This window comes from Pseudarthrobacter sp. TAF60_1, assembly GCF_052113505.1.
GTDB lineage: Bacteria > Actinomycetota > Actinomycetes > Actinomycetales > Micrococcaceae > Arthrobacter.
This window is the reverse complement of sequence record NZ_JBFRDI010000001.1, coordinates 112,862-224,090: the sequence shown is the minus strand read 5'-3', so window position 1 is coordinate 224,090 and position 111,229 is coordinate 112,862. Positions and strand designations below refer to the sequence as shown.

General features: G+C 65.2%; 106 protein-coding genes, 3 tRNA genes and 1 pseudogene (2 of these 110 cut by a window edge). 70 read left to right on the top strand and 40 right to left on the bottom strand.

The features are described from left to right. The 9 genes from AB4Y73_RS01120 to AB4Y73_RS01080 all read left to right on the top strand — a co-directional run. Positions 1 to 495, top strand: partial view of a phosphoadenylyl-sulfate reductase gene (locus AB4Y73_RS01120; RefSeq protein ID WP_441867504.1) — the 3' portion only. 234 nt of this gene lie to the left of the window's left edge; 495 of the gene's 729 nt are visible here — the last part of the coding sequence; its start codon lies beyond the left edge, outside the window; it ends in the stop codon at positions 493 to 495. Then, positions 492 to 1,439, top strand: coding sequence for a sulfate adenylyltransferase subunit CysD (cysD, locus tag AB4Y73_RS01115; RefSeq protein ID WP_441867502.1), 948 nt, complete (start codon positions 492 to 494; stop codon positions 1,437 to 1,439). Before AB4Y73_RS01120 ends, cysD begins: the two co-directional genes overlap by 4 nt. Next, on the top strand, positions 1,440 to 2,864 hold the full coding sequence (locus AB4Y73_RS01110; protein WP_441867500.1) for a sulfate adenylyltransferase subunit 1: 1,425 nt from the start codon (positions 1,440 to 1,442) through the stop codon (positions 2,862 to 2,864). A gap of 112 nt (positions 2,865 to 2,976) precedes the next feature. Further along, positions 2,977 to 4,143 (top strand): RtcB family protein, encoded by a 1,167-nt coding sequence (locus AB4Y73_RS01105; protein WP_441867498.1) that lies wholly within the window; start codon positions 2,977 to 2,979, stop codon positions 4,141 to 4,143. Positions 4,144 to 4,229: 86 nt separating this feature from the next. Beyond that, entirely contained in the window at positions 4,230 to 5,240 is a 1,011-nt protein-coding gene (locus tag AB4Y73_RS01100) for a GTP pyrophosphokinase (protein WP_441867495.1), read from the top strand. Between the two features lie 148 nt (positions 5,241 to 5,388). Continuing rightward, the gene (locus AB4Y73_RS01095) at positions 5,389 to 6,525 is read left to right on the top strand and encodes an ABC transporter substrate-binding protein (RefSeq protein ID WP_441867940.1); all 1,137 of its coding nucleotides are present in this window, start codon (positions 5,389 to 5,391) and stop codon (positions 6,523 to 6,525) included. 43 nt (positions 6,526 to 6,568) lie between these two features. Then, positions 6,569 to 7,294: an ABC transporter ATP-binding protein gene (locus tag AB4Y73_RS01090; protein ID WP_441867492.1), complete on the top strand. Its 726-nt coding sequence runs from the start codon at positions 6,569 to 6,571 to the stop codon at positions 7,292 to 7,294. Next, the gene (locus AB4Y73_RS01085; protein ID WP_441867489.1) at positions 7,284 to 8,243 is read left to right on the top strand and encodes an ABC transporter permease; all 960 of its coding nucleotides are present in this window, start codon (positions 7,284 to 7,286) and stop codon (positions 8,241 to 8,243) included. The genes AB4Y73_RS01090 and AB4Y73_RS01085 overlap by 11 nt, the downstream gene beginning before the upstream one ends. A gap of 102 nt (positions 8,244 to 8,345) precedes the next feature. Further along, a complete protein-coding gene (locus tag AB4Y73_RS01080; protein WP_441867486.1) occupies positions 8,346 to 8,795 on the top strand; it encodes an SRPBCC family protein in 450 nt (149 codons plus the stop codon). Here the strand turns inward: AB4Y73_RS01080 and AB4Y73_RS01075 are convergent. Further along, the gene (locus tag AB4Y73_RS01075; RefSeq protein WP_441867483.1) at positions 8,792 to 9,313 is read right to left on the bottom strand and encodes a cupin domain-containing protein; all 522 of its coding nucleotides are present in this window, start codon (positions 9,311 to 9,313) and stop codon (positions 8,792 to 8,794) included. The genes AB4Y73_RS01080 and AB4Y73_RS01075 overlap by 4 nt on opposite strands. Before the next feature lie 75 nt (positions 9,314 to 9,388). Here AB4Y73_RS01075 and AB4Y73_RS01070 point away from each other — a divergent pair, with 75 nt between their 5' ends. The 3 genes from AB4Y73_RS01070 to AB4Y73_RS01060 all read left to right on the top strand — a co-directional run bounded on the left by AB4Y73_RS01070 (position 9,389) and on the right by AB4Y73_RS01060 (position 12,833). After that, positions 9,389 to 10,000 carry a TetR/AcrR family transcriptional regulator gene (locus AB4Y73_RS01070; protein WP_441867480.1) on the top strand — a complete coding sequence of 204 codons (612 nt, stop codon included), beginning with the start codon at positions 9,389 to 9,391 and terminating at the stop codon, positions 9,998 to 10,000. 79 nt (positions 10,001 to 10,079) lie between these two features. Continuing rightward, complete coding sequence (gene cobA, locus AB4Y73_RS01065) at positions 10,080 to 11,336, top strand: uroporphyrinogen-III C-methyltransferase (protein WP_441867477.1); 1,257 nt, start codon at positions 10,080 to 10,082, stop codon at positions 11,334 to 11,336. Positions 11,337 to 11,366: 30 nt separating this feature from the next. Next, the gene (locus AB4Y73_RS01060; protein WP_441867474.1) at positions 11,367 to 12,833 is read left to right on the top strand and encodes an FAD-dependent oxidoreductase; all 1,467 of its coding nucleotides are present in this window, start codon (positions 11,367 to 11,369) and stop codon (positions 12,831 to 12,833) included. Positions 12,834 to 12,923: 90 nt separating this feature from the next. Here AB4Y73_RS01060 and AB4Y73_RS01055 read toward each other — a convergent pair whose 3' ends face one another. From AB4Y73_RS01055 to AB4Y73_RS01045, 3 genes are read right to left on the bottom strand one after another with little or no spacing between them, the layout of a single operon-like run. After that, positions 12,924 to 13,364: an SRPBCC family protein gene (locus AB4Y73_RS01055; RefSeq protein WP_441867471.1), complete on the bottom strand. Its 441-nt coding sequence runs from the start codon at positions 13,362 to 13,364 to the stop codon at positions 12,924 to 12,926. Positions 13,365 to 13,395: 31 nt separating this feature from the next. Then, entirely contained in the window at positions 13,396 to 14,223 is an 828-nt protein-coding gene (locus AB4Y73_RS01050) for a DUF1206 domain-containing protein (RefSeq protein WP_441867468.1), read from the bottom strand. Between the two features lie 3 nt (positions 14,224 to 14,226). Further along, positions 14,227 to 14,514: a hypothetical protein gene (locus AB4Y73_RS01045; RefSeq protein WP_441867465.1), complete on the bottom strand. Its 288-nt coding sequence runs from the start codon at positions 14,512 to 14,514 to the stop codon at positions 14,227 to 14,229. A 149-nt stretch (positions 14,515 to 14,663) separates the two neighbouring features. Here AB4Y73_RS01045 and AB4Y73_RS01040 point away from each other — a divergent pair, with 149 nt between their 5' ends. Continuing rightward, positions 14,664 to 15,200 (top strand): hypothetical protein, encoded by a 537-nt coding sequence (locus tag AB4Y73_RS01040; RefSeq protein WP_441867462.1) that lies wholly within the window; start codon positions 14,664 to 14,666, stop codon positions 15,198 to 15,200. A 118-nt stretch (positions 15,201 to 15,318) separates the two neighbouring features. Here the strand turns inward: AB4Y73_RS01040 and AB4Y73_RS01035 are convergent, their stop codons facing one another. The 5 genes from AB4Y73_RS01035 to AB4Y73_RS01015 all read right to left on the bottom strand — a co-directional run bounded on the left by AB4Y73_RS01035 (position 15,319) and on the right by AB4Y73_RS01015 (position 19,655). Next, positions 15,319 to 15,819, bottom strand: coding sequence for a hypothetical protein (locus AB4Y73_RS01035; protein ID WP_441867459.1), 501 nt, complete (start codon positions 15,817 to 15,819; stop codon positions 15,319 to 15,321). Beyond that, the gene (locus tag AB4Y73_RS01030) at positions 15,816 to 16,625 is read right to left on the bottom strand and encodes a hypothetical protein (protein ID WP_441867456.1); all 810 of its coding nucleotides are present in this window, start codon (positions 16,623 to 16,625) and stop codon (positions 15,816 to 15,818) included. The genes AB4Y73_RS01035 and AB4Y73_RS01030 overlap by 4 nt, the downstream gene beginning before the upstream one ends. Then, positions 16,622 to 17,587, bottom strand: a complete 966-nt coding sequence (locus AB4Y73_RS01025; protein ID WP_441867453.1) for a WXG100 family type VII secretion target — start codon at positions 17,585 to 17,587, stop codon at positions 16,622 to 16,624. The genes AB4Y73_RS01030 and AB4Y73_RS01025 overlap by 4 nt, the downstream gene beginning before the upstream one ends. Before the next feature lie 159 nt (positions 17,588 to 17,746). Beyond that, complete coding sequence (locus AB4Y73_RS01020; RefSeq protein WP_441867450.1) at positions 17,747 to 18,427, bottom strand: FadR/GntR family transcriptional regulator; 681 nt, start codon at positions 18,425 to 18,427, stop codon at positions 17,747 to 17,749. Between the two features lie 7 nt (positions 18,428 to 18,434). Beyond that, positions 18,435 to 19,655, bottom strand: a complete 1,221-nt coding sequence (locus tag AB4Y73_RS01015; RefSeq protein ID WP_441867447.1) for an MFS transporter — start codon at positions 19,653 to 19,655, stop codon at positions 18,435 to 18,437. A gap of 132 nt (positions 19,656 to 19,787) precedes the next feature. Here AB4Y73_RS01015 and AB4Y73_RS01010 point away from each other — a divergent pair, with 132 nt between their 5' ends. Next, on the top strand, positions 19,788 to 21,389 hold the full coding sequence (locus AB4Y73_RS01010; protein ID WP_441867444.1) for a CYTH and CHAD domain-containing protein: 1,602 nt from the start codon (positions 19,788 to 19,790) through the stop codon (positions 21,387 to 21,389). A 52-nt stretch (positions 21,390 to 21,441) separates the two neighbouring features. On the opposite strand, the gene AB4Y73_RS01005 is transcribed toward AB4Y73_RS01010, so the two are convergent. Then, entirely contained in the window at positions 21,442 to 22,878 is a 1,437-nt protein-coding gene (locus tag AB4Y73_RS01005; RefSeq protein WP_441867441.1) for a PucR family transcriptional regulator, read from the bottom strand. Between the two features lie 144 nt (positions 22,879 to 23,022). Here AB4Y73_RS01005 and AB4Y73_RS01000 point away from each other — a divergent pair, with 144 nt between their 5' ends. Beyond that, positions 23,023 to 24,453, top strand: coding sequence for an aminobutyraldehyde dehydrogenase (locus AB4Y73_RS01000; RefSeq protein ID WP_441867438.1), 1,431 nt, complete (start codon positions 23,023 to 23,025; stop codon positions 24,451 to 24,453). A 28-nt stretch (positions 24,454 to 24,481) separates the two neighbouring features. Continuing rightward, entirely contained in the window at positions 24,482 to 25,864 is a 1,383-nt protein-coding gene (gene gabT / locus AB4Y73_RS00995; protein WP_441867435.1) for a 4-aminobutyrate--2-oxoglutarate transaminase, read from the top strand. 37 nt (positions 25,865 to 25,901) lie between these two features. On the opposite strand, the gene AB4Y73_RS00990 is transcribed toward gabT, so the two are convergent. Then, positions 25,902 to 26,111, bottom strand: coding sequence for a hypothetical protein (locus tag AB4Y73_RS00990; protein WP_441867432.1), 210 nt, complete (start codon positions 26,109 to 26,111; stop codon positions 25,902 to 25,904). A gap of 904 nt (positions 26,112 to 27,015) precedes the next feature. On the opposite strand from AB4Y73_RS00990, the gene AB4Y73_RS00985 reads away from it, so the two are divergent. The 4 genes from AB4Y73_RS00985 (at position 27,016) to AB4Y73_RS00970 (ending at position 31,285) form a co-directional block, all read left to right on the top strand. Further along, positions 27,016 to 27,876, top strand: a complete 861-nt coding sequence (locus AB4Y73_RS00985) for a glycosyltransferase (RefSeq protein ID WP_441867429.1) — start codon at positions 27,016 to 27,018, stop codon at positions 27,874 to 27,876. 23 nt (positions 27,877 to 27,899) lie between these two features. Beyond that, positions 27,900 to 29,312 carry a glycosyltransferase family 4 protein gene (locus tag AB4Y73_RS00980; RefSeq protein ID WP_441867426.1) on the top strand — a complete coding sequence of 471 codons (1,413 nt, stop codon included), beginning with the start codon at positions 27,900 to 27,902 and terminating at the stop codon, positions 29,310 to 29,312. Positions 29,313 to 29,411: 99 nt separating this feature from the next. After that, a complete protein-coding gene (locus AB4Y73_RS00975; protein ID WP_441867938.1) occupies positions 29,412 to 30,497 on the top strand; it encodes a glycosyltransferase family 4 protein in 1,086 nt (361 codons plus the stop codon). Beyond that, complete coding sequence (locus AB4Y73_RS00970) at positions 30,494 to 31,285, top strand: PIG-L deacetylase family protein (RefSeq protein ID WP_441867423.1); 792 nt, start codon at positions 30,494 to 30,496, stop codon at positions 31,283 to 31,285. The genes AB4Y73_RS00975 and AB4Y73_RS00970 overlap by 4 nt, the downstream gene beginning before the upstream one ends. Positions 31,286 to 31,359: 74 nt before the next feature. Here AB4Y73_RS00970 and AB4Y73_RS00965 read toward each other — a convergent pair whose 3' ends face one another. Then, on the bottom strand, positions 31,360 to 32,742 hold the full coding sequence (locus AB4Y73_RS00965) for a dihydrolipoyl dehydrogenase family protein (protein WP_441867420.1): 1,383 nt from the start codon (positions 32,740 to 32,742) through the stop codon (positions 31,360 to 31,362). After that, positions 32,729 to 33,775, bottom strand: a complete 1,047-nt coding sequence (gene rarD / locus AB4Y73_RS00960; protein WP_441867417.1) for an EamA family transporter RarD — start codon at positions 33,773 to 33,775, stop codon at positions 32,729 to 32,731. The genes AB4Y73_RS00965 and rarD overlap by 14 nt, the downstream gene beginning before the upstream one ends. An 84-nt stretch (positions 33,776 to 33,859) precedes the next feature. Here rarD and AB4Y73_RS00955 point away from each other — a divergent pair, with 84 nt between their 5' ends. The 14 genes from AB4Y73_RS00955 (at position 33,860) to AB4Y73_RS00890 (ending at position 49,519) form a co-directional block, all read left to right on the top strand. After that, on the top strand, positions 33,860 to 34,858 hold the full coding sequence (locus AB4Y73_RS00955) for a DNA topoisomerase IB (protein ID WP_441867414.1): 999 nt from the start codon (positions 33,860 to 33,862) through the stop codon (positions 34,856 to 34,858). A gap of 127 nt (positions 34,859 to 34,985) precedes the next feature. Beyond that, on the top strand, positions 34,986 to 36,419 hold the full coding sequence (locus AB4Y73_RS00950) for an FAD-dependent oxidoreductase (protein ID WP_441867411.1): 1,434 nt from the start codon (positions 34,986 to 34,988) through the stop codon (positions 36,417 to 36,419). A gap of 16 nt (positions 36,420 to 36,435) precedes the next feature. Then, a complete protein-coding gene (locus tag AB4Y73_RS00945) occupies positions 36,436 to 37,842 on the top strand; it encodes a GAF domain-containing protein (RefSeq protein ID WP_441867408.1) in 1,407 nt (468 codons plus the stop codon). A gap of 134 nt (positions 37,843 to 37,976) precedes the next feature. After that, positions 37,977 to 38,609, top strand: coding sequence for a hypothetical protein (locus AB4Y73_RS00940; RefSeq protein ID WP_441867405.1), 633 nt, complete (start codon positions 37,977 to 37,979; stop codon positions 38,607 to 38,609). A gap of 194 nt (positions 38,610 to 38,803) precedes the next feature. After that, a complete protein-coding gene (gene exaC / locus AB4Y73_RS00935) occupies positions 38,804 to 40,330 on the top strand; it encodes an acetaldehyde dehydrogenase ExaC (protein WP_441867402.1) in 1,527 nt (508 codons plus the stop codon). An 86-nt stretch (positions 40,331 to 40,416) separates the two neighbouring features. Further along, a complete protein-coding gene (adhP, locus tag AB4Y73_RS00930; RefSeq protein ID WP_441867399.1) occupies positions 40,417 to 41,439 on the top strand; it encodes an alcohol dehydrogenase AdhP in 1,023 nt (340 codons plus the stop codon). Continuing rightward, positions 41,439 to 41,846 carry a DUF779 domain-containing protein gene (locus AB4Y73_RS00925; protein WP_441867396.1) on the top strand — a complete coding sequence of 136 codons (408 nt, stop codon included), beginning with the start codon at positions 41,439 to 41,441 and terminating at the stop codon, positions 41,844 to 41,846. Before adhP ends, AB4Y73_RS00925 begins: the two co-directional genes overlap by 1 nt. A gap of 175 nt (positions 41,847 to 42,021) precedes the next feature. Continuing rightward, positions 42,022 to 43,548, top strand: a complete 1,527-nt coding sequence (locus AB4Y73_RS00920; RefSeq protein WP_441867393.1) for an amino acid permease — start codon at positions 42,022 to 42,024, stop codon at positions 43,546 to 43,548. A gap of 180 nt (positions 43,549 to 43,728) precedes the next feature. Next, on the top strand, positions 43,729 to 45,102 hold the full coding sequence (locus tag AB4Y73_RS00915) for an MFS transporter (RefSeq protein ID WP_441867390.1): 1,374 nt from the start codon (positions 43,729 to 43,731) through the stop codon (positions 45,100 to 45,102). Beyond that, entirely contained in the window at positions 45,102 to 46,079 is a 978-nt protein-coding gene (locus tag AB4Y73_RS00910; protein WP_441867387.1) for a C-terminal binding protein, read from the top strand. Before AB4Y73_RS00915 ends, AB4Y73_RS00910 begins: the two co-directional genes overlap by 1 nt. Next, positions 46,076 to 47,143: a zinc-dependent alcohol dehydrogenase gene (locus AB4Y73_RS00905; RefSeq protein ID WP_441867384.1), complete on the top strand. Its 1,068-nt coding sequence runs from the start codon at positions 46,076 to 46,078 to the stop codon at positions 47,141 to 47,143. Before AB4Y73_RS00910 ends, AB4Y73_RS00905 begins: the two co-directional genes overlap by 4 nt. Continuing rightward, positions 47,140 to 47,910 (top strand): SDR family oxidoreductase, encoded by a 771-nt coding sequence (locus AB4Y73_RS00900; protein WP_441867381.1) that lies wholly within the window; start codon positions 47,140 to 47,142, stop codon positions 47,908 to 47,910. The genes AB4Y73_RS00905 and AB4Y73_RS00900 overlap by 4 nt, the downstream gene beginning before the upstream one ends. Further along, positions 47,907 to 48,572 carry a bifunctional 4-hydroxy-2-oxoglutarate aldolase/2-dehydro-3-deoxy-phosphogluconate aldolase gene (locus AB4Y73_RS00895; protein ID WP_441867378.1) on the top strand — a complete coding sequence of 222 codons (666 nt, stop codon included), beginning with the start codon at positions 47,907 to 47,909 and terminating at the stop codon, positions 48,570 to 48,572. Before AB4Y73_RS00900 ends, AB4Y73_RS00895 begins: the two co-directional genes overlap by 4 nt. After that, entirely contained in the window at positions 48,569 to 49,519 is a 951-nt protein-coding gene (locus AB4Y73_RS00890) for a sugar kinase (protein WP_441867375.1), read from the top strand. Before AB4Y73_RS00895 ends, AB4Y73_RS00890 begins: the two co-directional genes overlap by 4 nt. Before the next feature lie 43 nt (positions 49,520 to 49,562). On the opposite strand, the gene AB4Y73_RS00885 is transcribed toward AB4Y73_RS00890, so the two are convergent. Together AB4Y73_RS00885 and AB4Y73_RS00880 are read right to left on the bottom strand one after the other, a co-directional pair. Then, complete coding sequence (locus AB4Y73_RS00885) at positions 49,563 to 50,333, bottom strand: IclR family transcriptional regulator (RefSeq protein WP_441867372.1); 771 nt, start codon at positions 50,331 to 50,333, stop codon at positions 49,563 to 49,565. Positions 50,334 to 50,429: 96 nt separating this feature from the next. Further along, entirely contained in the window at positions 50,430 to 51,065 is a 636-nt protein-coding gene (locus AB4Y73_RS00880) for a DUF2461 domain-containing protein (RefSeq protein WP_441867369.1), read from the bottom strand. 266 nt (positions 51,066 to 51,331) lie between these two features. Here AB4Y73_RS00880 and AB4Y73_RS00875 point away from each other — a divergent pair, with 266 nt between their 5' ends. From AB4Y73_RS00875 to AB4Y73_RS00860, 4 genes are read left to right on the top strand one after another with little or no spacing between them, the layout of a single operon-like run. Next, on the top strand, positions 51,332 to 52,321 hold the full coding sequence (locus AB4Y73_RS00875; RefSeq protein WP_441867366.1) for an ABC transporter substrate-binding protein: 990 nt from the start codon (positions 51,332 to 51,334) through the stop codon (positions 52,319 to 52,321). Continuing rightward, on the top strand, positions 52,318 to 53,160 hold the full coding sequence (locus tag AB4Y73_RS00870) for an ABC transporter permease (RefSeq protein WP_441867363.1): 843 nt from the start codon (positions 52,318 to 52,320) through the stop codon (positions 53,158 to 53,160). The genes AB4Y73_RS00875 and AB4Y73_RS00870 overlap by 4 nt, the downstream gene beginning before the upstream one ends. Continuing rightward, positions 53,157 to 53,930, top strand: a complete 774-nt coding sequence (locus AB4Y73_RS00865) for an ABC transporter permease (protein ID WP_441867360.1) — start codon at positions 53,157 to 53,159, stop codon at positions 53,928 to 53,930. Before AB4Y73_RS00870 ends, AB4Y73_RS00865 begins: the two co-directional genes overlap by 4 nt. Next, entirely contained in the window at positions 53,920 to 54,807 is an 888-nt protein-coding gene (locus tag AB4Y73_RS00860; protein ID WP_441867357.1) for an ABC transporter ATP-binding protein, read from the top strand. The genes AB4Y73_RS00865 and AB4Y73_RS00860 overlap by 11 nt, the downstream gene beginning before the upstream one ends. Positions 54,808 to 54,907: 100 nt before the next feature. Here the strand turns inward: AB4Y73_RS00860 and AB4Y73_RS00855 are convergent, their stop codons facing one another. From AB4Y73_RS00855 to AB4Y73_RS00845, 3 genes are read right to left on the bottom strand one after another with little or no spacing between them, the layout of a single operon-like run. Further along, positions 54,908 to 56,392 carry a catalase gene (locus tag AB4Y73_RS00855; RefSeq protein ID WP_441867354.1) on the bottom strand — a complete coding sequence of 495 codons (1,485 nt, stop codon included), beginning with the start codon at positions 56,390 to 56,392 and terminating at the stop codon, positions 54,908 to 54,910. 7 nt (positions 56,393 to 56,399) lie between these two features. Next, the gene (locus AB4Y73_RS00850) at positions 56,400 to 56,882 is read right to left on the bottom strand and encodes a Fur family transcriptional regulator (RefSeq protein WP_441867351.1); all 483 of its coding nucleotides are present in this window, start codon (positions 56,880 to 56,882) and stop codon (positions 56,400 to 56,402) included. Between the two features lie 30 nt (positions 56,883 to 56,912). Next, positions 56,913 to 57,692, bottom strand: coding sequence for a hypothetical protein (locus tag AB4Y73_RS00845; RefSeq protein WP_441867348.1), 780 nt, complete (start codon positions 57,690 to 57,692; stop codon positions 56,913 to 56,915). Positions 57,693 to 57,768: 76 nt separating this feature from the next. Here AB4Y73_RS00845 and AB4Y73_RS00840 point away from each other — a divergent pair, with 76 nt between their 5' ends. Next, positions 57,769 to 59,040: an MFS transporter gene (locus AB4Y73_RS00840; RefSeq protein ID WP_441867345.1), complete on the top strand. Its 1,272-nt coding sequence runs from the start codon at positions 57,769 to 57,771 to the stop codon at positions 59,038 to 59,040. Between the two features lie 38 nt (positions 59,041 to 59,078). Next, the gene (htpX, locus tag AB4Y73_RS00835) at positions 59,079 to 59,945 is read left to right on the top strand and encodes a zinc metalloprotease HtpX (RefSeq protein WP_441867342.1); all 867 of its coding nucleotides are present in this window, start codon (positions 59,079 to 59,081) and stop codon (positions 59,943 to 59,945) included. Positions 59,946 to 59,984: 39 nt separating this feature from the next. On the opposite strand, the gene AB4Y73_RS00830 is transcribed toward htpX, so the two are convergent. After that, on the bottom strand, positions 59,985 to 60,476 hold the full coding sequence (locus AB4Y73_RS00830) for a YajQ family cyclic di-GMP-binding protein (protein WP_190987400.1): 492 nt from the start codon (positions 60,474 to 60,476) through the stop codon (positions 59,985 to 59,987). 189 nt (positions 60,477 to 60,665) lie between these two features. Between AB4Y73_RS00830 and AB4Y73_RS00825 the strand changes: the two genes are divergently transcribed. Together AB4Y73_RS00825 and AB4Y73_RS00820 are read left to right on the top strand one after the other, a co-directional pair. After that, complete coding sequence (locus AB4Y73_RS00825) at positions 60,666 to 60,920, top strand: hypothetical protein (RefSeq protein ID WP_441867339.1); 255 nt, start codon at positions 60,666 to 60,668, stop codon at positions 60,918 to 60,920. A gap of 180 nt (positions 60,921 to 61,100) precedes the next feature. After that, a tRNA-Tyr gene (locus tag AB4Y73_RS00820) sits at positions 61,101 to 61,182 on the top strand. A 207-nt stretch (positions 61,183 to 61,389) separates the two neighbouring features. Here AB4Y73_RS00820 and AB4Y73_RS00815 read toward each other — a convergent pair. After that, positions 61,390 to 62,382, bottom strand: coding sequence for a LysM peptidoglycan-binding domain-containing protein (locus tag AB4Y73_RS00815; protein ID WP_441867336.1), 993 nt, complete (start codon positions 62,380 to 62,382; stop codon positions 61,390 to 61,392). A gap of 424 nt (positions 62,383 to 62,806) precedes the next feature. Between AB4Y73_RS00815 and AB4Y73_RS00810 the strand changes: the two genes are divergently transcribed. Continuing rightward, on the top strand, positions 62,807 to 63,352 hold the full coding sequence (locus AB4Y73_RS00810) for an acyl-CoA thioesterase (RefSeq protein WP_441867333.1): 546 nt from the start codon (positions 62,807 to 62,809) through the stop codon (positions 63,350 to 63,352). A gap of 23 nt (positions 63,353 to 63,375) precedes the next feature. Here the strand turns inward: AB4Y73_RS00810 and AB4Y73_RS00805 are convergent, their stop codons facing one another. After that, positions 63,376 to 64,344 carry a GNAT family N-acetyltransferase gene (locus tag AB4Y73_RS00805; RefSeq protein WP_441867330.1) on the bottom strand — a complete coding sequence of 323 codons (969 nt, stop codon included), beginning with the start codon at positions 64,342 to 64,344 and terminating at the stop codon, positions 63,376 to 63,378. A 465-nt stretch (positions 64,345 to 64,809) separates the two neighbouring features. Between AB4Y73_RS00805 and AB4Y73_RS00800 the strand changes: the two genes are divergently transcribed. Continuing rightward, on the top strand, positions 64,810 to 67,698 hold the full coding sequence (locus AB4Y73_RS00800) for a phospholipid carrier-dependent glycosyltransferase (protein WP_441867327.1): 2,889 nt from the start codon (positions 64,810 to 64,812) through the stop codon (positions 67,696 to 67,698). 10 nt (positions 67,699 to 67,708) lie between these two features. Here the strand turns inward: AB4Y73_RS00800 and AB4Y73_RS00795 are convergent, their stop codons facing one another. The 3 genes from AB4Y73_RS00795 to AB4Y73_RS00785 all read right to left on the bottom strand — a co-directional run bounded on the left by AB4Y73_RS00795 (position 67,709) and on the right by AB4Y73_RS00785 (position 70,688). Then, complete coding sequence (locus tag AB4Y73_RS00795; RefSeq protein WP_441867324.1) at positions 67,709 to 68,797, bottom strand: right-handed parallel beta-helix repeat-containing protein; 1,089 nt, start codon at positions 68,795 to 68,797, stop codon at positions 67,709 to 67,711. A 110-nt stretch (positions 68,798 to 68,907) separates the two neighbouring features. Then, entirely contained in the window at positions 68,908 to 69,708 is an 801-nt protein-coding gene (locus tag AB4Y73_RS00790; protein WP_441867321.1) for an ABC transporter permease subunit, read from the bottom strand. Continuing rightward, positions 69,705 to 70,688, bottom strand: coding sequence for an ABC transporter ATP-binding protein (locus tag AB4Y73_RS00785; RefSeq protein WP_441867318.1), 984 nt, complete (start codon positions 70,686 to 70,688; stop codon positions 69,705 to 69,707). The genes AB4Y73_RS00790 and AB4Y73_RS00785 overlap by 4 nt, the downstream gene beginning before the upstream one ends. A 159-nt stretch (positions 70,689 to 70,847) precedes the next feature. Between AB4Y73_RS00785 and AB4Y73_RS00780 the strand changes: the two genes are divergently transcribed. Continuing rightward, on the top strand, positions 70,848 to 71,291 hold the full coding sequence (locus AB4Y73_RS00780) for a thioredoxin family protein (protein ID WP_441867936.1): 444 nt from the start codon (positions 70,848 to 70,850) through the stop codon (positions 71,289 to 71,291). Positions 71,292 to 71,378: 87 nt separating this feature from the next. Here the strand turns inward: AB4Y73_RS00780 and AB4Y73_RS00775 are convergent, their stop codons facing one another. Then, the gene (locus tag AB4Y73_RS00775; protein ID WP_441867315.1) at positions 71,379 to 71,657 is read right to left on the bottom strand and encodes a putative quinol monooxygenase; all 279 of its coding nucleotides are present in this window, start codon (positions 71,655 to 71,657) and stop codon (positions 71,379 to 71,381) included. Between the two features lie 67 nt (positions 71,658 to 71,724). On the opposite strand from AB4Y73_RS00775, the gene AB4Y73_RS00770 reads away from it, so the two are divergent. Then, positions 71,725 to 73,401 (top strand): AMP-binding protein, encoded by a 1,677-nt coding sequence (locus AB4Y73_RS00770; RefSeq protein ID WP_441867313.1) that lies wholly within the window; start codon positions 71,725 to 71,727, stop codon positions 73,399 to 73,401. A 171-nt stretch (positions 73,402 to 73,572) separates the two neighbouring features. Next, entirely contained in the window at positions 73,573 to 74,517 is a 945-nt protein-coding gene (locus tag AB4Y73_RS00765; RefSeq protein ID WP_441867311.1) for a hypothetical protein, read from the top strand. 51 nt (positions 74,518 to 74,568) lie between these two features. Here AB4Y73_RS00765 and AB4Y73_RS00760 read toward each other — a convergent pair whose 3' ends face one another. Further along, on the bottom strand, positions 74,569 to 75,564 hold the full coding sequence (locus AB4Y73_RS00760; RefSeq protein ID WP_441867308.1) for a DNA-3-methyladenine glycosylase family protein: 996 nt from the start codon (positions 75,562 to 75,564) through the stop codon (positions 74,569 to 74,571). 129 nt (positions 75,565 to 75,693) lie between these two features. On the opposite strand from AB4Y73_RS00760, the gene AB4Y73_RS00755 reads away from it, so the two are divergent. From AB4Y73_RS00755 to AB4Y73_RS00735, 5 genes are all read left to right on the top strand, one after another. Continuing rightward, positions 75,694 to 76,086 (top strand): VOC family protein, encoded by a 393-nt coding sequence (locus AB4Y73_RS00755; RefSeq protein WP_441867306.1) that lies wholly within the window; start codon positions 75,694 to 75,696, stop codon positions 76,084 to 76,086. A 43-nt stretch (positions 76,087 to 76,129) separates the two neighbouring features. Further along, positions 76,130 to 77,515 (top strand): cystathionine beta-synthase, encoded by a 1,386-nt coding sequence (locus AB4Y73_RS00750; RefSeq protein ID WP_441867304.1) that lies wholly within the window; start codon positions 76,130 to 76,132, stop codon positions 77,513 to 77,515. 17 nt (positions 77,516 to 77,532) lie between these two features. Then, positions 77,533 to 78,693, top strand: coding sequence for a cystathionine gamma-synthase (locus AB4Y73_RS00745; protein ID WP_441867301.1), 1,161 nt, complete (start codon positions 77,533 to 77,535; stop codon positions 78,691 to 78,693). A 111-nt stretch (positions 78,694 to 78,804) separates the two neighbouring features. After that, a complete protein-coding gene (locus AB4Y73_RS00740) occupies positions 78,805 to 79,296 on the top strand; it encodes a winged helix-turn-helix transcriptional regulator (protein WP_441867299.1) in 492 nt (163 codons plus the stop codon). Further along, complete coding sequence (locus AB4Y73_RS00735) at positions 79,293 to 80,618, top strand: MFS transporter (protein ID WP_441867296.1); 1,326 nt, start codon at positions 79,293 to 79,295, stop codon at positions 80,616 to 80,618. The genes AB4Y73_RS00740 and AB4Y73_RS00735 overlap by 4 nt, the downstream gene beginning before the upstream one ends. Before the next feature lie 94 nt (positions 80,619 to 80,712). Here AB4Y73_RS00735 and AB4Y73_RS00730 read toward each other — a convergent pair whose 3' ends face one another. Genes AB4Y73_RS00730 through AB4Y73_RS00715 form a run of 4 tightly spaced genes read right to left on the bottom strand, consistent with a single transcriptional unit; the run spans position 80,713 to position 85,308 of the window. Continuing rightward, entirely contained in the window at positions 80,713 to 81,909 is a 1,197-nt protein-coding gene (locus tag AB4Y73_RS00730; protein WP_441867293.1) for an acyl-CoA dehydrogenase family protein, read from the bottom strand. A 9-nt stretch (positions 81,910 to 81,918) separates the two neighbouring features. After that, entirely contained in the window at positions 81,919 to 83,475 is a 1,557-nt protein-coding gene (locus tag AB4Y73_RS00725; protein ID WP_441867290.1) for an APC family permease, read from the bottom strand. 31 nt (positions 83,476 to 83,506) lie between these two features. Beyond that, a complete protein-coding gene (locus AB4Y73_RS00720) occupies positions 83,507 to 84,718 on the bottom strand; it encodes a glutathionylspermidine synthase family protein (RefSeq protein ID WP_441867286.1) in 1,212 nt (403 codons plus the stop codon). Between the two features lie 2 nt (positions 84,719 to 84,720). Then, positions 84,721 to 85,308 (bottom strand): Tat pathway signal protein, encoded by a 588-nt coding sequence (locus tag AB4Y73_RS00715; RefSeq protein WP_441867283.1) that lies wholly within the window; start codon positions 85,306 to 85,308, stop codon positions 84,721 to 84,723. Positions 85,309 to 85,489: 181 nt separating this feature from the next. Here AB4Y73_RS00715 and AB4Y73_RS00710 point away from each other — a divergent pair, with 181 nt between their 5' ends. The 8 genes from AB4Y73_RS00710 (at position 85,490) to AB4Y73_RS00675 (ending at position 93,110) form a co-directional block, all read left to right on the top strand. Beyond that, on the top strand, positions 85,490 to 86,146 hold the full coding sequence (locus tag AB4Y73_RS00710; protein ID WP_441867280.1) for an MOSC domain-containing protein: 657 nt from the start codon (positions 85,490 to 85,492) through the stop codon (positions 86,144 to 86,146). Between the two features lie 414 nt (positions 86,147 to 86,560). Further along, positions 86,561 to 88,735, top strand: coding sequence for a DEAD/DEAH box helicase (locus tag AB4Y73_RS00705; RefSeq protein ID WP_441867277.1), 2,175 nt, complete (start codon positions 86,561 to 86,563; stop codon positions 88,733 to 88,735). Positions 88,736 to 88,984: 249 nt separating this feature from the next. Then, positions 88,985 to 89,056, top strand: a tRNA-Thr gene (locus tag AB4Y73_RS00700). A 62-nt stretch (positions 89,057 to 89,118) separates the two neighbouring features. Continuing rightward, a tRNA-Met gene (locus AB4Y73_RS00695) sits at positions 89,119 to 89,192 on the top strand. A 142-nt stretch (positions 89,193 to 89,334) separates the two neighbouring features. Then, positions 89,335 to 90,129, top strand: coding sequence for a membrane protein insertase YidC (gene yidC / locus AB4Y73_RS00690; RefSeq protein WP_441867274.1), 795 nt, complete (start codon positions 89,335 to 89,337; stop codon positions 90,127 to 90,129). Positions 90,130 to 90,176: 47 nt separating this feature from the next. After that, positions 90,177 to 90,737 (top strand): dihydrofolate reductase family protein, encoded by a 561-nt coding sequence (locus AB4Y73_RS00685; protein WP_441867271.1) that lies wholly within the window; start codon positions 90,177 to 90,179, stop codon positions 90,735 to 90,737. 15 nt (positions 90,738 to 90,752) lie between these two features. Further along, positions 90,753 to 91,409: an SDR family oxidoreductase gene (locus tag AB4Y73_RS00680; RefSeq protein WP_441867268.1), complete on the top strand. Its 657-nt coding sequence runs from the start codon at positions 90,753 to 90,755 to the stop codon at positions 91,407 to 91,409. Positions 91,410 to 91,538: 129 nt separating this feature from the next. After that, a complete protein-coding gene (locus AB4Y73_RS00675) occupies positions 91,539 to 93,110 on the top strand; it encodes a Na+/H+ antiporter (protein ID WP_441867265.1) in 1,572 nt (523 codons plus the stop codon). 35 nt (positions 93,111 to 93,145) lie between these two features. Here AB4Y73_RS00675 and AB4Y73_RS00670 read toward each other — a convergent pair whose 3' ends face one another. Further along, complete coding sequence (locus tag AB4Y73_RS00670; RefSeq protein WP_441867262.1) at positions 93,146 to 94,312, bottom strand: ROK family protein; 1,167 nt, start codon at positions 94,310 to 94,312, stop codon at positions 93,146 to 93,148. A gap of 120 nt (positions 94,313 to 94,432) precedes the next feature. Between AB4Y73_RS00670 and AB4Y73_RS00665 the strand changes: the two genes are divergently transcribed. From AB4Y73_RS00665 to AB4Y73_RS00650, 4 genes are all read left to right on the top strand, one after another. Continuing rightward, complete coding sequence (locus tag AB4Y73_RS00665) at positions 94,433 to 96,151, top strand: glycoside hydrolase family 13 protein (RefSeq protein WP_441867259.1); 1,719 nt, start codon at positions 94,433 to 94,435, stop codon at positions 96,149 to 96,151. Between the two features lie 43 nt (positions 96,152 to 96,194). Further along, positions 96,195 to 97,136, top strand: a complete 942-nt coding sequence (locus tag AB4Y73_RS00660) for an aldo/keto reductase (RefSeq protein WP_441867256.1) — start codon at positions 96,195 to 96,197, stop codon at positions 97,134 to 97,136. A gap of 164 nt (positions 97,137 to 97,300) precedes the next feature. Continuing rightward, positions 97,301 to 98,164: an HpcH/HpaI aldolase/citrate lyase family protein gene (locus tag AB4Y73_RS00655; RefSeq protein WP_441867253.1), complete on the top strand. Its 864-nt coding sequence runs from the start codon at positions 97,301 to 97,303 to the stop codon at positions 98,162 to 98,164. Between the two features lie 29 nt (positions 98,165 to 98,193). Continuing rightward, complete coding sequence (locus AB4Y73_RS00650; RefSeq protein WP_441867250.1) at positions 98,194 to 98,418, top strand: DUF3188 domain-containing protein; 225 nt, start codon at positions 98,194 to 98,196, stop codon at positions 98,416 to 98,418. Here the strand turns inward: AB4Y73_RS00650 and AB4Y73_RS00645 are convergent. Both AB4Y73_RS00645 and AB4Y73_RS00640 read right to left on the bottom strand, forming a co-directional pair. Further along, positions 98,408 to 100,084: a SulP family inorganic anion transporter gene (locus tag AB4Y73_RS00645; RefSeq protein ID WP_441867247.1), complete on the bottom strand. Its 1,677-nt coding sequence runs from the start codon at positions 100,082 to 100,084 to the stop codon at positions 98,408 to 98,410. The genes AB4Y73_RS00650 and AB4Y73_RS00645 overlap by 11 nt on opposite strands. Further along, on the bottom strand, positions 100,081 to 100,461 hold the full coding sequence (locus tag AB4Y73_RS00640) for an ArsR/SmtB family transcription factor (RefSeq protein WP_441867244.1): 381 nt from the start codon (positions 100,459 to 100,461) through the stop codon (positions 100,081 to 100,083). The genes AB4Y73_RS00645 and AB4Y73_RS00640 overlap by 4 nt, the downstream gene beginning before the upstream one ends. Positions 100,462 to 100,574: 113 nt before the next feature. On the opposite strand from AB4Y73_RS00640, the gene AB4Y73_RS00635 reads away from it, so the two are divergent. The 3 genes from AB4Y73_RS00635 to AB4Y73_RS00625 are packed head-to-tail and all read left to right on the top strand — an operon-like array spanning position 100,575 to position 102,596. Beyond that, positions 100,575 to 101,042 (top strand): FAS1-like dehydratase domain-containing protein, encoded by a 468-nt coding sequence (locus tag AB4Y73_RS00635; RefSeq protein ID WP_441867241.1) that lies wholly within the window; start codon positions 100,575 to 100,577, stop codon positions 101,040 to 101,042. Positions 101,043 to 101,044: 2 nt separating this feature from the next. Beyond that, complete coding sequence (locus tag AB4Y73_RS00630) at positions 101,045 to 101,482, top strand: MaoC family dehydratase (RefSeq protein WP_441867238.1); 438 nt, start codon at positions 101,045 to 101,047, stop codon at positions 101,480 to 101,482. Between the two features lie 46 nt (positions 101,483 to 101,528). Then, positions 101,529 to 102,596: a UDP-N-acetylmuramate dehydrogenase gene (locus tag AB4Y73_RS00625; protein WP_441867235.1), complete on the top strand. Its 1,068-nt coding sequence runs from the start codon at positions 101,529 to 101,531 to the stop codon at positions 102,594 to 102,596. Between the two features lie 18 nt (positions 102,597 to 102,614). Here the strand turns inward: AB4Y73_RS00625 and AB4Y73_RS00620 are convergent, their stop codons facing one another. Beyond that, entirely contained in the window at positions 102,615 to 103,157 is a 543-nt protein-coding gene (locus tag AB4Y73_RS00620; protein ID WP_441867232.1) for a hypothetical protein, read from the bottom strand. A 37-nt stretch (positions 103,158 to 103,194) separates the two neighbouring features. On the opposite strand from AB4Y73_RS00620, the gene AB4Y73_RS00615 reads away from it, so the two are divergent. The 3 genes and pseudogenes from AB4Y73_RS00615 (at position 103,195) to AB4Y73_RS00605 (ending at position 105,521) form a co-directional block, all read left to right on the top strand. After that, on the top strand, positions 103,195 to 104,295 hold the full coding sequence (locus AB4Y73_RS00615) for a winged helix DNA-binding domain-containing protein (protein WP_441867229.1): 1,101 nt from the start codon (positions 103,195 to 103,197) through the stop codon (positions 104,293 to 104,295). A gap of 248 nt (positions 104,296 to 104,543) precedes the next feature. Next, positions 104,544 to 104,690 (top strand): annotated as a pseudogene (locus AB4Y73_RS00610) (hypothetical protein); the annotation flags it as partial. Between the two features lie 159 nt (positions 104,691 to 104,849). Next, positions 104,850 to 105,521 carry a hypothetical protein gene (locus AB4Y73_RS00605; protein WP_441867952.1) on the top strand — a complete coding sequence of 224 codons (672 nt, stop codon included), beginning with the start codon at positions 104,850 to 104,852 and terminating at the stop codon, positions 105,519 to 105,521. A gap of 81 nt (positions 105,522 to 105,602) precedes the next feature. Here AB4Y73_RS00605 and asd read toward each other — a convergent pair whose 3' ends face one another. The 6 genes from asd to AB4Y73_RS00575 form a co-directional block, all read right to left on the bottom strand. Further along, complete coding sequence (gene asd / locus AB4Y73_RS00600; RefSeq protein WP_441867226.1) at positions 105,603 to 106,733, bottom strand: aspartate-semialdehyde dehydrogenase; 1,131 nt, start codon at positions 106,731 to 106,733, stop codon at positions 105,603 to 105,605. Between the two features lie 97 nt (positions 106,734 to 106,830). Then, positions 106,831 to 107,049, bottom strand: coding sequence for an NF038396 family protein (locus tag AB4Y73_RS00595; protein WP_441867223.1), 219 nt, complete (start codon positions 107,047 to 107,049; stop codon positions 106,831 to 106,833). Position 107,050: 1 nt separating this feature from the next. Continuing rightward, positions 107,051 to 107,635, bottom strand: a complete 585-nt coding sequence (locus AB4Y73_RS00590; protein WP_441867220.1) for a dihydrofolate reductase — start codon at positions 107,633 to 107,635, stop codon at positions 107,051 to 107,053. Further along, positions 107,632 to 108,435: a thymidylate synthase gene (locus AB4Y73_RS00585; protein ID WP_441867217.1), complete on the bottom strand. Its 804-nt coding sequence runs from the start codon at positions 108,433 to 108,435 to the stop codon at positions 107,632 to 107,634. The genes AB4Y73_RS00590 and AB4Y73_RS00585 overlap by 4 nt, the downstream gene beginning before the upstream one ends. A gap of 90 nt (positions 108,436 to 108,525) precedes the next feature. Continuing rightward, a complete protein-coding gene (locus tag AB4Y73_RS00580) occupies positions 108,526 to 109,494 on the bottom strand; it encodes an NUDIX hydrolase (protein WP_441867214.1) in 969 nt (322 codons plus the stop codon). Positions 109,495 to 109,502: 8 nt separating this feature from the next. Next, positions 109,503 to 111,229: the 3' portion of an RNA degradosome polyphosphate kinase gene (locus tag AB4Y73_RS00575; RefSeq protein WP_441867211.1), read on the bottom strand. 523 nt of this gene lie beyond the right edge of the window; 1,727 of the gene's 2,250 nt are visible here — the last part of the coding sequence; its start codon lies off the right edge, out of view; its stop codon occupies positions 109,503 to 109,505.

Here is a 111,229-nt window from a genome sequence, read left to right as displayed (position 1 = left end):
ACCGGCTACCACTTCCCGGAAACCTACGCGACGCGCGACGAGGTGGCCGCGAACCTCCGCGTCAACGTGGTGGACGTGCTCCCCGAGAACACGGTGGAGCAGCAGGACCGGCTTCTGGGCAAGGACCTCTTTGCCCGCGACGCCGCCCAGTGCTGCGCCCTCCGCAAGGTTGCCCCGCTCCAGCGCACCCTGGCCGGCTACGAACTCTGGTTCACCGGCGTCCGCCGCGACGAAGCCCCAACCCGTACCAACACCCCGCTGGTGACATGGGATGAAAAGAACGGACTGGTCAAGGTCAACCCGGTGGCCGCGTGGACGTTCGACCAGCTGGTCCAGTACTCCGACGACAACCTCCTGCCCGTCAACCCGCTGCTTTCCCAGGGTTACCCCTCCATTGGCTGCCAGCCCTGCACCCGCAAGGTAGCGCCCGGCGATGACCCCCGCGCCGGCCGCTGGGCAGGTTCCGACAAGACAGAATGCGGACTACACGTATGAGTACTTTCCTGACTGAGGAGACCACCCAGGTGACTGAAGCTGCCGTCTCAACGCGCCTCTCCAGCCTGGACGCCCTCGAATCCGAAGCGATCCACATCATCCGCGAAGTCGTGGCCGAGTTCGAAAAGCCTGCGCTGCTGTTCTCCGGCGGCAAGGACTCCGTGGTGATGCTGCACCTGGCCACTAAGGCGTTCTGGCCCGGCAAGGTTCCGTTCCCCGTGCTCCACGTGGACACCGGCCACAACTTCCCCGAGGTCATCGACTTCCGCGACCGAACCGTCGAGCGGCTGGGACTGAAGCTCGTGGTCGGATCCGTCCAGGAGTTCATCGACCGCGGCGAACTGGCTGAGCGCGCCGACGGCACCCGCAACCCGCTGCAGACCGTCCCCCTGCTGGACGCCATCCAGCAGAACAAGTTCGACGCCGTCTTCGGCGGCGGCCGCCGCGACGAGGACAAGGCCCGCGCCAAGGAGCGCATCCTGAGCCTGCGTGACGAATTCGGCCAGTGGGACCCGCGCAACCAGCGCCCCGAGCTGTGGAACCTCTACAACGGCCGCCACACCGTGGGCCAGCACGTCCGCGCGTTCCCCATCAGCAACTGGACCGAGCTGGACATCTGGCGCTACATCGAACGCGAGAACATCGAGCTGCCTGGCCTGTACTACGCACACGACCGCGAAGTGTTCGCCCGTGACGGCATGTGGCGCGCAGTCGGCGAGGTCTCCCAGCCGCTGCCGCACGAGGAAGTCATCACCAAGACCGTCCGCTACCGCACTGTGGGGGACATGTCCTGCACCGGTGCCGTCGAATCGGATGCAGCCACCGTGGGCGACGTCGTGATCGAAGTTGCCGCCTCCACCATCACCGAACGTGGCGCCACCCGTGCAGATGACCGCATCTCCGAGGCAGCCATGGAAGACCGCAAGAAGGATGGGTACTTCTAAATGACCACCGCAGCAGTTCTCCCGGCAGACTTGGAAACAGCCCTGCCCACGACGCTTTTCCGCTTCGCCACTGCAGGATCGGTCGACGACGGGAAGTCCACTTTGGTGGGTCGCCTCCTGCACGACTCAAAGGCGATCCTCGCTGACACGCTCGACGCCGTTGCCCGCACCTCGTCCGACCGCGGCTTTGGCGGCGAAAAGGGCGGGATCGACCTCGCACTGCTGACCGACGGCCTGCGCGCCGAGCGGGAGCAGGGCATCACCATCGACGTCGCCTACCGGTACTTCGCCACGGACCGCCGCAGCTTCATCCTGGCCGACTGCCCCGGACACGTTCAGTACACCAAAAACACGGTGACCGGCGCGTCCACGGCGGATGCCGTCGTCGTACTCATTGACGCCCGCAAGGGTGTGCTCGAGCAGACCCGGCGGCACCTGTCCGTGCTGCAGCTGCTTCGCGTGGCGCACGTGATTGTGGCCGTCAACAAGATCGACCTTGTGGACTTCAGCGAGTCCGTCTTCCGCGAAATCCAGGCCGACGTCCAGAAGGTGGCCCGCGAACTGGGCATCGGCTCCGCTGAGCTGGGCACCGCTGACCACATCGACGACCTGCTGGTGATCCCGGTGTCCGCCCTCGACGGCGACAACGTGGTGGACCGTTCCGAGCGCACCCCCTGGTACGACGGCCCGGCCCTGCTGGAGGTCCTCGAGACCCTCCCCGCCGCGGACGAGATCGATACCCAGCTGGAGAGCTTCCGTTTCCCGGTGCAGCTGGTCATCCGGCCGCAGGGCGCGCTGGCTCCCGACGCCGTGGCCGGGGGCCTGGATGTTGAGGCCTACCGTGACTACCGTGCGTACGCCGGCCAGATCACCGAGGGGTCCGTGAAGGTGGGGGACAAGGTTTCGGTGCTGACGCCGGGCCAGGATCCGCGCACCACTACCGTGATTGGCCTCGATTTTGCCGGTGAGTCGTTGGAGGAAGCGTTCGCGCCGCAGTCCGTGGCAATCCGGCTGGCGGACGAGTTCGACGTCGCCCGCGGTGACACGATCGCCGCCGCCGGCACTGTCCGCGAATCCTCTGCCGACCTCTACGCCGCGCTGTGCTGGCTCTCGCCCAAGCCGCTGCGGGAGGGCGCCAAGGTACTGGTCAAGCACGGTACCCGCACCGTCCAGGCGCTGGTCCGCAGCGTCAGCGGCAAGCTCGACCTCGCCACCTTCAAGCTCGAAGGCGCGTCCAGCCTGGAACTGAACGACATCGGCCACGCCCAGCTCCGGCTCGCCGCGCCGCTGCCCCTCGAGAACTACCTGCACCACCGCCGGACCGGCGCCTTCCTCGTGATTGACCCGCAGGACGGCAACACGCTGGCGGCCGGCCTGGTGAAGGACCATCCCGGCGACCACGAGGACGAGCGCTACTCCATCTAAGCCTTTCCGAACATCGAGTTCGCTGGTAACCTGCTGGATCGCCGTCCCGAAACGGCGATCCGGCAGCGTTCCGGCGAATTCGGGTTTAAGACGGGGTCAGCGGAGGCGGAACATGGAAACGATCAGCCCCAAACTCATCAGCTGGGCGTCGATCCTGGACGAGAAGACCCGCGCGCAGGCCATTGCCACATCGACGCTGCCGTTCATCTACCCGCACCTGGCCCTGATGCCGGACGCGCATCTGGGCAAGGGCGCCACTGTGGGCTCGGTCATTCCCACCCTGCACGCCATCATCCCGGCAGCCGTGGGCGTGGACATCGGCTGCGGCATGATCGCCGTCCGGACCCAGTACTCGGTGCAGGACCTACCCGAGGACAGGAAACGGCTGCGCGAAGACATCGAACGGGCCATCCCGCTATCCGCCGGCCACAACAACCGGACGGTCAAGGCCAGCGCCGAGCCGCGGATCGCTGAGCTCAAAAAGCTGGCTGCCAAAGCCGGCTTCAACCCTGCCCAGTACCTGGCGAAGTGGGAGCTGCAGCTGGGCTCCCTGGGGTCGGGGAACCACTTCATCGAGGTCTCCGCCGACGAATCCGACGTAGTCTGGCTGTTCCTGCACTCCGGTTCCCGCGGTGTGGGCAACAAGATCGCGCAGCATCACATTGGCGTCGCGCAGCAGGTAACCCGGAAGCGTGGCACCAGGCTGCCGGACCCGGACCTTGCCTACCTGGAGGAGGGCACGTCGGAGTTTACCCGGTACATCGCGGAGTTGCGGTGGGCCCAGCGCTTCGCGTTGCTGAACCGCGAGGAAATGATGGACCGGGTCATCACACAGTTCAGCCGCTGGGCAGGCGGTCCCGTCACGGAGCGCGAACGGATCAACTGCCACCACAACTTCACCCGGCAGGAGACCCACTACGGGAAATCGGTGTGGGTGTCGCGCAAGGGGGCCATCAAAGCCGAGCACGGCGATCCCGGACTGATTCCCGGATCCATGGGGACGGCGTCGTACGTGGTGGAAGGCCTAGGTAATACGGCAGCGCTCAATTCCTCCCCGCACGGCGCCGGCCGCGAGTACTCGAGGACCGCCGCACGCAAGACCTTCACGCTGGCGGAGCTGAAAACAGCCATGCAGGGCATCGAGTTCCGGGCCACCGAGGCGTTCATCGACGAGATTCCTGCCGCGTACAAACCCATCGACCAGGTCATGCACGACGCCGCCGACCTGGTCAAGGTGCGTCACAAACTCCGGCAGCTGATCAACGTCAAGGGTGATTGAAGGTTGAACGCCTGAACAGTGGCTGAATCCTGCTGCCTTGGATACTCTGCAGGGTACAGGCCACGCGGGAATCCGAGGGGGATCGGTTGGAAGATCATGAGTCACTCGTCGCCAACTCCCTGGAGCAATACGAGGCACTGTTGCCCCGCCTCAACATGGCCTCGGATGCGATCGGGCACGCCATCCGGGCCAGGCTCCGGGACGATGGCCTGAACCATCACACAGTGCAGGCGCGGGTGAAGGACCCCGTCTCCGTCAAGGGAAAGCTGGACCGGCTTACGGCAGACGGGCGGTTCAAGTACGAACGCGGCCTCGAACAGCTCGACGACCTCATCGGGGTCCGGGTCATCATGTTCCTCGAGCCTGACATCGCGGACGTTGCCACAGCACTCAAAGGTCAGTTCATGTGCCGCGAGGACGATGACAAGACCAGCTCCCAGCGGCGGAACGGCCAGATCGGCTACGCCGGAAGGCACCTCACCCTCGAAGTCCCGGCCGACAACATTCCGGTGGGCTGCCAGGCTTTTATCGGTCAGCGTTTCGAAGTGCAGATCAGGACCGTGCTGCAGCATGCCTGGGCCGCCTTCGAGCACGACATCCGCTACAAGAGCCTCGCCGAGGCCAACGCGGAGGTGGACCGTGCGTTCACCATGGCGTCAACCCTGATCGAACTGGCGGACGCCCAGTTCTCGGCAATCAACGATATTGTCAAGCGCCGCCAGGCCGAAAGCACTGCCGAGTTTGCCGCGAACCCCGCCGCCACCGAACTCACCGGGGACATCCTTCAGGACATGCGCGCGCGGTTGTTGTCCGAACACCCCCGGAGCCAGGCCCGCCTGTACGACTGGCTGGGGGACTTGCTGGCCGCCAACGGCGTGCGAACCGTGGCCGACGCCGAAGAGCTCTTCGGCGCAGCCGACTGGTCAGCCGTGGCCAAGAGGATGGACTACAAATTCCCCGCCGGCCACGTCCGGATTGCCGACGACTTCCTGTTGAAGACCTGGGGCGTGGACTACATTGCGCGCACCAAGTCCCTGGGCAATGACCCCAAACGTGAAGCGAAGCTGACGTACCGGCTGGAGCGCATGCAGGACTGAGCCTGGCGGCAGGTGCCGGGCCTGACAGTGCTGCCCCGTGGTGCGGGAATGTGACGCCGCGTGAACCCGCGTGACCCCCCGTTTCTGCTTCATTGAATGGGTTTATGTCACTCCCTATGGTGAAACAATGACAAGTTCCAAGCCCGGGATGACCCGCATCGTGGCAGGCGAAAGCGCCGTACCCCGGCGCAAGCGTGCCGTCGAGGCTGCCCTGGCCATCGGACTCGTTTTGCTCATCGCTTTGGGTGCCGTGGTGGCGTCCAATATTTCGCGCGACGCGTCCGCGGAAGCCGCCCCGCCTTCGCCGACACCGGCCGAAGAGCTGAAGCTGGGCTACTTCGGAAACCTGACGCACGCTCCTGCCATGGTGGGGGTGAAGCAGGGAATCCTTGCCCGCAACCTGGGGACCACCAGGCTCAGCACCGAAACTTTCAACGCCGGCCCTGCCGCGATCGAGGCCCTGAACGCCGGTGCCATCGATGCGACGTACATCGGCCCGAACCCTGCCATCAACTCCTTCGTCAAGAGCCGCGGGGAGTCCGTTAGCGTCATCGCCGGCGCCGCAGCGGGCGGTGCCCAGTTGGTGGTCAAACCGGAAATCACCTCTGCCGCGGACCTCCGCGGAAAGACCCTGGCGTCCCCGCAGCTTGGCGGCACGCAGGATGTGGCGTTGCGTGCCTGGCTGTCCGCGCAGGGCTACAAAACCAATGTGGACGGCAGCGGCGATGTGGCCATCAACCCCACGGACAACGCGCAGACCCTGAAGTTGTTCCAGGATGGAAAGCTCGACGGCGCGTGGTTGCCTGAGCCGTGGGCCTCCCGCCTGGTGCTACAGGCCGGAGCGAAGGTCCTGGTTGATGAAAAGGACCTGTGGGACGGTTCGCTCTCCGGCAAGGCCGGCGAGTTCCCCACCACCATCCTGATCGTGAACAAGAAGTTCGCCGCCGAACACCCGGATACCGTCAAGGCCCTCCTGCGCGGCCACGCCGAGGCCGTGGCCTGGCTGAACAACGCACCCGCCGCTGAGAAGGCGGACGTCATCAACTCCGCCCTGCAGGAATCAGCCGGGGCGGCGCTGCCTGCCGACGTCCTGGCGCGGTCCCTGCAGAACGTCATCTTCACGGTGGATCCCCTCGCCGGAACCTACCCCAAACTGCTCAAGGACGGGGTGGAAGCCGGCACTACCAAGCAGGCCGACATCGCGGGCCTGTTCGACCTCCGCGCACTGAATGGCGTCATCGGGACAGGCCAGCGCATTTCCGCCGCCGGTCTCGGCCTGGACTGACCTCTTTCCGCCACCGCATTACCACTTAACGAAGGACGGGACCATGCCAGTCGTACTGGAACAGCTGGGCAAACGCTTCGGCGACGGCGCCCCCGTGCTGGAGGATGTCAACGCCACCATCGGCGCGGGAGAGTTCGTCGCCCTCCTCGGGGCCTCCGGCTGCGGTAAATCCACACTGCTGAACATCATGGCGGGACTGGAGGTGCCGACGTCGGGCGCCCTGGAAGTACCCAGCGACGGAGCCGCATTCATGTTCCAGGACGCCGCCCTCTTCCCATGGCTGACCGCGCGGGAGAACATCGAACTCGCCCTCAAGCTGCGTGGTGTGGGTAAGGCTGAACGCCGGGTTAAGGCCGACGAACTCCTGGAGCTGGTGCACCTCGGCGGGGCGGGGGACAAGCGCCCGCACGAACTTTCCGGCGGCATGCGGCAGCGCGTGGCACTGGCGCGGGCATTGTCGCAGGACCGGCAGCTGTTGCTGATGGACGAACCGTTCGCCGCTCTGGACGCCATCACCCGCGACCTCCTCCACGACGAGCTTGAACGCATCTGGAAGGAAACCGGGCGCACCATCGTCTTCGTCACGCACAACGTCCGCGAAGCCGTCCGGCTGGGCCAGCGCGTCCTGCTGCTGTCTTCCCGCCCCGGCCGCGTGGTCCAGGAATGGGCCGTCACAGAGGAACATCGAACCGACGCCGGCCTCGCCGGACAGCTGACCGGGGTCATCACGGCCCGGCTGCGAGAGGAGATTCGCCGCCATGCCAAGTAAGCTCACGCCGCTCGCCGATGCCCCGGTTTCCGGCGCCCCAGCCGAAGTGGAAACACACAAGATCCACGCCGCCCTGACCCGCACCTCCACCGGCACCGAGGATCTGCGCGAGCTCGAGGCCGGGCTGGACTCCCTCCAGTCCGACTCCCTTCGCAAGCACCGGATCGACTGGAGCCGGGTGCTCCTGCCCGTCGCCGCTTTGGTGGTCCTGGTCCTGGCCTGGCAGTTCTATGTATCGCTAGGCTTCAAGCGCCGCGACCAGGTCCCGGGTCCGCTCGACGTGCTGGGCCAGGTAGGCGTGCTGTGGGGCGAAGGCAAGCTGCAGGAAGCCGTTTGGACTTCGCTGGAACGCGGCATCGTGGGGTTCCTGATTTCGGTGGCAATTGCCACCCCGGTGGGGCTGCTGCTGGCCCAGGTTGCTCCGCTGCGCCGCGCTTTCGGGCCGCTGATTTCGGGCCTGCAGGTGTTGCCTTCCGTGGCCTGGGTCCCGGCGGCCATCATCTGGTTTGGGCTGACGGACGCCACCGTGTACTTCGTGGTGTTCATGGGCGCCATCCCGTCCATCATCAACGGGCTCATCTCCGGCGTGGACCAGATCCCGCCGCAGTACCGCCGCGTGGGCACGGTCCTGGGCGCGAACCGGCTCCAGATGGCGCTGCAGATCATCCTGCCCGCCGCGCTGCCCGGCTACCTCAGCGGCCTCAAACAGGGCTGGGCCTTTTCGTGGCGTTCGCTGATGGCCGCTGAAATCATTGCGGTGGGCGGCACCATCGGCTTCGGCTTGGGCTCGATGCTTAACCAGGGCCGCGACCTGTCCGACATGACCGTGGTGATGGCAGCTATCCTGCTGATCCTGGCCGTCGGCATCCTGATTGAGCTGCTGGTGTTCGGTCCCATCGAGAAGCGCCTCCTCCGCAGCCGCGGCCTCCTCGCCGGCAGCACCCGCTAACCCGCACATTTACCCCAACGCGGGGTCACTTCCTGCCCAATAAACACCATTCATTTGGCAGGATCTGACCCCGCGTTCGTTTTCCAATGGCAGACTGGCGCCATGACCGTCAGCTTCGTGTGCCGCACCGAGTCCGCGCTCCCACGGGAGCGCCTGTTCGATCTCGCCCGCAGCGTTGATGGGCACGTCGAGTCGCAAAAGGGCGCCGGCGAGCGTGCGGTTGGCGGGGTTACTTCCGGCCTGATCGGTGCAGGCCAGGAGGTGACCTGGCGCGCCCGGCATTTCGGCGTCCCGCTGCGGATGACGAGCCGCGTCACGGCACTGGACTTCCCCAATTCCTTCACGGACGAGCAGGTGCGCGGTCCGTTCAAGGCCTTCCGCCACGTCCACGAATTCCAAGCCACAGCGACGGGCAGCCTCATGACGGACCGGGTGGAGTTCACCGCGCCGTTCGGCCCTGTGGGCCGCCTCGTGGAGCACCTGGTTCTGCGCCGGTACCTGCAGCGCCTCATCGCCGAGCGGGGCCGGTTCCTGGCAGTTCCTCAGTCTTAGGTTTCCGGGAACGGCGGAGGGCCAATGATGTCAATGCCGCCATTCAGACGGCCTGATTCTCTGATCCTGCCGAAGTCCACCGGCAGGTGTCCCCCGTCGGGGCTGCCAGCGCCAGAGTCAGGGCTGGCACCGAGGGGTTCGCTCGCGCCATCGTAGAAGGCCTGGGCTACTCCGGGCGTCTGCAGGCACAAGATGCGCGTTCCCTCTTGCAGGACTTTGAAGGCGTGCGGAACGCCGCGTGGGGCCAATGCCACTCCGCCCGCAGCCAAGCGATAGTCGGTCCCGTCCATGCTGAAAAGGATCTCCCCAGCCAGAACGTAGAGCGTTTCATCGGACTCGGGATGGGTGTGCAGGGGCGTGACTTTGTTGAGGGACATCTCGTCTTCGAACAGAAGGAAGGCACCCGCGGTTTCCTGCTCGGTGGCCTTCCACGTATGCACCCCTCCGCCGAAGAACCAGCGTCTGGCTCCTTCGCCGGGCTGGCGCACGATTGGTGATGCTGTTCTCTTAGTCTCCATGGTGTTCGCCTCGATGGTCGCCGGAAGACTTATGGGACTGATGTCCCATAACAAGACTCAGGTACCATGATGTATATGTCAAGACCCTATGTGGATGTTGGAAGGACAGGGCAGAAGAAGCGCACCCTGGACGCGTTGGTAGCGGCGGCGCGGGGCATCGTGGCGGCAGGGGCCACGCCCACAGTTGATGAGGCCGCGGTCGCGGCGGGAGTCGCCAGGAGCACCGCGTACCGGTACTTTCCCGGCCAAAGAGAGTTGTTGGCGGCCGCCCACCCCGAGACAGCACGGAAGTCCATGTTGCCGGATGATCCGCCGGAAGGTGTGGCTGAGCGGCTGGACGCCGTGGTGGTCGAGTTCACCAGCATGATCATCGAAACCGAGGCGCAGCAGCGGACCATGTTGCGGCTTTCCCTGGAGCCGGCCGATGAGCGGTACCTGCCGTTGCGCCAGGGCCGGGCCATTGGCTGGATCAAGGAGGCGCTCGCCCCTCTTCAGGAAAGGTTCACTGACCAGGAGATCCATCAGCTCGTCCTCGCGATCCGCAGCGCCATAGGCATCGAGGCGCTGGTGTGGCTGACGGACATAGGGGGGTTGAGCAGGGACGCCGCTGTTGCGTCGATGCGGTGGTCGGCCAACGCGCTGCTCAACCAGGCACTCTCGCAAGGGGTACCGGGGGCCACCCGCTAATGTGACGCGGCGTTACCTTACGTGAACGGGTGTTTCCGCCGCCATTGGTGGTCATACGGCGCGGCCCTACCGTTGATCCATGGCAATTCAGGATATTTACCCCACCGCGCTGCGGCTCCTCGGCCGCCCCGTGCTGGTGGTTGGCGGCGGCCCCGTCGCTGCCCGCCGCGCCAAAGGACTGCTCGACGCCGGTGCGCAGGTCACCGTCGTGGCTCCCGCTGCCTCCGCCGCGCTCCAGGAACTGGCCGACGCCGGTCTCCTCACCTGGGTGCCGCGCGCGTACCGCCCGCAAGACGTCGACGGCGTCTGGTTCGTGCAGACGGCAACCGGCGATTCCGCCGTGGACACCCAGGTGTCGGCCGACGCCGAAGCGCAGCGCATCTGGTGCGTCAACGCATCCGACCACGAAGCCTCAGCCGCATGGACACCCGCAGTCGCCGTGGTTGATGACGTGCATATTGCAGTCAACGCCGGGGGAGACCCGCGCCGGGCCATGGCCCTGCGTAACGCCGTCGCCACCGCGCTGGAAACCGGCGATCTCCCGCTGCGCCGCCGCCGCGCCCACCGCGGGTCCGTGGCGCTGGTCGGCGGCGGACCCGGCGACACCGGCCTCATCACAGTCCGCGGCCGCCGGCTCCTGGGCCAGGCCGACGTCGTGGTCGCCGACCGCCTCGGCCCGCGCGAACTCCTCAACGAACTCGCCCCGGACGTCCGCGTCATCGAGGTCGGCAAGACGCCCGGCCACCACCCGGTGCCGCAGGCCGAGATCAACCGCATCCTCGTGTCCGAAGCGCAGCGGGGCCACCGCGTGGTCCGGCTCAAGGGCGGCGACCCGTACGTCCTCGGCCGGGGCGGCGAAGAAGCCGAATACTGCCGGCAGCACGGCGTCGAGGTGGAAGTAGTCTCCGGCGTCACGTCGGCCATCTCAGTTCCCGCCGCAGCCGGCATCCCCGTCACCCACCGCGGCCTGGCCAAGGGCTTCAGTGTGGTCACCGGCCATGAGGAACTGTCCGAGGTTCCGGCCCGGGCAGACCACACTGTGGTGTTGCTCATGGGAGTGGGCCAGCTCCGCGATTCCGCGTCCGCTCTGGGCAAAGCCGGTCTCCCGGCGGACACCCCCGTTGGTATTGTTGAAAACGGCTATTTGCCGAATCAGCGGGTGACCATTGGCACGCTAGGTTCCATCGCCGACCAGGCAGAAGCCGCCGGCGTCGCAAATCCTGCCGTGATAGTGATCGGCGACGTTGTCCGCGTCAGCCCGTTCGCGCCGTCGCACTTCAAGACAGCGGACTACAGCACCACCACCCCGAACCAGCCCCGAGTCCTCACCACCTAGCCCCCAGGACCGAAGAAAAGGAACACAGCCGTGTCATCAAGCACCTCCGTAGGATCTGCCGAGCGTCCGCTGCGCGTCGCCGTCGTGGGCTCCGGCCCGGCCGGCGTCTACGCCGCGGACATCCTCACCAAGAGCGAAGCCGTCAAGAGCGGCGAGCTGACCGTGAGCATCGACCTCTTTGACCGCTACCCGGCCCCCTACGGCCTGATCCGCTACGGCGTGGCCCCGGACCACCCCCGCATCAAGGGCATTGTCAACGCCCTGCACAAGGTCCTGGACCGCGGCGACATCCGCTTCTTCGGCAACGTCGACTACGGCACGGACCTCACCATCGAGGACCTCCGTACCCACTATGACGCCGTCATCTTCGCCACCGGCGCCATCAAGGACGCCGACCTGAACATCCCGGGCATCGAACTGGACGGCTCCTACGGCGGCGCGGACTTCGTCTCCTGGTACGACGGCCACCCGGACGTCTCCCGCGAATGGCCTCTTGAGGCCAAGGAAATCGCCGTCATCGGCAACGGAAACGTGGCCCTGGACGTGGCCCGCGTCCTGTCCAAACACGCTGACGACATCCTCACCACCGAAATCCCGGACAACGTCTACGCCGGCCTGAAGGCCTCGCCGGTCACGGACGTCCACGTCTTCGGCCGCCGCGGCCCCGCCCAGGTCAAGTTCACCCCGCTGGAGCTGCGCGAGCTGTCCCACTCCAAGGACGTGGACATCATCCTCTACGCCGAAGACTTCGAGTTCGACGAGGAATCGGACCGCCAGATCCAGAGCAACAACCAGACCAAAACCATGGTGGGCACCCTCACCAACTGGATCGCCGAGCAGCCCGAAGACCTCTCCGAGCTGACCGCCTCCCGCCGCCTGCACCTGCACTTCCTGCACAGCCCGGTGGAAATCTACGACGACGCCGAGACGCCGGGCAAGGTGGCCGGCATCAAGTTCGAGCGCACCGAACTGGACGGCACCGGCAACGCCCGCGGCACCGGCGAGTACGTGGATTACCCCGTGCAGGCCGTCTACCGCGCCATCGGCTACTTCGGTTCGGCCCTGCCGGAGATCGAATTCGACCACAAGAAGGGCGTAGTACCGAACGACGGCGGCCGCGTCCTGGATGCCGCCGGAACCCACGTGCCGGGCATCTACGCCACCGGCTGGATCAAGCGCGGCCCTGTCGGCCTGATCGGCCACACCAAGGGCGACGCCCTGGAGACTGTGACCTACCTGCTGGAAGACCGCCAGAACCTGCCCGTCGCCGCCGTGCCCGAGGCGGAGGCCGTCGTCGAACTTCTTGACGCCCGCGGCGTGAAGTTCACCAGCTGGGAAGGCTGGCTGGCGCTGGACGCCCACGAACTCGCCCTGGGGGCGGCAGCCACTGAGGCCGGCGGCTCGCACGGCGTCGAGGTCAAGCGTGAGCGCATCAAGGTGGTCCCGCGCGAGGACATGGTCAATATTTCCCGCGACGGCGTCACCGCCACGGTCTAGCACGCACCAGCTCAAGCAACGCGGGGTCACTTTTTGTCCGATAAACAGGATTTATTGGACAAAAAGTGACCTCGCGTTGCTTTATGCGGGTTAACGCCCGGCGCCGCCTGCGGCCATCAATTCGAGTCGCTTGAGCGTCTCCGTATTGCGCGCGCCGATCACCACGTCCCGGACTGCCTTGGGCACAAGTTTGCCGGGTCCGCGGATGGCGTCCTCGGCGATGGTGACCCGGCATTGTGTGCCCAGATCCTCAAGAGTGATGACCACCTTCGCTTCGCCGATCGGCCACCCTCGGGCCACCAGTTCCAGCGAACGGCCGGGTTCGACGGCGGACACCCGGCTGCTGTCGTCAATCACCAGCGGCCAGGCGCCCACGGAGTGGTGCAGCCTTGCGCCGGTTTGGGGCCAGTGGGCGTCAACGTCCCGGATCCTGGAGGCGCCCACCACCCAGCCGGAGTACAGCCACCCATCGGCGATCACCCTCCAGACGTCCTCGGCCGGGGAGCTAAATACGCGGGAAACGGTTGACATAGCTTTCCTTCCTTTCGGTGGTGAGACTCGTTCACATCCGCCCGAACCGGGCGCGGACCAGCGCGAAGATGCCGTAGCAGATGAAACCGGCCCCGATGGCGACGAGCAGGTACGGGCCAAAGGGATGCTCCCGGAGCGCCTTCAGGCTCCCGTCCAGCCCGGTGGATTCGTCGGGCCTGTGCTTCGCGGCCGCGATGACGAAGAGCAGCCCGGCGAGGTTTAAGGCGATGCCCTTGGCCACGTGCCCGGTGACGCCGAGGGAGTCGATGAGCCGGCCGCGGCGCGTCCCGTCAAAGTGGAAGAGCTCTTCCTTGAACCCGCGCCGGAGCCCTTTAATCACGAAGTAGACACCCACCCCCATGACGGTCAGGCCGAGTGCCACCAGCAGAGGCAGCCCGAACGGCGTGTTCAGGAGGGCTGTGCTGAAATCGCGTGTGGTGTCGCCGGAATCTCCGCGCGAACCGACGGCAAACCCGGCAAAGCTGAGCCCAACACTTCCGTAGGCAACGGCCAAAAAGCCGGAGGAGACCAGCTTTCCGAGCCGTTCCTTGCGGGGCAGGTGCCGGGCGCGGACCGTGGCTTCGCTCAGCTGCCATAGCGCCAAGCCGGTGCAGGATACCACGCAGGCCCACAGGATGGCTGGTCCCCACGGGTTGTCAGCCAACTGCTCGATGGCCCCGGTGGCTTCCGCCTGGCCGGGGTGCCCGAAGGCCAGGGCGATGGCGATGGCACCAACAATGATGTGGAGCAGGGCCATCACGGCAAAGCCCGAGCGCGCGGCAACGTCCAGCGCCTTCGTGTCGGACGCTTCCTCGACGGCGTCTGCCGCCTCGCTGATGCCGGAATCCCCGTTTGCCATGGCTTAGCCGTTCATGGGCCCCTCTGCGTGCAGTTGGCCGGCGCCCGGGCCTTCAACATGCACGGTGCACCGGACTACCAGTTGGCCCGGCGCGTGATCGAGCTCCACCAGGCTGTCGTGAGCGCTCAATGAGGTGAAGACCTCAGAGCCGGCCACTACGGTGACGCCTCTGGCGTGCGCGGTCTCGGTCGCGTTTTTTTGGGCTTCCTGTTCAAGGCCTGCCATGTAGGCGCCGTCGTTTTCCCGGGCGGGGTCGCCGAATGCCCAGCCGAACAAAGTCCCTGTTTCCATGGCCACGATATTACGCGTACCCGCTGCTGAAGACGGACTTCCGTAACATTACTAAGTGTGCTTACCATGGCGTCAGCCTGACCTTCAGGGAATTAGCGAAGACCGCACCAGCGGCCTTCGGAACCAGCTCAACGTGAGGAATACACATCATGGCAGGAAATCTTGTTGCCCGCGCCGTTCACGACCTGACAGCCGCGGCGTGGTTCGGCGGCTCACTCATGGGTGCTGTCGGGTTGAACGGGGCGGCCGCGGAAGCCAAGGATCCGGCCGAACGTACCCGGCTCTCCAGCGCGGGCTGGATGAAGTGGGCACCCGTCCAGACGGCGGCGTTCGCCTCGCACCTGGTGGCAGACCTCGCCATCGCCTGGGAAAACAAGGGGCGCATCGCCAAGCAGGACGGCGTTGCACGGGACACGGTGATCAAGACCGCGGTGACAGTGGCCGGTGCTGCGGTGACCCTGTACGCGGGCATCCTCGGCAAGAAGGTTGACCAGCTTGCGGACCAGGGCGGCGAGGGCGCTACCGAGCCCAGGTCCGGCGCCTCGGATGAGCTGAAATCGGCGCAGCAGCAGCTCAAGGCGCTGCAGTGGGCCATTCCCGCCTTCGCCGCTACCGTCATCGTCCTCGGCGCCAAGCACGGCGAAATGCAGCGGCCCAAGAACGTGTTCGCAGGCCTTCGCTCCTGACCCGCGGAAGCTGCGGCAGCATAACTAAGGAGCGGTAACGCGCGACGGCGGTCCGGCACGTGGGTGCCGGACCGCCGTCGTTCGCGTTCCGCCCTGGGGCGCTGCCCCCGATGCCGTGCTACCGCCCCTGATATTGTCCAGGCTGGCCCACGCGCAGGTTACTCGTGCCGGCGAGATCGATATGCCGGTGATAGATCCGGCCCTTCTTGGCCTTGCCTGACGTGCCACTGCCGCCGGAAGCGATGATGCCGAAGATCCAGATAACGATCAGCACATACTGCTGCAAACACACCCAGGCCATGCGGAACGGACCCGGCCAGCCGCCGTCGGAATTCCGGACAAACGCACTTCCCGCCGCGAGGCAACCCAGCGTCCGGCCCGCGAAACACAACATCCCATAAACCAGCGAACCGCCGATCCACCCGCCGAGGGCTGCCAGGACGGGCGCGGATTCGCTGAAGGAACTGCGGGCGGTCACGAAGTAAGCGGCGGCGGCAACGGCAGCCAGCACCAGGACATCAACGGCAAACGCTCCCAGCACCTTTCCCGGTCCGGCCATCTGGACCGGAGCGCCGTTCTCCAGGCGGGCAATGTACTTTTCTGCTTCTGATTCCGTCACGGTCGGGCACCTGCCCCGGACACGACGGCGGACACCTTGGACAGGGCCGTGGTCCTGCTGACCCGGGCGACATGGAGCCGGGCTTCGCCGTCCTGCTCGGACGCTTCGAGACCGTACAGGGCATCGCTGCCCGTATAAAGGGTGTAGTGGTCGGCAACGTCCTGCCCACTGCCGATGGCCGTCACGGTGGTGACGCCCCGGACGTCGGCGAACTCCCCGGCTGCCTTGGCCTCGAACTGTGCCTGGGTGAGGGTCTCGGCAGGACTGTCGGCGGACTCGACGCCCGCGGCGTTGGCGAGGTCCATGATGGTGGCGGCCGCGTCCGCCGTGCGGCAGACGCTGAAGGCGTGGCTGCCTGAGCTGTCCACAAGCTCCTGAAGGGCGGTTTCGTCGTGGATGTAGGTGTAGAGCCAGACCTTTTCGTTCTGGGCCTTCGTCAGCTCGGCAATGACCACGCGCTGGCTTAGGCGGCGTAATGCCATCACACCGGTAATCGGCTCGATGGCACCCAGCCGGCTCGGCACGGCCGCGTCGTTCACCGCCACCGGGTACACCAGGCCTTTGCTCAGAAGGGTCCGCAGCGCCACATTGCAGGCCAGCTCAAGCTGGTCCAGGTGAGCGTCCAGCCACGGCAGGGCCACGGCCTGCTTGTGCTTGATGCCATCCAACGCGACGATTTCCTCGTCGGTGAGCGTGGGCAGGGAATACTCCGAATCATTGACTGAGGCGAGCACTGCAAGGGCTGCCTCGCCGTCCTGCCGGGTGAACGTGATCTCCGGTGCAGGGGTATTGGCTTCTGCGCTCATCCGAACAGACCTCCGAGGCTAGATACAGGGTTGGAAAAGATCTTCTTGGCGCCTTCCACGGCGTCGCCCACGGCGTTTTTAGTGCCCTCCCAGGCGTTAGAGGCAACATCCGCGGCACCCTTCCAGGCGTCACTGGCAGTGTTGCCGATCCAGCGGCCGGCCGCCTTGCCCCATTCGCTGTCGGCGATCATGTTGCCCAAGGCCCAGCCGCCGGCGACGACACCGGCCCCCACAACAATACCGATTCCTACCGGGTTGGTGAGCAGGCCTGCGGCCAGGGCAAGGCTGCCCACTCCGCCCGCCACGCCCAGTCCGCCGGCTATCCGGTCGCCCACCCCGCGCCAGCCCTCGTGCTCCGGGTTAATCATGTCGCTTACGCCGCCAAAGATGGACAGTGGTGCCAGCGCAGGTCCGGCAAAGCGGCCCCATTTGCCGATCATGTCACCGGCCACGCCAAGTTTGGCCATGGCCCCTTCAGCCTTGAAGTTCATGAAATCGTCAGCCCAGCTGAACAATTTGAGGTTCTTGAGGTCCCCGACAAAGTCCAGGATTTTTTTCTTCGACAGGTAATGCTGCCAATCCTGGATGACTTCAACGCCATCCTTGATCTTCAGCCCCAGCCCCAGCACTGTCTTCCCCCAGTCCAGGAGGGAATCGCCCGGCGATCCATTGCCGCTGCCGGCGCCGCCGGATACCGGGGAGGTGCTGACATTGCCGCCGCCGCTGGCCGTCTCCTGCTGGTCAGCATTGGCCAGCAGGACCTTTGACCCCTGGTCCAGTAAGCGCGCTGCGGCGAGAAGTGATTGCCTGTGCGAGCCGTTCCAATCCTGCCGGAAGTGCTGCGCGTCCTGGCCGGTCCAGGCAGGGGTCTCATTGACCAGCTTGGTGAGATTCTGCCCGTTGCCCTGCAGGCTCTGGGAAGCGCGCTGGAAGTCCTTGGCCAGTGAGCGTAGTTGGGCCACGTCGGCGCCATAAATTCCGGCCAAGGTTTTCCCCCGATTAAGTTGGTTTGGGCTGAAGCATTCACCTACAGGCTAGGGAAAGCAGTGCCCCTGCCGCGATGGGCAGACGTACCCACCGGCCAAGCGTACGAAGTTGGCCACGGCCCGTGCAAATACGGGCTACGCCCGCAGCCACTCCGCGCACGAGTTCAGGTTTTGGCTGACGCTGGCCACTGCGGCCGCAGGGTCGTGGGCTTCGATGGCATCCACCAGCGCGCCGTGGCCCTCGTTCGTGAGGCCGTCAAGGCGGCCCTTGCGCTGCTGTTTGAGGAGGTCCTGGTGAAAGACGTCACCGAAACTGACGTAGAGCTCATGCAGCAGGGGGTTCCCGGAGGCCTGGGCCACGCGCGCATGGAACTCCCAGTCCGCCCGGGCCCACCCCTCGAAGTCCGCCGCATGCCAGGCGACCTCCCGGGTGGCGAGCACCGCGCGCAGGGCGGCGACGTCGTCGGCCGTTGCATTCTTAGCGGCGAGGCTGGCGGCCTGGGTGTCCAGGCCTAGCCGGACTTCGAGGATGTGTTCCTCTGTGTGATCCTGGTACATGCGCCGGGCGGCGCCGGAGATTTCGCTGACGGCGCGCACGTAGGTGCCGTCGCCGCGGCGGACCTCCAGCATCCCGCTGTGGGCCAGGGCCTTGACGGCCTCACGGAGGGTGCCCCGGGACACGCCGAGTCCGGCCATCAGTTCCGTTTCCGAGGGGATGCGCTGTTGCAGCTGCCACTCGCCGGAATGGATCATCTGGCGGAGCTTGGCCGTGACTTCGTCGGCGAGCGGCTGGCGATGCGACGTGCTGAGGGTCATGAGGGTCCTACCTTTTCCGGCCGGCGATCGGGGTGCGTGAGATCAGGTGGGCCACCAGAACCTGGACTACCGCGAGGCCCAGCAGCAGCGCCACGGGCAGGGTCCAGCTGCCGGTCGAGCCATACAGCAGGCCGGTGCCGAACGGGCCCGCGGTCGCCAGCAGGTAACCGATGGACTGCGCCAGCGTGGACAGTGCCGTGGTCTCCGCAGTGCTTGTCCCGCTCCGGCTGATCATCACCATGACCAGCGGGAAGATGCCCAGGCCGAACCCGAGCAGGACAGCTGGAATGACGGCCAGGCTCACCGGCAGCCAGAGCAGCGACGCCAAACCGGCCAGCATGATGATGCTGACCAGATACAGTGCCGGCCGGAGCATGCGGGGGCGGGAGCCGATGGCGATGATCACCATGCCGGCGGGCACGGAGACCAGCTGCATCAGCCCGTACAGCAGGCCGCTGTCCGCCGCTGCCACGCCCATGGTGATCAGCATGGAGGGGAACCAGCTGATCAGCGAATAGGCCAGCAGTGCCTGCAGGGTGAAGATGGCGGTCAGCAGCTGGCCCTTCCGGGTGCGGAGCAAGGGCCACGGCGAAATGTGGGTGCTTGAGGCGCGGACGCTGTGCCGGTGCGTATGTAGCACCACAGGGAGGAAGCCCAGGAAAGCTGCCACGGCCAGGAACCCAATGGCGCCCACCGCGGCGGACGGCGAGCCAAGGGCCTGCGCCATCGGAATGACTGCTACTGCCGTGACAGTGGCGCCGGTGGTCATGGTCACGGTGTAAAGCATGGTCATCATTGAGGTGCGGTGCGCAAAGTGCTCGCGAATGAACGATGGCATGGCCACGTTGCACACGGCCAGGCCGGACATCCCGATCACCGTGCCCGCAAGCAGCATGCCGGTTGCCGGGATTCCGCGCAGCAGCAGGCCGCCGGCCAGGAATGCCAGCGCCAGCAGGATGGCCTTTTCAACGCCTAGCCGGCCGGTCAGCCACGAGGTTGCCGCCCCGGCCAGCGCAAAGCAGAGGGTGGGGATGGAAGGGATGACAGCCGCCAGCAGCGGCCCGTAGCCCAGGACCTGCTGAAGGTCATGAAGCAGTGCGGACGCGCCGGAGATTCCTGCCCGCAGGTTCAGCCCGATGAGCACCAGTGCAATAACTCCGAGCACGACGGCGGTGCGTGGCTTAGGCGGGGCGGCGGACAGAACGGGCGGAGCGGGCGGAGCAGTCATCCCTTTACGTTAGACGTTAGACGTTTGATGTCTACGCTTCTGTGTCGAATCTCTCTGCTGTTCACCTCCCGGGCATAGACTCGGGGCCAGCAGGCCGTTGCGGCCCCGGCGAAGGTGGAAGGACGGCTGGTCATGGCTTCCCAGGAAGTTGAGGTCGAAAAGAAGTACGACGTCGGCGCTGATGCCGAGGTGCCCGACCTTACGGGGGTCGCCGGGGTCGCCCGGGTGGGGGAGCCTCGCGTGGACCACCTCGAAGCGGTGTACTTCGACACCGAAGACTCAGCGCTCGCGGCCCGCCGGATCACCCTCCGCCGCCGCACCGGCGGCAGTGACGCCGGGTGGCACGCGAAGCTGCCGCCGCAGGACGCGAAAGTCGCGGAGTCCGCTTCAGCACCTCAGCGGCGCCGCGAGCTTCAGGCACCGCTCGGCCAGCCCGGCGTCGTTCCTGACATCCTGCTGGCGCACCTGCTGGTGTATCTGCGCGGCGACGATCCGCTGCCTGTTGTCCGGCTGGAGACGCAGCGCACCACCTATCCGCTTTATGGTGAGGACGGGGTGCACCTCGCAGACCTGGCGGATGACCGGGTCAGCGCGCAAATCCTCAAGAGCAGCGGCCCGCCGGACAAAGAAGCTGGAACGCAGCAGTGGCGGGAATGGGAACTCGAACTGGTTCACGGAAGCCCGGACCTGTTTCCCGCCGCCGAAGACACCCTCTCTGCTGCCGGGGCAACCCCGGCGAAGCACAAGTCGAAGCTGGCCAAAGCACTGCAGGAAGCGGGTGGCCCCACGGTTCGGGGAGCGGGTGCCGCCGCTTCGGCAGTGAATCCGCCACATACGAAGCGGCCCCGTAAGAACGGGCCTGTCTCGGACCTTCTGGTTACTTATCTGGCCGGGCAGATCGACGAAATCCTGGCTAACGATCCCGGCGTGCGGCTGGTGCAGCCCGAAGCAGTGCATAACCTCCGGTCGGCCACCCGCCGGTCACGTTCGGCGCTCGGGGCCTATCGGCGGCTCTACAGCGCCGTCACCGTGCGGCGCCTCCGGGATGAGCTGAAGTGGCTCGGCAGCGTGCTGGGAGCGCCGCGGGACGCCGATGTGATGCTGGACCGGTTGCGCGGGCACCTGGCCGAGTTGCCGCCGGGACCGGCCTCGAAGGCGGCAACGGACCGGCTGGAAGAGGAACTAGGCAACACCCTGGACACGGCGTACCGGAAGCTCCAGAAAGCGCTGCTGTCCGAGCGGTATTTCCGGCTCCTGGATGACCTCGAAGCCTTTCGGGACCAGCCGCCGGTCCGGCCGGAGGGCGCCGAGCCGGCACGAAAGGTCGCCCGCAAAGTGGTGGATAAAGCGGCCCGGCGGCTGCGGCGTGCAGCCAAGGCGGCCAAACGATCCCGTCGCGGAGCGCACCATGAGACTGCCCTGCACGACGTCCGCAAGGATGCCAAGCGGCTGCGGCACGTGGCGGAGTCCGTAAGTCCGGTCTCAGGCAAACCGGCGTCGAAAATTGTGAAGGCCGCACACCGGCAGCAGTCGATCCTCGGTGACTTCCACGACAGTGTTGTGGCCAGGGACCTGCTGGCGACGCTGGCCGCGGCGCCGGACCTGCCCGAAGCGGTGGCATCGGCCTTCCTCACGCTCCATACCCGGCAGGTCCAGCTCGCCGCAGAGGCCGAGGCCAAGTACTGGAAAGCGCGGAAGAAGTCCCGCAAGACCTTGCAACACGGGGTCAGATAACGCCCGTCCGAAGCCCTTTATCGGGCGTTTAGTGACCCCGCGTTGCAAATAGTCAGGTGCCCTGCCGTGCGCCGAGCCGGGTCACCGCCAGGGCGAGCCAGAGCTGCACCCTGTCCGCGGTGCGCGACGGATCGTAGCCGGTCAGTTCGGTGATCTGCGCCAGCCGGTAGCGCACGGTGTTCCGGTGCAGGGTCAGGGCCTCGGCGACGGCGGCCACCGAACCGTTGTGGTTCAGGTAGCTCTCCAGCGTGGTCATCAGCTCCGAGCCGTGGGCCGCGTCGAACGTGCGCAGGGGGCTGAGTGACTCGTTGGCCATGTCCGCCAGGGGGACGTCCTCGCTGGCCAGCAGCAGGGACGTCAGGCTGAGGCGCTCGGGCTCGTTGACGGGCAGGCCATGGCTGGCTGCGTCCCGGGCCTCGAAGTAGCTCCAGCGCAGGCCGTTCGGCTTCGTGTACGCGCCGCCGATCCCGATCGTCGCGTGGATCCCCGCCTCCGCCAGGTGGGAGCTGAGCTGGCTCGCCAGCGCGGTTGCCGCGCCGCCGTCGTCGTGCACCACCACTACCAGGTCCTGGCCGACGACGGCGGCCACCGCGTTCTCGAGCGACTGCGGCACCGAGGTGCTCACCAGCGCCTTGTGATGGGCGGCCGACACGGCCAGCAGCACCACGTTCCGCCGTGTGCTGTTGACGCCGACACCGGCCAGCCGGCGCTGGGCCTCGCTCGTCTCGAGGGCGCCGTGGATGACGTCCTCCAGGACCTGGCCGCACAGGGCGCGCTGCGCCTGGCGCTGCTTGACCATGTTGTTCAGCTCCACACTGATGAGGTTCTGGGCGTAGCCGATGATGCCTGAATCCTCGAAGGGCAGGCGGACCCACAGGGTGCAGGCGTCGCGGCGTCCGGTGGGGATGGGGTAGGAGGCCCAGGCTTGCGCGGAGGGAACTTCGGACGTGCTGTTGTACAGGTGGGCCGTGAACTGGGTAAGGGCGATGTCCGTGCGGAGCATGCCACCGAGGTGCTTCAGGAGCTGGGTCAGCCCGCCGCCGGTCAGGAGTGCCCGCGCCAGGATTTGGTGGCCTGCGATCAGGCGCTCCAGTTTGGCGACGTGATCCGCGGATTGTGCGTCCGCCACCAGTTTTCCGATGGCGATGAAGGGCGTTTCATATGGGACCCGGACCACCGGTAGCCCCCAGCGGTTGGCCTCGGCAATGAGCGCGGGCGGAACGTCGTCGTGCGTCAATCCTGTCCCGAATCCGATTCCCACGGCACCCGCGCGCTGGACCTGGCGGACGAACCGGCGCTGCTCCGGCGCGGACCGCAGGCGCATCCCGGTGGTCAGCACCAGCTCGCCGCCGTTCAGGAAACGCTGCGGGTCCTCCAGCTCCGTGACGGCCACCCAGTTGATGTCGTGGTGCCAGGTGGTCTCCGCTAGTCCCGCCTTTGACAGGCGGAGGGACTGTGCGCCGAGCAGCATCGCAAGGGAAATGGCCATGCCTCAAGGATAGGGGCGGGCTGGGCGTCCGCACTAAATACGCCTGCGAACGGTGTGCAGGTGGCTATTCCCGTCCCACGGGCTGGGGCATAGGCTCAGAGCAGTCGCAACACCGTACCGTTCCCCTGAAAGAGGTTGTACACCGTGGTTCAGACCTTGCAGAACTTCATCAACGGCGAGTTCGTCACGCCCGCCGGCACGAGTCTGCTGGACATCGTCAACCCCACCAATGGGGAGGTGGTGGCGAAGGCGCCGGTTTCAGTGCCGGCGGACGTTGACGCCGCCATGGCCGCCGCGAAGGAGGCCTTCAAGAGCTGGAAGAAAGTCACGCCCGGCCAGCGCCAGCTGATGCTCCTCAAACTCGCTGACGCCATTGAAGCCAACAGCGACGAACTCGTGGAGGCCCAGCACCGTAACACCGGCCAGGTACGCTCGCTGATCGCCTCCGAGGAAGTGGCTGCCGGAGCCGACCAGCTGCGCTTCTTCGCCGGCGCCGCCCGCATCCTGGAAGGCAAATCGGCAGGGGAATACTTCGAAGGCCACACCTCCTACGTGCGCCGCGAACCCATTGGCGTGGTGGCGCAGGTGGCGCCCTGGAACTACCCGTTCCTGATGGCCATCTGGAAGATCGGCCCGGCCCTCGCGGCCGGGAACACCGTGGTCCTCAAACCCTCCGACACGACGCCCGAATCCACCCTGGTGCTCGCCAGGCTGGCCGGCGACATCCTGCCTGCGGGCGTTCTCAACGTGGTGCTGGGAACTGGCGAAACGGGCGCCCTGATGGTGGAGCACAAGGTCCCGGGCCTGGTGTCCATCACCGGTTCCGTCCGGGCCGGCATCGCCGTCGCGTCCGGTGCCGCGAAGGGGCTCAAGCGCGCCCACCTGGAGCTCGGCGGCAAGGCCCCGGCCATCGTCTTCAAGGACGCGGACATCAAGAAGAGCGCCGCCGCCATTGCCGAGTTTGCGTTCTTCAACGCCGGCCAGGACTGCACCGCCATCACGCGTGTACTGGTGGAAGACTCCGTGCACGACGACGTCGTGGCCGCCATGGTGGAGCACACCAAGACCCTGCACACCGGCTCGCAGAATGATGAGGACAACTACTTCGGCCCGCTGAACAACGTAAACCACTTCAACGCCGTCACCTCAGTGGTGGAGCACCTCCCGGAGAACTGCAGGATCGTCACCGGCGGCCACCGGGCGGGGGAGAAGGGCTTCTTCTTCGAACCAACCATCGTCACCGGGGCCAAGCAGACGGATGACATCGTGCAGAAGGAAACCTTTGGTCCGGTCATCACGGTGCAGAAGTTCACCACGGAGGCTGAGGCGCTCGAGCTGGCGAACGACGTCGACTACGCCCTTGCATCCAGCGTCTGGACCACCGATCACGGCACGGCCATGCGGATGAGCCGCGACCTGGACTTCGGCGCCGTCTGGATCAACACCCACATCCTGCTCACCGCCGAAATGCCCCACGGCGGCTTCAAACAGTCCGGCTACGGCAAGGACCTGTCCATGTACGGCGTCGAGGACTACACGCGCATCAAGCACGTCATGAGTGCACTCGACTCTTAATACCGCCAGCACCAAGAAAGAGACCCCCATGACCACCACCGCACATGACATCGCCTTCCGGCTGGAACAGAAGCGCCGCGTCCAAAACGATTTCCCGGGCCCCAAGTCCCTCGCCCTGACCGAACGCCGCCGGGCCGTGGTTGCCGCGGGCGTAGCCTCCAGCGTGCCCGTCTATGTGGCCGATGCCGACGGCGGGATCATCCACGACGTGGACGGCAACTCCTTCATCGACCTCGGCTCGGGCATCGCCGTGACCAGCGTCGGCGCGTCCGATCCCGCCGTCGTCGGGGCCGTGAAGGAAGCCGTGGAACACTTCACGCACACCTGTTTCATGGTCACCCCCTACGAGGGCTACGTTGCCGTCGCCGAACAGCTGAACCGACTCACCCCCGGCGACCACGAGAAGCGCACCGTGCTCTTCAACTCCGGTGCCGAGGCAGTGGAGAACGCCGTCAAAGTGGCCCGCCTCGCCACGGGTCGTGACGCCGTCGTCGCCTTCGACCACGCCTACCACGGCCGCACCAACCTGACCATGGCGCTGACGGCCAAAGCCATGCCGTACAAGTCAGGCCCGGCCGGGAGTTTTGGCCCGTTCGCGCCCGAGGTCTACCGCGTGCCGATGAGCTACCCGTACCGTGAGGAAAATCCGGGCCTCACCGGTGCCGAGGCTGCCCGGCGCGCCATCACCATGATTGAAAAGCAGATCGGCGGGGACTTGGTGGCCGCGATCATCATCGAACCCATCCAGGGTGAGGGCGGCTTCATCGTCCCGGCCGAGGGCTTCCTGCCGGCCATGGCTGCCTGGGCCAGGGACAAGGGCATCGTCTTCATCGCCGACGAAGTCCAGTCCGGCTTCTGCCGCACCGGCGAATGGTTCGCGGTGAACCATGAGGGCGTGGTCCCGGACATCATCGCCATGGCCAAGGGGATCGCCGGCGGCATGCCGCTCTCCGCCATCACCGGCCGCGCGGACCTGCTCGACGCCGTCCACGCGGGCGGACTGGGCGGCACCTACGGAGGAAACCCCGTGGCGTGCGCCGCGGCCCTTGCTGCCATCGGCTCCATGGAGGAGTACGGCCTGGCCGGGCGGGCGCGCCACATCGAGGAACTGGCCACCGGCCGGCTGCGCACCCTTCAGGAAGAACTGGCCGGCGTCGGGAAGGCGGTCATCGGTGACGTCCGGGGCCGCGGTGCGATGCTGGCCATCGAACTGGTCCAGGCCGGCTCGAAGGAGCCCAACCCCGAGCTGACCAAAACGGTGGCGGCGGCCTGCCTCAAGGAGGGCGTCATCATCCTCACCTGCGGCACGTATGGCAACGTCATCCGCCTGCTGCCGCCGCTGGTGATCACCGACGAGCTGTTGACCGACGGCCTGGATGTCCTGGCCGCCGCCATCAAGGCCAACGCCTAGCGGCCCGCCGTCAGGCGCGCCGCGCGGCAACTAGCCGCTACTTCAGGAAGGCGTCGCTGAACAGCAGCTGGAGGCCTTCAGCCATGGTGGGGTGGGTGATGACGGCATCGCGCACCTGCTGGTAGCGCAGTCCACCCAGCATCGCCATCTGGACAACGGCGGTGACTTCGCTGGCCTCGGCGCTTAGCAGCCCGGCCACGACCGCGTTCGGGCTGGCCGTGGAGATCGGGGAATGGACCCGCTTCACCGGAGCGTCCATCGGCTCATACCCGGGGTTGGTCCCAATCGAAAACTCCTCCGGCCAACCCGATACCAGGGCCTGATCACCAGGCCGGGAACACCTACGCCCGCAAACTCCCCATTGAAGCCGCCTGGCGGCACGGCCGCCCCTACGCCCGACCCGGGAAACGACTGCTGCGCCTGCTCGATCACGTCGGCCGGCAACGTGGATCCGCGCCCTAGAAGGAACCACCGGCCCACCACAAGTGGGAAGTCTTCGATGACCGGCACAAAAATGTCAGTCAAGGCCAACACCGCGATCGCCCGCGAACTCGCCGGTTGGTGCTGGTCACTGGGCGCCCGCTCCAACAAGGACAACCCATGAACGCGGCCTGACCCCGAACAAGCCCCCGGACGTCGTGTAGAAGCAGTGGCAGCACACGGTTTAATTGGGACAGAGCTATGAGCAGACGGACCCAACCGTCGACGCTCGATGCTCGACACCGATACGCTCCACCCGAACACATGATCAGGCGGTAACCAACCCCGAACATCAGCCTGACACTGCAGTCGAAATAGACCCACCCTCCAACACCGGCGACCGGCCGGCGTACAATGGACGGCTTCTAGGAAAAAACCCACGAGCCGGTCGTCCATGCCTCCTGACAACCGGAACTACAGATCAGCTTTGAGGATGCGGTAGTCGTCAGAGCACGCTTGGTTGAACAGCGGGGTACCGTCACCATGGTGTCTACCACGCTCTTGGCGGATCGCCAGGCCTGATACCCCCGACGTGCGCTCTTTCTCGTCACGCCTTTGAGTCCAGCACGACTAACGCGGATAGGTGAGCCCACCGGGACGCCCCTACCTAAGTACCCCTAACGAATCTTTGCGAGTACAAGTTACTCGTGTTCGATTTCCGAGGGCCCCATATGTTTAGACGCACCGACTGGCTGACGTCGGCCCCGGAAAGCCGGAACTCTTGGGAGATTCGAATGACTGCACTTCGTTCAATTGTACTGACCCAGACGCCACCACAGGAGAGCGAATACCCCCTCCTGAGCGGACTCAAATCGCGGCGGCGTGAGGCCGTGGACTTGGAAGTAGTGATCCCCGCGTACAACGAGGCTGGCCGATTACCGTCTACCCTCAGCAATACGGTGGAATTTCTAAGTGCACAGTCTTGGAGTTCCCGTATCGTCGTGGTTGACAACGGCAGTGCCGATGACACGGGATTTGTGGCGCGCAGGATGTCTGTCTCCAATAGTCGAGTTCCGATCGTACTCATCGGTTGCTCCAGACCAGGCAAAGGCGCCGCGGTCCGGAGAGGGCTACTGAGTGGAACATCCACTTACACTGGATTCTTCGATGCCGACCTGGCCACCCCACTTGACACTTTGACAGCTGCAATGGAGCACCTCAAGCTCGGTGCGAGCGCTGTTATAGCCTCGCGCCATTCGCCCGGTTCCACATTTGTCCGGCGCCAGCAGTTTGGGCGCAGGCTTGGCGGCGCGGCGTTCCGGGTCCTGACTAGCTCCATGGTCAAAGGTGTTTGCGATACCCAGTGTGGTTTCAAATTCTTCGAGCGGGGGGCCGTCACTAGGGCAATGGTTCAATGCCGAACCGCCGGGTTTGCTTTTGATGTTGAGATGCTCCGGCGGCTGCAACAAGAGGGCGGCCGGATTATCGAGATCCCTGTGGCCTGGACAGACGGGGCGGATTCGACATTCCATCCGGTCCGGGACGGCTTAGCCAGTTTCTTGTCCCTCGTGCAGATGCAACGGTCGCTGTGATGGGGGTCGCGGACGGCAATCCCTTGAAGTATTTCGAGGGCCAGCATGTCCTTGTCTTGAACTGGCGCGACATCAATCACTCACAAGCTGGCGGTGCGGAGCAGTTCATGCACCAGATTTCAAAGCGTTGGGTTGCTGCCGGTGTGCATGTGACGTGGTTGACCAGCCGGGACATGCACCAAGCTCCCACAGATACTATTGATGGCGTTGACATAGTACGCGGCGGTGGGCCCCTCACTCTGTATTGGCAGGCGGCCCTGAGTTTGCTCCGCACGCGGCAAAGGATCGACGCCGTGGTCGACTGCCAGAACGGCATTCCGTTCTTCTCGCCCTTGTTCGTTACGCAGAGCACGCCTGTTGTCCAGGTGGTGCATCACGTCCACCAGAAGCAGTTTAGGACCCGTTTCTCTCCACCGCTCGCCGCACTGGGCAGGTTCCTGGAGGGAAACGCCGCCCGTACCATTTACGGCTCCCGCGCCGTTGCGGCGGTCTCGCCCTCTACCAGGATGGAACTTCGCAGTCTCGGCTATCAGGGGCCGATCCATATTGTGCCGAACGGTACGGGTGAGGTACCCGAGAGAGTCGGTCCGAGGGATCCGGACCCCACCATTACGATCGTCAGCCGCCTGGTTCCCCATAAGAGGATCGACATCCTAATTGGCCAGATCGCCGCGGCAGCACAGGAGATTCCCAACCTCCGGGCGGAGATAGTGGGGGATGGCCCGGAGCGAGCCCGACTGGAGCAGATTGTTCTAGACCTTGGTATGTATTCCAACTTCACGTTTCATGGATATCAACCGGACTCGGTACGGGATGGGCTGCTAAACCGCGCATGGCTGACCATGTCTGCTTCTGACGCTGAAGGCTGGGGCTGCTCCGTGATCGAAGCAGCTGCTTGGGGCGTTCCCTGCTTAGCTTTGCGGGCACCGGGTATCCGCGACAGCGTAGTGGACGGGACAACAGGGTGGCTCGTGGATTCTGTATCGGAACTGGGCGTGGTTCTCAAGAATCGCTTGGCTGAGTTGTCTGATTTGGGCACGCGGACTGCGTTTTCTGAGGCATGCCAGGAATGGGCGCGCTGCTTCAACTGGGATCGGAGTTCGGCACTGCTGGCGGGAGTTCTCATGGAACAAACGAAAGGAGCTTCGCGCCTGAGGGGCATCAACCGGAGAGGAGTGCGGCGGGACATGTCCACGGTTGCCCAGTTCATATTACCCGCAGGAGCAGCGCTGTCCAGCATCCTGACAGCTACGGATGAGGTGGCCGAAAGTGAAGGTACAACCGTGGCTGTACTGAAGGGATGCGATGAGTTTGAGGCGTCTGTTGCCCTAAGAAGGGTGGGCGTTGAAGATGCGCTGCTGTGGCCGGCGACGCGGAGCGATCTCCTGGCAGGACCCGAAATGGCTCTTAGGGCCGAAACCAGGGTAAGGCACTGAAACTGCTAGGGAAGGGGCAAGAGAGTGGCGACCAGCAGCAACTCAGTCGTAAGTAAACGGCGTTTGCGGATCCTACATTTGGGCTTCGAAGATCCCAAGATGCCTGGGGCAGGGGGAGGGTCGGTGCGCACTCAAGAGATTAACAAACGACTCGCGGCAAGTGGGCATTCCGTCACGGTCCTCACCACCCGTTACCCGGGTTGGAGCGCTCGCACCCAGGACGGAGTGGCGTATATCCCCCTTGGGTTCGGGCAAGGCAGAACCCGGCTGGCACGGTTGCTCGGGTACTGCCTTCGGCTGCCCTTGGAAGTTTGGAGACGCCGAAAAGCGGCAGACCTTGTGGTCGAGGATTTTTTTGCCCCCTTTTCTTCCATGGCTGCCCCATTATGGACCGGAAAGCCCACCATTGGGGTGGTGCAGTGGCTTCACGCTCGCGAGAAGTCTCGCGAGTACAAACTTCCGTTCCATTGGATTGAAAGAGCAGGAGTACGCCAGCACCATAGTTTGATTGCGGTCTCCAAGGGCACGGGTGAACAGTTGCAGCTGATGAACCCGGCTGTGAGGGTTGACGTGATCGGTAATGGGATCGATCAGCGTGCACTAAAAATACCCTGGCAGTTGGGCGCCGATATCCTTTACATTGGACGACTTGAGTTCGCTGGAAAGGGCATTGACCTCCTCCTGAAGGCTTGGGCTCAAGCTTCACAGAAGATTGCGGGAAATCTCCTCATAGCAGGAGCTGGGCCCGATGAGCAGGAAATTCGTGATGCAATCGTCGCTGCCAACCTCAGTCACCGTGTGTACCTTCTTGGTTGGATAAGCGGCCAGGAGAAGCTTGAACTGCTCGCCGCCGCGAGGATTGTGGTGGTCCCTTCACGCGCTGAGACTTTCGGTCTGGTGGCGGTAGAGGCATTAGCCTCGGGCACGCCGGTTATTGCTTTTGACATACCCTGCCTCAGGGAAGTTGTGCCGCCGGGCTGCGGCTGGGTGGTCCGCCCGTTTGATGTCGCGGCATTGGCGGAGGAAATGTCCAAGCGGTACGAGGACCGCGTGGAGCTCGCCGAGACCGCTGCGGCAGGCCGAAAGTTTGCGGCCGGATTCAGTTGGGATGTCCTTGCCTGCAGGCAGCTGGAGGCGTATTCCGCGGTGGCCGCCCCCGTCATAACTGCAGGGAGGAACGTGTGAAGTCCACAGCACCGTCGTACCTTGGCCAATCCTTTTCCACCAGCGAGCCGTGGCTGTTTCTATCACCGCACCTGGATGACGCAGTCCTATCCTGTGGCGCCCTCATGGCATCGGAGGCCCCAAAACGGGAAATTGTGGTGCTGACTCTGTTCACGGAATGCAGCCCGACCCCCCACTCAAGGGCGGCCAGGTCCTTCCTGCGCCAGTGTTCAGCCAACGATGCCAGCGCGCTTTTTAAGGCGCGCAGACAAGAGGACGTTGCCGTCCTGACAGGTTTGGGTATCAGGTTCAGGCATTTGGGGGCGACGGATGCGCTATTCCGACGGCGGCGGGAGGTGCTCATCGGCAGTTCGGCATTGGGAAAGGCAATACCGGAACTCGTACACCGCTATCCCACCTACAGGCTCGATATCGCGTTGGGAAGGGTTTCCCGAGGTGACAGAGGGCTGATCACTGACTTGCGGGACACGGTTCAGCGAGAGATCGAGGAGTTCAAGGCGGGACTGGTGTTCTGTCCGATTGGGGTAGGCAGGCATGTCGACCACCTGATCACCAGGAGGGTGGGTGAAGGATCGGCGGAACAACGGGCCGTGTATTACTCGGACTTTCCATACAATCAAGATCAGCAGCCAGACCCGGCGTTCATGGAAAGCCGGAAACTCTCTGAATGGCATTGGAGCGAAGGGATTGAGGCCAAGCAACAACACGTGCGTCAATACGTGACCCAGGCAGCCGCGTTGTTTCCCGATGGCCGTATACCGGCAGCGCCCGAAATCTACTACATCTAGGAAGTGCCCCCGGGAGTTCCGTCTCCCCTGAACGACAGGCTAGACCTCGTGGCGCCAAGGCGAACGCGTAGCCGCTACTTCAGGAAGGCGTCGCTGAACAGCAGCTGGAGGCCTTCAGCCATGGTGGGGTGGGTGATGACGGCATCGCGCACCTGCTGGTAGCGCAGTTCACCCAGCATCGCCATCTGGACAACGGCGGTGACTTCGCTGGCCTCGGCGCTGAGCAGCGCAGCGCCCAGGATCAGGCCGGTGTCCCGGTCGACGACGGCCTTCCAGACGCCGTCGAGCTCGCCGATGGTGCGGGCCCGCGGGATGGCGGAAACGGGCATGCGGGCAATCCGGACGTTGTACCCGGCCGCGCGTGCTTCGGACTCAGTCAGGCCAACGCGGCCCAGCTCGGGCGTGATGAACACGGCGTAGGGAACCAGCCGGTCCGTGGTGCTGAGGTTGCCGCCGGCCAAGTTGGCTTTGAGGATGCGGTAGTCGTTCCAGGACGCGTGGGTGAACTGCGGCGAACCGGCAACATCCCCGGCCGCCCACATGCCATCGGCAGTTGTGCGGAGGTGCTGGTCCACCGCCACGAACCCGCGCGGCGTCAGGTCGACGCCGGTCTTCTCCAGTCCCAGCCCCGCCGTGACAGGCGTGCGGCCCAGCGCCACCAGGATGTCCTCCGCGGTGACGGTGGCGCCGTCGGACAGGTCCACTGTTACGGATCCGTCGGCTGCGCGGGTGACCTTGGTGGCCTCCACACCGAGACGCATCTCGATGCCGTCACGCCTGAAAACCTCCCCGACAGCCCCGCCCACATCGGCGTCCTCACGGCCCAGCAGGTGCGCCCCGCGGTGAACCACGGTGACGCGGACGCCCATGAGATGCAGCATTGACGCATATTCGGCGCCGATATAACCGCCGCCGAGCACCACCATGCTGCGCGGCAGTTCTTCGAGCCGCAGGATGCTCTCGCTGGTGAGGACGTTGGCACCGGCAAGGCCGTCGATGGGTGGCAGGGCAGGAACCATGCCGGTGTTGATGACCACGTTGGTTCCGCTGATGGTGCGGGTGCCGCCGCCGTCGAGAGCCACTTCAACGGTGCGTTCTGCAACGAACTTGGCCTCGCCGATCACCAGGTCCATGCCGGAGCCGAGGAACGCCTTCCGTTGGCCGGCCACCATGGTGTCCACAACGTCGTCCTTGCGGTGGCGCAGCCGGTTGACGTCGATCGCGGGAGACTCGGCTCCGGTGATGCCGAATTCAGCGGCCCTCCCCATGGTTTTCAGGAGCCGGGCGCTGTTGACGAGGGTTTTGGTGGGGATGCAGGCCACGTTGATGCACGTGCCGCCGATCATGCCGCGTTCCACCATGGCGACGCTCTGGCCCGCCGCGGCCAGGTCCATGGCGAGGGACTTCCCTGCCTTGCCGCCACCGATGACGAGCAGATCCACGTTATGTGGCTTCATCGAGCTTGACCCTCTTCCGAGCCGAAGATTTTTTGCCTGCCGTCCGCAGCATATCCACAGTAAGGACCAGCAGCGCCAGCCACACCACCCCGAAACCGATCCAGCGGTCCGGCGTCATGGCTTCCTTGAAGACGAGCAGTGCCACGACAAACTGGAGCATGGGGGCCACGTACTGCAGCAGCCCGATGGTGGTCAGCGGAAGCCGGCGGGCCGATGCCCCGAAGAACAGCAGCGGCACTGCCGTGAGCACGCCCGACGACGCCAGGAGCCAGAAATGACCGGGGCCCTCGGTGGCCAGGGTAGCCGTCCCGTTCAGAGCGAGGAACACCATGGTGGCCGCGGCAACAGGAGCCAGCACCATAGTCTCGACGCTGAGGCTTGTCACCGCATCCACTTTGGGGCCAACCCGGTTCTTCACGAACCCGTACAGGCCGAAACTGAAGGCGAGGGTCAGGGCGATCCACGGCAGTTTGCCGTAGCTCACTGTGAGTACAGCCACGGCAACAAAGCCGATTCCGACGGCGGCCCACTGCAGGGCGCGCAGCTTCTCCTTCAGGACAATCACGCCGAGGAGGACCGAGACCAGAGGGTTGATGAAGTAACCCAGGGAGGCTTCAACGGCCTGGCCGGTGGTCACGCCGTAGGTGTAGGTCAGCCAGTTGACTGCGATGAGGGCGCCGGCGATCGCCAGGGCGCCGAAGACGGAACGGTCGCGGAAGGCGTTGGCCAGGGCGGGCCACGCCCGCGTGACCGTGATCAGCACTGCGCAGAAAAGCAGCGACCACACCACGCGGTTGGCCACGATCTCCACCGGCCCGGCGGGCAGGAGCGCAATGAAGTAGAGGGGCAGCAGCCCCCACAGCCCGTAAGCGCCGAAGCCGAACAGGATTCCCGCCGTCGTCTCTTTGTCCACGGCCTTCGGCCCGGGAGCCTTGCCGCCGGGCGTCCCGGGCTTGCCCGCGTTTCCCGCAGTCTTTACAGCGGTGGCTTTGGTGGCGGGGGCGGGACCGAGGGGAGTAGGCACGTCTCCCATAACATCACGCTCCCGGCGGGTATTCCGCCGAATCGTCAGTAGGCTTGGCTTTATGGAACGGACGAACCGGCAGGATGCCACACCGTGAGGCTCCGCCGCAGTAATGCCAACGGCCGCGGCTACCGGCGCGTGGCCGCAGGGACGGGCTTCAGCTACCGCGACCTGGACGGCTCCACCTTGCCGCCCGGGCCCATCCGGGACCGGTTGGAAAGCATCGGGATCCCGCCGGCCTGGAAGGACGTCTGGATCGCACCGTTCGAGAACGGGCACATCCAGGCGACAGGCGAGGATGCCGTGGGGCGGCGCCAGTACATTTATCATCCGGAGTGGCGTGAGCGGAAAGACCGGCTGAAGTTCGACCGCGCACTGCAGCTGGCCGAGTCGCTGCCCGCCGCCCGCCGGCTTGTCACCCTTGACCTGCGCAGCGACGGCGTTGGCCGGGAACGCGTCCTTGCGGCGGCGTTCCGGATGCTGGACAGCGGATCCCTGCGGGTGGGCTCCGAGCGGTACACCAACGAGAACGGCAGCCGAGGCCTGGCCACCCTGCTGTGCGCGCACGTCCGTGTCCGCAGGGAGACCCTTGAGCTGAGATTCCCGGCCAAGAGCGGCAAAGACTGGGAATCGGAAATCCACGACGCCGATCTTGCCGCCCTCGTGCGGACCCTGAAGCGCCGCGGTGGTAACGCGCGTCTGCTGGCCTACAAGAACGGGCGGAGCTGGCATCCGGTGACCAGCGCCGAGATCAACGGCTACGTCAAGGAGCGGACAGGCCTGGATTTCACGGCCAAGGACTTCAGGACCCTGCGCGGGACCGTGGCGGCCGCGCTCAGCCTGGCACGCAGCGGGCCCCAGAAAAAGGTGGCGGCCCGGAAGCGCGCCATCAGTATGGCCATGGAGGAGGCGGCAGCCGTGCTGGGGAACACGCCGTCGATCGCCCGCAAAAGCTACGTTGATCCACGGCTGCTGGATCACTTTGCCGCGGGGGAGACCATCGATCCTCACCGGCCGCAGTCCGCCGAGTCCGAACTCCGCGCGCTGCTGTACCGCGAAGGTGATGTGGTGCCGCTGCAAAAAAGCGGGTAGACGCCCGTCCGTATCTGCGTCCTGCCGCACACACTTCGAACCTGCGGACATTTAGACTGGGTGCACTCTGCATTGTGTGCTGTACGAAGTGCCTTCGGCGCAAATCCTCCTTCCAGAAGGGCTCCCGGTGTCCAACCCAGGCGAAACCACCTCCCAGCGTCCACTCCGTGTTGCCATCGTCGGCGCCGGGCCGGCAGGTGTGTACGCGGCGGACATCCTGACCAAGTCCAACGGCGTCAAGGACGGCGACTTCGAGGTCAGCATCGACCTGTTCGAGGCCTACCCGGCGCCGTACGGCCTGATCCGCTACGGTGTGGCGCCCGACCATCCGCGCATCAAGGGCATCGTCAACGCCCTGCATAAGGTCCTGGACCGCGGCGACATCCGCTTCCTCGGCAACGTCACCTACGGCCGCGACCTCACCCTGCACGACTTCCGCGCCTTCTACGACGCCGTGATCTTTTCGACCGGCGCCATCAAGGACGCTGACCTGCCCATCCCCGGCATCGACCTGGCCGGCTCCTTTGGCGGAGCGGACTTTGTGTCCTGGTACGACGGCCACCCCGATGTACCCCGCGAGTGGCCGCTGGATGCCAAGGAAATTGCGGTGATCGGCAACGGTAACGTGGCTTTGGATGTCGCCCGGATGCTGGCCAAGCACGCCGATGAGCTGCTCACCACGGAGATCCCGGACAACGTTTACGCCGGCCTGAAGGCCTCGCCTGTCACGGACGTGCACGTCTTCGGCCGCCGCGGCCCCGCCCAGGTGAAGTTCACCCCGCTGGAGCTGCGCGAACTGAGCCACATGAAGGACGTGGACATTGTGCTGTACCCGGAGGACTTCGAATTCGATGAAGCCTCCGATGACGCCATCCGCAGCAACAACCAGATCAAAACCATGGTGAACACCCTCACCAACTGGCTCGTGGAGGAGCACGCCGAAGCGGACGAACCGTCCTCCCGCCGCCTGCACCTTCACTTCCTGCACAGCCCCGTCGAAATTTACGACGACGGCGGGTCCGGCCACGTGGCCGGCATCAAGTTCGAGCGGATGGAGCTGGACGGGACCGGCAACGTCAAGGGCACCGGCGAGTTCGTGGACTACCCCGTCCAGGCCGTGTACCGCGCCATCGGATACCACGGTTCACCGCTGGACGAGCTGGAATACGACGCCAAACGCGGCGTGGTCCCCAACGAGGGCGGCCGGGTACTGGACGCCGAGGGCAACGCTGTCCCGGGAATCTACGCCACCGGCTGGATCAAGCGCGGACCGGTGGGCCTGATCGGACACACCAAGGGCGACGCCCTGGAGACCATCGGCTTCCTCCTGGAGGACCGGCTCACCCTGCCCCCTGCCCAAAACCCTGATCCGCAGGCTATTATCGATCTCCTCCATGAGCGCGGCGTTGAATACACCACGTGGGAGGGCTGGATCAAGCTCGACGCACACGAAGCAGCCCTCGGCGCAGAATGGGTCGGCGGCGACGGGACGGCCGACGTCGTACGTGAACGCATCAAAGTAGTACCGCGCGAGGACATGATCAACATCTCCCGCGCCTAGTGCAAGTTGGAGTTCAATGAGGAACCTGATTCAGCCCCCACTACTTGGCGGTGAAGCGCCAGCGGCGGCCCAACGGCATGCCCTGGCCGCCCATGAGCAGCTCGATACCCCGGCATTTTTCGGTGCCCCGGAGCTGCCCGGGCTGCGCAGCCTGATCCGGGAGTCCTGGCAGCGGTCCGCCAAATTGCAGGCCAACCCTGACAACCCCGAAGCGCCCCTGGCCCTGGACACGGACGAGCTTGAGGATTACCGGCGGCAGCACCCGCTGGCAAGCATCATGCCCGTGATCCACAAACTCCTGGTTTTGCCCAGCCACGACAGCGGCCTGCTCGTGGCGGTGGGCGACGAGGTGGGCCGGCTGCTCTGGGTGGAAGGCGATCCGGCCCTGCAGCGCCGTGCCGAAGGCATGATGTTCGTGCCGGGCGCCGACTGGTCCGAAGCCACGGTAGGCACCAGCGCCCCCGGAACTGCGCTGGCCCTGGGCCGCGGCATCCAGATTTCCGGCGCTGAGCACTACCAGCGGTCCGTGCACTCGTGGAGCTGCACCGCCGTTCCCTTCCACGATCCGGATTCCGGTGCGCTGCTGGGTGTTGTGGACATCACGGGCAAGGCCAGTGCGGTGGCACCCCACACGTTGTCGCTCGTCGAGGCGACGGTCGCTGCAGCCCAGGCGCAGCTCCGCGTTGAACGGCTGCAGCTGGCGGCCACCCTTGCCAGCCGGCCGGCCCGACGACGGAACACCAGCACCGCGGGGTCACGGTCGGCCGGGCCAGGTTCGGCGCGGGCCGGGGGAGCGGGCGCCGGCGGGGTTAAGGAGGGCAGCCTCTACCGCAACAGCCTGCAGCTTCTGGGCCGCGACCAGGCCTTGCTCAGCATCGAAGGCAAGACTGTGGCGCTCTCCGCCCGGCACAGTGAAATCCTCGCCCTCCTCAGCACCCACCCGGACGGCCTGAGCGCCGAGGAGCTTTCTGTCCTGCTGTACCCCGGAGACGGGTCCACCATGACGCTCCGCGCCGAAATGGTCCGGCTCCGCAAGATCCTGCAGCAGCTCAACCCGGCCGCCGTCCCCGAATCCCGGCCCTACAAGCTCAGCATGGACCTCGTCCCGGACAGCGGCCAAGTGCTGAACTGCCTCCAGCGCGGGGCCCACCGGATCGCACTGGAGATTTACCGCGGCGCGGTGCTGCCGCGCTCCGAAGCGCCGGGCATCATCGACCTGCGCGACAGGGTCTCCTCGCTCATGCGTGAAGCGGTGCTGACTGACGGCAGTGCAGAGACGCTGCTCAGGTACGCGGCGCTGCCCGAGGCAAGGGACGACGTCGGGGTCCGGCTTGCTGCCCTAAGACTGCTGCCTGCCCGCTCACCCAAGCGCGCCGCCGTCGTCGCCGATCTTGAGCGGCTGGAAGCCGAACTGAGCGCCTAACCACGTTCCGCCGGTGGTGGGTGTTCCCGGTGGTCGGGCCTGCCGAGACGCAGCCGGGGCCGGGGACGACAACAGGGCGACGTACAGTTCAGGGCGATATCGTGGAGACGAGCCGACCGAAAGAAGCCGCCCCTGTGTTGAACAAACGCCTCGCCACAGCCCTGACGGTATCCGCGCTCGTCGCCGGCACCACTGCCTGCGGGGCGCCTGCCCAAACTCCGCCATCCCAAACCCCGCCATCCCAATCGTCACCTTCCCAAACGTCACCGGCAACGGCCACCGGGGCTGCCGGTTGGGCCCTCGATCCCGCCGCGGGCGGTGCACGGATCAAGGCTGCCGGCCTGGAGATCCTCAACGCTGAAGGCACAGCCGAGCACTATCACGCCCACTTGGACGTGTTTGTTGATGGCAAGCCCATCACGGTCCCGGCTGATATCGGCTTCAGTTTTGGCGCGGGCGGGCAGGCCAACGGAATCTCGGCCCTGCACACCCACGACACCACCGGCATCATCCATATCGAAGCACCCACCTCCGGCGTGAAGTACAGCCTCGGCCAGGTTCTTCGGGAATGGGGTGTCCTCGACGGGTCAGACACCACCGGCGCGCCGCACGGCGGAACCGGTGGCTGGAGCGTTTACGTCAACGGCTCAAAGCAGGATGGTCCCGTGACCGACGTGGTGCTCAAAGCGCATGACGAGGTGGTGCTTTCCTTCGGTGCGGCGCCCTCACCGCTGCCGGGCACTTATACGTTCCCCGCCGGTCTCTAGGCGGTTCCGGGATTTCGCCCCAGGGTTCGTAGCACCAGGCTCAAGCACCGGGCCGAGGTGGTCGAGCCTGTCGAGTGCGCGCCCGTGAGCTGGCTCACACCGTTGCAACCTGCCTGCAACCTTCACACTCCTACGCTGAATCCAACGGCGGCCCCAGGAACAAGGCCGCCTCATGCACAGCAAAGGAGCTAGCAATGACTGTTTACGCCCAGCCCGGAACCGAGGGTTCAAAGGTCACGTTCAAGGACCGCTACGAGAACTGGATCGGCGGCGAGTGGGTTGCCCCCGTCAAGGGCCAGTACTTCGAGAACATCACACCCGTCACCGGCAAGGTCTTCTGCGAAGTGGCCCGCGGCACCGCGGAAGACATTGAACTGGCACTGGACGCGGCCCACAAGATCGCACCGTCCTGGGGCAAGACCTCCGTCGCCGAGCGCGCCGCGGTCCTGAACAAGATCGCCGACCGCATCGACGAGAACCTCGAGATGCTCGCCGTCGCCGAATCCTGGGACAACGGCAAGCCCATCCGGGAGACCCTGAACGCGGACATCCCGCTCGCCGCGGACCACTTCCGCTACTTCGCCTCGGCCGTCCGTGCCCAGGAAGGCCGGCTTTCCCAGCTCGACGACGACACCACCGCCTACCACTACCACGAGCCGCTCGGCGTCGTGGGCCAGATCATCCCGTGGAACTTCCCCATCCTGATGGCCGTCTGGAAGCTCGCCCCGGCCCTGGCCGCCGGCAACGCCGTGGTCCTCAAGCCCGCCGAGCAGACGCCGTCGTCCATCCTCGTCCTGATGGAACTCATCGGTGACCTCCTGCCCGCCGGCGTGCTGAACGTGGTCAACGGATTCGGCGTCGAAGCCGGCAAGCCGCTGGCCTCCAGTCCCCGGATCCGCAAGATCGCCTTCACCGGCGAAACCACCACCGGACGGCTCATCAGCCAATACGCCAGCCAGAACCTCATCCCGGTCACCCTGGAACTCGGCGGCAAGAGCCCCAACATTTTCTTCAACGATGTTGCGGCGGACACCACCGACGCCTTTTACGACAAGGCCCAGGAGGGCTTCGCGCTCTTCGCCTTCAACCAGGGCGAAGTCTGCACCTGCCCGTCCCGTGCCCTGGTCCAGGAAGACATCTACGACTCCTTCATGGCCGATGCCATCGCCCGGGTGGGGAAGATGATCCAGGGCAACCCGCTCGACACCGAAACCCAGGTGGGCGCGCAGGCCTCCAACGACCAGCTGGAAAAGATCCTCTCCTACATCGACATCGGCAAGCAGGAGGGCGCCAAGGTGCTCATTGGCGGCGGCCGCGCGGAGCTTCCCGGCGACCTGGCCGGCGGCTACTACGTCCAGCCCACCGTCTTCGAGGGCCACAACAAGATGCGGATCTTCCAGGAGGAGATCTTCGGCCCGGTGGTCTCCGTGACCCGCTTCAGCGACTACAACGACGCCATGGGCATCGCCAACGACACCCTCTACGGCCTCGGCGCCGGCGTCTGGTCCCGGAACGGCAACGTGGCGTACCGGGCAGGCCGCGAAATCCAGGCAGGCCGTGTCTGGGTCAACAACTACCACGCCTACCCGGCGGGTGCCGCCTTTGGCGGCTACAAGTCCTCAGGCATCGGGCGTGAAAACCACTCCATGATGCTGGACCACTACCAGCAGACCAAGAACCTCCTGGTCAGCTACAACGAGAACAAGCTCGGCTTCTTCTAAGCCCTGCCGGGGCGGGCGGCCGCCGGCCGCCCGCCATCCCCTCACCACCGCTCCGCCCTGCCCTCACAACGCTAAGGATTTCGCCAATGACGACGACAATGCACGCAGCAGTAGTAACCGAATTCGGCAAGGATCTCCAGATCCAGGAGCTCGCCATTCCCACACCGGGGCCGGGGGAAGCCCTGGTCAAGGTCCTCACCACCGGGGTCTGCCACACCGACCTCCACGCAGCGGAGGGCGACTGGCCGGTCAAGCCGACGCCGCCGTTCATTCCCGGCCACGAAGGCGTGGGCGAAGTGGTGGCCCTCGGTGAGGGCGTCACGGACCTCGCCGTCGGCGATCTGGTCGGAAACGCCTGGCTCTGGTCCGCCTGCGGCGACTGCCAGTACTGCCGCACGGGCTGGGAAACACTCTGCGAGGCGCAGAAAAACGCCGGATACAGCGTGGACGGCTCGTTCGGCGAGTACATGCTGGTGGATTCGCGCTTCGCCGCGCGCATCCCTGCCGGTTCGGACCCCGTGGAAGTGGCACCGGTCCTGTGCGCAGGCGTCACGGTCTACAAAGGCCTGAAAATGACCGAGGCCAAACCTGGCCAGTGGGTCACCATCTCGGGCATCGGCGGCCTGGGGCACATCGCGGTCCAGTACGCGGTGGCCATGGGACTGCGGGTTGCCGCCGTGGACATCGCGGACGACAAACTCGCCCTCGCCAAGGCCCATGGTGCGGAACTGACGGTCAACGCCCTGCACGAAGATCCCGTCGAAGTCATCCAGCGCGAAACCGGAGGTTGCCATGGAGTCCTTGTCACCGCAGTGCACCCGTCCGCGTTCGGACAGGCGATCGGCATGGCACGCAGGGGCGGGACGATTGTGTTCAACGGCCTGCCGCCGGGCGACTTCCCGGCGCCAATTTTCGAGATTGTGCTCAAGGGCCTGACCGTCCGCGGTTCGATCGTCGGCACCCGGCAGGACCTGGAGGAAGCGCTGGATTTCTACGCGCAGGGCAAGATCCACCCCACAGTTTCGGTGCGGGAGCTCGGGGAAATCAACGCAGTCCTTGATGAAATGAAGCATGCGAAGATCGACGGCCGCGTGGTGCTGAGGTTCTGATGCCCAACAACAGGCTCGACGCCGCGGTGACGCTGCCCGGGGAGGATTTCTCCCGGGTGGCGCTCACCGCGGAGGCGGTGGAACTGCTGCAGAAACTTTGGCGCCAGCACGGGCCGCTGATGTTCCACCAGTCCGGTGGCTGTTGCGACGGGTCCTCACCCATGTGCTTTCCTGCCGGCGAGTTCATCACGGGCGATTCAGACGTGTTGCTGGGGCTCTTCGATATCTCGGACGGGCTCAAGCCGGAGCCGCTGGAGTTCTGGATGTCCCGGGAGCAGTTCGAATACTGGAGCCACACGCATCTGACGGTGGATGTGGTGGCAGGCCGGGGGAGCGGCTTCTCGGTTGAATCACCCGAAGGCAAACGTTTCCTGATCCGGTCCACCCTGATGGATTGGCCCGTCTAGTCGGTTCGACAGGAAAGCCCTTGAGGTCCTCGAAAAGGAGGCCCTCGAGGGCTTTCCTGCATTATCTTCGGCATCCATGCCGTCTCACCATGCGGAACAATTCCGACCGTCCAGTGGATGGACGGTAAAGTTGATAAGTCTGTTTCCTACACTATTCAAGATTGTGGAACCACTTATGAACCTTCTCCGGACCAAATCCATCGAGCAGTCGATCGCCGACGCCGACGAACCCGGACGCAAGCTCAAGCGGTCGCTCAGCACTTGGGACCTGATGATCATGGGTGTCGCTGTTGCCGTCGGCGCCGGCATTTTCTCGGTTGGTGCCAAGGCCGCTGCCAACTTCTCCGGCCCGGCCGTGACGGTCTCCTTTGCCATTGCCGCCGTAACGTGCGCCCTGGCCATCATGTGCTACGCCGAGTTCGCCACCGCCATTCCCGTTGCCGGGTCAGCGTACGTCTTCACGTACGCCACCATGGGCGAAGTGCTCGCCTGGATCATCGGCTGGAACCTGATCCTGGAACTCTTCACCGCCGCAGCCGTCATCGCCAAATACTGGGGCATCTACCTCAGCAATGTCTTCGCGCTTATGGGTGCGGACGTGCCCCCGGCCCTGAACATCGGCGGCGTGGACCTCTACTGGGGTGCCTTCCTGATCGTTGCCATCTTCACCGTGCTCCTGGTACTGGGCACCAAGCTCTCCGCCCGCGTGGGCAACGTTTTCACCCTGATCAAGATTGCCGTCGTGCTCTTCGTGATCGTGGTGGGCTTCACCTACGTGAAATTCGAGAACTACAGCCCGTTCGTCCCGGCGGCTGAGCCCACGGCCGGCGGCAGCGCGGATGTCCTCAAGCAGTCGTTCTTCGGCTTCCTCACCGGCGCCGTGCCCGCGCAGTACGGCACGCTGGGCATCTTCGCCGGTGCTGCCCTGGTCTTCTTCGCCTTCATCGGCTTTGACGTGGTGGCCACCTCTGCTGAAGAAGTCAAAAACCCGCAGAAGACGCTCCCCCGCGGCATCTTCGGCGGACTTGCCGTGGTGACCCTGCTCTACATCCTGGTGTCCCTCGCGCTCACCGGCATGGTGTCCTACACGGATCTGGCCGCCGCCAAGAACCCCACCCTCACCACCGCCTTCGAAGCTGTCGGCAACACCACCGCGGCCAAGGTCATCGCCTTCGGCTCTTTGGTGGGCCTCACCACCGTCATCATGGTGCTCCTGATGGGCCTGTCCCGCGTGGTGCTCGCCATGAGCCGCGACGGCCTGCTGCCGCGGTCCCTGTCCAAGACCAGTGACAAGCGTTCGACGCCGGTGCGCCTCCAGGTGATCTGCGGCGCCGCCGTGGCCCTCGTGGCGGGCCTGACCAATGTGGATCTGCTGGAAGAAATGATCAACATCGGCACGCTGTCGGCGTTTGTCATGGTCAGCCTGGGCATCCTGGTGCTGCGCAAGAAGCGCCCCGACCTGAAGCCGTCCTTCCGCGTGCCGTTCGGCAAGGTCCTGCCCATCGTTTCCGCCGTGCTGTGCCTGTACCTGATGACGAACCTCGCCGTGGAGACGTGGATCTTCTTCGCCGGTTGGCTGGCGATCGGTCTCATCATCTACTTCGCCTACGGCCAGAAGCATTCACGCCTGAATGAGAAGTTCGCCGCAGCAAAGTCGGCAGTCGACGGCGCACCCGAGAAGGAACTCGCGTCACGCCTGTAGCAGCACCCCTCGCGCAACTGCACACTACGCACCCGGCCACCCACCAGTGGCCGGGTGCTTTTTTGTGCTGGAGACGTGTTGTGATGTGCGCAATATGCGCTATATAGTCGTCGTGGAAGTTTTCGGGATACCGTCCCGATAATCGGAATGTGCTGAGGCACTAAACAGAATGGTGAACTCGTGGCTGAGAACGATGTTGTTCGCAGTAAATCGGCTGTCCTTGGCCCCCAAGCCAACGGGGCAGCAACCGGAAGCGCCGATAAGGCGCCCGTCCGCAGGGCCGCATGGGCCGGCCTCATCGGCACCGCCCTGGAGCAGTACGACTTCGTGATCTACGGAACTGCTTCGGCGATCATCTTCAACAAGATTTTCTTCCCCAACGTGGACCCCGCCATCGGCATCATCGCCGCGTTCGGCGCCTACGCCGTCGGCTTCGGTGCCCGCCCTCTGGGTGGCCTGTTCTTCTCCAAGTACGGCGACCGGCTGGGACGCAAATGGGTTCTGGTCGCCACGCTCTTCCTGATGGGCATCGCCACGTTCGCCATCGGCCTCCTGCCCACGTACGGCCAGGTGGGCGTCTGGGCCCCCGTGTTGCTGGTCATGTGCCGCTTCCTGCAAGGTTTTGGCGCAGGCGCTGAGCAGGCAGGCGGCGTTGTCCTGGTCGCGGAAACGGCTCCCAAGGGCACCCGCGGGCGCTATGCCTCGCTGGTCTTCGTGGGTGCGGCGGCCGGTACGGCACTCGGCGCCGTGGTCTGGATCCTGGTACAGCTGATGCCCACCGAAGCACTCGAGGCCTACGGCTGGCGGCTGGTCTTCTTCTCCTCGATCTTCGTCACCATCGCCGCCTACGTCATCCGGCGCAGGCTGAAGGAATCACCGGTCTTCGAGGAAAAGAAAGAGGAGATCGAAGAGGCCATCCGCGCCACACCTGTGGCGGATGTGGTCAAGAACGGCCGCGCCGGCCTGTTCCGGGTCTTCTTCATGAACGTGGGCGCCAACGCGCACTCATACATCTTCCAGGTCTTCCTCGGCTCCTACCTCATCACCCAGCTCAAGATCGACGCGACGTTCATTCCCAAGGTCCTGCTGGTGGGCGCACTCTTCGCCTGCATTTCCGCATACGCCTTCGGCACCATGTCCGACCGCTTCGGCCGCCGCCGGATGTACCTCATCATCACTGCGTTCCTCTTTGTCTTCCCCGTGCCCGCCTTCCTGCTGCTGAACACCGGAAACCTGTTCCTGATCTCCCTGGTCATTGTGCTCGGGTTCATCTTTGCCGCCCAGGGATCCGTCGGCGTGCAGGCGGCCTACTTCCCTGAGCTCTTCGGATCGCGCTACCGTTACGCGGGCGTCGCCCTGGGCCGTGAGTTCTCCTCCGTCTTCGGCGGAGGCATCGCGCCGCTCATCTGCTCGGCCCTGGTCACCGCCTTCAGCGGCTCCTGGATCCCGGTCGCCCTCTACATGATGTTCATGATGGGCATCAGCCTGGTCACCACCATCAAGGCCCCCGAAACCGTTGACCGGGACCTGCTTACCGAAGAGGACGCGAAGTAATGCCTGCCGCCCCCATCCGGGTCGTCATCACCGATTGCGACCACGACTCCATTGCCATCGAGCAGGGCGTTGCCGATGCCGCCGGCGTGGAACTCGTGCTGGCCCAATGCCGGACCGAGGACGACGTCATCGCGGCCGCTGCCGGAGCGGACGGAATCGTGGTCCAGTACGCCCCCATCACGGACCGCGTCCTGGCGGCACTGCCGCAGCTCAAAGCCATCGGCCGTTACGGCGTGGGTGTGGACACCCTCGACGTCGGGGCAGCCACCGCCCGGGGTGTTGCGGTGTGTAATGTGCCGGACTACGGGACCGAGGACGTCAGCGACCATGCCGTCGCCCTCGCCGTCAGCCTCGCCCGGGGCATCACCCGGCTGGACCGTGGCCTGCGCCGCGGGGACCACTCGCTGCTGCCCGTGCAGCCGCTGCACCGGATGTCAACCCGCGTCTTCGGCGTGGTGGGCCTGGGCCTGATCGGCGCGGCCACCGCGCGCAAGGCTAAGGGGCTCGGATATGAGGTCATCGGGTCTGACCCGCTCGCCGAGATCGGGACGACGACGGCGGGTGGAGTCGCCGTCGTCGAGTTCGAGGAGCTGATCTCCCGGGCAGATGTGGTCTCCCTGCATGTTCCGCTGAACAGCCACACGCATCACCTGATCAACGCCGATGTCCTTGCGCAGATGAAACGCGGCGCGGTTTTGGTGAATACCTGCCGTGGCGGCGTGGTGGACACGCATGCGGTGGCCGATGCCCTGGCCGCCGGTCACCTCTACGGCGCCGGACTCGACGTGTTCGAGGTGGAGCCGCTGCCTCTGGACAGCCCGCTGATCGGCTGCGAAAACGCCGTCCTGACCCCGCACGCCGCCTGGTACAGCGAGGAATCGTACGCGGAACTTAAGCGCCGTACGCTCGAGAACGTCCTCGAAGTCTGCGCCGGACGGATGCCTCGCAACGTCCTCAACGCGGGAGTGCTGGTATGAGCGCCGCCGTGGTGAGCGACACCATGCGCGCCGCCGTGTGGACGGCGCCGGACACCATTGAGCCGCGGACGCTGCCGCTGCCTGAAATTCCGGCGGGCTGGGCGCTGGTCCGGACAGAAATGACCGGGCTGTGCGGCAGCGACTTTTCCATCCTGCACGGGACGCACCCCCGCGCCCAAGCTCCGCTGGTCATGGGCCATGAGATCACGGGCATCGTGGAGGTTGCTGCCGAAACCGGGCCGGCCGCAGGCACCCGGGTCACGGTGGAACCCCTCATCCACTGCGGCGAATGCCATCCCTGCGCCGGCGGGGACACACACGTCTGCCGCTCGCTGAAGCTGTACGGCATCGACGTCGCCGGTTCCCTCGCCGAATACGTGGCACTGCCGGCGTCCGCCCTCATCCCCGTCAGCGATTCCGTCCCCCTCGAGGAGGCCGCGCTGGCCGAGCCGCTGGCCGTGGCTGTCCATGCGGTTTCCCGTTCCGGCCTGGCCGGCGGGGAACGGGTGGTGGTCTTCGGCGCGGGGCCCATCGGCATCCTGACGGCCTTGGTGGCACGCCATCAGGGCGCGGGCAGCGTCCTGATTTCGGAGCCCTCCGAAGCCCGCCGCCAGGTGGCCGGGGAGCTCGGGTTCGCCACGGTGGCGCCTGGCGAGGATCCGGTTCAGTCCGTCCTCGCCGCCACCGGCGGGGACGGTGCCGACATTGTGTTCGACTCCGCGGCGCACCCGTCCGTGGCGGCCCTGCTGCCGCGGGCCGTCCGGGTTCGCGGCACTATTGTCCTGGTGGGCGTTTACAAAAAGCCGGTGGAACTCGACCTCCAAGCCCTAACATTCGCTGAGAACACCGTGGTGGGCGTGCGGGTTTACACCCGGACAGCCGTGGAACGCGCAGTGGAGCTCATCGAAAGCCGTGAACTCGGGCTGGACCGCATCCCCACCCAGGTCTTCGCGCTCGAGGACACAAGCCAGGCCTTTGACCAGGCAATGGCCTCCGGCCGGGTCTTGAAAGTTTTCGTCAGCCCAGACGCGGCACCCGCCGCGACTATCCAGGAAAGTTCATGAATCACACAGTAGAGAAATCGCCGTTTGACCTTGGCGGCAAGACAGCAGCCGTGACCGGCGCCTCGCGGGGAATCGGCCTGGGTATTGCCCTCGGGCTGGTCAATGCCGGCGCCAATGTGGTGGCCCTCCAACGCGGTCCGCTGGCCCCCGAACTGGCAGCCGCCGCGGAGGAGGTAGGAGTCAGCGCGGCCGCGGTGCACGTTGACCTGGCCAGCGAAGAGTCCGTTGCAGCCGCCACCGAGGAAGCCCTGACGGGCCGCCAGGTGGACATCCTGGTCAACAACGCAGGAACCCAGATCCGGCATGATGCCACCGAATTTCCGTTGTCCGATTTCGACCGCGTGATGGCGATCAATACCCGCGCCGTGTTTCAGCTGTGCCAGGGCTTCGGCGCCCCGATGGTGGAGCGCGGCGGCGGAAAAATCATCAACCTGGCGTCCCTCCTCACCTTCCAGGGCGGCCTGCGCGTTCCCGCGTATGCCGCTTCCAAGGGCGCGGTGGCGCAGCTGACCAAGGCACTGTGCAACGAGTGGGCCCCCCGCGGAGTGAACGTCAACGCTGTTGCTCCGGGCTACATCGCTACTGACATGAACGAGGCACTGCTAGCGGACGCCCAGCGCCACGAACAGATATCCGTGCGTATCCCGGCAGCCCGCTGGGGCACCGGGAGCGACCTCGCCGGGGCGGTGGTGTTCCTGGCGTCGCCTGCTGCGGACTACATCCACGGCGTTGTCCTGCCTGTGGACGGAGGGTGGCTGGCCCGATGAGCGAACTTCAGAGCCCTCCCGTCTCAGCCATCCTCCAGGCCAACCCGGTGGTAGCTGTCCTCCGCGCCCGGCACGCCCGCGAGTACGCGCCCGTCATCGAGGCCCTCGTCCGGGGAGGTGTGCACTCCATCGAACTGACCCTCAGTACTGACGGTGTTTTTGACCTCCTGCCCGGCCTCAAACGGCAGTTTGGCGCCGACGCGGAAATCGGCGTCGGAACGGTCACCTCCGGGGAGCAGGCCCTCCAGGCGCTCGACGGCGGCGCGGACTACCTCGTGACCCCCGCCATGGTCACTGACGTGGTGCGGGCCGCGGTGGAGGCCGGAGTGCCTGTCTTCCCTGGCGGGCTGACGCCCACCGAACTGCTCACCGGCATGCAGGCCGGGGCAACGGCCGTCAAGCTGTTCCCCGCCTCCACAGTGGGTCCCGGTTACCTCGGCCAGCTTCGCGGACCCTTCCCGACCATGCGGGTCATTCCATCCGGCGGAATCGGCATCGAGGACGCCGCTGACTGGATCGCAGCAGGAGCCCTCGCCGTCAGCCTGGGCGGCCCGCTGCTCCGCGATGCGTTCTCCGGCGGTGACCTCGGCGCCCTCACCGAACGTTCCCGGCAGCTGAGTGCCCTGGTGGCGGAAGCCGTCCAGGCGAGGGGCGCGCGGTGACTTTTACCGACGTGGTCACCCTCGGAGAGACGATGGGCCTCATGAAGGCCGAGACACCCGGTCCGTTGGCCCAGGTGTCCTCGCTCAGCCTTGGCATGGGCGGTTCTGAAAGCAATTTCGCCATCGCTCTCCGCCGCCTGGGTACCTCGGTCACCTGGGTGGGCCGCGTTGGCGATGACAGCCTCGGCGAACTCGTCCTGCGCGAGCTTGCTGCCGAAGGAATCGTGGTGGACCCGCTGCGCGACGCGGCAGCACCCACAGGCCTCATGATCAAAGAGCGTCGCACTATGGACCAGCTCAAGGTCTGGTACTACCGGTCTGGAAGCGCAGGTTCGCGGCTGGCCCGGGAGGATATCCCGGCCGAGCGGATTGCCAACGCCAAACTCCTGCACCTCACCGGGATCACCCCTGCTTTGTCGCCGTCCGCAGCGCAGGCCGCCCAATACGCGCTCGAAGTTGCGCGGGAGGCCGGAGTCAAAGTTTCCTTCGATCTCAACTACCGGGCCGCACTCTGGTCCGCGGAAGAGGCAGGAGGGATTTTTCGGAGCTTCATCGCCCAGGCGGACGTCGTGTTTGCCGGCGACGACGAAGCGGCCATCGCGGTGGGGCCAGCGGAGGACTCTCTGGAGCTTGCCCGCCGCGTTGCCGCCCTGGGGCCCCGTCAGGCCGTCATCAAACGCGGGGCTGCAGGCTGTGCCGCCGTCATCGACGGAGTGGAATTCAGTCAGGACGCCGTCCGGGTCAACGCCATCGATACCGTGGGCGCCGGCGACGCGTTCGTGGCCGGCTACATTTCGGACCTGCTGGCGGGAGCGTCCGTGGAGGAGCGGCTGCTCACGGCGGTCCGCACGGGCGCCTTCGCCTGCCTGGTACCGGGCGACTGGGAGGGGATGCCGCGCCGGCACGAGCTTGCCCTGCTGGACGCCACTGAACCGGTGGCACGCTGACGCCTGCTTGTTGTGTGGAAGGGCCTGGAACTGCGCGGAAGTGCTAGATCCAGGCCCTTTCGAATCCTGGCGGCAGACAGCGGCTGAGCTCCGGCTGGACCTCCCTGAGCTGGGCCACGAGGGAGCGGATCCGCTCCTCGGTCATGTAGACGCTGGGAGCAGAGATGGAGACGGCCGCGGCCACCTTACCCAGGAGGTCGGGAATGGCGATGGCAACGCAGGTGATCCCGAGTTCATTTTCCTGGTCATCAAGGGCGTACCCCTCGGTCCTGACCCGGTCCAGCACCGCCTGGAACGCGGCAGCATCCTGGATTGACCGTGGTGTAGCAATCGCTGCGGTATCGAATGCCTTGACGGCTTGGTCATTGCTGAGCTGGGCCAGCAGGGCTTTGCCCATAGCGGTGTTCTGGGCCCGCAGCCTTGCTCCCGGGCGGGACGCCATCTCGATGCCTCGGTGTCCGCGGGCCTTGGCGAGGTAGAGGACGTCGTCGCCGGTGAGGATGCCCAGATGGGTGGTGTCCTGCGTGGTCTTGGCTATGTCCGCGAGGATGGACTGCACGGTGTCGGGAAGGCTGATGTTTGCCTCGGCCTTCGTGCCGAGCTCCAGCAGCTTGATGCCCAGGTGGTAGCTGTGGTCAGGCTGCTGGCTAAGGTACCTGCCGGCGACCAGAGAGGTAAGCATGCGGTGGGTGGCGGAGCGGCTGAGTCCTGAGGCCTTGGTGATGTCCTCGAGCCTGTGTGCACCGGCAGCGACGTGATCTATCAGGCTGAGTCCGCGCTCCAGTGTGCGGGCTCCGACGGGATTTGCTTCCATGTTCACATTGTCCCATGTATAGGGAGTCGTCCCACCTACAGGAATTTCCTAGGACGGATAGGCCGAGGAACTTTCCGTCGCCGGGAGGCTGCCTGTTCACGGCGCGGCATGCCGCCCCACCCAGTCAACCAGGGGCCGCAGCTGTTCCCACAGCGTGGCGATCTCCTGTGCAGCCGCCGGGGAGGAGACCCATTCCGGCTGGCCGAGTTCGGTGCCGGCCGAGAGCGATTTGTGCTTGAGCAGTTCCGCCCTCGGATGCGCCCGGTCGTAACCGCGAGGCACAGTCTTCAGTTTCTCGCCCTCCACCGCAAACCCTGCGGACACTATGCCGTCCACGATGTGCCGCAGCGATTCACCGGTGCCCGAGGCATCCACCGAATTCCGGAACCTCGCCAGCTGCGCCGGGGTATGGGAATGGTAACCCCCGCCTACCAGCAGTCCGTCCGCGCTCACTTGAAGGTAGTACCCCACGCCCTCCTGGGCTGACGCGAAGGCGCCCTGGGCGGTCTTATAGGGGGACTTGTCCTGGGAGAACCTGACGTCCCGGTTGGGCCGGAAGATCTTCGCGGGACCGAACCGTGGCTCCAGTTCAGCCAGCAGGGCGCTCAGAGGATCCCGGACCAGGTTCGTGTAGCTGTCCTTGTGCTCCAGCCACCACTCCCGGTTGTTGTTGTCCTCAAGCTCGGCGTAGAACTCGAATGCTCCTGCGGGGATGCCCTGAAATGTACTCATTCAGTGATCCTAGGCAGGGGACCCGGGCGCGAGCCAGAGCCGGCCGCGGCTATGTGGAAATCGTCATTTTCATCCACACGCCTGTGACGCACCGTGACCCTGTCCACCATGCGGTCGCTTACGTATCATGAGGATAACAATGGGCCGATCTGGTTGACCCTTCAACGTCCGGTGACAGAGACTTTCCTTGAACGTCTGTTCGGACTGCGAACAGAGTTGGCTTGGGGGCGTATCTCACTCCCAATGCACATCACAAAGGAGTGAACATGAAACGTCGTAGCGTTATCGCGGTACTCGCTGCAGCATCCGTCCTGGGCTTGTCAGCCTGCGGGTCCGGCTCTCCGAGTTCCACCGGAGGCGGCAGCGCATCCGCCGGTGCCACCGGAGGCGGCGATCTGACGAAGGTCAGCGTCGGGGTCATCCCGATCGTCGACTGCGCACCGATCTATCTGGGCGACAAAAAGGGCTTCTTTAAGGACGAGGGCCTGCAGTTGGACATCCAGACGGCAACCGGCGGTGCAGCAATCGTCCCCGGCGTGGTCAGCGGAAGCTTTGACTTCGCCTTCTCCAACCTGATCTCCGTGATGGTGGCGAAGGACAAGGGCCTGGACCTGAAGTTCGTGGCCAACGGCGCCTCGACCACCGGTGAGAAGGGCAAGGACGTCGGCGGCGTCGTCGTCCCCGCCGGGTCGAGCATCAAGTCCGCCAAGGACCTCGCCGGCAAGACGGTCTCCGTGAACAACCTCTCCAACATTGGGGACACCACCATCAAGTCAGCTATCGAAAAGGACGGCGGCGACCCCTCCACGGTGAAATTTGTGGAGGTGGCCTTCCCGGACGCGCCCGCAGCCCTGGCCAACAAGCAGGTCGATGCCGCCTGGATCCTGGAGCCGTTCATGTCCAAGGCCGTCGCCGACGGCGGAACCGTCGTCGACTGGAACTTCGTGGACATGAGCCCGAAGCTGGACATCGCCGGCTATTTCACCAAGTCGGACACCGTCAAGAACAAGCCCGAGCTGACGCAGAAGTTCACCCGGGCGATGAACAAGTCCCTCGAGTATGCCCAGGCCCACCCCCAGGAAGTCCGTGACATCGTGGGCACCTACACCAAGATCGACGAGGCCGCCCGGTCCAAGATGACGCTGACGCACTGGACCGTCGACTTCAACAAGGACGCGTTCAAGACCCTCGGTGATGCCGCCACCAAGTACGGCACGCTGTCCAAGGCTCCGAACGCTGGCGATCTGCTCCCGTGAGTTCCAGCACCCTGGCCTCCGGCGGTCCCGTCTCCAGCGCGGGACGGGACCGCCGGTCCGGCCGCAAACTACCCACTAAACAGCTGCTCGGGCTGGCCGGAATTCTAGGATTCCTGGCAACCTGGGAACTCATTCCCCGGCTGGGCATCATCAATGAACGCTTCCTCCCGCCGGCCAGCGAGGTCATCCTGGCGCTGGTTCGGGATTTTGGCCTCACCGCATTCTGGGTGTCGGTCGGCGAAACCATGACGGCCTGGTTCCTGGGCCTGGTCATTGCCGTCGCCCTGGCGGTGCTGCTGGGCTTTATCATCGGCTCCAGCGACTTCCTGAGGAAGGCCACGAACTCCACGGTGGAATTCCTGCGTCCCATCCCTTCGGTGGCCCTGATTCCACTGGCGGTGCTGCTCTTCGGCGTAAAGATTGAATCGTCCCTGATGCTGATTACCTATGCCGCCTTCTGGCAGGTCCTCATCCAGGTCCTCTACGGCGTGGCCGACATCGACATGGTGGCCAACAACACCGCCAAGACGTACGGCCTGGGCCGGATGGCGCGGATCCGCTACGTCGTTTTCCCCACCGCCCTGCCGTACCTCATGACGGGCGTCCGTCTCGCCGCCACAGTGGCGCTGGTCCTCGCCATCACGGCCGAACTGGTGATCGGCTCGCCGGGGCTCGGCCGTGAAATCGCGCTCGCCCAGTCCGGCGGCGCCATCTCGGGCATGTATGCCTTGGTGCTGGCCACCGGCCTGATTGGGGTGCTGATCAACGCGGTGATGCGGTTCATCGAGAAGAAGACCCTGTCCTGGCACTCCTCCGTCCGTTCCGAGGTGATTGTATGAAATCCCTGAAGTCCCTCGGCTACGTTCTGGCGCTGCCGGTTTTGTTGGTTCTGCTCTGGTGGGCCTCAACCCTCGGCGCGGTGAACTTCTTCGTCCCCACCCCGGCAACCCTGGTCGCCAAGTTCGGCGAGGTCTGGTTCGGCCCGCGCTTCTTCAGCGACGTGCTGCCCAGCCTTGGACGGCTCTTGGTGGGCGTGGTCGCGGCGATCATCATCGGCGTCGTCGGCGGCGTCCTGATCGGCTCAGTCAAATGGCTCCGGGCGTTGTTGGAACCCACGCTGGAATTCTTCCGTGCCATCCCGCCGCCTGTCCTGGTCCCCGTCCTGATCCTGCTGATGGGCATCACGGACTCCATGAAGGTGGCGGTGATCATTTCGGGCTGTGTCTGGCCAGTTCTGCTGAACACTATCGAAGGTGTCAGGGCCGTGGACGGGGTACTCTCCGATTCGGCCCACACCTACGGCATCGACGGCTGGGCCCGCGTCAAGTACCTCGTGCTGCCTTCCGCCAGCCCGCAGATCATGGCCGGCGTGCGCCAGTCACTGTCCCTCGGGCTGATCCTGATGGTCATCTCAGAAATGTTCGCCTCGTCCTCTGGGCTCGGCTTTACCATCGTCCAGTTCCAGCGGTCCTTCGCCATTCCGGAAATGTGGTCCGGCATTGTGGTGCTCGGCCTGCTGGGTGTGGCCATGTCGTTCATCTTCCAGTGGGCCGAGCGGAATATCCTGCGCTGGTACCACGGCCAGAAAGAGGTAGAAAATGCAGCCTGACCCAGCCCCGGCGGCAGCCGGGCAGACACCGCCAGCCGGGCGGACACCGCCTTCAGGGAAGACTCAGCCGGAAGCGATGCTCTCCGTCCGCGGCCTGAAGAAGGTGTACCAGACCGACGGCGGCGATATCGAGGCGGTGCGCAACCTGACCTTCGACCTGCGCGCCGGCGAGCTGGCCTGCCTCGTGGGTCCCTCCGGCTCCGGAAAGACCACGCTCCTGAAGTGCATTTCCGGGCTGATGGCCCCCACCGAGGGCGAGGTGCTCCTGGACGGCAAACGCGTCTCGGGTCCGCCGAAGAAGATGGCCGTGGTCTTCCAGGAATACGGCCGGTCCCTGTTCCCGTGGATGCGCGTCCGGGAAAACGTCGACCTGCCGCTGAAGAACCAGGGCGTGCCCAAGGCTGAACGCGACAGGCTCGTGGACGAGGCCCTCGAGGCCGTGGGCCTGGCCCACGTCCCGCGCTCCTACCCGTGGCAGCTCTCCGGCGGTATGCAGCAGCGCGTGGCGATCGCCCGAGCCATCGCTTACCAGCCCGAGGTGTTGCTGATGGACGAGCCCTTCGCCGCAGTGGACGCACAGACCCGGGCGGACTTGGAGGACCTGATCCGCACGATCTGGAAGAAGTTCGGGGTGACGGTTCTGTTCGTGACCCACGACATCGACGAATCCGTCTACCTCGGCGAACGCGTCATCATCCTGTCTTCCTCGCCCACCGTGGTCCAGGAGGACATCGCGATCGACCTCCCGGTGGACCGTGACCAGTTGGAGACCCGCTCGCTGCCCCGCTTCACGGAGCTCCGCCACCACGTCTACGAGCAGATCCAGCTCGCCAAGAAGGGCCACCGCCCGGCGGCGGCAGGTTCAACCGCCGGCTGAACCCCCGGCTCGGCGACGCGCGCCCACCCTCACCGCACGAAACAAAACACCCCGCCACGGACAGTCCGTGGCGGGGTGTTCTGGTTCTGCGCAAGACTGATCAGCCGACCTTGTTGGCAGCCTCAGCGTCGGATGCAACGGCGCCGGTGCCCAGGTTGGCGCGCAGCTTGGCGCCGAGTTCGGCGTCCACGTTGGTCCAGTACTGGATGGCGCGTTCCTTGATCTCAGCGGACTTCACGCCGCCCACAGCACCGGTGATGGTGTCCAGCAGGCGCGCCTTGGCGCCGTCGTCGAACACCTCGCGGTACAGCGTGCCGGCCTGGCCGAAGTCACCGTCTTCGGCGTGCAGGGAGTGCGCGGAGATGGTGAGCTCTCCGTCGTTCTCCCAGCCGCCTGCCGGGGAAGCCGGCTCAACAGGAGCGGGGCCGCCGACGGAGTTCGGTGCGTATACCGGAACGGACGGGGCGTTGAAGTGGTAACGCCCGGCGCCGTCCTGGCTGTAGTTGTTGACCTGGCTCTTGGGCAGGTTCACCGGGAGCTGGGCATGGTTGGTGCCCACGCGGTAACGGTGTGCGTCGGCGTAGGAGAAGATGCGGGCCTGCAGCATCTTGTCCGGCGAAGCGGCGATGCCCGGCACGAAGTTCGACGGCGCGAAGGTGGCCTGCTCGATCTGCGCGAAGTAGTTCTCCGGGTTCTTGTTCAGCTCCATGGTGCCCACGTGGATCAGCGGGTAGTCACTGTGCGGCCACACCTTGGTGAGGTCGAACGGGTTGAAGCGGTACGTCTTGGCGTCCTCGTAAGGCATGACCTGGACGTGCAGTTCCCAGGACGGGAAGTTGCCTTCGGCGATGTTTTCCTGCAGGTCGCGGATGTAGAAGTCGGCATCCGAGCCGGCCAGTTCCTCGGCCTGGTCGCCGGTCATGGCCTTGACGCCCTGGTTGGACTTGAAGTGGTACTTGACCCAGAAGCGCTCGCCCTCGGCATTGATCCACTGGTAGGTGTGCGAGCCGTAGCCCTGCATTTCACGCCAGGAAGCCGGCAGACCGCGGTCGCCCATGAGCCAGGTGACCTGGTGTGCGGACTCGGGGGACAGGGTCCAGAAGTCCCACTGCATGTCGGCGTCACGCAGGTGGGTGCCCGGGAGGCGCTTCTGGGAGTGGATGAAGTCCGGGAACTTGATGCCGTCGCGGATGAAGAAGACGGGGGTGTTGTTGCCCACGAGGTCGTAGTTGCCCTCGGTGGTGTAGAACTTGACGGCGAAGCCGCGGGGATCGCGCCAGGTGTCGGGGGAGCCGCTTTCGCCGGCAACGGAGGAGAAGCGGATCAGCATGTCCGTCTCAACACCCGGCTGCAGGAAGGCTGCCTTGGTGTACTTGGAGACGTCCGAGGTGGTCTTGAAGGTACCGAAAGCGCCGCCGCCCTTGGCGTGCACAACGCGCTCCGGCACGCGCTCGCGGTTGAACTGAGCGAGCTTTTCGATCAGGTAGTGGTCAGTCAGGATGATGGCACCGTCGGCACCAACTGACTGGGAGTGCGCGTCGGACGTGACGGGGGCACCTGACTGGGTGGTTGAAATGGCAGTCATTGTTCTCCTATTTCTCGATTACTTGGGTACGTTCAGAAGGAAGTTGTTGGGACTGCTGGCAGTCCTGGCAGATGCCCTGGTACATCACATCAGCAATCTGGATGGTCATGGGCTTCGCATTCTCATCCCAGTGCGGCGTGAGGCAGGGTGCATGCCCGACGGCGCATTCCACGTCCTCCACGCGGCCGCAGCTGATGCAGATGGCGTGGTGGTGGTTGTCCCCGACGCGCGTCTCGTACAGGGCGGGGGAGTGCGGCGGCTCGAAGCGGCGCAGCATGTGCAGCTCCGTCAGGTCCCCTAGTACCACGTAGACGGACTGTGCGGTGAGCTCCGGAAGCTCAGCCCGCGCTGCCGCGAGGATGCTCTCCGCCGGTGAATGCGGGTGGTGTTCGACGGCGGCAAGCACGGCGAGCCGCTGCTTGGTCACGCGGCGGCCGTGGGACCGCAGGGCAGCAGCCCATGCATCGTGGCCGCCTAGGTGTTCCGTCATGCCTCCAGTATGGCACTTATTATGAGCTCGTCATAATAAGGCTTGGTTAACACTTGGCAACGAAAGGAATTCCTCAAGGGGGTTTACGGCCTCGCCCGCCGAGCGGCCCAAGGCGTGGACTTCGAGCCGCCCGGCGCCCGGATCCGGTACCACGCAGCTCAGCCCCGCGACCCCGGGGCGGTCTGTCAGTTCCTGCACGGAGGCCGCCAGCGCAAGGAGGACCCCGGGTGTCAGAGCCCCGTCCGACGCCGGTGACAGAGACGCCGGGGACAGCGACGCCGGGGAGAGGACAGTATGGTGCCGCCCGGCCCTCACCTCAGGAGTCCTCGACAGTATCTCCGGGAGGGCGTCCTCAAGACGGGGGTCAGGCTCCGCGGAGCGCTTCACAGCCGAGCGGCGCAGGGCGGCGCGCAGGCCGTCGTCGTAATTGAGGAGCTCAACCGGTGCCACCGGCACGCGCCGCTGCGTGGGAAGCAGCAGCTGTTCGCCCGGGGTGACCGGTTCGCCGTCCCAGCGTCCGAACAGGTGGAACGTGGGCGTGGAGGACTCCACCTCAGGCTCGCCGATCGCGGCGCCGATGGGGTGCCATTGGTGTGCAAACATCACGGTGCAGCGCGTGGCGCCAAGCACCTCCGTGAGGGCCTGGCGGGCGGCGCTGTGGCAACGGAGCCAGTCGGTGGCCGAACGGAGATCGAAGGCGATGGCGGGGTTGGTGAGCCGGATAAGGACGTGCCCTGCGGTCAGCGCGGTCCGGGGCCGGGCAATCTCCCAGATGTCCGATGCGTAAAGAAGCCGCCTGGATAGATTCATGGCCAACTCCTTCCCCGCCTGAGGATACCAAGCGTGCAGGACTTCCGGGCGGTGAAGTCCCTATTAGGGTTGCGGGGTGGGGAAATTACTGGCCGACATCACACCGCTGCGGGAGAGCCCGGCGTTCCGCCGACTCTGGCTGGGGTCCGCCGTGGCCGCCGTGGGCAGCCAGCTCACCCTGGTTGCCGTCAGCCTGGAGGTCTACCGGCTCACACAGGACAGCTTCTATGTAGGCCTGCTCAGCGTCTTCGCGCTGGTGCCGCTGGTCATCGGCGGGCTGCTGGGCGGCTCCATCGCCGATTCCCACAACCGCCGCACGGTGGTGCTGCTGGCCAGTTCAGTCCTGTGGCTCACCACCGGCCTGATCGCCCTCCAGTCCTGGCTGCAGCTGGGAAACGTCTGGATCCTCTACCTCCTGGTGGCGCTCCAAAGCGGTGCCCAGGCCATCAACCAGCCGGCGCGCAGTGCCATCATCCCCACGCTCATCCGCAAGGAGCTGCTTCCCGCAGCCAACGCGCTCAACATGATCACGTTCGGCTTAGCCATGACAATAGGGCCGCTGCTGGCCGGCGTACTGGTGGCCTGGGTGGGCTTCGGCTGGACGTACACCATCGACCTCCTTTGCTTTGTGTTTGTCCTGTGGGCCGTCTTCCGCCTGCCGTCGGTTCCTCCCTCCGGGAACGCGGGCAGGGCGGGGATCCGGTCTGTGGTTGAAGGTTTCCGCTTCCTGGGCACCCGGCCAAACCTGCGGATGACGTTCATCATCGACCTCGTGGCCATGATCCTGGCCCAGCCGCGGGCGCTGATGCCGGCTATCGGCGCGCTGATGATCGGCGGCGGTGAGTCAACGGTGGGCATCCTGCTGGCCTCCACCGCCGTGGGTGCGTTCCTGGCCGGCCTTTTTTCCGGACCTCTCGGTCGGGTCCGGTGGCAGGGGAGCGCGGTGGTGTGGTCCGTCATGGGATGGGGCGCCTCCATTGCCGGCTTCGGTGTGGTGGTGCTCCTGGCGGGACGGACGAACGACGGCGGCGCCACGCTTTGGCTGGTGCCCGCTGCCTTGTGCTGTGCCCTCGCCGGCATCGCAGACTCCATCAGCGCTGTCTTCCGCAACACCATCCTGCAGGCGGCCGCCCCGGACCATCTGCGCGGACGGCTGCAGGGAGTTTTCATTGTGGTGGTGGCCGGCGGGCCCCGCGTGGGCGACCTGCTGGCAGGTGGCGGGACTAAGATTTTGAGTGAGGGCTGGGTCCTGCTTTTGGGCGGGGCGTTGTGCGTGCTGGTGGCGTGGCTGGTCTCTCAGCTGCAGCCGGGTTTCCGGAAGTACGACGCCCATAGTCCGGTGCCGTAAGCCCGGCCTTTGCTGGGGCGACATGGAGGAGTGGGGACGTGCACAAGCACTACAACGGATTGAAGACTGCAGCGCTTTTCGGGGTGCTCTGGGCCGTGCTTCTGGGGCTGGGCGGCCTGATCGGGCTCAACACACGAAGCGCGGCACCCATCTGGATCATGGCCCTGGTGGGGGTGGGCACCACGGCCTACGGCTACTGGAACAGCGACAAGATCGCCATCCGCTCCATGCAGGCCTACCCCGTGACTGAGGCCCAGGCGCCGCAGCTTTATCAGATCGTCCGGGAACTCTCGGTCCGGGCAAACCAACCGATGCCGCGCATTTATCTGTCGCCCACCATGAACCCCAATGCGTTCGCCACGGGCCGGAACCCCAAGAACGCGGCCGTCTGCTGCACCGAAGGGATCCTGCAGCTGCTCGACGCCCGGGAACTGCGCGGGGTCCTGGGGCACGAGCTGATGCACGTGTACAACCGGGACATCCTTACCTCCTCGGTGGCTGCGGCCGTCGCCGGCGTGATCACCTCCGTGGGCCAGATGCTGCTCTTCTTCGGTGGCGACCGGCGCAACTCCAATCCGCTGGCCATGCTGGCCATGGCGCTCCTGGCACCCTTCGCGGCCTCCCTGATCCAGTTGGCCATCTCCCGGACCAGGGAGTACGACGCCGACGAAGATGGTTCGCAGCTCACCGGCGATCCGATGGCGCTCGCCTCAGCCCTGCGCAAGATCGAACAGGGTGTGCGGATTGCGCCCCTGCCGCAGGATCAGAAGCTGGTTAACACTTCCCACCTGATGATCGCCAACCCGTTCCGCGGCGGCACCATGACCAAGCTGTTCGCCACGCATCCGCCCATGGGGGACCGGATCACCCGGCTGGAACGGATGGCGGGCCGGCCCCTTAACTGACGCTGACCGGTCAGGCGGGGCGCCGCCGTCGTCCGCGTCCTAGCTGCGGAAGTTGACGAACTGCAGGTCGGCCTCGTCGAAGTCCTTGAGCAGCGCCATGACCGCCTGAAGGTCATCGCGGGACTTGGAGGAGACGCGGAGTTCATCGCCTTGGATCTGGGATTTGACGCCCTTGGGGCCCTCGTCCCGGATCTTCTTGTTGATCTTCTTCGCCAGATCCTGCTCGATGCCTTCTTTGATGGAAGCTTCCAGCCGGAATTCCTTGCCGGAGGGGAAGGGTTCGCCGGTGTCCAGGGACTTCAGCGAGATGCCGCGGCGGATCAGCTTGGACTGAAGCACGTCCAGCACGGCGAGGACCCGCTCCTCGGAGTTGGCCTTCATCAGGATCTTCTCGCCGCTGAAATCAACCTCGGCGCCCACACCTTTGAAGTCGTAGCGCTGGGTCAGTTCCTTTTGCGCCTGGTTCAGCGCGTTGGCCACTTCCTGCTTGTCCACTTTGCTTACGACGTCGAACGTTGACTCGCCTGCCATGACTCTCCTTGTGCTGATGGTTGCCCTCGCATTGGCTCCGGAGGGCGTTGATCTCTGCATTCCAGCCTAATACGGATGCCCTAGCGCTGGCACGGATCGATTCACAGTTCCCTCATAGCGGACGCTCGGCGGGAACGAAGCCGCACGGGGGAGAGTTGAACGAGTTGGAAGAAGCACGAAAGGGAAGCAATGCAAAACAACGCCGTCCGCTACGTCACCCGGTCAACCGCCGCTGCCGCCGGGGCAGTTGCCACCGCAGCCACCTCCGTCGCGGCAGCCGCTTTGGCAGGTTCCATCATTTTCAGCCCCGTCCTGGATGCATCCGCCCGCATGGACGGCGTCAGCGAGGATCTCCGGCGGGCAGTCCAGCTGAACCAAATCACCGAGGAACAGGCACTGAAGTTCGAGGCAAAGCTGGCTGGACGCATTCTCGGCGAAGCCTGATTTCCCGGTTTTCCGCGGAACCGCGCGGCTTGTAGGGCAGTTTTCAATGGCGCAGCGGCTCGATTCGATTCTTCGGCAGAAGTTCTGTAAAGTTGTCTTGCCCGCGGTTACTGGAAGCGGAACGGCCCGGAAACGGACGTTCGGCAGACTGCAGCCGGGGGTGATCTTCTTTTGAAGTTCGGCAGATTACCCGAGCGGCCAAAGGGGGCTGACTGTAAATCAGCTGGCAACGCCTACGGGGGTTCGAATCCCTCATCTGCCACCCAAGGAAAAGCCTCCGGAACCATCAGGTTCCGGAGGCTTTTTTGTGCCCGTGAACAGGCCCGGCCGGCCCTGGAGCGCCACTTACTGGACCGGCCCCGGAGCTCCCCGCCTAACGGTCTATTCCCCGCGGCGTTACTGGGGGAATAGACCGTCACCCGGGGAGAGCTGCGCGGGAAGCCTGCCCAACATTCGCAAGCTTCAGACCTCAATTGAGGGCGATCAGCAGCATCTGGTTGGTGCCGGGGATGCATGTCTGCAGGATCGCCCGCGGAAATCCGCCAAATACCCGGATGACGTCGTTCGTGGTGCCTGGATTGGGCACCTGGCCCCGCGCTGTCGCCGTGAACGTGCCGTAACCGGGAATGCTGACGGCTTCACCCACACCAATACCGGAGAAACGCGCCCAGCCGCCACAGAAATCGTGCTCCGTGATGAAGAGCGAGTACCCGTCATTTGGCGTGTAGTGAATGGGCCCGATGCAGGCGTCAACCATGGACTGACCACCGGCGCCCGCCACGTAAATGGTCCGGACGGCCGCGGCTGCCGGTGCCACAGGAGCCGCCGCCGGGGCAGCGGCCGCAACCGGTGCGGGCGCCACAGCAGCCTGTACCGGAGCGGCGGCCTGTGCAGGTGCGGGAGCCGAAATCGCGACGGCGGGACCGGTCAGTTTCAGTGTCTGGCCTGGAACGATGATGCTGTATCCACCAAGTCCGTTGGCGGCGAGCATGGCGCTCATGTCCACGCCATGAGTGGCCGCGATCCCGCCTACGGTGTCGCCCGGGACGACGGTGTAGAGGTTCGTGTCGGCTGCGGGCGGAGGTTCAGGAGCCGGCGGTGCCGGTGCCTCGGCCGGGACGGCAACAGCCGCCGGAACCGAAGCAGGGTCAACGGCACCCGGTTCAGCCGCGGCTGCCGGGGGCACGTCCAGCGGTGCCGGGACAACCGGCACGGCGGCTGGCTCCACCGGTGCGTCCGCCGTCGTGATTGCCCCCGCGGCGGAAGGTGCCCCGGGCGCCGTTGCGGCGGCCCCTGTCAATGCGGCGATGCTGACTGTGGCAACTACCGCGGCGCCTGCCATGCCTGCCCACAGTTTTTTGTTGACCGGTTTGCGGCCAGGTAGGAGATCGACCCTGGGGACGTCTGTTTCGAAGTTTCGGCTGGGTGGCGTTTCGGCGTTGTTTGCGGTCGGCTGGTTCATAGGGGGCCCATCGAGGGTCGGCCCCGCAACAGGTTCCGTGGCTGTGCCACCAACCGGATACGGGACGGAGCAACGTGTGATGCGCTGCGGGGGTCCCGGCTGCGGCCGGCACCCCTAGCGCACGGATGGGAGGCGCCCGCCGATGAAGAGGCGGGAGCTCCGCAATGAAGCGGCATCACCCACCCCAGCATGGGAGGATGCGCCGGCAACTTTGTTCGGCCCTAAGAACTCCGAGTCTAGGAAGGCCGTGCCGGTGGGGCACGAGTAGGGGCTACCCCTCTTATTTCCGCGGCCTACTTGGCCGGGCCCGGGTTTCCTGCCGGCACCCGTGTGGCTGACACTGGCCCCCGGCTCTCTGCGCGGGCCGGCAGGACATATCGGGAGCCGAATTTGCCAGCTTGTTACCCCCGGGTAACAATGGGGGATGCACCTGCTTCTGCGCACCCTCCTGAGGCTGTTCACGTCCGCCCGCCGCCCGGCGCTGACCATCTGGGGCACGTCGTCCCTGCCGCTGCGGGTCCTCCCCACCGACATCGACATCGCCATGCACGTCAACAACGGCATGTACTTTTCCCTCATGGACCTGGGCCGGTTCGACCTGATGGTCCGCAGCGGTGTGTGGAAGCGGATGCGCCGGCGCGGCTGGAGCCCGGTCGCGGCGGGGGAGACCATCGCCTTCCGGAAGTCGCTGCAGCTGTGGCAGCAGTACACCATCGAAACGAAGATCATCGGCCTGGATGCCAAGGCCATCTATTTCGAGCAGCGCATGGTGGCCGACGGCGAAATTTATGCGCGTGCCTACATCGCCACCCGACTGGTCAACAAGGGAAAACCCGTCAGCCAGGAGGATATTCTGCGCGAGTTCGGTCAACCGCCGGCGGACCTGGTGCTGCCGGAATGGATCCATGAGTGGCGCGAGACCAACGCCCTTCCCGGCAGCCGTACCCCGGCGCCGCACCTGTGGGCGTGAGGAATCCGGCGTGCGGTGTTAGATTACCGTGACCAGTTCAGGAATTGCCGGAACCGTCGGGTGGCCAGGATGCCCCGTTTTACGCGGTAAAACGTCGTCGGACCCAATCGCATAAGGGCTGCCTTGACGGCCCGCTCTGTTCTGGTTCGAATTTCGTGACTTATCGGGGGTTTCCCAAGAGAATCGATGATCTGCAGGTGGGTGGCGTAGTCAAACTTGTAAGGCTCGGCACCCTGTAGAAAGTCAAAGTACTTGTCACCCGTGCGATAACTGTGCTCAAGTGTCCGCAGAAGGAGGTCTTTGCCAATACCATATTTTGCAAATTCTGGGTCATAGGCCGGCATGAGCGACAAGTAGTGTCGTTCCCAGACAAACCCGGCCTTTATTGAAACGTATCGGTCTCCGGCCTTTAGCGTGGACAAGATCAGATGACCATCATTGAACAGGCTGCGCAACATTGCGACGGCTCGTGGATTTTCCAGCGTCTCGTTGCCTCCTTCATATTGCCCCTTTTTCCAGGCACACAGCAGGTCGAAGGCTGCGGAGTTGTGGTCGTCAAAGCGATAAGTGGTCTCACCATGCTCGCGCTGTAATTTCGTCCGGCGTTTCCGAACGTTGCTCAGTAGTGCTTTACTCCGCCGATGCAGAAGCGCCTCGTAGTCCTCCCAGGTCGGAAACTCTTTCCAAATAATCAGCGGAGCTGGATCTTGACTCGTTGCCTTCGTCGCGTCAGATGGTGTGTCCTCGTCCAATTGCACGGTGGACGTTACGATTTTCGGAATGAAGCCCAGGGCTTCGTCGGGCATTTCCTCCGAGGTAAGCGGTTTCACAAAATCGTAAAACGGTCCGCTGACGATGGGCCGTCTGCCATTCACCTCGACCAGGCGAACGCTATGCCCGTTTATTCCGTACGTCTTAAACCGGTAGTGCTTTGCGCCGTAGAAGTCTTTAGCAACGGCCGTCAAAAATATGTCAGAAGCGAAGAAGTCCATTCGGGGTCTCCTACAATTGCCAGTCCGCATAGGAAGGTGCCTAGGTGGAGTGGGCGTGCGGTGGGCAGTGGGCTGTAGAGAAGGCCTAGTATACGGTCCTTGTCGCGCGGATCGGCAAGCTCCTTCTGCTGCGGAGGAACGTCTTGTTGCCATCTGGAATCCAAGTAGTCGTGGCGTCTCCAATTGAGTAGTCAGTACTCGTGTTCGCCGCGCGCGCCACCCGTACTCTGGGGCCGGATGAAAAGAAACATGGGTGAACCGCAGTCGAACGTTTCTCACCTGCGCACCGTGACAAGGGGGTAATGCGTGTCGATAGTTCGCGTTTCTGAGCTCCAGGCTGGATCTGCTTCACCCAGCCACAAAGCTCAAGCTAAAGGCGACCACGGCAGCGTCGCGAAGCATGGCGGCCTTTTGTCGCTCTCGGCCGGCATTGTAGGCGTCCTTAGCTATTCGTGCACTCTGCTCATGTCCAATGCCTTAGCTCCGAGCGATTTCAGCCAGTTCGCGGCTGCCCAAATGTTGCTTGGCATGGTGGGCATTGTCACCTCAGCGTTGGTGCCCTTGCCCCTATCCCACGCGGTGGGAGCACACCCTCCAGGGTCTGAAGGCCGCCGGGATGCAATGGCATTCGCGGCTTTAGTATCTGTTATGGCGGGCCTTGTGGCCGCTCTGATCACAGGTCTGGTCATCTCGGGCGTGAGCTCGCCAACCACGGCTACTCTTGTTGCCCTCGCGTCATTTGTATTGTTCATGGGGGCGGCACCTTCCGGGTGGTTTCAAGGAGAACTGCGTTTTGTCCGGTACACGCTCAAGTCTTTGGGCGAGATTTCCACCCGGTTTCTCTTCTCCCTCCTTGTAGTCGCTTTTTCTTGGGGCACTCCGGGAGCAGTCTTCGGGTTCGCAATGGGAGGACTGGCGCTGCTCGTTACACCGAGATCATTTCTCCAAGACCTGACATGGCGGCCTCAGGTGCTACGCCAGAAGTGGCGGTGGGCCGAGACGGCCGATATTGCCTGCACGCTGTGCGTGGTTTCCGTACTGGTGGGCATTGACGTCGTAATCATCGCGTTTCTCGACGGAGGTTCGGCCGGGGCTGCCGGCTTCCAGACCCTGGCTTCCATTGCAAAAGCCCCGATTTACGTGGCAGCAGGCACCGTAATAGTCATATTCCCACTATTGCGCCGACCCGGGGTCCAGGTGAACGCTGTTTTGAGGGCGGCCCTCCGCTCCTTCGGTCGGTTGGCCCTCTTCGCCTGTGCAGTTATCGCCACCGCGCCTCAAGCATTAGTAGCTTGGGCACTGCCGCAGCGTTATCACGATTCACTGGTGCTTCTGCCATGGCTGGCCCTGTCGGGGCTCGGGTATGCCTCTATAACGGTGCTCGTGACTGTGCTCCTTGGAGTCCGGGCCTATCGACGGTGCCAACTTGGCCTCGGCCTTGCCTCGGTCCTTGTGCCTAGTGGGCTATTTATCGGGTGGACCATGGATGGAGTCAGCGGGTTGGCGGTGGGCTGTGCTGCAGCTTCCGTCTTGGCTGCGGCCGCTCTGGCAGCCATTTCGTGCCCCGTCCTTCCCCCGCGTTCCGGACGGCTGGCCGCTAGAGGATTTGTCATGGCCGGCGGCCTCTTCCTTTGCCTTTATGTGGTGGGCGGGCAGCCCATCGTCTGGTTGCTGGTTGTCATGCTGGCCGGACTTTACGTCTTGGCACATTTAAGGGGTGTCCCGATTGCCGCGATGGACCGTCTGCTGTTTGCCGCCGTTACTGCTGAGGGGATAGCTAAACGTCTCTGGTCAAAACATATAGCCATTGTGCAGGGTGCAGGGAGCCCCCAGTTTGTGAACTTCTCTAAGTCGCTGGGGCTATTCGTGGTCTGCGTGGCGATGGCTTTTGGTGTCCGCGCGATTGGCATCACTCAAGGTTTCGAGCTGTGGGTTGATGAGATGCTCTACGCCCTGCTCGGCCAGTCAGTCAGCACTGGGCAGATACTGCCCAGACTGCCGGATGGTCCGTTTTTTCTGCACCCTCCCGGTTTTTTTTGGGTAGAGGGCGCCATTATCAATGTGTTCGGAGTTGGTGGTAGCAGCCTCGATCTGGTCATGCAGCTCCGATGGCTGAATGCCCTCCTGGGAGCTGTAAGTGTGGGGCTCGGGTTCCTGCTTGTCAGGAAGGTCGGCAACCAAGCCGCTGCGTGGGCAACCGCAATTCTGCTGTCCTTCGAACCCTTCGTTCTGCGTAGCAACAGTCACGTCTTCCTGGAGACTCTTGCCATGGCAACTGTCCTGGGGGGATTGTTGGTCCTCGTCACACAGCTTGGTCGACCGCTTTCCCCAAAACGCGGGTGGCTCCTTGTCCTTGCGGGATTAATGCTCGGGTACGGCATATTAACGAAGGATTTCTTTGTCCTGTGCACGTTTGTGCCTCTGGTTGTAGCCGTCGTGTGGAGGCATACGATGCGCCTGAGTGATTCGGTCCGTATCTTGGTGGCAGCAACTCTCCCATATGTGGGATACATGTGCATAGTCCTGGCCCAAGGAATGCTTCCGGACTGGTCACGGGCAAAGCTCGGCGGCGTACAACGCCTGATCGGAGTGGAGAAATCCACCGGCTTCACAGCCGGAAGTTCCCCGAGCCTCATATCCCGTCTGCTCGATAACGCGGGGCACTTCGGGTCCAGCTACATCCTGCTTGCACTTTGTCCCGTGGCTGCCGCGCTTCTTTGCTTGAGCGTGCGCCCTGAGCGGCGGCTCATTGGTCTGACGAGCCTGTCCCTGGGGTTGTACGGGTTGTACAGCGCTGCCTTCGGGACCTTCGAGGAGCAATACGGGTACGGCGTGATGATCGCCGGGGTGTTGAGCATCGCAGTCCTGAGCGTGGAGGTTGTGGAGCAGCATCCCGGGTTCCGTAAGCCGGTTATTGCCGCTGGCACCGCTTTATTGGTTCTTACAACAACTTTGGGACTTCGCTTGGAGACGTCCACCGATGACGGCTTCAGCCAAGTTAGGCAGTGGGTGAACAATAACCTCCCGCCTGAGGCGAGAGTGACGGTCACTAACAGCACGGGAGAGGTTGCCTTCGCGGAGGACAAGCGCTTTGGTGTCTGGCCATCCGCGCCATTGATGCTGGAAAACAAAGCCAACTACATACTCACTCAATCCCTCCCCACCAGCCAAGGTTACGGTTACGTCCAGCCCGCTATGCTGCCATGGTTGCAAGAGCACGCCTCTCCTGTCTTCAGCCTTCCTGGCCTGACGAACGGGACGACAACTCTGTGGTTTGTTGATTCCGACGACCTGGTGGCAGGAGCGCGGCAAGGAGTTGGTACTCCGGCAACCACATACGAAACTGGGAAGTAATAAGAGTGCTTCAAAGTTCGCAGGATGTGACGTTGCCCGCTATGACGTTCTTCGGTGCCTTCTGCACATGGAATTCACCACTACGGCAGATACGATTGTCCAGTATCTGGATGTTCTCCAATTGACCCACAATGTCTGCGGAAGCGCCGTCCAAGTCCGAGAAGCTATTACCTTTGATCGTCACATCATGGACTGCCTGGGTCTGTCCGTCGTAATAGCCCGTACGGACTCCAGACGGTGAGCCCCAGAACCGGTTGTTGTCGATGGTGATGTGGTGGATCTCATGACCGGAGACGGCCAACTGCATGCTGGCACCATGCGACCCGCCGCGGACATCGTTGTTCCGGTAAACAACGTCGTAGACTTCGGCGCCCATCGTTTGGGCCACGAGACCATCGTCACCGTCTTGGCCTTTGCGTTGGTCGACGCGGTTGCCGACCACCACGCCTCCGTGAGAGTCGGTGACATGGATGCCGTCGAGCTGATCGTACATTCCTGTTGACTCCGAAACAGTTGAGCTGTCCCTTACGCAGAAGTTGCTACTACCCACAACGGCTATCGAGTACGTGAAGGGGTTTTTTGTTGTAACCCCTTCCACCAGGGCATTGACGGAATGCCTTACATCGATGAGGTACTCATTAAGCCTTCCCTCGACATTTCCATTCAGAACATCACCGCTCTGATCGGCTGTGAGGTTGGCGATCGTGACTTTAACTGCCCCATCGGTGGTCACGAGAGGGTGCCCGCCGTGGGGACCTTTGATATCCAGAAAGCGGGACGAAGCCTTAAGAACTGTTTCCGGCCCGGACCCCCTGAGCGCGACATTGTTCTTCAGCACGAGGGGGCGTTGGATATCGTACTGACCGCGCGCCAGTTGCACGATTCCTCCGCCGCTGGCTGCTGCGGAGTCAATGGCTCTTTGAATCGCATCCGAGTTCCCGGCCAGAACTGGATCTACAGGCAGTTGGTTGGTGGCGCTGCTGCCTGTTGCGCTGCAGGCGCCGGAGTTGGCGCCGCCTGTACTAAACGCAGAGGCGGTCAGTATGACACCCCCCACGACACTCAAGAGGAGTATTGTCTGCAATCTATGGGTCATCATGAGCCAACCTTTGTTCGCACACACAGTATGGCATTCCTCCTCCTGACCATCAATCCGTCTTCTGGGTTGAGTACGTAATGAGGAACTTGGCAGCACTTCGAGATAGTCGCCTACGTGCCGACGTCGCGCCTGCTGAGGGCAAACGCAGCCACAGCCACCAGTGCCGCCGAGATGCCGCACAGCCATCCGGCCGCGGCCCAGTCCGCACCGTTGGCCACGGGGAGGTTGCCGTATGCCCAGTGATACGGGCTGAGGCCGAGCAGCCAGTCCAGATCCGGGCTTTGCCTCCCCACGGCATTGAAGACATAGCCCAGAACGCCTACCGCGGCACCCACGGCAAGCCCGTAGGTCCGCCGGCCGGAAACAGCACCTGCGCACAGGGCAGCGGTCCCGGTCAGCAGCGTCAGCCCGGCGAACAGTACGGCTGCACCAAAGAGGTTCTCCGGGCGGATATCCAGCTGGGCGGAATCGTTGAGTAACCGCACCAGCACAAACACCAGGGCCGAAAGAAGCAGGACCCGAACCAGCAGGGCCATGGCGCGCTCCACGACCACCTGGACCCGGGTCACGCCGTGGGCGAGGGTCAGCTCCAGCTGGCCGGATTCCTCGTCGCCGCCCACTGCCGCGGCGCCCCATCCCACCGAGGCGATGGTCATCAGCAGGAAGCCGATCAGCCCGAAGACTGTTGCCTGGGTGTAGCCGGGGCCGCTGGCGATTTGGTCGTAGTTCAGTGCTTTCGTCATTTCGGGCGGGAGGGCATCGATCATGTCCTGCATCTGTGCGCTGCCGCCAATGGACGGGTACAGGGGAAGGTACAGCAGTATGGCGGCGGCCAGTCCGGCGGCCCACGCGAGGGTGGAGCGCCAGCTGTCGAAGAACGAGCGGCGGAAGAGCGGCAGGGTGGTGCTCATTTGGCGGCCTCCCGGTGAGTTGAAGCCCTGCGGGTTGAAGCCTTGGAGCGTAAATCGCCCGAGCCCGACTCCCCGGGACTTGAATACATCTGCAGTACCGATTCCTCCAAGTCTGGCTCCTCAAGGACCAGGTCCTTCAACTGCAGGGTGCCCAGGGCCTTGACGAGCGGCTGGATGGCGCCCTCCAAGGTGGCGGACAGGGTGACAGTACCGTTGGACTCCAGTACCTCCACATGTCCGACGCCGGGCACCGCCTCGAGCAGCGCACCGGCGTCGTGCGCCGTTATCCCGTTAGCCGTGAACCGGAGGTGCCGGACGGCACCTTCCCGCAGCCCGCTGACAGATTCGACGGCGATGATCCGGCCGTCCCGCAGGATGGCAACAGTATCGGCGGTCTGCTGGACTTCGCTGAGCACATGGGAACTGAGGAAGATGGTCTGCCCCTGCTGGCGGCCTTCGTGGACCATGGCATGGAACTCCTGCTGGACCAGCGGATCCAGGCCGCTGGTGGGTTCATCGAGGACCAGCAGCTCGGGGTTGTGCATAAAGGCCTGGACCAGGCCCAATTTCTGCTTGTTGCCTTTGGACAGTTTCCGCGTATGCCGGTCGAGGTCCAGCCCCAGCCGCTCGGCCAATTCGTCGATCCTGCCCGGAGCCACCGGGCCGCTGATGGCCTCGTAGTGGGCCAGGAGTTTGCGGCCGGTCACGCGGCCCTCGAGGAACAGCTCGCCGGGCAGGTAGCCGATCCGGCGCCGGAGCTCCGGACCGCCCAGCCGCGGATCCTTGCCCAGGACCCGGACCTCCCCGGAGGTGGGGCGGATAATGTCCAGCAGGCAGCGCATGGTGGTGGTCTTGCCCGCGCCGTTGGGGCCGATCACGCCAAACACGGAGCCGGCCTCCACACTGAAATCCACGCCGTGCAGCACTTCGCGCCGGCCGAACTTCTTCGTCAGGGATCGGGTGGAAATAGCGTGGGCCATAACCCCTCCTAGGTGCGGCAGTCAGCGGCTGATGCCCCAACGGTAAGCCCCGCAGTGACCGGTGTACACGGCAACGCCGGGGATATTCCCGATGACGCGGGCAGCGAACAGGGCGGCTCCGGCCGGGACATCCGCCTGCGGCTCGCGTACCGTGGAACCATGGCTACCGTAGACATCACAGGTGAACAGTTCGCATCGACCATCGAAGGCAACGATATTGTCCTGGTGGATTTCTGGGCTGAATGGTGCGGTCCGTGCAAGCAGTTCGGGCCCACGTACAGTGCAGTGTCGGAGAAGCACTCCGACGTCCTGTTCACCAAGGTGGACACCGAGGCTGAGCAGCAGCTCGCCGCGGAGGCCGGCATTACGTCCATCCCCACGCTGATGGCCTTCCGCGAGAAGGTCCTGGTCTTCTCCCAGCCCGGTGCGCTGAACGCCCAGCAGTTGGAACAGGTCGTGGACGCCGTCAAGGCCCTGGACATGGACGAGGTCCACGCCCACGTGGCGCGCTCGCAGGCGGAAGCCGCGGCGGCCGCCGGCAGCAACTCGGGCGCCAGCAAGAACTCCGGCCCGCAGGACGGCACGCAGATTCCGGACATGTAATCACTGACGTGATTCCTCAACAACGAAGCGGGGCCCTCAAGTGAGGGCCGCGCTTCGTTGTTTATCTGCGTTCTCGGGAAACGGGGATCACAGCCGTTCGATCTTCACGGGCTCGGCCAGCAGCGCGCTCAACGATTCGTTCAGATCCTGCACGGCGATGCCTTTGGAGTGCTTCTCCAGGTCCTCCTCGGACGCCCACTGTTCCGTCAGGACCAGCTTCTCCTCGGTGGCCTCGGTGAGCTCGTACCGGATGCAGCCGGGCTCGTTGACCACCTCGTCGATCGCGATTTCCAGTGCGAGCTTCACACGGAAGAACTCGCCGTCGTTGGGGATGAACGTTGCCTGCAGGTCGATGGGTGCACTCATGGATTTCACAATACCGGCCGCCGCCCGGATGCTTCTCCTCACGTCCTGATGTTGGTAGCGTGCCACCATGCGCGCTTACACAGCCGGGAACACTGACGTTCCGCTCCTTGAAGAAACCATCGGACAGAACTTCGAGCGGGTGGTGGCCCGGTTTCCCCTGCACGACGCCCTGATCGAGGCCGCACCAGTTCCCGGCGGGGATGCCCGCCGCTGGAGCTACACAAAAATGAACGACGACGTCGATCGCCTGGCCCGCGCGCTCCTCGCCTCGGGCGTCGCAAAGGGTGACAGGGTGGGCATCTGGAGCCCGAACTGCGCCGAATGGACCCTCCTGCAGTACGCCACCGCCAAGGCCGGCGCCATCCTGGTGAACGTCAACCCGGCCTACCGCAGCCACGAACTCGAGTTTGTGGTGAAACAGAACGGCATGCGGATGCTTGTCACAGCGCCGTCGGACCGTAACAGCGATTATGTGGGGATGGCGCGCCAGGCCCTCGCCGCCTGCACGGACCTGGGCGAACTCGTGTTCCTGCCGGACCTCGGGGTGGACGGGCTCGACGCCGGAATCCCCCAAAGTGAAGCGGAGTTGACGTACGCCGAGCTGCTCAAGCGGGCTGACGCCGTCGGACATTCAGGGCTGAAGGCGCGGATGGCAGAACTGGACCCGCACGATCCCATCAACCTGCAGTACACCTCGGGAACCACCGGCTTCCCCAAAGGGGCTACGCTGACGCACCACAACATCCTGAACAACGGCTTCTCCATCGGTGAGCTGCTCGGGTATACGGAACACGACCGGGTGGTGATCCCGGTGCCGTTCTACCACTGCTTCGGGATGGTGATCGGGAACCTGGCCGCCCTCAGCCATGGCTCTGCCACCATCATTCCAGGACGCGGGTTCACGCCGGCGGCGGCACTGGAGGCTGTCCAGGATTTTGGCGGGACATCGCTGTACGGCGTGCCCACAATGTTCATCGCGGAGCTCGCACTGCCGGACTTCACCTCTTACGACCTTTCCACGCTGCGGACCGGTGTGATGGCCGGGTCGTTGTGCCCCATCGAGGTAATGAACCGGGTCATTTCGGAGATGCACATGGTGGACGTGGCCATCTGCTACGGGATGACCGAGACCTCGCCCGTCTCCACCATGACCCGCCACGGGGACACCATGCAGCAGCGGACCGAAACCGTGGGCCGCACCATGCCCCTGCTCGAAAGCCAGATTGTTGACCCCGGGACCGGCGAGGTGGCGGAACGGGGGACGATCGGCGAGCTGTGCACCCGGGGCTATGCCGTGATGGCCGGCTACTGGGACCAGCCCGACAAGACCGCCGACGCGATCGACGCCGACGGCTGGATGCACACCGGCGACCTCGCCCGGATGGATGAGGATGGCTACATAGTGATCGAGGGGCGGATCAAGGACATGGTGATCCGCGGCGGCGAAAACGTGTACCCGCGCGAGATCGAGGAGTTCCTTTACACCCACCCCGCCATCCAGGACGTGCAGGTGATCGGCGTCCCGGATGCCCGGTACGGCGAGGAACTGATGGCGTGCATCATCCTGAAACCCGGGGCGGAACGGCTGGACGAAGCCGCCATCGCCGAGTTCTGCCGCGGCAAGCTGGCGCACTACAAAATCCCGCGCTACGTGGATGTCCGCGAAAGCTTTCCGATGACGGTGTCCGGGAAGATCCGCAAGGTGGAGATGCGTGAGGAAGCTGTGGCCCGACTGGGCCTCTGAGCCCTGACTGCTGCAACCCTCACTGACTCCATGGCTCACTAACTGCAACGCGGGGTCACTTCTCGCCCGATAATTGGCATTCTTTGAGCGTGGAGTGACCCCGCGTTGGCTCATGAGGGGGTCTGTGGATAACTTAAGACGCCGTTCCTTCCGAGAGGGCACACTGGTGCCATGGTTACTGCGAAGCCACTCCCGGACGATCTCGCCAAGTTGCCCTTCACGATCTACCAGGCAAGGGACCTTGGCGTGGCACCCAACCGGTTGCGGGCCAAGGACCTGGTTGGAGCGGGCCGACTGATCCGAACGCACGCCGGCCGGGAACTTTCAATAGTCGAACGGGCGCGCGTGCTTTGCGCTGCGACCCCGGACGCCTGGGTTTCCCATGAGACAGCAGCCATCTTTTTTGATCTGGGACTCCCTCCCTGGTTGGGAGAGGATCCGCGCATCCACCTCAGCAAGCCGCACGGATTGCCCAGGGTCCGGCGGACCGGCATCATCGGTCACCGCGTGCACGTTATTCCGGGCGAAGTGGTGGAGATCGACGGGATCAGGGTCAGCGGGCCGGCTCGGACGTGGCTAGACCTCGCCCATCAACTGCCCCCGCGCTACGTCATTGCTATGGGAGACCAACTCATCCGCATGCCGCGGCCGGATCTGGAGTTTCGTAGCGCGCCGTTTGCTTATAAGGATGGACTGCGACTGCTGATACGGCAGCATCCCAACATGAAGGGCGTTGAAAAGGCGCGACTTGCCTTGGACGACATGCGGGTGGGGGCCGATTCGTTCCCGGAAACCTTCCTTCGGCTGGCGCTGCTGGACGCGCACCTGCCCGAACCCGAATTGCAGCTCCGCCTTGATCCCGACGATCCGGGGTCGCCCGCAGCCGATCTTGGGTACCGACGGCACCGGATCGCGGTGCAGTACGACGGCGCACATCACCGAACGAGGGAACAGCAGTCCCGCGACAACCGCCGCGATGAATTCTTCGTCAGCGCCGGCTGGTCCTACTTCAAGCCGAACGCAGACGACCTTGCCGACGGTTTCCAAAAGCTCGTGGCCAGAATCAAACGAGCTCGCCGGTCCTACAGCAACGCGGGGTCACTTTTCGCCCGATAACCGCGGTTTATCGAACCAAAAGTGACCCCGCGTTGCTTGCAAAAGAAGGGGTCAGTGCCGGCGGTGGTCCTGGATGGTCATCCGCGGGCCAAACGTGGGTTTGCGGAAGCCGCTCAACCCGATCATCCGGACCACCCGCTGCCGGTGGCCCGTCCACGGTTCCAGCAGGGCCAGCATCCCGGCGTCGTCCGTCCGGCGGCCGGTCAGGGCGGCACCGACGTAAGCGGCAAGGTGGTAGTCGCCCACAGCGATCGAGTCCGGGCAGCCGTGGGTCCGTTGAACCACCTCGGCCGCTGTCCATACCCCGATGCCGGGAATGACCTGCAGCTTTGCCGCCGCCTCCAACGCCGGCAGGGCCGCCAGCCGTTCAAGCGCGACGGCGGAGCGCAGCGCCCGCATGACCGTTGCCGACCGCTGGGGGCCAACTCCGGCCTGGTGCCACTCCCATGAGGGGATGCGCAGCCACTGCTCCGGGGTGGGCTGGACGCGGAGCCCGGCCGGCGCGGCCGTCCCGGCCGCCGGCGCGGGAGAGCCGAACCGGTACATCAGGTACCGGTAGCCGCGCCTGGCTTCGATGACCGTGACCTTCTGCTCCAGAATGGTGGGCACGAGGCAATCAACCATGCGCCCGGTGGAGGGCAGGCGGACGGCCGGGTTCCGCCGTCGGGCGTCCCGGACCATCCGGGGAAGCGTGGCGTGGAAGGCCGGCTCGTCGAAGGCCGCCCAGTCGTCGCCGGCGCCCAGGAGCCGTGGCACGCCGGCAAGCCCTGCAAAGGATCCGGGCCCCCAGGCCTGGGCATCAACAGCGGCCTCCGGACCGCCGGGCAAACCCGCGCCGCCGCCGGCTGTCAGGCGCACCGTGACCGGACCGTCCGGCGTCGTAAAGGCAGTCCACAGTCCGTCCGGGCGGAACGAAAACGAGGGATCACCGGTGCCCCGCAGGAGTGTGCCCAGCGTCTGCTGCAGGCTGTAGGGGCCGTCCGGATGCCATCGGAGGGACGCGTCCGCGGCGGCGGCCAGCCGGGCGGGAGCGTCAGCAATGGTCATGTCTTTATCGTCCCACGGCAGGCTGACAACGCGCGTTCCGGGAGCCACTTACAGGCGGCAGCTGCCCGGACTAGACTCCAAGTGGCGCGGGGCGTCCGCGCCTTCCCCTGGCATCCAAAGGAGCATCCAGTGGCTGGAGTTGTGCATTTTGAGATCCCCACCGGTGACAAAGAACGCGCCAACACCTTCTACCAGACCGCGTTTGGCTGGACCCTCGTCCCCATGCAGGGGATGGACTACACCAGCGCCATCACCACCCCGTCCGACCAGCAGACAGGCATGCCGAGCGCGCCCGGCGCCATCAACGGCGCCCTGTTCCCGCGCACGGACAGCCTCAAGTCGCCCATCATCACCATCGATGTGGAGGACGTTGACGCGGCACTGGAACAGGTCGAATCCGCCGGCGGTTCGGTGGCCCAGCCCAAAGCCGCCGTTCCCGGCATGGGCTGGTTCGCCTACTTCACGGACACCGAAGGCAACATCATGGGCCTCTGGCAGACGGATTCCTCGGCCACGAACTGACGCCGGGGCAGCGCCGGACACGGCAGGCGGTAACTTTGTACGTATGAAGTACGCGCAGTCCGTCCTGGACCTCATCGGAAACACGCCGCTCATCAAGCTGAACCATGTGACGGAAGGCATCAAAGCCACTGTCCTGGTCAAACTGGAATACATCAATCCGGGCGGCTCCATCAAGGACCGCATTGCGGTGAAGATGATCGAAGAGGCCGAACGGACCGGCAAGCTGCTGCCCGGCGGAACCATCGTCGAGCCGACGTCCGGAAACACCGGTGTGGGGCTGGCACTGGTGGCCCAGCAAAAGGGCTACAAGTGCATCTTTGTGGTGCCGGACAAGGTGGGCGAGGACAAGCGCGCCGTGCTCCAGGCCTACGGCGCCGAAGTTGTGGTCACGCCCACCTCCGTGGCCCCGGATAGCCCGCAGAGCTACTACAGCGTCTCGGACCGGCTCGTCACCGAAATCCCGGGCGCCTACAAACCCGACCAGTTCTCCAACCCGGCTGCCCCCGGCAGCCACTACGAGACCACCGGTCCGGAAATCTGGCGTGACACCGACGGCCGCGTAACCCACTGCGTGATCGGCGCCGGCACCGGCGGCACCATCACCGGCACCGGCCGGTTCCTCAAGGAGGCCTCCGCAGGCCGTGCCGAGGCCGACGGCGGCCGGGTCAGGATCATCGGCGCGGACCCCGCAGGTTCGGTCTACTCCGGCGGCACCGGGCGCCCGTACTTCGTTGAGGGCGTGGGCGAGGACATGTGGCCGGACAACTACGACAAGTCGGTGCCGGACCAGGTGATTGCCGTCAGCGATGCCGACTCGTTCGAAATGACCCGCCGGCTGGCCCGCGAGGAAGGCCTGCTGGTGGGCGGCTCCTCCGGCATGGCCGTGGTGGCAGCACTGCAGGCCGCGCGTGACCTCCCCGAGAGCGCCGTGATGGTGGTCATCCTGCCCGACTCCGGCCGCGGCTACCTGGCCAAGATCTTCAACGACCAATGGATGCGTTCCTACGGCTTCCTCTCAGGCGGCGAGGAAGCCTCTGTGGGAGAAGTCATCAAAACCAAGAACGGCGAGCTGCCGGACCTCGTCCACATCCACCCGAACGAGACTGTCCGCGATGTCATCAACATCATGAACGAGTTCGGCGTCAGCCACATCCCGGTCCTCTCACAGGAACCGCCCGTGGTGATGGGCGAGGTCCTCGGTGCCGTGGACGAGCGCACCCTGACGTCCAAGCTCTTCCGCGGCGAAGCCAAGCTGACGGACAAGATCTCCGAACACATGGGGGAGCGGCTGCCGGTGATCGGCTCGCTGGAAACCATCTCCGCCGCCCGCGAGCTGCTGTCCGATGTGGACACCGTCATGGTGACGTTTGTGGGTGCCCCCGTGGGAATCCTCACCCGCCACGACCTGCTCGCCTACCTCAGCAACTAATACTCCAAAGGAGCACCATGTCTGCAGAAAACCAAGGCTTCAACACCCGCGCTGTCCACGCCGGCCAGGCCTTCGAACCCCGGACCGGCGCGGTGGTCCCGCCGCTGCACTTCAGCACAACCTACGCGCAGGACGGGATCGGCAACCTCCGCGACGGCTACGAATACGGCCGTGGCGGCAACCCCACCCGCGACGCCCTGCAGGAGCAGCTCGCGGCACTCGAGGGCGGCACCCACGCCTACTCCTTCAGCTCCGGCCTGGCCGCTGAGGACTCCCTCATCAGGGCGCTGACCCGGCCCGGCGACCATATTGTCCTCGGCAACGACGCCTACGGTGGCACGTACCGGCTCATCAGCCGCGTCCTGGGCGACTGGGGAATCGGCAACACCCCGGTGGACATGGCGGACCTGGATGCGGTTCGCAAAGCCGTGGCCGCAAACAAGACCCGTTTCGTCTGGGTGGAGACCCCGTCCAACCCGCTGATGAAGATCACCGACATTGAGGCGCTCGCCAAGGTGGCGCACGACGCCGGGGCCCTCCTGGTGGTCGACAACACCTTTGCCTCGCCCTACCTGCAGACCCCGCTCGCCTTGGGTGCCGACGTCGTGGTCCACTCCACCACCAAGTACATCGGCGGCCACTCCGACGTTGTGGGCGGCGCCATTGTGGTCAAGGATGCGGAGCTCGCGGAGAAAGTCGGCTTTGTGCAGTTCGCAGTGGGCGCGGTGTCCGGGCCCATGGACGCCTTCCTCACCACGCGCGGCCTGAAGACGCTCGGTGTCCGAATGGACCGGCACAGCGAGAACGGCCAGGCCGTGGCCGAATGGCTCCTGCAGCGTCCCGAGGTGGAGGCCGTGCTGTACCCGGGCCTTCCTTCGCACCCCGGCCATGAGCTGGCCAGGAAGCAGATGAAGAAGTTCGGCGGCATGGTGTCCGTGCAGTTCAAGGGCGGCGAAGCGGCGGCCCGCACCGTTGCGGAGAACACCTCCGTGTTCACCCTGGCGGAATCGCTGGGCGGCATCGAATCGCTGATGAACTACCCCTCCGAGATGACCCACGCCTCGGTCAAGGGCACGGAACTGGCGGTCCCGGTCAACCTGATCCGGCTCTCCTGCGGCATCGAAGACGTGGAGGACCTCATCGCGGACCTGGAGCACGCCTTCACGTTCCTGAAGTAACCCGCGAGAGAGCACTTCGCGCTGGTCGCGCGGCGAAACACCACCGCGAAGTGCTCTCTCGCGTGACAGCGGACCCTGGCTTTCTTCAAGAAAGTCAGCTAGGGTGCCTTTATGGCACTGCGATCCGACTGGTCCGAACGTTCCTGCAGCATGGCCCGCGGCCTGGACATCCTCGGGGATCCCTGGAGCATGCTGGTGCTTCGCGAAATCTTCTTTGGCAACGGCCGCTTCGACGCCATGAAGTCCCGCCTGACGGTGGCTGACTCGGTGCTCACCAAGCGCCTCGCCGGCTTGGTCGAATCCGGGTTGCTGACCAAAAAACCGTACGACGACGGCGGACGCACCCGCCAGGAGTACGTCCTGACAGCGAAGGGCGAGGACGCCCTCCCGGTCCTGAACGCCGTGGTCATCTGGGCGGAAAAGCACCTGCCCGCACCTTCGGATGAAGCCCACATGTTTGTCATCCACTCCGGCTGCGGCAGGCGCACCGGCTCGGCGGACACCTGCACGAATTGCGGCGAACGGCTCACTGCTGCGAACACCAGCTGGCACAGCCTCACCCGCTCGGAATCTCCCGTCGAACTCGCAACGGCCGCCGCATGAGCGCCCCCGGGAGGATCCGCCGGCGGCGGCTCCACCCCGCCTGGATCGTCGCAGCCGTGGCCTTCCTGGCACTGGTCGGCGCGGCCGGCTTCCGGGCCGCCCCAGGCGTCCTCATGGTGCCGCTCCAGCAGGAATTCGGCTGGTCCACCACCGTTCTTTCCGCGGCCGTGAGCATCAACCTGGTGCTGTTCGGCCTGACAGCGCCGTTTGCCGCGGCCCTGATGGAACGCTTCGGGATCCGCGCCGTCACCGCCACAGCCCTGGTGATGATCGGGGCGGGCAGTGCACTCACGGTCCTGGTGACCCAGTCCTGGCAGATCCTCCTCACCTGGGGGCTCCTCATCGGCCTGGGCACCGGTTCCATGGCCCTCGTCTTCGCGGCCACTATCGCCAACACCTGGTTCGCCAAGAGCCGCGGCCTGGTGATCGGCATCCTGACCGCCGGCAGTGCCGCGGGCCAGCTCGTCTTCCTGCCGTTTATCGCCATGCTGGCCCAGGACCCCGGCTGGCGGCAGGCCTCGCTGCTGATCGCCGCCGGTGCGCTGGCAGTGGTTCCGCTGGTGCTGAAGTTCCTCAAGAACTCACCGGCCGACGTCGGCGCCTTGCCTTATGGCGAAACGGAGCCTGAGGAGGGAGCGGCTTCGTCTGCAGCAGCTGCCGTCCCCGCAGTGGACAGCGGACGCAGCAGCAACGCCGCCGTGCGGGCGCTTCAAGTCCTCAAACGGGCCAGCAGGGTGCGGACGTTCTGGGCCCTCGTTGCAGGGTTCGCGATTTGCGGGGCCACCACGAACGGACTGATCGGCACCCACTTCATTCCCTCCGCCCACGACCACGGCATGCCGGAAACCACCGCGGCCGGGCTGCTCGCCGTCGTCGGGATCTTCGACATTCTGGGGACCATCGCCTCCGGCTGGTTGACCGACCGCTACAACCCCAAGGTCCTGCTGGCTGTTTACTACCAGTTCCGCGGAATCGGTCTGCTGGTCCTGCCGCTGCTCCTGAGTGCCGCCGTCCAGCCCAGCATGATCGTGTTTGTGGTGATCTACGGCCTGGACTGGGTGGCCACCGTGCCGCCAACCGCTGCGATCTGCCGCAAGACGTTCGGCGCGGACGGCAATGTGGTGTTCGGGTGGGTCTTTGCTGCGCACCAGCTCGGTGCGGCCGCGGCTGCCCTCGGAGCCGGTGCCCTCCGGGACGCGACCGGTGAATACACCTACGCGTGGTTCGGTGCGGCGGCCATGTGCACCATCGCCGCCGTCATCAGCGCCACCATCCGCAAGGACAAAGAAGTCAAGGAACCCGTCCCGGTGGCCGCAGCCTGACCATCCGCCAGCCTAGGATCCCAACTAGGTAGCAGTAGATGTCGTTATGAGCCCTCAAAACGACATCTACTGCTACCTAGTTGGGCCGTGGCGCCTACCGGAACGCGCCGAGGCCTGTGATGTGCTGGCCCAGCACCAGGGTGTGGACCTCGTCAGTGCCCTCATAGGTGCGGACCGACTCCAGATTGGCGGCGTGCCGAAGCGGTGAATAGTCCAGCGTGATGCCGTTGCCGCCGAGGATCGAGCGCGCTTCGCGGGCGATCTTGATGGCCTCGCGCACATTGTTCAGCTTCCCCAGCGAGATCTGCTCCGGCCGCAACCTGCCCGCGTCCTTCAACCGGCCCAGATGCAGCGCCAGCATGGTGCCTTTTTGGATTTCCACGAGCATATTGACCAGCTTTTCCTGAGTCAGCTGGTACCCGGCCAAGGGCTTGCCGAACTGCGGCCGGTCCAGTGAATAAGAAAGGGCAGCCTCGTACGAATCACGCGCTGCGCCCATGGCACCCCAGGCGATGCCGTAGCGTGCCTCGTTCAGGCACGTAAACGGCCCGCGCAGGCCGAAGGCGCCCGGCAGGAGTGCCTCCGGTCCCAGCCGGACGGCGTCGAACGTGATGTCGCACTGGATGGAGGCGCGCATCGAAAGCTTCCGGGCGATGGGCGTAGCCGTGACGCCGGGCGTTCCCGCCGGGACAAGGAAGCCGCGCACGCCGTCGTCCGTTTTGGCCCACACCACCATCACCCCGGCAACAGAAGCCAGCCCGATCCAGCGCTTAGCCCCGTCCAGCACCCAGCCGGCGTCGTCGCCCGTACCGTCCCGGCGCGCAAAGGTAGCCATGGAGGACGGGTCCGAGCCGGCTGTGGGTTCGGTCAGGGCGAAGCACCCGATCACCTCGCCGGCGGCCATCCGGGGGAGCCACTCCTGCTTCTGGTCCTCCGAACCCCACTTGTGGATGGCCGTCATGGCCAGGGACCCCTGCACTGACACAAACGTGCGGATCCCGGAGTCGCCGGCTTCGAGTTCCATCGCGGCAAGACCGTATTCGACGGCGGATCTCCCGGCGCAGCCGTACCCGTCCAGATGCATCCCCAGGACGCCCAGTTCGCCGAGCTCGCCGGCCAGCTCAAGGGGGAACACGGCATCGTCGTACCAGCCGCCGATGTTGGGTTTGATGCGCTGGTCGGTGAAGTCGCGGATCCGCTGCCTGAGTGCCAGCTCATCAGGGGTCAGCAGGGAATCGAGGGCCAGCACGTCGGAGGGGTCCGGCATGGTGGCCGAGGCGTCATTGCTCATGGACAAATCCTAGGTGGATGCGGGGGTGGACGTTGGGGCCGCCGCGGGTGGCTTCCCGGTGAAGTACCCCCGGGTTGACGGCAGGAACCGGCAGACGACGGCGAGCACCACGCCCAGGGCGAGGAGCACCACACCGCTGACGAAGGCCCCGCCGACGCCGAAGATCTGCGTGTCGCCGTAGGCCGGATCCCACATCTGGACCGCCGAAACGAAGAACGCTGCGGTGAGGAACAGGGCGCCAACGAGGGGAAGGACGCCCCGGAACCAGAGGTTGCGGGCGTTGTCACGCAGCGTGCCGCGGAAGTACCAGAAGCAGGCGAAACCGGTCAGCGCATAGTAGAAGGCGATAAAGAGGCTGATGGCACTGATCGAATCGGACAGCAGGTTCTCGCTGACGATGCTCATGGCCACGTAGTAGGCCACCGCGGCGGCGCCCATGAGCTGGGTGGAGAATCCCGGCGTCTGGTTGCGGGTGTGGATCTCGCCGAACTTCGGGGGGAGCGCCCCGTGCACTCCCATGGACAGCGTCCCGCGGGCCGTGGGAAGGATGGTGGTCTGGGTGGAGGACAGGACCGAAGCCAGGACGGCCACGATGATCAGCCAGCCCCACGGACCGAGGACCACGTCCTTCATGGCAAGGAACACATCGCTGTGGTTCGCCTCGTTGCCCAGGCCGATTCCCTCGGTGCCCACGGTGGCGTACATCATCACCAGCAGGGCCACCGAGACGTAGATGGCCACGAGCACGAAGGCCGAAATGACCGCGCCGCGCCCGGGCGTGGTGGACGGGTTCTCAGTCTCCTCGTTCACCGCGAGGCAGGTGTCCCAGCCCCAGTAAATGAACAGGGCAAGCAGGGCGCCATGTACTACGGCACCGGGATCCGCAAATGCGCCGGCCGGGTTGAACCACTCGAAGTCAAAAGCCTGGCCGGTTGTGGCGCCGCCGGATGCACCGCCCGCGATCCTCGTAATGATGGCCAGCGCAAAGATGCCCAGCGAGACGTACTGCACATAGGTCAGGACGCGTTGCACGTGCTCGCCCAGCCGGATGCCCCGGTAGTTCACCAGGGTCATGAAGACAATAAACAGCACACCGGTGGCCGTGACCACCAGCTTGTTTCCGGCCAGCGAACCATCGCCGATCAGGAGCCACAGGTACTGCCCGGCCACCTGCGCGAGGTTGGCCAGGACCACGATGCCGGCCAGAGCCACACCCCAGCCGCCCAGCCAGCCGGCCCACGGACCGAACGCCCTGCGGGACCACGTGAAGGTGGTGCCGCAGTCAGGCATCACGCTGTTCAATTCCCGGAACGCGTACGCGATGAAGAGGACGGGGATGAAGCCGAGGATCAGGATCAGGGGAGTGTAGTTGCCGTTGACGGCCACGATCAGGCCCAGCGTGGCGGCGAGTGAATACACGGGCGCCGTGGACGCCAGGCCCAGCATGACCGAGTCGCCGAGGTCCAGGATTCCTGCCCGGAGCCCCTTCGCCGGGACAGCACCACCGGCTCCGTCGCCTGAATCGCCGCCGGAGCCGCCGCCCGTCGTCGTGGTTTCCGCGCTCATGGTGCCGCCGGGCAGGGAAGTGTCAGGGGGCTCATAGGGCGATACCTGCCTTATTGGAGTGGGCCTGCGCCGAAAGCGGCGCCGGGGCGTCAATGGTGTTGGGCACAAAACGGCAGAAGTAGTCGGTGATGGGGCCGTCCGATTCGCGGATTCCGCAGCCTACGGACTCGCCGTCGACAACCCAGAGGCCCAGGACGGGGTGGTTGCCGTCGAAGTCCGGCAAGGGATGGAACTGCTGGTAGCACCAGCCCTCGCGGCCGTAGCCGCCCGGCTGCTCCAGGCTCATTCCCCGGGCATGGATCTTGATGTTGTCGCCTTCACGCCCGTGCAGCGGCTTGGCCACCCACTCCTTCAGGGGTCCGGGCTCGTTGAGGTAGGCGGGCAGCAGATTGGGGTGGTCCGGGTACAGGTGCCAGAGTGCCGCGAGCAGGGCCTTGTTGGAGAGCAGCATTTTCCAGGCGGGCTCCACCCAGCGGGGGTTGTGGGCCCGCTGCAGGAGCCGGTGCCCGAACGGCTCCTTCATCATCAGTTCCCACGGGTACAGCTTGAACATGGTACTGATCATGAAGTTGTCCAAGTCCACGAACCGGTTCAGGTTCGGGTCCCAGCCGATATCGGACATGTTGATGCCGATGGTGGTCCAGCCGGCCTGGCTGGCAACGTCCCGCATGTAGGCGGCCGTCATCCAGTCCTCGCCGGATTCCTCGGCCTCGGAGTGGGCGACGTGCAGCGTGCTCATCCCGGTGCGGTACTGCATCTTCTTCCACTGCCGGATCAGGGCTTCGTGTATGCCGTTCCACTGATCCTTCCCAGGGAACACGTCCTGCAGCCAGAACCACTGGGCGACGGCGGCCTCAATCAGACCCGTGGGGGTGTCGGCGTTGTACTCCAGCATCTTGGCCGGGCCGCCCTGGCCGTCATAGATGAAGTCGAAGCGCCCGTAGATATCCATGTCCCCGGCCTGCAGCGATTCGGCGGCAAGCTCCAGGGCCTGCGGGCCGATGCCGATGTTCCCCAGGGTGCCGGTGGCCATGAACTTCGCTGCTTCCAGGCACATCTTGTGCATGTCCTCGGCCTGGAGCTCGAGGGACTCCACCTCATCGAGGGTGAATTCGTAGTAGGCGGACTCGTTCCAGTACTCGATCTTCTTTCCGTCGGGCATGGTGGTGGTGGAGAAGACCAGGCCCTGCTCTTCGATTTTCTGCTTCCAGCCGGGCCGGGGCTCCGATAACAAGCGCTTCACGCCTAACCCCCCGTGCTTCCGCCCTTGGAGCTGCTGCCGAAGCCGCCCCTGCTGACCGTGCCGCCCTTGGTGCTGTAGCCAGTCGAGGCCTTGGCGCCGCTCGGCACCGTCCTGGTGAAGTTGGGCGCCGTTGACCTGTTCTGCCCCACCGCGGGCACGCTGGCGCCACGGGAGTAGAAATACCAGGCGTAGAGGGCTCCGCTGCGGCCGGCCGAGCTGTTGCACTGGGTGTCCTCCACGCGCTCGCCGGTTTCGTCGTTGAAACAAACCTGCGCGTACTCGGGCTCATCCTCGTTGCTGGCCACGATGGCGGTAATGGTGCCGGCCAAGAGTGCAGTAACCCCCAAGCCCACGACGACGGTGCGGCGCTGGGAGCGTTTCTTGCGGGTGGCTGCCTCCTGGCTTTGGCGCTCGCGGTCCCTGGCGAACGGGTCCACGGTGGGAATCGGTTCGTTCAGGAGTTCGGGGCGCAGTTCCGGCTTGGGCACCTGCCACGGCGGGGGCTTCGGCGCGTCTTTGGCCTTGTCCTTGTCCGGACCGCCGGCTGAGTCCTTATCCGGACCGCCGGGGTGGTCCTTGTCCGCGTCCATGACGTCCCCCTCGATAGTCCATGCTGGAATGCGCGCTGAAAGTGGGCGCAACGGTGCGCCGGAAGCTGAATCCTGAAATCAGCCTAGCCGGTGGCCCCGGCGGCTGCGAGCAGAAACCGGGGGAGATGTCCCCATCCCGCCGCACCGCGCCAACGAACCGTCGGGAACCTACACTTGAGCCATGGAAACCGCCTCTGTGCTTGCCGTTTGCCGCGTCCACCAACTCCTCGCCGATGAGGGAACTGTAGGGGTCACCGCCATCGACAAGCGCCCCGTGGACGGGCCGGTCCGCATCCACCGGCTGGGCGTCCACGGGGACATCCAGGCGGACAGGATCAATCACGGCGGCGAGGACCAGGCGATTTACGCATACTCCCAGGCAGACGCGGATTACTGGGCGGCAGAGCTCCAGCGCGACCTTCCCGCCGGCATCTTCGGCGAAAACCTCCGCGTCACCGGCATCCAAACCACCGGCGCGGTCATCGGCGAACGCTGGAAGATCGGGCTCGACGTCGAACTCGAGGTCACGTCCCCCCGCACGCCCTGCGCTGCGTTCCAGCGGCGCATGGGCGAGCCCCAATTCGTCAAGCGCTTCACCGAGGCAGGACGCGTGGGCGCCTACCTCCGGGTGATCCACCCCGGGACCATCCGGGCAGGCGACCACATCCACCGTATCTTTGTGCCGAAGCACGGGATCACCGTGGGTAAGTGGTTCAGCGAACCTGACCTGGAATCCATGGAGGCACTACGGGACGCCGACGCCGATGGCGAGATCCGACTGCAGCAACCCGAGTACGGGGCGAAGTTCGAGCGGCTGCAGCGGCAGTTGGCACCCTAGCCAGCGCTTGAGCTCCCGCACGAGGCACCCGCTGAGGGCTGTGTGCGCAAGCTCACCGCCGCCGTCGTGCGTTCAATTTCAGCCTAGGAGGGTGCGTACCTTACACTTGAAATATCCCCCACTCCGGAAATCCCTTATTCCTGCCCAATTTTTGAGGCAGGACTGGTAAGTGTTGGGGCCCGCACAAGCGATGCGGGCATTTTCATAGGGAGAGCCGGCTAAAGAAAACGCTGTACAGACTGCTGGGATAGCAGCCAAGAGATGCAGCGGGAAGTCCTGCCACGGGATTGCGAAAGCGCCGGACTTCCAGTGACCGGCCGGTCAATGTATGCCCGGCACCCACGGCACACGTACTGCGGCTCCGCTCACCTCGGGTTGTGCCGCCTGGCCCCCTATGGATGAGGAAACTTCCCTATGCCTGAAAATCAGAACGACGCCACTGCCACGGAAAACACCGTGAACGACGCCGAAACAGCAGCACCCGCCGTCGAATTCACCGAGGCCGTTGTCCCCGCAGCAGAGCCCGCCGCTGAAACCGAAGCGCCGGCCGCCGAAGCGCCCGCCGCCAAAGCCCCCGCCAAGGCTGACGAAGCCGAAGAGCCTGCCAAGGCTGAGGAAGACGACGAAGAGGGCATCAAGTTCGCCGATCTCGGCATTGACGGCCGCATCCTCGCCGCCCTGCAGGACGTCGGCTACGAAAAGCCTTCCCCCATCCAGGCAGCCACCATCCCGCTGCTGCTTGAAGGCCGCGACGTCGTGGGCCTCGCCCAGACCGGCACCGGTAAGACTGCAGCATTCGCAGTACCGGCACTGTCCCGCCTGGCCGAGCTCCACGACCTCAACGGCCCCTCCCGCAAGACCCAGGCGCTGGTCCTGGCTCCGACCCGCGAGCTGGCTCTCCAGGTCGCCGAGGCCTTCACCTCCTACGCCAAGCACATCGATGACTTCACCGTCCTCCCCGTCTACGGCGGCTCCGCTTACGGCCCCCAGCTCGCCGGCCTGCGCCGCGGTGCCCAGGTTGTTGTGGGTACCCCCGGCCGTGTGATCGACCACATCTCCAAGGGTTCCCTGGACCTGTCCGAGCTCCAGTACCTGGTGCTGGACGAGGCCGACGAAATGCTGCGCATGGGCTTCGCCGAAGACGTGGAGCAGATCTTCCAGCAGACCCCGTCGGACCGCCAGGTGGCGCTGTTCTCCGCCACCATGCCGAGCCAGATCCGCCGCATGTCCAAGCAGTACCTGAACAACCCGGCCGAGATTTCGGTGAAGTCCAAGACCACCACCGGCGCCAACACCCGGCAGCGGTACCTGCAGGTCATGGGCCCGCACAAGCTGGATGCCCTGACCCGCATCCTCGAGGTTGAAGAGTTCGACGGCGTCATCGCCTTCGTGCGCACCAAGATGGCTACCGAGGACCTGGCTGACAAGCTGAAGTCCCGCGGTTTCCAGGCTGCCGCTATCAACGGCGACATCCCGCAGCAGCAGCGCGAACGCACCGTTGACGCGCTGAAGGAAGGCCGCATCGACATTCTCGTGGCCACCGACGTCGCCGCCCGCGGCCTTGACGTTGAGCGCATCAGCCACGTGGTCAACTACGACATCCCGCATGACACGGAGTCCTACGTCCACCGCATCGGCCGCACCGGCCGTGCAGGCCGTTCCGGTGACGCCATCCTGTTCATGACGCCGCGGGAGAAGTACCTGCTGCGTTCCATCGAAAAGGCAACCCGCCAGCCGGTGGAGCAGATGCACCTGCCCACGGCCGAAACCGTGAACACGCTGCGCCTGGGCAAGTTCGCCGAGAAGATCACCGAGACCCTTGAGTCCGAGGACGTTTCAGCCTTCCGCGACCTCATCGCTTCCTACGAGCAGGAGCACAACGTTCCGGCCTCGGAAATCGCTGCCGCGCTGGCGGTCATGGCCCAGGGCGGCCAGCCGCTGCTGGTCAAGGAACTGCCCGCTGCTCCCGAGTTCCAGAAGCGCGAGCGCTCCAAGGACGGCTTCGGCTCACGCGGCCCGACCCGTACGCTCACCGAGGGCAACGCCACCTACCGGATCGCCGTCGGACGCCGCCAGCGCGTCATGCCGGGCTCCATCGTGGGTGCCATTGCCAACGAAGGCGGCATCTCCTCAGCCCAGATCGGCGGCATCGACATCCGCTCGGACCACTCCCTCGTGGAGCTCCCGGCAGACCTGAGCCCCGAGCAGCTGCGCGCCCTGTCCCGCACCCGGATCGGCGGCGAGCTGATCCACCTCGAGCTGGACAACGGCCGCAAGCCTTCCGGCGGCGGCGAGCGTGGCGGCTACCAGGGCAACCGTGGGGGAGACCGCGGCGGTTACTCCGGCGGCGGCAACTTCAAGGGCAACGGCGGGTTCAAGAAGGACTTCCGCAAGAACGACGGCGAGCGTTCCTCCGCTGACCGTGGTGGCCGCTCCTACAGCGACCGTTCCGAGCGCAGCGTTGGTGCCGACAGCGGCTCCAGCCGCGGCCAGGCCAGCGACTCCCGCTTCGGCGGCCACGGCGACGGCTCACGCAAGCCCCGCACCGAAGGCAGCCAGGGCGGTTTCAACCGCAAGGGCAAGTGGTAACCGTCGGCTAGTCTGACAAGCGTCTCCCCGGGGGCCGGCTTTCGAGCCGGTCCCTCGGTATTTAAGGCCCGACGGCCGCGGCTCCTTGTTCGCTTGGTCACACCGGTTTCCCGGGGCGGTATTTAGCGTCCCTGGAAGGGGGGCCAGTGGGCGTGTTTTGCCCGCAAATAGGCACTTTTTGGTGCGCCGGGGCCCGTCCTTCCCCCGATTTGTTGGTGGCCAAATCTTCCGGTAGAGTATTTACTCGTTGCCCCCCTAGCTCAGTGGTAGAGCGCGTTCTTGGTAAGAACGAGGTCACCGGATCGATTCCGGTGGGGGGCTCTGGATGAGGGCCTGTGTCAAGGCGGTTTTTGACCGGCTTGATGCAGGTTTTTCTCATTCGTGGCGGTGTAGCTCAGTTGGTTAGAGCGCACGACTCATAATCGTGAGGTCGGGAGATCGAGCCTCCCCACCGCTACAGGCTAAGCCCCCGGAATCCCCGAGATTCCGGGGGCTTTTCTGTGTCCACCCGGATCGACGGGGAACTGGGCCAGCCGGGGTCCTGCTGTCAGCGCCAGTGACAAGCGTGGCTTTTGGCCGTAGCTTGGCAGCATCCGGCGATGGGGGTTTCAGTGGACGTCTTCGCGGCGGTCATGGCTCCGTTCAAGTGGCTTGTCTCCGCGCTCATGGTCTGGTTCCACGATGCCTTGAGCAGCATCGGCATGCCGGCTGCCAACGGCTGGACATGGACTTTCTCCATCATCGGGCTGGTGCTGGTCATCCGTGCCGCACTGATCCCGGTGTTCCTGAGGCAGGTCAGCGCCCAGCGCCGGATGGGGCGCCTGCAGCCGGACCTGAAGAAATTGCAGGACAAGTACAAGGGCAAAACGGATCAGCTGTCCCGGCAGGCCATGGCGCAGGAGCAGATGGCGCTGTACAAGGACCATGGGGCCAACCCTCTTTCTGCCTGCCTGCCCGTGCTGATCCAGGTGCCATTCTTCTTCGCCCTCTTCCAGGTCCTGTCCGGCATCACGTCCGCAGCCGGGCAGGACCAGGGCATCGGCGCGATGAGCCACCAGCAGGTAGCGCAGTTCGACGAGTCGAGCATTCTCGGCGCCCCGCTGTCGGGGTCCGTGCTGCACGGCGGGGCGGGGGATCCGGCGGCGGTCACTGTGCTCACCATTTTGATGATCCTGGTCATGGTGGCCGCGCAGTTCATGACACAGCGACGGATCATGGCCACGAGCAAGCCGGAGGAAGCCGCGGACAATCCCTTGCTGCGGCAGCAGAGGATGTTCCTGTACATCCTTCCTCTCATCTTCGGCGTCGGCGGCATCCTCTTCCCGATCGGCGTCCTGATCTACTGGACCACCACCAACCTCTGGACCCTGGCGCAACAGTTCTTCGTCAAGTGAGCAGGCGCGGCCTATCCAACACCGCACGACGACGGCACAATAGGCGGATGGGCCAGCTCATCTACTCAGGCATCGCGTCCCTCGACGGCTACGTGGCGGACCGGGACGGGAACTTCAGCTGGAGCGAACCGGACCAGGAAGTCCACACCTTCATCAACGACCTCGAACGCGACGTGGCCACCTACCTGTTCGGCCGCCGGATGTACCAGGTCCTGTCAGTCTGGGAAACCTTCGGCAGCACGCCGGGGGCGCCGGACTACATCCAGGATTACGGCCGGATCTGGCAGGGTGCAGACAAAGTTGTCTACTCCTCCTCGCTGACCAGCGTCGACACAGCCCGGACCAGGATCGAGCGGGCATTCGACGCCGAGGCAGTTCGGAAACTGAAGGAAAGCACCGCCGGAAAAATCAGCATCGGCGGCGCCACGCTCGCCGCAGCCGCCCTCCAGGCCGGGCTCGTGGACGAGTGCCAGCTGTTCGTCAACCCGGTGGCGGTCGGAGGCGGCCTGCGGTTCCTGCCCGACGGCCTGAACCTGCGGCTTGACCTCCTGGCGGAGCGCAGGTTCGGCAACGGCGTGGTCTACCTCCGCTATCGTGTCCTCCCGTAGGGGCACAATGGGGTGATGAACAGCATCGTTATCATCGGCGGCCACGGCAAAGTGGCCCTCCACCTGTCCACGCTCCTCACCGCGGAAGGCCACAGCGTCACCTCGATCATCCGCAACCCGGACCACGCCGCAGACGTTGAGGCAACGGGAGCAGCGCCGTCGGTCCTGGACGTTGAAAACTCGACGACGGCGGAAATCGCCGCGGCGCTCAAAGGCCACGACGCCGTGGTGTGGTCAGCCGGCGCCGGGGGAGGCAACCCGGAACGCACCTACGCGGTGGACCGTGACGCTGCCATCCGGTCGATGGACGCGGCGGCCGAGGCCGGCGTCGGGCGTTATGTCATGGTGTCCTACCTCGGTGCCGGTCCGGAGCACGGCGTCCCGGCGGATAACCCTTTCTTCGCCTACGCGGAGGCGAAGGCGGCGGCGGATGAGTACCTGCGCGGCACCCAACTGGCCTGGACCATCCTGGGTCCCGGCAGCCTGACGGACCAGGCCGCCAGCGGCCTGATCGAGGTCAACCCGCCAAGGGACGGCAACGGGGCCACCTCCCGCAGCAACACCGCCAGCGTGGCAGCGGCCGTACTGGACCTGCCCCGAACGGCAGGGCGGACCATCGAATTCCGCGACGGCACCCTGCCCATCGCAGCGGCACTGGAACCGCTGCCTTAGGCTAAATGCAGCGCAAGGGGGCGGTGGCAGTACCCCACCGATAGAAGTCCCGGGCCGATAAACTGAGACCGGCGGCAGGCGCCTCCCGCCGGGTGGCGGGACAGGCCGCCCCGCTGGGGAAGCAGGCACATGGATCAGTTGGCACTCATCGTCGGACTTCTGTTGGCCACTGTGGTGGCCGTCGGCCTGGGGGATCGCCTCCGGCTGCCGTATCCGGTGCTGATGCTCATCCTGGCGGCGGCCCTCACCTTCATTCCGGGATTCCCGGACCTCAACATCGCCCCTGAGCTGATCCTGCCCATCTTCCTGCCGCCGCTGCTCTTTGCCACCGCCCAGCGCAGCTCGTGGGCCGTTTTCCGGGTCAGATGGCGGACGCTGATCCTGCTGGCGGTCGCGCTGGTGGTCATCACCACGGCCGTCGTGGCTGGCGCCGCCTGGCTCATGATCCCGGGCATCGGCATTCCCGCGGCCATCGCCCTGGGCGCCATGGTGGCTCCGCCGGACCCGGTTGCCGTTGAATCCGTGGCGGGCCGGGTCCGCATGCCGCGGCGGCTCATCACCGTGCTGCAAAGCGAAGGCCTCTTCAACGACGCCGCCGCCATCGTCATTTTCCAGGCAGCGGTGGCAGCGGCGGTGGGCGGCACTGAGGTAGGGCCCGACGTCGTCCTGAAGTTTGTCATTGGGGCTGCCGTTGCCGTGGTGGTTGGCATTGCCATGGGCTGGCTGACGGCCCTGATCACCCGGCTGGTGGGTTCGATGGTGGCCCGCAGCGCGGTGACGCTCGTGGTGCCGTTCGCCGCGTACATCCTGGCCGAGGAGGTGCACGCCTCCGGCGTGATCGCCGTGGTGGTCACCGCCTTGGAGATCAAGCGCCATTCCCGGCCGGAGGACGCCGCCGAACGAATCACCCGGACTGCCTTCTGGGATGTGGTGGAACTGCTGGTCACAGGCCTGGCGTTCGGGCTCGTGGGACTCGAAATCCGGCAAGTAGTCCGGGACGAAGGCAACGATATCTGGGGAATGCTCGGCGTCGCGGCGCTGGTGTGCGTCCTGGTGTTTGCGGTGCGGTTTCTCTGGCTGGCGGTCCTGGCGATGGGTGCGCGGAAGCGCCAGAACCTCCTGCAGCCGCACTCCGCCAAAGAAGTCCTGATCCTGACCTGGTGCGGCATGCGCGGACTGGCCACACTCGCCCTCGCGCTGGCACTACCCCTGACGCTGGCCGACGGAACACCGTTCCCGGCCCGGGACTACATGGTGGTGATCGCCTGCGCCGTGCTCCTGGCCACGCTGGTCCTTCCCGGGCTGACCCTCCCGTGGCTGATGCGCGTCCTCAAAGCGTCAAACGACGGGTCGGAGGAGCGTGATGCGGCCCGAGTCCTGGCCAAGCGGGCGCAGGCCGCCGCCGTGGCCGCACTGAGGCAGCATGACCTGATGAAGGACCTGCCACCCGAGAAAGTGGCCCTGGTGAAGGAAAAGATGGGCCGCCTGCACGCCGAGCTCCTGGACGGGAGCCTCCGGAACGAATCCGTTGCCGACCTCCGGGGCCGGGGCCGCGGGCTGGCCATCGCAGTCCAGACCATCGCCCTGGACGCGGCGCGGCAGGAAGTGGTGCTGGCACGCAATGAACCCGACATGGACCCCGAAGTGGCGGACAGGGTGTTGCGGCAGTTGGACCTGCGGACCATGATCATGCCGGAATAAGCCCGGCCGGGCGAAGCGCGGTGAGGGCGATCGCCTCACGCCGGCCGGGCGGCAAGTGTCAGATCCAGCGCATTGGCCTCCACGAAGTCCAGCGCGTGCCGGACCGCTCCGATGGTCACGATCGCATCGCCGAGCGGTGACACCGTGACGCGGGGGACGGTAGCCGTGAAGCGCGGAAGCCACGCCTCGATGCCGGGGACCAGAGCGCCGGCCGAGCCGGCCACTGCTCCGCCGATCACCACTTGCTCCGGGTTCAGCAGGACCGCCACTGATGCCACAACCCGCGCCAGCCGTTCGGCCAGCCGGTCCAGGACTGCCGCTGCGGCGGGGTCGCCAGCGGCCGCGGCGGTGAAGACCTCCGGCGCCTCCAGTGGGGATCCCGTGGCGGCCTGGTACCACTCCCTGGCCAACACGGCGATACCGGCGGAACTGCCCACCCCGTCCACGAGATCCAGGTAGCCCATTTCGCCTGCGGCCCCGGACAGCCCGTGAAGCAGCCGCCCGGACTCGATGAGGCCGGCACCGATCCGCTCGCTGGCGAGCAGCACCACCAGGTCATCAACGCCTGCCCCGGTTCCGTGCCACCGCTCACCCAGGGCCGCTAGATTGGCGTCGTTCTCCAGCAGCACCGTCCAGCCATGGAGGTCCTTCAGCGCGGCCCGGAGGCCGACGTCGAACAACCGCCAGAAAGGCCGGGTCACCAGGACATTGCCGGCGCGGTCCACCGGCGCCGCAAGGCCAGCGCTCACCGCCAGGACGTCCGTTGAAGCGGCGCCCGCTTCTGCCAGTGCTGCCCGGCAGGCCTGGTCTACAACGTCGATGCGCTCCGCAGCCGGGATCTCGGGGATCCAGAAGCTGCGGCTTGCCCTGGCGATGATGTTTCCGCGCAGGTCGGCCACTGCGGCGGTGGTTGTGGCCGCCCCGATGTCGATGCCCAGGACCACCCCGGCCCGCGGATTCAGCTCGAACCGGCGGGCGGGCCGTCCCTTCGGCTGGCCGGACTGGCGGTCGGCCTCCAGTTCCCTGATCCAGCCCCGGTGGAGCAGGTCCTCGCAGACGGCGATGACTGAAGCCCGGGTCAGTCCCGTCCACGCCATCAGGTCTGACCCGGTGGCTACGTCCGCGGTGCGCAGGAAGGACAGGACTGCGTGCGCATTAAGACGCCGCAGCAGCTGGGGGCTGGGTGCCCCGGCGTTCTTCATGCGTCCTTGACCTCCAGATTCCACAGTCCCATAATTGGTGGGGGGAATATATTTAGTAACTATCTAAATTGTACCCAGCTGTCCCGGAATGATCACCCCCAGATGAAAAGGATCATCGCCTTGTCCACCTCTGCCACTCTGGCAACCCTTTCCGATTCTGACCGTCCGGCCGACCCCAACTGGTGGCGTCAAGCTGCCGTATACCAGATCTACCCGCGCAGCTTCTCTGATTCCAACGGTGACGGCCTCGGGGACATCAAGGGCATCACGGCCAAGGTCCCGTACCTAAAGGCGCTGGGGGTCGACGCCGTGTGGCTGAGCCCGTTCTACCCGTCAGCGCTCGCCGACGGCGGCTACGACGTGGACGACTACCGCAACGTTGACCCCAAGCTGGGCACCCTGGCGGACTTCGACGAGATGGCCAAAGCACTGCACGACGCCGGCATCAAGCTCATCGCGGACATTGTCCCCAACCACTCGTCCAACAGGCACGAATGGTTCAAGGAGGCGCTCGCCGCACCGAAGGGCTCCGCGGCGCGGGAACGCTACATCTTCCGCGACGGGCTGGGCGCGAACGGCGACCTGCCGCCGTCGGACTGGGATTCCGTCTTTGGCGGCCCCGCCTGGGAACGCATCACTGAACCCGACGGCACCCCCGGCCAGTGGTACCTGCACATCTTCGCGAAGGAGCAGCCGGACCTGAACTGGGCCAACCGCGAAATCCGCGACGATTTCCTGAAGACCCTGCGCTTCTGGTCCGACCGCGGCGTGGACGGTTTCCGGGTGGACGTGGCCCACGCCCTGACCAAGGACCTCACCGAGCCATTGCTCTCCAAGGTGGAGTTGACCGAAGCGAACAGCGGCATCGACGGGTTCGACGACGGCTCGCACCCCTTCTGGGACCGCGACGAAGTGCACGACATCTACGTCGAATGGCGTCAGGTGTTCAACGAGTACAACCCGCCGCGCACCGCCGTCGCTGAAGCCTGGGTGCACGCCACCCGCCGCGGCCGCTACGCAAGCCCGGAGGGCCTGGGCCAGGCGTTCAACTTCGATCTCCTCCAGGCCGACTTTGACGCTGAGGAGTTCCGCGAAATCATCACCCGCAACCTGGCCGAGGCCAAGGCAACCGGGGCCTCGTCCACGTGGGTCTTCTCCAACCACGACGTGGTCCGGCACGCCACGCGCTACGGGCTGCCCACGGGGTCCAAGGCATCAAAGGGCAACGAGGCCAAGGGCCAGGACGGGAAAGCCTGGCTGCTGGCCGGCGGCCCCAAGGACCAACTGGATGTGGAACTCGGCGAGCGGCGTGCCCGCGCTGCCACGCTGCTGATGCTGGCAGTCCCCGGTTCCGCCTACTTGTACCAAGGCGAGGAACTGGGGCTCCAGGAAGTTGCTGAGATCCCGGACTCCGAACGCCAGGACCCGGCTTTCTTCCGGAACAAAGGCGTTGAGGTGGGCCGCGACGGCTGCCGGGTTCCGCTGCCGTGGACGGTTGAGGGCACCTCCTTCGGCTTCGGCGACGGCGGCGCGCACCTCCCGCAGCCTGACTGGTTCAGCAAGTACGCTGTTCAGGCGCAGGACGGCACCGAGAACTCCACCCTGGAGCTGTACCGCACGGCCCTGAAGCTGCGCCGGGAACTGCAGGCCGCGGAGGAACTTGAATGGTCGGAGACGGGCAACCCGGACGTCCTGCACTTCAGCCGCCCCGGCGGCTGGCAGTCAGTGACCAACTTCGGGGACACCGCCGTCGAACTTCCCGAAGGGACAGTGCTGCTCAGCAGCTCTCCACTGGACGACGGGAAGCTCCCCGCGAACACCACGGCCTGGCTGCGCTGATGCCGGTTCCGGTGGCGGCAGTGCCGGGCGGGGACACCGCCTGATGCAGGAGCTCATCTACGGCTGCATGGGCCTGGGCGGCAGCTGGTCCGACGAACCACACGGCACTGACCACGTGGACGAGGCCGCTGCCGCCGTCGAAGCTGCCCTGGCCGCGGGGATCACGCTGTTCGACCATGCGGACATCTACCGCAGCGGCAAGTCGGAGACCGTCTTCGGTGAGGTGCTTGCGGCAACGTCCGGGCTCCGCGAACGGATCCGGCTGCAGACCAAGTGCGGGATCCGGCTCAACGAACGCGGGCTTGCCACCCACTACGACCTGAGCCGGGAAGCCATCCTGGAACGGGTGCACGGCAGCCTGAAGCGGCTGCAGACGGATTACGTGGACGTCCTGCTGCTGCACCGCCCCGACCCCCTGACGGACTTGGCCGAAGTGGCGGACGCCGTCGGGCAACTTCTGGCTGTTGGCAAGGTCCGGCAGGTGGGCGTGTCCAACATGTCCGGCGCGCAGATCCAGGCGCTGCAGGACCGGCTGGACGTGCCTGTGATGGCCAACCAGCTGGAGATGAGCCTGCTGAAGCGCGCGTGGCTTGAGAGCCAGGTCCTGGTGAACCATGCGGACTCACTGGACTACAGCTTTCCGCACGGCACCTTGGAGTACTGCACCGGCAACGGCGTGACGCTACAGGCCTACGGGGCGCTGGCGCGGGGGCTGTACACGGGCGCAGCCCCGGAAGACCCGACGTCGGCCGAGACTTCCACGGCGATACTCGTCCGGGAGCTCGCCGGCAAATACGGCACCACGGGGGAGGCCGTGCTCCTGGGCTGGCTGATGAAGCATCCGGCCGGGATCGCGCCCGTGATCGGCACGGTGAATCCGGCCCGGATCGCCGCGTGCGCGGACGCCACCAGGGTGGCTGAGGCCATGACCCGGGCCGACTGGTACGGATTATGGATCGCAGCCCGGGGAACCAACCTCCCCTAACCCCAACTAGGTAGCAGCAAGTGTCGTTTTGAGCCCTCAGAACGACACTTGCTGCTACCTACATTCGCGGGTGCGGCGGACGGAGGCACGCCTATTGTTCGTATTGGTCATCACGGAGGGTTCCCGCTTAGCGCTCGCAGGGCCCGGCCAGATACGGTAGAAGCATGACGTCTACCATCGCCGCCGAGACCGTACGGCCCGAACGCAACATCCCCGCAGAAATCGCCCGTTCGTGGCTTCTGGTCAATGCCATGAAGCCCGAACTGTTCGACCAGTCGGCTGATTCCCGCGCTGACTCGATCATTCTGGACATTGAAGACGCGGTGGACCCGTCGCAGAAGGACCAGGCGCGCGGACATGTCATTGACTGGCTGACCGGCGGAGGGAAGGCCTGGGTCCGCATCAACGATGCCACCAGCCCCTTCTGGGCCGACGACCTCGCCGGACTGCGCGGAACTCCGGGCCTGCTCGGTGTGATGCTGGCCAAGACCGAATCCGCTGACCAGGTGACCGAGAGCTTCCACCGGATGGACGGCAAGACACCCGTTATCCCGCTGGTTGAATCGGCCGTGGGGATCGAGGAAGCCAACAACATCGCCAAGGCGCAGGGAGCGTTCCGCCTGGCGTTCGGTTCCGGCGATTTCCGTCGCGACACCGGCATGGCCGCCACGGCGGAGGCCATGGCATACCCCCGCGCCAAGCTGGTGGTTGCCAGCCGCGTGGGCAACCTGCCGGGTCCCATCGACGGCCCCACAGTCGGCACCAACCATCCCATCCTCCGGGAGCAGACGGGCATCACGGTGATGATGGGGATGACGGGCAAGCTCTGCCTTGCCATCGACCAGACCCCGGTCATCAACGAGGTCATCAGCCCAACGCCGTCCGACGTCGCCTGGGCCACCGATTTCATGAACGACTTCGAAGCCAACGGCCGAGTCATCCGCGACGGCTCGGACCTGCCCCGCCTGGGCCGCGCCGAGAAGATCATGAAGCTTGCAGTGGCCTTTGGGGTGCAGCCCGCGCTCTGACGCCTCGCATCGCTCGCTAGAATTGGACGGTGCTGAACGAATTCTGGAACACCGCGCCCACCGCCTACAAGGTCACCGTCTTTTGTGCCATGGGGCTGATCGGCGTCGGAATCATCCTGAACCTGATCGGCAACATCTCCGGCAACCAGGGCCTGGCCACCGCGTCGCTGCCCGTCATCGGGCTGGGACTGGTCCTGCACATCGTGGGCATAGTGGTCCGGGGCCAGGCGATCCGGAAGACCCTCAAGCGGTAGCTGCAGCCGCGTTCCGGCGCACATGGCTGCGGGCGTGCTCGACGGCGGCCGGCAGGTCCTCGAACAGATGCTTGTGGTGTCGCAGCGAACGGATCACGCCGACGTTGGTCACCAAGGCAAGATGATCCGGCCGGACTCCCTTCAGCAGCACCGTGATGCCCCGCAGTTCCAGGGCGGAGATGACCTCCACGAGTGCGTGCGCGCCGGTGGCGTCAAGCATCCGTAACTGGGAGAGCCTGATGATGGCCACCTGGACGTTCTTGACCTGGCTGATCTCCTGGAGGATGCGTTCCGCGGCGCCGAAGAACATGGCCCCGTCCAGCCGGAAGACGGCAATATGTTCATCACCCTCGGCCGAGGCCCCGGCAATCTCCTCGCGTTGCACGCTGCTCAGCGACGCGAATTTCCGCAGCGTGAAAAGTGCCGCTGCGGCCAGCCCGATCTGGATCGCCACGATCAGGTCAAACGCCACGGTGATGATTGCCGTGAGGACGAAGACCGCCGCATCCGACCGTGTTGAGCGCAGGATCGCGTTCACCGTGCGCCGTGAGACCATCCTCACCGCGGTGACCATCAGCACGCCACCCAGGGCTGCCAGCGGAATGCGGCCCACCAGCCCGGCAGCCAAATAGACGATGCCCAGCAGCACTACCGCATGGACAACGGCGGATAGGCGGGTCTTCGCGCCTGAGCGCACATTTACGGCGGTCCTGGCGATGGCGCCCGTGGCCGGCATTCCGCCGAATAATCCGGCGGCGATGGATGCCAGGCCTTGGCCCGTCAGTTCCCGATCCGGGCTGTAGGCACCACTCGGGGTTCCGTCCGGGCCAACCATCCCGCCTGCAACGCGGGCCGACAACAAAGATTCGATGGCGGCGAGGGCGGCGATGGCGACGGCGGGCATCGCCAGCGCGCCGATGGACGCCGGATCCATGGCGGGCAGGGAGGGGGAGGGCAGGGAGTGCGGCAGCGCGCCGATCCGGGGCACGTCCAGCTGCAAAAGTTCGGCAGCCGCCGTCGCCAGGAGTACTGCGAGCAGGCTCGCCGGTAGCGCCCGGAAATACTTCTGGACCAGGACCATGACGACGGCGATCCCCGCCACGAGTGCGAGGGTCAGCAGGACTGTGGGTGCCACCGCCCCGGACGCCGCCTCGATGGCCGCGAGTAGCGTGTTGTGGCCCGGGGTCCCGGCCGTACCGGTCGCGAGCGGCACCTGCTGGAGGAAGATGATGGCCGCGATTCCCAGGGTGAAGCCTTCCACCACTGGCCAGGGGATGAACGCCACAGCCTTGCCCAGGCCGCTGATGCCGAGGACGCAGACCATGAGCCCGGCCATTAATGACACCAGGGCCACGCTTCCGGTCCCGTGCACCGCCACCACCGGCGCCAGGACCACCACCATGGCCCCGGTGGGTCCCGAGACCTGGACGTGGGAGCCGCCCATGACAGCAGCCACGAGGCCGGCCACGATCGCCGTGATGAGTCCCGCCTCGGCGCCCACCCCGGAGCTGACCCCGAACGCCAGGGCCAGCGGCAACGCCACGATCCCCACCGTGATCCCAGCGAACACGTCCGTCCGCCAGGACTGCCGGAGGCCGGCGTAGTCTGCCCGGGACGGCACGAAGCGGGCCAGGCCCGTTGAACCTGGGCGCAGTTCGGTGCTCACGAGGCAGACTCCGCGGACAAGTGCCCGGCCGGCAGTTGCTGCGCCAGCCGGAGCTGTTCGTTGGAGTCGGCCAGGCCGTCCAGCAGGAAGGTGCGGGCGATGGCCAGCAGTTGCGAAATGCCCGGATGCGCCAGTCTGTAGGTCACGGCATTGGCGCTACGCACCGACGTCACCACCTTGTGCCTGCGCAGGATTGCCAGGTGCTGGGAGAGATGCGAGGCCTCCAGGCCGGTTTCGGCAAGTAGGTAGCTTACGGCTGCGGTATTTTCCGGGGCGGCAGCGAGCAGCTCAAGGATCCGGATCCTGGCGGGGTGTGCCAGCGCTTTGAACAGGTTGGCCTTGATCTCGTACAGGGGAGCCTGGGCGGGAGACAACATAGGGAGTGCACCTCCGTGAACCTGCAACAGGTCACTTGATGGAATGATAAATCCATCATATCAGCGTGACGCAAGACCCCTCCGGTGCTGCCCGGAACGATAGGCTTGAGGCCATGACTATCAATCCGGACCTGCAGGGCCGCAGCTATCCTGCCGCAGAGGTGTACGACGTCGGCCGCGAAAAAATCCGCGAGTTCGCCCGCGCCGTCAAGGCAATGCACCCAGCCCACTTCGACGTCGAGGCCGCCAAGGCCCTGGGCCACACCGACCTGGTGGCGCCGCCCACGTTCGCCATCATCATCGCCCAGCGCGCCGACGCGCAGCTGATCGAGGACCCGGAGGCCGGCATCGACTTCACCCGCGTGGTCCACGCTGACCAGCGCTTCATCCACCACCGCCCTATTTTCGCCGGGGACCGGCTCGTGGCGGAGCTGCACGTTGATGGCGTCCGCGCCATGGGCGGCGGCGCCATGATCACCACGCGCGCCGAGATCTTCGCTCTGACCGACGGCGGTACCGACTCACGCGAAGCCGTCGCCACCACCACCTCATCCATCCTCGTCCGCGGAGAGGGACAGTAACCATGAGCCCCACCTTCCACGAACTTACCGCCGGCCAGGACATCGGCAGCCGCACCGTCGAGGTCACCCGCACCGACCTGGTCAAGTACGCCGGCGCCTCCGGCGACTTCAACCCCATCCACTGGAACGAAGCCTTCGCCACCGGCGTGGAACTGCCCGGGGTCATCGCCCACGGCATGTTCACTATGGGCGCCGCCGTGCAGCTGGTGACCGACTGGGCTGGCGACCCTGCCGCCGTCGTCGACTTTCAGACCCGCTTCACGAAACCGGTCTTGGTCACCGATACCACTGGAACCGACGAGCCCGGGGCCACCATCGAGGTGAGCGGCGCCATTGGAAAGCTCGACGCCGATGCGGGCACCGCCCGTGTTGACCTCACCGTGGTTGCGGCCGGCCAGAAAGTGCTGATGAAGGCCCAGGCTGTCGTCCGCCTGTCCTGACGAGACTGTCCACTAGCCGGCCACGATTTCCCGATAGTGTGGATGGGTGACTTCCACTCTGCTCTCCCAGTTGACCACGGCCGCCGTCGGGGGTCCCGCCGGCAAGTATGTTGAGGCCCGGAGCGAGGCGGAGATCATCGACGCCGTCCGCACCGCCGACGCCGCGGGGGAGCCGCTCCTGATTATCGGGGGCGGCTCCAACCTCCTGATTTCCGACGACGGGTTCCCCGGCACGGTGGTCAGGATCGCCTCGGAGGGGTTCCTCGTCAACGCCGAGGACTCCTGCGGCGGGGTTGCCGTGGTGGTCCAGGCCGGCCATAACTGGGATGCCCTGGTGGAGCACGCCGTGCTGCACGCCTGGTCCGGCATCGAGGCACTCTCCGGCATCCCCGGCGCCACCGGTGCCACGCCCGTGCAGAACGTCGGCGCGTACGGCTCGGATGTCTCCCAGACCATCGCCGCGGTCCGCACGTGGGACCGGACCCGGAACGCTGTGCAGACTTTCACCAATTCTGAGCTGAAGTTCGGCTACCGCGACTCCATGCTGAAGCAGACCACCGTGGACGGCTCGCCGCGCTACGTGGTTCTGACAGTTGAATTCCAGCTGCCGATCGGCCGGATGAGTGCGCCCATCCGCTACGCCGAGCTGGCCCGTTCCCTCGGGGTGGAACCCGGCAAGCGCGCCTACTCCAACGACGTCCGGCGTGAAGTGCTCCGCCTGCGGGCCTCCAAGGGCATGGTGCTGGACCAGGCGGACAGGGACACCTATTCCACCGGCTCTTTCTTTACCAACCCGGTTGTTCCCCTGGAAGTGGCCGCTGGGCTCCCAGAAGCGGCACCCCGGTTTCCTGCCGGCGTCGACGGGATGGTCAAGCTCTCGGCGGCCTGGCTGATCGACGAGGCGGGGTTCGGCAAGGGCTACGGCCTGGAACCGGACAGCGCCTCGGGTGGTCGGGCCTCGCTGTCCACCAAGCACACCCTCGCCATTACCAACCGCGGCTCAGCCAGCGCCAAAGACATCGTGGCGATCGCGCGCGAGGTGCGGGACGGCGTCGTCGAACGCTTTGGCATTGAACTGCACCCTGAACCGTTGCTGATCGGGCTGACGCTCTAAGGTCAGCAGGTCAGCAGGTCAGCAGGTCGGCGTGGCGAGGGCTGAGTGCGCGTCTGAGGGGTCGGCCAGCCGGACTGCCGCCGCGGTTCCCATGACGGCGGCGGCCCATCCGTTGAGCGCCAGGAACGGGCCCATGAACAGCCAGACGAAGGCCACGGGAACTGCCGAATGCGTCGTGGCTGAGAGGACGCAGGCCATCAGGCCCGCTGTCGCGGTGCCGAACGAGAGGGCCCAGAACAGCCGGCCGCTCAGTGGCGAGATCTTCCAGTCGCGGAGGAGGTGGACATCGCCGCCCGCCCGCAGGCCGGGAAACAGGACGGCGTACCCGCCGCCCAACGACAGGAACAGCGAAGCCATCAGGAGTTCCATGCTTGGTTGGCCCGGGAATCCACCGCCCGGGACCCCGCTGGTCGATAACCCGGCCTCCGTGAACCCGGCCTCCCCGAACCCCAAGGTAGGGCCAAGTCCAATGGTCACGCCCGCCAGTACCGCGGCGGTCCCTCCCAGCATCCACTGTTTTGTTGCACGCTCGAACAACTGCCACAAACTCCCCAAAGTCATGGCTCTACCCTATCTGGACGGCATCTAGGATGAGGGGATGGCAGCGAACCGGGTGAGCGGCAAGGTCATGGGCAGGCTCCGGCTGGCCTCGCAGGGTCTGCTCGGGCCTGCACAGCCGGGCTCCGTTGCGGAGGCTGTCCGCTGGATGACGGCCACCCAGGCGCAGGACCTGCAGGCGTCACTGCTGGCCATCGGCCTCCGGGTTCCCGGGGCAGGGCTAACGGATGTCCGCGCCGCCCTCGACGATGGCAGCGTTGTCCGCTCCTGGCCGATGCGTGGCACGCTGCATCTGGTGGCTCCGGAGGATCTGCGGTGGATGCTGGACCTCACGGCCGAACGGCTTCACCGCGTGGTTGCCGGCAGGCACCGGGAACTGGACATCACGTGGGCGGACATCGAAAAGTGCCGCGACGTGGCCTTGGATCGTGTGGCCGGCGGCGGTTCGGCCAGTCGCGCCCAACTCTTCGCCATGTTTGAGGCCGCAGGGCAGCCCACCACAGGCCAGCGGGGGATCCACATCCTGGGATCGCTGTGCCGCCATGCATGGCTGGTCCAGGGTCCGCTCACGGGTAACCAGCAACTCTTCGTGGCGTTCGACCAGTGGATACCGGCTTCGCGGGCGCTCGGGCGCCAGGAGGCCATCGCCGAGTTCATGCTGCGCTACGTTCGGAGCCACGGGCCGGCCACCGTCCGGGACTTTGCCTGGTGGACCCAGCTTCCTCTGCCCGAGGTCCGGGCTGCGTTGGAGCAGATCAGGGGGCAATTGGTAGAACTCGAGTTTGGCGGCGCCAGTTACTGGTTGTCGCCGGAAGCCGAAGCACTGCTCGGCGACGGTGTGCCCGGCCAACGCTCGGTGCTCCTGCTGCCTGGCTTCGACGAGTTCCTGCTCGGCTACATGGACAGGAGCCTCGTCCTTGCGCCCCAGCATTCCGACAAGATTGTTCCCGGCGGCAACGGTGTGTTCAAAAAGACCATCGTGGTCGGGGGAGAAGTGATCGGCACGTGGGCTCGGACCGGCACCAGCAGAAGCGCCGCCGTCGTGCCCGAACTCTTCGATGACACCAGACCCCTCGGTGCCGGTGCGCAGGCCGCATTCACCAAGGCCGCCGAACGGTACCTCAACTTCCTCGACACCTGAGCCCCGCGGGCGCCTCGACCCCGCTTGAGCGGTCCGGCCCCGCTTGAGCGGTCCGGCCCCGCTTGAGCGGTCCGGCCCCGCTTGAGCGGTCCGGCCCCGCTTGAGCGGTGCTGACCAGCACCGCTTTTGCGGCCCAGGGCCGCAGAAGCCAGCCAGAAGCTGAGGCACAGCTAAGGCCGGCCGCGTAGTTGTCCACATAGCGTTGCCGGAACCTGCCGTTGTTGGGGCTTGTCCGAGAGCCTTGGACCATGAATAGCCACAAGCTGCGATTGGTCGTGGACGCTCGGTGGCCGGCGTTCCCCGTGGCCTCCACCCGACAGTTGGCCGCGGCAGGACTGGAAGAACGTGTGCTGACGGCGGCCGTTCGACGTGGAATCCTCTTGAGGCTACGCCGGGGCGCCTATGTCCGGAGCGACGACTGGAAAGCCGCCGAGCCTTGGACTAAAGACGATCTGAAAATACAGGCACATTTCTTGTCGACCGGCCGGCTCTCGCGATACAGCCATGTCAGCGCGGCCAGATTGCACAGCTGCCGGGTTTGGGACGTAGGGCCAATGGTCCACGTCACCACGGGCTATGCCAACACGAGGAAGAGCGCAGGCGGAGACGTGCGCACGCACCGGATGAACCTGCAGTCCTCGGACCTTTCAACGCTGTGGAGTCCGGACGGAAGGGAGATCCTGACCACCAGCATCGAACGAACCGTCCTGGACTGCGCCCGCATCCTGCCGCTGGAACAGGCCGCCGTGATCGGAGACCATGCACTGTGCAAGGGCGCTCGGATTGAGAGCCTGCGCCGGCTGTTGGACGAGAGCCCGGTCAAGCGAGGAAGCCGCCGGGCACTGGATCTTCTGGCCGTCCTCGATGGTCGCTCAGAATCGGTGGGGGAGACCCGGACCCGGCTGTTGCTCCGGTCTTTTGGGCTGACTATGTTCATTCCACAGTTTGAGATCCCGACCACGGGAGGCCGCTTCAGGGCGGACTTTGCGGATCCTGAGTCCCGGGTGGTCATCGAGTTTGATGGCAAGGGGAAGTACACCGATTACAAACCGACCGACGACGTGCTGCTGGCGGAGCGAAGCCGTGAGAATGCGCTGATCGAAGAGGGCTGGCTGGTACTCCGCGTTGAATGGAAGCACCTGGCCCAGCCCGGAGAACTGCGCCGGCGCCTCGCGGCCACGATGGACCGGTCCCGGATTCTGCGAGGCCACCGTCTTGCGTCTTAACGGCGGAAGCGGCCCGGACCCGCATAAGCGGTGCTGGGTAGCACCGTTCCTGCGGGGCAGGGCCGCTCAAGCCGCTGGGAGCTACAGGTTCCCGGTGGCGATGTTGAGCATGCGGCGCAGCGGCTCGGCGGCGCCCCAGAGGAGCTGGTCTCCGACGGTGAAGGCGCTGATGTATTCCGGGCCCATTTCCATCTTGCGGATACGGCCCACCGGGATCTCCAGGGTGCCGGAGGCGGCCACGGGGGTCAGGCCGGCCATGGAGTCTTCCTTGGTGTTGGGGATGACCTTGGCCCACTCGTTGTCATCGGCGAGGAGCGTCTCAATCTCGGCCACGGACAGGTCCTCGCGAAGCTTGAGCGTCAGGGCCTGGGAGTGGGAGCGCATGGCCCCGATCCGGATGCAGAGGCCGTCCATGATGATCCGGTTTTCCTCCGAGGTGCCCAGGATCTTGTTGGTCTCGACCCCGGCCTTCCACTCTTCCTTGGACTGCCCGTTGCCCAGGTCCGCGTCGATCCAGGGGATCAGCGAGCCGGCCAAGGGAACGCCGAACTGGGTGGCGTCGATGTCGGTGCGCTGGTGGGCCAGGACCTTGCGGTCGATTTCGAGGATGGCCGACGCCGGGTCGTCCAGTTCCGAGCTGACCTCCGCGTTGAGCGTGCCGAACTGGCTGAGCAGCTCGCGCATGTGCCGGGCGCCGCCGCCGGAGGCCGCCTGGTAGGTCATGGAAGTGCCCCATTCGACGAGGCCGTTCTTGAACAGGCCGCCCAGGCCCATCAGCATGCAGGATACGGTGCAGTTTCCGCCGATGAAGTCCTTGGTGCCGTTGACCAGGCCCTTGTCGATGACGTCGCGGTTGATCGGGTCCAGCACGATGATGGAGTCGTCGTTCATGCGCAGGGTGGAGGCGGCATCGATCCAGAGGCCGTCCCAGCCGCGGCCGCGCAGCTCGGTGTGGACGCGCTTGGTGTAGTCGCCGCCTTGGGCGGTGACAATGATGGGCAGCTTCGCCAGGGCGTCGACGTCGAACGCGTCCTCGAGTTTGCCTGCGCCCTCAGCAAAGGCAGGCGCGGCACCTCCTGCGTTGGACGTGGAGAAGAAAACCGGGTTGATGTTGGCGAAGTCGCCCTCGTCCTGCATGCGCTGCATCAGGACGGAGCCGACCATGCCGCGCCATCCGACCAGGCCGACGGAGGGGGTAGCTGCTGTAGTCATTCGTACAGTTTAGACTTCGGAACCGGCAGGGCGCAGTCGGTTACGTCACGGCCAAGACGTACGACGGCGGTGGGCAGCCCCTGCGTCAGTCGAACCGTCAGCTGCGGTTGTTTTCCTCCAGCACGGCAGCCTTCCGCGCCCTAATCGCGTAGAAAGCGCCGAATGCGAAGACCTGCGTCACCACAACCAACACGATGGCACCAGCGATCTTGTTGCCGCCAAGGATCATGGTCAGGCCAACAATCGCCGAGAGCAGCCCGAGCAGGGGCAGGAGCATGTACCCCAGCACAAACAGTGTTTCCGGTTTTTTCAACATCTCAGCCCTGCGTCCTGACCCATTTGGTGAACCTGTAGCGCGTCCCGTTCGCTGCCGTCAGCCATCCGTCCGGCGGGACGGCGGCGGCCGCTTCCCAGGTCTCGTCGAGCTCGGGAGCGTACGTGTCGCCGTCGGCCTCCACATCAATGGTGGTGACCACCGCGACGTTGGCGAGTTCGGTGGACTGGCGGAACACTTCGCCGCCGCCCAGGATCCACACGGTTTCGCCGCCGTCGACGAACTGGGACTCCAGGAGCGCATCATCGAGGGAAGGAACCACGACGGCGCCCTCCGCCTCGGGTGATTCGCCCCAGTTTTTCTGCCGGGTGATCACAATGTTGGTGCGTCCGGGCAAAGGACGGTACTTGTCCGGGAAGGACAGCCACGTCTTGCGGCCCATGATCACCGGGTGCCCCGTGGTGAGCCGGGTGAAGTGCTTCATGTCTTCGGGCAGGTCCCACGGCATATCGCCGTCCTTGCCGATCACGCCACCGGAGGTTTGCGCCCACACCAGGCCGACGCCGGTGACGGAACCGGCCAGCTCCTCGGTGAACGATTGCGGGTCTGCAGTGTTCTCGGTGCTCATACGGCGATCGGTGCCTTAATCGTGGGGTGGTGCTTGTAACCCACCACGTCGAAGTCTTCCAGCGTGTAGTCGAAGATCGAGGCCGGCTTCCGGATGATCTTCAGCTGCGGGTACTCATACGGCTCCCGGTCCAGCTGCTTGAGGACCTGGTCCATGTGGTTCTCGTAGATGTGGACATCACCGCCTGTCCAGACAAACTCGCCCGGTTCGAGCCCGACCTGCTGCGCAATCATGCAGGTCAACAGGGCGTACGAGGCAATGTTAAAGGGCACGCCCAGAAACATGTCGGCCGAGCGCTGGTACAGCTGGCAGGACAGTTTGCCGTCCGCCACGTAGAACTGGAAGAACGCGTGGCACGGGGGCAGCGCCATGTCCTTGAGCTCGGAGACGTTCCAGGCGGACACGATGTGCCGGCGCGAATCCGGGTTGGACTTCAGGTTCTCCACCAGCTCGGCGATCTGGTCAATGTGGCCGCCGTCAGGGGTCGGCCAGCTGCGCCACTGGACGCCGTACACGGGGCCCAGTTCGCCGTCGGCGTCGGCCCATTCGTTCCAGATGGTCACACCTTGGTCCTGCATCCACTTCACGTTCGACTCGCCCCGCAGGAACCAGAGGAGTTCAACCGCCACGGACTTGAAATGCACCCGCTTGGTGGTGATCAGCGGGAAGCTTTTGGCCAGGTCGAAGCGGATCTGGCGGCCGAAAACACTGGTGGTGCCGGTGCCCGTACGGTCGGATTTGTGCGTGCCATGGGCCAGGACATCGCGCAGGAGGTCTTCATAAGGCGTCGGGATGCTCACGGCTAAAGTCTACCTTTGGGCGTTGGGGAGGGCCGTAACGGCCGACACGGCAGGGACGGCACGAACCACGTGCGCAAAGCCGCCGGTTTTTCAGTCGTCAAAAGGTTTGAACTGTTCCACTGCCACAATGCGTTGCTTGTGGTTGGTCGCTACATGGCAGATCACGAGTTCCCCCGGGGAAAGGTACGGATCCGCATCCGGCAGGAGAGCCCGTAACCGGCCGGGCATGTGCTTGCCCAGCTGGGCCAGGACGGTGGGGAGGGCCGGCCTGTGCGTGCAGACGGCCACGGGTTGCTGCTTGTCCAGGAGGGACTCAATGACGGCACCCGTTTTCTTGGGAGTGCGGGCATGCCGGTGTTCGGTCAACGCATCGATAAGTTTGACCTTGGCCCCGGACGCCCTCAGATAGGGCGCCACCGTGGATACGCAGCGCCGCCAGGGGCTCGTAACCACACGCGGCGGCTGCCAGGCCTGCAGCAGCCGGCCGACTGCCTGTGCCTGCCGGACTCCGGTGGCCGCAAGGGGACGCTCACCCTCCGCCTTGGTCCAGGACGAGCGGGGCTTGGCCTTCGCATGCCGGACCACAATGAGCGGCCACGTGTCCAGTTGGTCGTTTTTGTGGGCGGCCCGCAAATGGTCCAAGGGGACGACGTCGGACGGGTTGGACAGCATCCCGGCAGCGGTTTGCGGGGCGCACCAGACCACCCGGTCCACCTCCTTGCCGTCCGGTACGAGCTTGGCCCCGTTGACTTTGACCGCCCAGTAGTGGACCACCTTGAGGCCGGAGGCTACGTGGTAGTGGATAGGCGGCAGCGGAATGCCCAGTGGCGCTGACAGCCCGATCTCCTCGCGCACCTCACGTGCGGCGCACTCGGGAATCGTCTCGCCGGCGTCGATCTTGCCTTTAGGCCACGACCAGTCGTCGTACTGGGGCCGGTGGATCAGGAGGACCTCAAGGCCGTTCGAGTTGATCCGCCAGGGAATGGCCCCGGCAGCAACCACCGCGACCGCTTCGCCGGGATGGTCTGTCTGGTCTGCTACGAGGATGTCGCTCGACAATGCCGGCCCTACCGCCGGCTCAAGCTACGCTGGCGGTCACGGGAGGCCAGCAGCCACGATTGGATATCCTCGAGGGGCGTTCCGTCGTCGGAAATGTGGTGGCGGTTCCACAGGCCCTGGTTGTCCAGGTGCCAGCTGGCCGTCTCCGGATCCATGTACCGGCGCAGCAGGTCAAGGACGTAGGTGATGTCGTCCGGATTGGCCAGCTGAACCAGGGCCTCCACCCTGCGGTCCAGGTTGCGGTGCATCATGTCGGCCGAGCCGATATAGACCACGTGGTCCCCGCCGTTGGCGAAGGCAAACACCCGGGAGTGCTCGAGGAAGCGGCCCAGCACGGATCGCACCGTGATGTTCTCGCTGAGGCCGGGGACTCCCGGACGCAGCGAGCAGATGCCGCGGACAATGACGTCCACCATCACGCCCGCCTGGGAGGCGCGGTAGAGCGAATCAATGATGGCCTCATCCACCATGGAGTTGACCTTGATCTGCACCCTTGCGGCCAGGCCGGCCCGGGCGTTGCGGATTTCGGTTTCGATCCGGTCGATCAGTCCGGAACGGACGGAGCGGGGAGCCACGAGCAGGCGCTTGAACGTGGACTTGGGCGCGTAGCCCGAAAGCTGGTTGAACAGCTTCGACAGATCCTCACCCACCTGCTCGTTGGCGGTCAGCAGGCCAAGATCCTCGTAGTAGCGGGCCGTGCGGGGGTGATAGTTGCCGGTACCGATGTGGCAGTAGCGGCGAAGTCCGTCCACTTCCTGCCGGACCACCAGCGACAACTTGCAGTGCGTTTTCAATCCCACAATGCCGTACACCACGTGGACGCCGGCCTGTTCGAGCTTGCGCGCCCAGGAGATGTTGGCCTGCTCATCGAACCTGGCCTTGATCTCCACCAGGGCCAGCACCTGTTTGCCTGCCTCGGCCGCGTCGATCAGGGCGTCAACAATGGGGGAGTCGCCCGAAGTCCGGTAGAGGGTCTGCTTGATTGCCTGGACCTTGGGGTCCGCTGCTGCCTGTTCCAGGAACGCCTGCACCGAGGTGGAAAACGAGTCATAGGGGTGGTGGAGCAGGATGTCGCGCCGGCGCATTGCCGAGAAAACGTTGGCGGCCTTGGATGTCTCGGACTCATTGAGGAACCGGGACGTGTGCGGCATGTGCTTCGGATAATGAAGGTCTGCACGGTCGATTCCGGCAATGACGGACAGCCCGCGGAGGTCCAGCGGAGCGGGAAGCGAATAGACCTCCGACTCCTCCACCCCGAGTTCACGGATCAGCAGCGCGCGGATGTTCGGGTTGATGTCGTTGGTGACCTCGAGGCGGACAGGCGGGCCAAAACGGCGGCGCAGCAATTCCTTCTCGAGCGCCTGCAGCAGGTTCTCGGCGTCGTCCTCTTCTACTTCCAGGTCCTCATTGCGGGTAACACGGAAGATGTGGTGTTCCAGGACCTCCATGCCGGCGAAGAGCTTGTCCAGGTGGACGGCGATGACCTCTTCGAGGGCGATGAAGCGTGCGACGCGCCCCGCAATGGCACCGGCGCGCGGACCGTCGATGGAAATCAGGCGGGGAAGCTGGTCCGGAACCTTAAGGCGGGCGAAGAGTTCCTTGTCGCTCACGGGGTTGCGCACCACCACGGCAAGGTTCAGCGACAGCCCCGAGATGTAAGGGAAGGGATGAGCCGGGTCGACGGCAAGCGGCGTCAGGATGGGGAAGACCTTTTCAGCGAACATCGCGCTGAGGT

What these genes read in the sequence shown, in the direction of transcription:
- cysD (WP_441867502.1), top strand. Translation starts at nt 492, where the DNA reads ATGAGTACTTTCCTGACTGAGGAGACCACCCAGGTGACTGAAGCTGCC.
- AB4Y73_RS01110 (WP_441867500.1), top strand. Translation starts at nt 1,440, where the DNA reads ATGACCACCGCAGCAGTTCTCCCGGCAGACTTGGAAACAGCCCTGCCC.
- AB4Y73_RS01105 (WP_441867498.1), top strand. Translation starts at nt 2,977, where the DNA reads ATGGAAACGATCAGCCCCAAACTCATCAGCTGGGCGTCGATCCTGGAC.
- AB4Y73_RS01095 (WP_441867940.1), top strand. Translation starts at nt 5,389, where the DNA reads ATGACCCGCATCGTGGCAGGCGAAAGCGCCGTACCCCGGCGCAAGCGT.
- AB4Y73_RS01090 (WP_441867492.1), top strand. Translation starts at nt 6,569, where the DNA reads ATGCCAGTCGTACTGGAACAGCTGGGCAAACGCTTCGGCGACGGCGCC.
- AB4Y73_RS01085 (WP_441867489.1), top strand. Translation starts at nt 7,284, where the DNA reads ATGCCAAGTAAGCTCACGCCGCTCGCCGATGCCCCGGTTTCCGGCGCC.
- AB4Y73_RS01080 (WP_441867486.1), top strand. Translation starts at nt 8,346, where the DNA reads ATGACCGTCAGCTTCGTGTGCCGCACCGAGTCCGCGCTCCCACGGGAG.
- AB4Y73_RS01075 (WP_441867483.1), bottom strand. Translation starts at nt 9,313, where the DNA reads ATGGAGACTAAGAGAACAGCATCACCAATCGTGCGCCAGCCCGGCGAA.
- AB4Y73_RS01070 (WP_441867480.1), top strand. Translation starts at nt 9,389, where the DNA reads ATGTCAAGACCCTATGTGGATGTTGGAAGGACAGGGCAGAAGAAGCGC.
- cobA (WP_441867477.1), top strand. Translation starts at nt 10,080, where the DNA reads ATGGCAATTCAGGATATTTACCCCACCGCGCTGCGGCTCCTCGGCCGC.
- AB4Y73_RS01055 (WP_441867471.1), bottom strand. Translation starts at nt 13,364, where the DNA reads ATGTCAACCGTTTCCCGCGTATTTAGCTCCCCGGCCGAGGACGTCTGG.
- AB4Y73_RS01050 (WP_441867468.1), bottom strand. Translation starts at nt 14,223, where the DNA reads ATGGCAAACGGGGATTCCGGCATCAGCGAGGCGGCAGACGCCGTCGAG.
- AB4Y73_RS01045 (WP_441867465.1), bottom strand. Translation starts at nt 14,514, where the DNA reads ATGGAAACAGGGACTTTGTTCGGCTGGGCATTCGGCGACCCCGCCCGG.
- AB4Y73_RS01040 (WP_441867462.1), top strand. Translation starts at nt 14,664, where the DNA reads ATGGCAGGAAATCTTGTTGCCCGCGCCGTTCACGACCTGACAGCCGCG.
- AB4Y73_RS01030 (WP_441867456.1), bottom strand. Translation starts at nt 16,625, where the DNA reads ATGAGCGCAGAAGCCAATACCCCTGCACCGGAGATCACGTTCACCCGG.
- AB4Y73_RS01020 (WP_441867450.1), bottom strand. Translation starts at nt 18,427, where the DNA reads ATGACCCTCAGCACGTCGCATCGCCAGCCGCTCGCCGACGAAGTCACG.
- AB4Y73_RS01015 (WP_441867447.1), bottom strand. Translation starts at nt 19,655, where the DNA reads ATGACTGCTCCGCCCGCTCCGCCCGTTCTGTCCGCCGCCCCGCCTAAG.
- AB4Y73_RS01010 (WP_441867444.1), top strand. Translation starts at nt 19,788, where the DNA reads ATGGCTTCCCAGGAAGTTGAGGTCGAAAAGAAGTACGACGTCGGCGCT.
- AB4Y73_RS01005 (WP_441867441.1), bottom strand. Translation starts at nt 22,878, where the DNA reads ATGGCCATTTCCCTTGCGATGCTGCTCGGCGCACAGTCCCTCCGCCTG.
- gabT (WP_441867435.1), top strand. Translation starts at nt 24,482, where the DNA reads ATGACCACCACCGCACATGACATCGCCTTCCGGCTGGAACAGAAGCGC.
- AB4Y73_RS00985 (WP_441867429.1), top strand. Translation starts at nt 27,016, where the DNA reads ATGTTTAGACGCACCGACTGGCTGACGTCGGCCCCGGAAAGCCGGAAC.
- AB4Y73_RS00975 (WP_441867938.1), top strand. Translation starts at nt 29,412, where the DNA reads ATGCCTGGGGCAGGGGGAGGGTCGGTGCGCACTCAAGAGATTAACAAA.
- AB4Y73_RS00965 (WP_441867420.1), bottom strand. Translation starts at nt 32,742, where the DNA reads ATGAAGCCACATAACGTGGATCTGCTCGTCATCGGTGGCGGCAAGGCA.
- rarD (WP_441867417.1), bottom strand. Translation starts at nt 33,775, where the DNA reads ATGGGAGACGTGCCTACTCCCCTCGGTCCCGCCCCCGCCACCAAAGCC.
- AB4Y73_RS00945 (WP_441867408.1), top strand. Translation starts at nt 36,436, where the DNA reads ATGAGGAACCTGATTCAGCCCCCACTACTTGGCGGTGAAGCGCCAGCG.
- exaC (WP_441867402.1), top strand. Translation starts at nt 38,804, where the DNA reads ATGACTGTTTACGCCCAGCCCGGAACCGAGGGTTCAAAGGTCACGTTC.
- adhP (WP_441867399.1), top strand. Translation starts at nt 40,417, where the DNA reads ATGACGACGACAATGCACGCAGCAGTAGTAACCGAATTCGGCAAGGAT.
- AB4Y73_RS00925 (WP_441867396.1), top strand. Translation starts at nt 41,439, where the DNA reads ATGCCCAACAACAGGCTCGACGCCGCGGTGACGCTGCCCGGGGAGGAT.
- AB4Y73_RS00920 (WP_441867393.1), top strand. Translation starts at nt 42,022, where the DNA reads ATGAACCTTCTCCGGACCAAATCCATCGAGCAGTCGATCGCCGACGCC.
- AB4Y73_RS00910 (WP_441867387.1), top strand. Translation starts at nt 45,102, where the DNA reads ATGCCTGCCGCCCCCATCCGGGTCGTCATCACCGATTGCGACCACGAC.
- AB4Y73_RS00905 (WP_441867384.1), top strand. Translation starts at nt 46,076, where the DNA reads ATGAGCGCCGCCGTGGTGAGCGACACCATGCGCGCCGCCGTGTGGACG.
- AB4Y73_RS00900 (WP_441867381.1), top strand. Translation starts at nt 47,140, where the DNA reads ATGAATCACACAGTAGAGAAATCGCCGTTTGACCTTGGCGGCAAGACA.
- AB4Y73_RS00895 (WP_441867378.1), top strand. Translation starts at nt 47,907, where the DNA reads ATGAGCGAACTTCAGAGCCCTCCCGTCTCAGCCATCCTCCAGGCCAAC.
- AB4Y73_RS00885 (WP_441867372.1), bottom strand. Translation starts at nt 50,333, where the DNA reads ATGGAAGCAAATCCCGTCGGAGCCCGCACACTGGAGCGCGGACTCAGC.
- AB4Y73_RS00880 (WP_441867369.1), bottom strand. Translation starts at nt 51,065, where the DNA reads ATGAGTACATTTCAGGGCATCCCCGCAGGAGCATTCGAGTTCTACGCC.
- AB4Y73_RS00875 (WP_441867366.1), top strand. Translation starts at nt 51,332, where the DNA reads ATGAAACGTCGTAGCGTTATCGCGGTACTCGCTGCAGCATCCGTCCTG.
- AB4Y73_RS00865 (WP_441867360.1), top strand. Translation starts at nt 53,157, where the DNA reads ATGAAATCCCTGAAGTCCCTCGGCTACGTTCTGGCGCTGCCGGTTTTG.
- AB4Y73_RS00860 (WP_441867357.1), top strand. Translation starts at nt 53,920, where the DNA reads ATGCAGCCTGACCCAGCCCCGGCGGCAGCCGGGCAGACACCGCCAGCC.
- AB4Y73_RS00855 (WP_441867354.1), bottom strand. Translation starts at nt 56,392, where the DNA reads ATGACTGCCATTTCAACCACCCAGTCAGGTGCCCCCGTCACGTCCGAC.
- AB4Y73_RS00850 (WP_441867351.1), bottom strand. Translation starts at nt 56,882, where the DNA reads ATGACGGAACACCTAGGCGGCCACGATGCATGGGCTGCTGCCCTGCGG.
- AB4Y73_RS00845 (WP_441867348.1), bottom strand. Translation starts at nt 57,692, where the DNA reads ATGAATCTATCCAGGCGGCTTCTTTACGCATCGGACATCTGGGAGATT.
- AB4Y73_RS00830 (WP_190987400.1), bottom strand. Translation starts at nt 60,476, where the DNA reads ATGGCAGGCGAGTCAACGTTCGACGTCGTAAGCAAAGTGGACAAGCAG.
- AB4Y73_RS00825 (WP_441867339.1), top strand. Translation starts at nt 60,666, where the DNA reads ATGCAAAACAACGCCGTCCGCTACGTCACCCGGTCAACCGCCGCTGCC.
- AB4Y73_RS00815 (WP_441867336.1), bottom strand. Translation starts at nt 62,382, where the DNA reads ATGAACCAGCCGACCGCAAACAACGCCGAAACGCCACCCAGCCGAAAC.
- AB4Y73_RS00810 (WP_441867333.1), top strand. Translation starts at nt 62,807, where the DNA reads ATGCACCTGCTTCTGCGCACCCTCCTGAGGCTGTTCACGTCCGCCCGC.
- AB4Y73_RS00805 (WP_441867330.1), bottom strand. Translation starts at nt 64,344, where the DNA reads ATGGACTTCTTCGCTTCTGACATATTTTTGACGGCCGTTGCTAAAGAC.
- AB4Y73_RS00800 (WP_441867327.1), top strand. Translation starts at nt 64,810, where the DNA reads ATGTCCAATGCCTTAGCTCCGAGCGATTTCAGCCAGTTCGCGGCTGCC.
- AB4Y73_RS00795 (WP_441867324.1), bottom strand. Translation starts at nt 68,797, where the DNA reads ATGATGACCCATAGATTGCAGACAATACTCCTCTTGAGTGTCGTGGGG.
- AB4Y73_RS00790 (WP_441867321.1), bottom strand. Translation starts at nt 69,708, where the DNA reads ATGAGCACCACCCTGCCGCTCTTCCGCCGCTCGTTCTTCGACAGCTGG.
- AB4Y73_RS00785 (WP_441867318.1), bottom strand. Translation starts at nt 70,688, where the DNA reads ATGGCCCACGCTATTTCCACCCGATCCCTGACGAAGAAGTTCGGCCGG.
- AB4Y73_RS00780 (WP_441867936.1), top strand. Translation starts at nt 70,848, where the DNA reads ATGGCTACCGTAGACATCACAGGTGAACAGTTCGCATCGACCATCGAA.
- AB4Y73_RS00775 (WP_441867315.1), bottom strand. Translation starts at nt 71,657, where the DNA reads ATGAGTGCACCCATCGACCTGCAGGCAACGTTCATCCCCAACGACGGC.
- AB4Y73_RS00770 (WP_441867313.1), top strand. Translation starts at nt 71,725, where the DNA reads ATGCGCGCTTACACAGCCGGGAACACTGACGTTCCGCTCCTTGAAGAA.
- AB4Y73_RS00765 (WP_441867311.1), top strand. Translation starts at nt 73,573, where the DNA reads ATGGTTACTGCGAAGCCACTCCCGGACGATCTCGCCAAGTTGCCCTTC.
- AB4Y73_RS00760 (WP_441867308.1), bottom strand. Translation starts at nt 75,564, where the DNA reads ATGACCATTGCTGACGCTCCCGCCCGGCTGGCCGCCGCCGCGGACGCG.
- AB4Y73_RS00750 (WP_441867304.1), top strand. Translation starts at nt 76,130, where the DNA reads ATGAAGTACGCGCAGTCCGTCCTGGACCTCATCGGAAACACGCCGCTC.
- AB4Y73_RS00745 (WP_441867301.1), top strand. Translation starts at nt 77,533, where the DNA reads ATGTCTGCAGAAAACCAAGGCTTCAACACCCGCGCTGTCCACGCCGGC.
- AB4Y73_RS00740 (WP_441867299.1), top strand. Translation starts at nt 78,805, where the DNA reads ATGGCACTGCGATCCGACTGGTCCGAACGTTCCTGCAGCATGGCCCGC.
- AB4Y73_RS00735 (WP_441867296.1), top strand. Translation starts at nt 79,293, where the DNA reads ATGAGCGCCCCCGGGAGGATCCGCCGGCGGCGGCTCCACCCCGCCTGG.
- AB4Y73_RS00730 (WP_441867293.1), bottom strand. Translation starts at nt 81,909, where the DNA reads ATGAGCAATGACGCCTCGGCCACCATGCCGGACCCCTCCGACGTGCTG.
- AB4Y73_RS00725 (WP_441867290.1), bottom strand. Translation starts at nt 83,475, where the DNA reads ATGAGCGCGGAAACCACGACGACGGGCGGCGGCTCCGGCGGCGATTCA.
- AB4Y73_RS00715 (WP_441867283.1), bottom strand. Translation starts at nt 85,308, where the DNA reads ATGGACGCGGACAAGGACCACCCCGGCGGTCCGGATAAGGACTCAGCC.
- AB4Y73_RS00710 (WP_441867280.1), top strand. Translation starts at nt 85,490, where the DNA reads ATGGAAACCGCCTCTGTGCTTGCCGTTTGCCGCGTCCACCAACTCCTC.
- AB4Y73_RS00705 (WP_441867277.1), top strand. Translation starts at nt 86,561, where the DNA reads ATGCCTGAAAATCAGAACGACGCCACTGCCACGGAAAACACCGTGAAC.
- yidC (WP_441867274.1), top strand. Translation starts at nt 89,335, where the DNA reads ATGGGGGTTTCAGTGGACGTCTTCGCGGCGGTCATGGCTCCGTTCAAG.
- AB4Y73_RS00685 (WP_441867271.1), top strand. Translation starts at nt 90,177, where the DNA reads ATGGGCCAGCTCATCTACTCAGGCATCGCGTCCCTCGACGGCTACGTG.
- AB4Y73_RS00680 (WP_441867268.1), top strand. Translation starts at nt 90,753, where the DNA reads ATGAACAGCATCGTTATCATCGGCGGCCACGGCAAAGTGGCCCTCCAC.
- AB4Y73_RS00675 (WP_441867265.1), top strand. Translation starts at nt 91,539, where the DNA reads ATGGATCAGTTGGCACTCATCGTCGGACTTCTGTTGGCCACTGTGGTG.
- AB4Y73_RS00670 (WP_441867262.1), bottom strand. Translation starts at nt 94,312, where the DNA reads ATGAAGAACGCCGGGGCACCCAGCCCCCAGCTGCTGCGGCGTCTTAAT.
- AB4Y73_RS00660 (WP_441867256.1), top strand. Translation starts at nt 96,195, where the DNA reads ATGCAGGAGCTCATCTACGGCTGCATGGGCCTGGGCGGCAGCTGGTCC.
- AB4Y73_RS00655 (WP_441867253.1), top strand. Translation starts at nt 97,301, where the DNA reads ATGACGTCTACCATCGCCGCCGAGACCGTACGGCCCGAACGCAACATC.
- AB4Y73_RS00640 (WP_441867244.1), bottom strand. Translation starts at nt 100,461, where the DNA reads ATGTTGTCTCCCGCCCAGGCTCCCCTGTACGAGATCAAGGCCAACCTG.
- AB4Y73_RS00635 (WP_441867241.1), top strand. Translation starts at nt 100,575, where the DNA reads ATGACTATCAATCCGGACCTGCAGGGCCGCAGCTATCCTGCCGCAGAG.
- AB4Y73_RS00630 (WP_441867238.1), top strand. Translation starts at nt 101,045, where the DNA reads ATGAGCCCCACCTTCCACGAACTTACCGCCGGCCAGGACATCGGCAGC.
- AB4Y73_RS00620 (WP_441867232.1), bottom strand. Translation starts at nt 103,157, where the DNA reads ATGACTTTGGGGAGTTTGTGGCAGTTGTTCGAGCGTGCAACAAAACAG.
- AB4Y73_RS00615 (WP_441867229.1), top strand. Translation starts at nt 103,195, where the DNA reads ATGGCAGCGAACCGGGTGAGCGGCAAGGTCATGGGCAGGCTCCGGCTG.
- AB4Y73_RS00605 (WP_441867952.1), top strand. Translation starts at nt 104,850, where the DNA reads ATGGTCCACGTCACCACGGGCTATGCCAACACGAGGAAGAGCGCAGGC.
- asd (WP_441867226.1), bottom strand. Translation starts at nt 106,733, where the DNA reads ATGACTACAGCAGCTACCCCCTCCGTCGGCCTGGTCGGATGGCGCGGC.
- AB4Y73_RS00595 (WP_441867223.1), bottom strand. Translation starts at nt 107,049, where the DNA reads ATGTTGAAAAAACCGGAAACACTGTTTGTGCTGGGGTACATGCTCCTG.
- AB4Y73_RS00590 (WP_441867220.1), bottom strand. Translation starts at nt 107,635, where the DNA reads ATGAGCACCGAGAACACTGCAGACCCGCAATCGTTCACCGAGGAGCTG.